Origin of the sequence: Aliiroseovarius lamellibrachiae (assembly GCF_018599245.1) — a bacterium.
In the GTDB taxonomy this organism is placed as follows: Bacteria; Pseudomonadota; Alphaproteobacteria; order Rhodobacterales; family Rhodobacteraceae; genus Aliiroseovarius; species Aliiroseovarius lamellibrachiae.
Window position 1 is genome coordinate 223,748 of record NZ_JAHEVJ010000005.1, and the last position, 93,683, is coordinate 317,430.

General features: G+C 55.8%; 91 protein-coding genes and 1 tRNA gene (1 of these 92 cut by a window edge). 45 read left to right on the forward strand and 47 right to left on the reverse strand.

What is annotated here, in order from left to right; genetic code table 11:
* From KKW20_RS10710 to KKW20_RS10750, 9 genes are all read right to left on the reverse strand, one after another.
* On the reverse strand, nucleotides 1-374 hold the 5' portion of the coding sequence (locus tag KKW20_RS10710; RefSeq protein WP_214567966.1) for a VIT1/CCC1 transporter family protein. 337 nt of this gene lie to the left of the window's left edge; only the first 374 of its 711 coding nucleotides appear in the window; its start codon is at nucleotides 372-374; the stop codon falls past the left edge of the window.
* A gap of 21 nt (nucleotides 375-395) precedes the next feature.
* On the reverse strand, nucleotides 396-632 hold the full coding sequence (locus tag KKW20_RS10715; RefSeq protein WP_214567865.1) for a thioredoxin family protein: 237 nt from the start codon (nucleotides 630-632) through the stop codon (nucleotides 396-398).
* Between the two features lie 10 nt (nucleotides 633-642).
* Nucleotides 643-1,704, reverse strand: coding sequence for a permease (locus tag KKW20_RS10720; protein WP_214567866.1), 1,062 nt, complete (start codon nucleotides 1,702-1,704; stop codon nucleotides 643-645).
* Nucleotides 1,701-1,991 (reverse strand): ArsR/SmtB family transcription factor, encoded by a 291-nt coding sequence (locus tag KKW20_RS10725; RefSeq protein ID WP_214567867.1) that lies wholly within the window; start codon nucleotides 1,989-1,991, stop codon nucleotides 1,701-1,703. The genes KKW20_RS10720 and KKW20_RS10725 overlap by 4 nt, the downstream gene beginning before the upstream one ends.
* A gap of 357 nt (nucleotides 1,992-2,348) precedes the next feature.
* On the reverse strand, nucleotides 2,349-2,654 hold the full coding sequence (locus KKW20_RS10730) for a hypothetical protein (protein WP_214567868.1): 306 nt from the start codon (nucleotides 2,652-2,654) through the stop codon (nucleotides 2,349-2,351).
* Nucleotides 2,655-2,707: 53 nt separating this feature from the next.
* Nucleotides 2,708-3,055 carry a chaperone modulator CbpM gene (locus tag KKW20_RS10735; protein WP_214567869.1) on the reverse strand — a complete coding sequence of 116 codons (348 nt, stop codon included), beginning with the start codon at nucleotides 3,053-3,055 and terminating at the stop codon, nucleotides 2,708-2,710.
* Nucleotides 3,052-3,993, reverse strand: a complete 942-nt coding sequence (locus tag KKW20_RS10740) for a DnaJ C-terminal domain-containing protein (RefSeq protein WP_214567870.1) — start codon at nucleotides 3,991-3,993, stop codon at nucleotides 3,052-3,054. The genes KKW20_RS10735 and KKW20_RS10740 overlap by 4 nt, the downstream gene beginning before the upstream one ends.
* Nucleotides 3,994-4,027: 34 nt before the next feature.
* A complete protein-coding gene (locus tag KKW20_RS10745) occupies nucleotides 4,028-4,261 on the reverse strand; it encodes a hypothetical protein (RefSeq protein ID WP_214567871.1) in 234 nt (77 codons plus the stop codon).
* Between the two features lie 380 nt (nucleotides 4,262-4,641).
* On the reverse strand, nucleotides 4,642-5,088 hold the full coding sequence (locus KKW20_RS10750; protein WP_343207579.1) for a MerR family transcriptional regulator: 447 nt from the start codon (nucleotides 5,086-5,088) through the stop codon (nucleotides 4,642-4,644).
* Nucleotides 5,089-5,144: 56 nt separating this feature from the next.
* Here KKW20_RS10750 and KKW20_RS10755 point away from each other — a divergent pair, with 56 nt between their 5' ends.
* Genes KKW20_RS10755 through merA form a run of 5 tightly spaced genes read left to right on the forward strand, consistent with a single transcriptional unit; the run spans nucleotide 5,145 to nucleotide 7,763 of the window.
* Nucleotides 5,145-5,549, forward strand: coding sequence for a mercuric transporter MerT family protein (locus KKW20_RS10755; RefSeq protein ID WP_214567873.1), 405 nt, complete (start codon nucleotides 5,145-5,147; stop codon nucleotides 5,547-5,549).
* Nucleotides 5,550-5,560: 11 nt separating this feature from the next.
* Complete coding sequence (locus tag KKW20_RS10760) at nucleotides 5,561-5,857, forward strand: cation transporter (RefSeq protein ID WP_214567874.1); 297 nt, start codon at nucleotides 5,561-5,563, stop codon at nucleotides 5,855-5,857.
* A 6-nt stretch (nucleotides 5,858-5,863) separates the two neighbouring features.
* Nucleotides 5,864-6,127 (forward strand): hypothetical protein, encoded by a 264-nt coding sequence (locus KKW20_RS10765; RefSeq protein ID WP_214567875.1) that lies wholly within the window; start codon nucleotides 5,864-5,866, stop codon nucleotides 6,125-6,127.
* Nucleotides 6,108-6,311 (forward strand): mercury resistance system transport protein MerF, encoded by a 204-nt coding sequence (gene merF / locus KKW20_RS10770; protein WP_425514266.1) that lies wholly within the window; start codon nucleotides 6,108-6,110, stop codon nucleotides 6,309-6,311. The genes KKW20_RS10765 and merF overlap by 20 nt, the downstream gene beginning before the upstream one ends.
* Nucleotides 6,312-6,329: 18 nt before the next feature.
* Nucleotides 6,330-7,763 (forward strand): mercury(II) reductase, encoded by a 1,434-nt coding sequence (gene merA, locus KKW20_RS10775; RefSeq protein WP_214567876.1) that lies wholly within the window; start codon nucleotides 6,330-6,332, stop codon nucleotides 7,761-7,763.
* A gap of 115 nt (nucleotides 7,764-7,878) precedes the next feature.
* Here the strand turns inward: merA and KKW20_RS10780 are convergent, their stop codons facing one another.
* A complete protein-coding gene (locus KKW20_RS10780) occupies nucleotides 7,879-9,069 on the reverse strand; it encodes a hypothetical protein (RefSeq protein ID WP_214567877.1) in 1,191 nt (396 codons plus the stop codon).
* A gap of 285 nt (nucleotides 9,070-9,354) precedes the next feature.
* Here KKW20_RS10780 and KKW20_RS10785 point away from each other — a divergent pair, with 285 nt between their 5' ends.
* The 3 genes from KKW20_RS10785 to KKW20_RS10795 all read left to right on the forward strand — a co-directional run bounded on the left by KKW20_RS10785 (nucleotide 9,355) and on the right by KKW20_RS10795 (nucleotide 11,527).
* Nucleotides 9,355-10,293 carry a threonine/serine dehydratase gene (locus KKW20_RS10785; protein WP_214567878.1) on the forward strand — a complete coding sequence of 313 codons (939 nt, stop codon included), beginning with the start codon at nucleotides 9,355-9,357 and terminating at the stop codon, nucleotides 10,291-10,293.
* 104 nt (nucleotides 10,294-10,397) lie between these two features.
* Nucleotides 10,398-11,225, forward strand: coding sequence for a 2,3,4,5-tetrahydropyridine-2,6-dicarboxylate N-succinyltransferase (gene dapD, locus KKW20_RS10790; protein WP_214567879.1), 828 nt, complete (start codon nucleotides 10,398-10,400; stop codon nucleotides 11,223-11,225).
* 32 nt (nucleotides 11,226-11,257) lie between these two features.
* Nucleotides 11,258-11,527: a hypothetical protein gene (locus tag KKW20_RS10795; protein WP_214567880.1), complete on the forward strand. Its 270-nt coding sequence runs from the start codon at nucleotides 11,258-11,260 to the stop codon at nucleotides 11,525-11,527.
* Here KKW20_RS10795 and KKW20_RS10800 read toward each other — a convergent pair.
* Nucleotides 11,524-12,627, reverse strand: a complete 1,104-nt coding sequence (locus KKW20_RS10800; protein WP_246534554.1) for a transporter substrate-binding domain-containing protein — start codon at nucleotides 12,625-12,627, stop codon at nucleotides 11,524-11,526. The two genes, KKW20_RS10795 and KKW20_RS10800, sit on opposite strands and share 4 nt — an antisense overlap.
* Nucleotides 12,628-12,773: 146 nt before the next feature.
* Between KKW20_RS10800 and KKW20_RS10805 the strand changes: the two genes are divergently transcribed.
* On the forward strand, nucleotides 12,774-13,151 hold the full coding sequence (locus tag KKW20_RS10805) for a hypothetical protein (protein ID WP_214567881.1): 378 nt from the start codon (nucleotides 12,774-12,776) through the stop codon (nucleotides 13,149-13,151).
* On the forward strand, nucleotides 13,151-13,783 hold the full coding sequence (locus tag KKW20_RS10810; RefSeq protein ID WP_214567882.1) for an HAD hydrolase-like protein: 633 nt from the start codon (nucleotides 13,151-13,153) through the stop codon (nucleotides 13,781-13,783). Before KKW20_RS10805 ends, KKW20_RS10810 begins: the two co-directional genes overlap by 1 nt.
* Nucleotides 13,784-13,879: 96 nt before the next feature.
* Here the strand turns inward: KKW20_RS10810 and KKW20_RS10815 are convergent, their stop codons facing one another.
* From KKW20_RS10815 to KKW20_RS10825, 3 genes are all read right to left on the reverse strand, one after another.
* Nucleotides 13,880-14,473, reverse strand: a complete 594-nt coding sequence (locus KKW20_RS10815; protein ID WP_214567883.1) for a hypothetical protein — start codon at nucleotides 14,471-14,473, stop codon at nucleotides 13,880-13,882.
* A 99-nt stretch (nucleotides 14,474-14,572) separates the two neighbouring features.
* Entirely contained in the window at nucleotides 14,573-15,697 is a 1,125-nt protein-coding gene (locus tag KKW20_RS10820) for a Hint domain-containing protein (protein WP_214567884.1), read from the reverse strand.
* 155 nt (nucleotides 15,698-15,852) lie between these two features.
* Nucleotides 15,853-17,439 (reverse strand): choice-of-anchor L domain-containing protein, encoded by a 1,587-nt coding sequence (locus KKW20_RS10825; protein WP_214567885.1) that lies wholly within the window; start codon nucleotides 17,437-17,439, stop codon nucleotides 15,853-15,855.
* A 307-nt stretch (nucleotides 17,440-17,746) separates the two neighbouring features.
* Between KKW20_RS10825 and dapE the strand changes: the two genes are divergently transcribed.
* The 3 genes from dapE to KKW20_RS10840 all read left to right on the forward strand — a co-directional run bounded on the left by dapE (nucleotide 17,747) and on the right by KKW20_RS10840 (nucleotide 22,488).
* Entirely contained in the window at nucleotides 17,747-18,907 is a 1,161-nt protein-coding gene (gene dapE, locus KKW20_RS10830; RefSeq protein ID WP_214567886.1) for a succinyl-diaminopimelate desuccinylase, read from the forward strand.
* A 117-nt stretch (nucleotides 18,908-19,024) separates the two neighbouring features.
* Nucleotides 19,025-21,274, forward strand: coding sequence for a ribonuclease R (rnr, locus tag KKW20_RS10835; RefSeq protein ID WP_214567887.1), 2,250 nt, complete (start codon nucleotides 19,025-19,027; stop codon nucleotides 21,272-21,274).
* A gap of 71 nt (nucleotides 21,275-21,345) precedes the next feature.
* Entirely contained in the window at nucleotides 21,346-22,488 is a 1,143-nt protein-coding gene (locus KKW20_RS10840) for a lytic murein transglycosylase (protein WP_343207580.1), read from the forward strand.
* Nucleotides 22,489-22,491: 3 nt separating this feature from the next.
* Here the strand turns inward: KKW20_RS10840 and KKW20_RS10845 are convergent, their stop codons facing one another.
* The 9 genes from KKW20_RS10845 to rsfS all read right to left on the reverse strand — a co-directional run bounded on the left by KKW20_RS10845 (nucleotide 22,492) and on the right by rsfS (nucleotide 30,681).
* Nucleotides 22,492-23,439 carry an MBL fold metallo-hydrolase gene (locus KKW20_RS10845; protein WP_214567888.1) on the reverse strand — a complete coding sequence of 316 codons (948 nt, stop codon included), beginning with the start codon at nucleotides 23,437-23,439 and terminating at the stop codon, nucleotides 22,492-22,494.
* A gap of 179 nt (nucleotides 23,440-23,618) precedes the next feature.
* Nucleotides 23,619-24,302: a ribulose-phosphate 3-epimerase gene (gene rpe, locus KKW20_RS10850; RefSeq protein ID WP_214567889.1), complete on the reverse strand. Its 684-nt coding sequence runs from the start codon at nucleotides 24,300-24,302 to the stop codon at nucleotides 23,619-23,621.
* Between the two features lie 90 nt (nucleotides 24,303-24,392).
* Nucleotides 24,393-24,920, reverse strand: a complete 528-nt coding sequence (locus KKW20_RS10855) for a hypothetical protein (protein ID WP_214567890.1) — start codon at nucleotides 24,918-24,920, stop codon at nucleotides 24,393-24,395.
* A gap of 32 nt (nucleotides 24,921-24,952) precedes the next feature.
* Complete coding sequence (locus KKW20_RS10860) at nucleotides 24,953-25,447, reverse strand: RNA pyrophosphohydrolase (protein ID WP_214567970.1); 495 nt, start codon at nucleotides 25,445-25,447, stop codon at nucleotides 24,953-24,955.
* 143 nt (nucleotides 25,448-25,590) lie between these two features.
* Nucleotides 25,591-26,928 carry a S41 family peptidase gene (locus KKW20_RS10865; protein WP_214567891.1) on the reverse strand — a complete coding sequence of 446 codons (1,338 nt, stop codon included), beginning with the start codon at nucleotides 26,926-26,928 and terminating at the stop codon, nucleotides 25,591-25,593.
* 3 nt (nucleotides 26,929-26,931) lie between these two features.
* A complete protein-coding gene (locus KKW20_RS10870; protein ID WP_343207581.1) occupies nucleotides 26,932-28,077 on the reverse strand; it encodes a murein hydrolase activator EnvC family protein in 1,146 nt (381 codons plus the stop codon).
* Nucleotides 28,078-28,115: 38 nt separating this feature from the next.
* A complete protein-coding gene (gene gpmI / locus KKW20_RS10875) occupies nucleotides 28,116-29,648 on the reverse strand; it encodes a 2,3-bisphosphoglycerate-independent phosphoglycerate mutase (RefSeq protein WP_214567893.1) in 1,533 nt (510 codons plus the stop codon).
* Nucleotides 29,649-29,806: 158 nt separating this feature from the next.
* Nucleotides 29,807-30,277 carry a 23S rRNA (pseudouridine(1915)-N(3))-methyltransferase RlmH gene (gene rlmH / locus KKW20_RS10880; protein WP_214567894.1) on the reverse strand — a complete coding sequence of 157 codons (471 nt, stop codon included), beginning with the start codon at nucleotides 30,275-30,277 and terminating at the stop codon, nucleotides 29,807-29,809.
* Between the two features lie 5 nt (nucleotides 30,278-30,282).
* The gene (rsfS, locus tag KKW20_RS10885; protein WP_214567895.1) at nucleotides 30,283-30,681 is read right to left on the reverse strand and encodes a ribosome silencing factor; all 399 of its coding nucleotides are present in this window, start codon (nucleotides 30,679-30,681) and stop codon (nucleotides 30,283-30,285) included.
* A 267-nt stretch (nucleotides 30,682-30,948) separates the two neighbouring features.
* Between rsfS and KKW20_RS10890 the strand changes: the two genes are divergently transcribed.
* Nucleotides 30,949-31,761, forward strand: a complete 813-nt coding sequence (locus tag KKW20_RS10890) for a hypothetical protein (protein WP_214567896.1) — start codon at nucleotides 30,949-30,951, stop codon at nucleotides 31,759-31,761.
* Here KKW20_RS10890 and KKW20_RS10895 read toward each other — a convergent pair.
* Nucleotides 31,670-33,055 carry a mechanosensitive ion channel family protein gene (locus tag KKW20_RS10895; RefSeq protein ID WP_214567897.1) on the reverse strand — a complete coding sequence of 462 codons (1,386 nt, stop codon included), beginning with the start codon at nucleotides 33,053-33,055 and terminating at the stop codon, nucleotides 31,670-31,672. The genes KKW20_RS10890 and KKW20_RS10895 overlap by 92 nt on opposite strands.
* A 306-nt stretch (nucleotides 33,056-33,361) precedes the next feature.
* Here KKW20_RS10895 and leuC point away from each other — a divergent pair, with 306 nt between their 5' ends.
* From leuC to leuB, 5 genes are all read left to right on the forward strand, one after another.
* The gene (gene leuC / locus KKW20_RS10900) at nucleotides 33,362-34,771 is read left to right on the forward strand and encodes a 3-isopropylmalate dehydratase large subunit (protein ID WP_214567898.1); all 1,410 of its coding nucleotides are present in this window, start codon (nucleotides 33,362-33,364) and stop codon (nucleotides 34,769-34,771) included.
* Between the two features lie 12 nt (nucleotides 34,772-34,783).
* On the forward strand, nucleotides 34,784-35,389 hold the full coding sequence (gene leuD / locus KKW20_RS10905; RefSeq protein ID WP_214567899.1) for a 3-isopropylmalate dehydratase small subunit: 606 nt from the start codon (nucleotides 34,784-34,786) through the stop codon (nucleotides 35,387-35,389).
* 216 nt (nucleotides 35,390-35,605) lie between these two features.
* Entirely contained in the window at nucleotides 35,606-36,517 is a 912-nt protein-coding gene (locus KKW20_RS10910) for a hypothetical protein (RefSeq protein ID WP_425514267.1), read from the forward strand.
* Between the two features lie 53 nt (nucleotides 36,518-36,570).
* Nucleotides 36,571-37,545, forward strand: a complete 975-nt coding sequence (locus KKW20_RS10915; RefSeq protein ID WP_343207582.1) for an endonuclease/exonuclease/phosphatase family protein — start codon at nucleotides 36,571-36,573, stop codon at nucleotides 37,543-37,545.
* A gap of 106 nt (nucleotides 37,546-37,651) precedes the next feature.
* On the forward strand, nucleotides 37,652-38,755 hold the full coding sequence (gene leuB / locus KKW20_RS10920; protein ID WP_214567901.1) for a 3-isopropylmalate dehydrogenase: 1,104 nt from the start codon (nucleotides 37,652-37,654) through the stop codon (nucleotides 38,753-38,755).
* Nucleotides 38,756-38,897: 142 nt separating this feature from the next.
* On the opposite strand, the gene KKW20_RS10925 is transcribed toward leuB, so the two are convergent.
* A complete protein-coding gene (locus KKW20_RS10925; protein ID WP_214567902.1) occupies nucleotides 38,898-40,148 on the reverse strand; it encodes an Hsp70 family protein in 1,251 nt (416 codons plus the stop codon).
* A 78-nt stretch (nucleotides 40,149-40,226) separates the two neighbouring features.
* Entirely contained in the window at nucleotides 40,227-41,114 is an 888-nt protein-coding gene (locus tag KKW20_RS10930; RefSeq protein ID WP_214567903.1) for a LysR substrate-binding domain-containing protein, read from the reverse strand.
* A 129-nt stretch (nucleotides 41,115-41,243) separates the two neighbouring features.
* On the opposite strand from KKW20_RS10930, the gene amaB reads away from it, so the two are divergent.
* Together amaB and KKW20_RS10940 are read left to right on the forward strand one after the other, a co-directional pair.
* On the forward strand, nucleotides 41,244-42,746 hold the full coding sequence (gene amaB, locus KKW20_RS10935; RefSeq protein WP_214567904.1) for an L-piperidine-6-carboxylate dehydrogenase: 1,503 nt from the start codon (nucleotides 41,244-41,246) through the stop codon (nucleotides 42,744-42,746).
* Complete coding sequence (locus KKW20_RS10940; protein WP_214567905.1) at nucleotides 42,736-44,013, forward strand: NAD(P)/FAD-dependent oxidoreductase; 1,278 nt, start codon at nucleotides 42,736-42,738, stop codon at nucleotides 44,011-44,013. The genes amaB and KKW20_RS10940 overlap by 11 nt, the downstream gene beginning before the upstream one ends.
* Nucleotides 44,014-44,036: 23 nt before the next feature.
* On the opposite strand, the gene KKW20_RS10945 is transcribed toward KKW20_RS10940, so the two are convergent.
* Nucleotides 44,037-47,168: an EAL domain-containing protein gene (locus KKW20_RS10945; protein WP_214567906.1), complete on the reverse strand. Its 3,132-nt coding sequence runs from the start codon at nucleotides 47,166-47,168 to the stop codon at nucleotides 44,037-44,039.
* 862 nt (nucleotides 47,169-48,030) lie between these two features.
* Between KKW20_RS10945 and KKW20_RS10950 the strand changes: the two genes are divergently transcribed.
* The 12 genes from KKW20_RS10950 (at nucleotide 48,031) to KKW20_RS11005 (ending at nucleotide 60,174) form a co-directional block, all read left to right on the forward strand.
* Nucleotides 48,031-49,707, forward strand: coding sequence for a cytochrome D1 domain-containing protein (locus KKW20_RS10950; protein ID WP_214567907.1), 1,677 nt, complete (start codon nucleotides 48,031-48,033; stop codon nucleotides 49,705-49,707).
* A 122-nt stretch (nucleotides 49,708-49,829) separates the two neighbouring features.
* Complete coding sequence (locus KKW20_RS10955) at nucleotides 49,830-51,641, forward strand: NapC/NirT family cytochrome c (protein WP_214567908.1); 1,812 nt, start codon at nucleotides 49,830-49,832, stop codon at nucleotides 51,639-51,641.
* Between the two features lie 118 nt (nucleotides 51,642-51,759).
* Nucleotides 51,760-52,197, forward strand: coding sequence for a cupredoxin domain-containing protein (locus KKW20_RS10960; RefSeq protein WP_214567909.1), 438 nt, complete (start codon nucleotides 51,760-51,762; stop codon nucleotides 52,195-52,197).
* 284 nt (nucleotides 52,198-52,481) lie between these two features.
* On the forward strand, nucleotides 52,482-53,243 hold the full coding sequence (gene cobA, locus KKW20_RS10965; RefSeq protein ID WP_214567910.1) for a uroporphyrinogen-III C-methyltransferase: 762 nt from the start codon (nucleotides 52,482-52,484) through the stop codon (nucleotides 53,241-53,243).
* A complete protein-coding gene (locus KKW20_RS10970; RefSeq protein ID WP_214567911.1) occupies nucleotides 53,236-53,574 on the forward strand; it encodes a c-type cytochrome in 339 nt (112 codons plus the stop codon). The genes cobA and KKW20_RS10970 overlap by 8 nt, the downstream gene beginning before the upstream one ends.
* Nucleotides 53,571-54,725 carry a cytochrome D1 domain-containing protein gene (locus tag KKW20_RS10975; RefSeq protein WP_214567912.1) on the forward strand — a complete coding sequence of 385 codons (1,155 nt, stop codon included), beginning with the start codon at nucleotides 53,571-53,573 and terminating at the stop codon, nucleotides 54,723-54,725. Before KKW20_RS10970 ends, KKW20_RS10975 begins: the two co-directional genes overlap by 4 nt.
* A gap of 3 nt (nucleotides 54,726-54,728) precedes the next feature.
* A complete protein-coding gene (ahbB, locus tag KKW20_RS10980) occupies nucleotides 54,729-55,745 on the forward strand; it encodes a siroheme decarboxylase subunit beta (RefSeq protein ID WP_214567913.1) in 1,017 nt (338 codons plus the stop codon).
* Nucleotides 55,742-56,191 (forward strand): Lrp/AsnC family transcriptional regulator, encoded by a 450-nt coding sequence (locus KKW20_RS10985; protein ID WP_214567914.1) that lies wholly within the window; start codon nucleotides 55,742-55,744, stop codon nucleotides 56,189-56,191. Before ahbB (KKW20_RS10980) ends, KKW20_RS10985 begins: the two co-directional genes overlap by 4 nt.
* Entirely contained in the window at nucleotides 56,188-56,673 is a 486-nt protein-coding gene (gene ahbB / locus KKW20_RS10990) for a siroheme decarboxylase subunit beta (RefSeq protein WP_214567915.1), read from the forward strand. Before KKW20_RS10985 ends, ahbB (KKW20_RS10990) begins: the two co-directional genes overlap by 4 nt.
* 4 nt (nucleotides 56,674-56,677) lie before the next feature.
* Nucleotides 56,678-57,892, forward strand: a complete 1,215-nt coding sequence (gene nirJ, locus KKW20_RS10995; protein WP_214567916.1) for a heme d1 biosynthesis radical SAM protein NirJ — start codon at nucleotides 56,678-56,680, stop codon at nucleotides 57,890-57,892.
* Nucleotides 57,879-59,441 carry a cytochrome D1 domain-containing protein gene (locus KKW20_RS11000; RefSeq protein WP_484771492.1) on the forward strand — a complete coding sequence of 521 codons (1,563 nt, stop codon included), beginning with the start codon at nucleotides 57,879-57,881 and terminating at the stop codon, nucleotides 59,439-59,441. Before nirJ ends, KKW20_RS11000 begins: the two co-directional genes overlap by 14 nt.
* Complete coding sequence (locus tag KKW20_RS11005) at nucleotides 59,398-60,174, forward strand: sirohydrochlorin chelatase (protein ID WP_214567917.1); 777 nt, start codon at nucleotides 59,398-59,400, stop codon at nucleotides 60,172-60,174. Before KKW20_RS11000 ends, KKW20_RS11005 begins: the two co-directional genes overlap by 44 nt.
* A gap of 149 nt (nucleotides 60,175-60,323) precedes the next feature.
* Here KKW20_RS11005 and KKW20_RS11010 read toward each other — a convergent pair whose 3' ends face one another.
* From KKW20_RS11010 to KKW20_RS16565, 3 genes are all read right to left on the reverse strand, one after another.
* Entirely contained in the window at nucleotides 60,324-60,824 is a 501-nt protein-coding gene (locus tag KKW20_RS11010; RefSeq protein ID WP_214567918.1) for a hypothetical protein, read from the reverse strand.
* Nucleotides 60,821-61,486, reverse strand: a complete 666-nt coding sequence (locus KKW20_RS11015; protein WP_246534555.1) for a response regulator transcription factor — start codon at nucleotides 61,484-61,486, stop codon at nucleotides 60,821-60,823. The genes KKW20_RS11010 and KKW20_RS11015 overlap by 4 nt, the downstream gene beginning before the upstream one ends.
* 848 nt (nucleotides 61,487-62,334) lie before the next feature.
* Nucleotides 62,335-62,589 carry a hypothetical protein gene (locus KKW20_RS16565; RefSeq protein WP_246534556.1) on the reverse strand — a complete coding sequence of 85 codons (255 nt, stop codon included), beginning with the start codon at nucleotides 62,587-62,589 and terminating at the stop codon, nucleotides 62,335-62,337.
* A 126-nt stretch (nucleotides 62,590-62,715) separates the two neighbouring features.
* Between KKW20_RS16565 and KKW20_RS11020 the strand changes: the two genes are divergently transcribed.
* The 4 genes from KKW20_RS11020 to KKW20_RS11035 all read left to right on the forward strand — a co-directional run bounded on the left by KKW20_RS11020 (nucleotide 62,716) and on the right by KKW20_RS11035 (nucleotide 69,597).
* The gene (locus KKW20_RS11020; RefSeq protein WP_246534557.1) at nucleotides 62,716-63,990 is read left to right on the forward strand and encodes a hypothetical protein; all 1,275 of its coding nucleotides are present in this window, start codon (nucleotides 62,716-62,718) and stop codon (nucleotides 63,988-63,990) included.
* A gap of 148 nt (nucleotides 63,991-64,138) precedes the next feature.
* Complete coding sequence (locus KKW20_RS11025; RefSeq protein ID WP_214567920.1) at nucleotides 64,139-66,196, forward strand: hypothetical protein; 2,058 nt, start codon at nucleotides 64,139-64,141, stop codon at nucleotides 66,194-66,196.
* A 43-nt stretch (nucleotides 66,197-66,239) separates the two neighbouring features.
* A complete protein-coding gene (locus KKW20_RS11030; protein WP_214567921.1) occupies nucleotides 66,240-68,267 on the forward strand; it encodes a type I secretion system permease/ATPase in 2,028 nt (675 codons plus the stop codon).
* The gene (locus KKW20_RS11035) at nucleotides 68,260-69,597 is read left to right on the forward strand and encodes an HlyD family type I secretion periplasmic adaptor subunit (protein ID WP_214567922.1); all 1,338 of its coding nucleotides are present in this window, start codon (nucleotides 68,260-68,262) and stop codon (nucleotides 69,595-69,597) included. The genes KKW20_RS11030 and KKW20_RS11035 overlap by 8 nt, the downstream gene beginning before the upstream one ends.
* Nucleotides 69,598-69,656: 59 nt before the next feature.
* Here the strand turns inward: KKW20_RS11035 and KKW20_RS11040 are convergent, their stop codons facing one another.
* Entirely contained in the window at nucleotides 69,657-70,037 is a 381-nt protein-coding gene (locus KKW20_RS11040) for a DUF983 domain-containing protein (protein WP_214567923.1), read from the reverse strand.
* Nucleotides 70,038-70,195: 158 nt separating this feature from the next.
* Between KKW20_RS11040 and KKW20_RS11045 the strand changes: the two genes are divergently transcribed.
* From KKW20_RS11045 to KKW20_RS11055, 3 genes are all read left to right on the forward strand, one after another.
* On the forward strand, nucleotides 70,196-71,566 hold the full coding sequence (locus KKW20_RS11045) for an aminotransferase-like domain-containing protein (RefSeq protein WP_214567924.1): 1,371 nt from the start codon (nucleotides 70,196-70,198) through the stop codon (nucleotides 71,564-71,566).
* A 121-nt stretch (nucleotides 71,567-71,687) separates the two neighbouring features.
* Complete coding sequence (locus tag KKW20_RS11050) at nucleotides 71,688-72,329, forward strand: glutathione S-transferase (RefSeq protein WP_214567925.1); 642 nt, start codon at nucleotides 71,688-71,690, stop codon at nucleotides 72,327-72,329.
* 152 nt (nucleotides 72,330-72,481) lie between these two features.
* The gene (locus tag KKW20_RS11055) at nucleotides 72,482-74,218 is read left to right on the forward strand and encodes a DUF2793 domain-containing protein (protein WP_214567926.1); all 1,737 of its coding nucleotides are present in this window, start codon (nucleotides 72,482-72,484) and stop codon (nucleotides 74,216-74,218) included.
* A 40-nt stretch (nucleotides 74,219-74,258) separates the two neighbouring features.
* Here the strand turns inward: KKW20_RS11055 and KKW20_RS11060 are convergent, their stop codons facing one another.
* The 11 genes from KKW20_RS11060 to KKW20_RS11110 all read right to left on the reverse strand — a co-directional run bounded on the left by KKW20_RS11060 (nucleotide 74,259) and on the right by KKW20_RS11110 (nucleotide 85,459).
* Nucleotides 74,259-75,287: an NAD-dependent epimerase/dehydratase family protein gene (locus KKW20_RS11060; protein ID WP_214567927.1), complete on the reverse strand. Its 1,029-nt coding sequence runs from the start codon at nucleotides 75,285-75,287 to the stop codon at nucleotides 74,259-74,261.
* Between the two features lie 60 nt (nucleotides 75,288-75,347).
* Nucleotides 75,348-75,713, reverse strand: a complete 366-nt coding sequence (locus KKW20_RS11065; RefSeq protein ID WP_214567928.1) for a hypothetical protein — start codon at nucleotides 75,711-75,713, stop codon at nucleotides 75,348-75,350.
* Nucleotides 75,710-76,801: an EscU/YscU/HrcU family type III secretion system export apparatus switch protein gene (locus KKW20_RS11070; RefSeq protein ID WP_214567929.1), complete on the reverse strand. Its 1,092-nt coding sequence runs from the start codon at nucleotides 76,799-76,801 to the stop codon at nucleotides 75,710-75,712. The genes KKW20_RS11065 and KKW20_RS11070 overlap by 4 nt, the downstream gene beginning before the upstream one ends.
* Complete coding sequence (locus tag KKW20_RS11075; protein WP_214567930.1) at nucleotides 76,801-77,577, reverse strand: flagellar biosynthetic protein FliR; 777 nt, start codon at nucleotides 77,575-77,577, stop codon at nucleotides 76,801-76,803. Before KKW20_RS11075 ends, KKW20_RS11070 begins: the two co-directional genes overlap by 1 nt.
* Nucleotides 77,574-79,661, reverse strand: coding sequence for a flagellar biosynthesis protein FlhA (gene flhA / locus KKW20_RS11080; RefSeq protein ID WP_214567931.1), 2,088 nt, complete (start codon nucleotides 79,659-79,661; stop codon nucleotides 77,574-77,576). Before flhA ends, KKW20_RS11075 begins: the two co-directional genes overlap by 4 nt.
* Before the next feature lie 7 nt (nucleotides 79,662-79,668).
* Nucleotides 79,669-80,445 (reverse strand): transglycosylase SLT domain-containing protein, encoded by a 777-nt coding sequence (locus KKW20_RS11085; protein WP_246534558.1) that lies wholly within the window; start codon nucleotides 80,443-80,445, stop codon nucleotides 79,669-79,671.
* Nucleotides 80,446-80,517: 72 nt separating this feature from the next.
* Entirely contained in the window at nucleotides 80,518-82,893 is a 2,376-nt protein-coding gene (locus KKW20_RS11090) for a hypothetical protein (RefSeq protein ID WP_214567932.1), read from the reverse strand.
* Entirely contained in the window at nucleotides 82,893-83,762 is an 870-nt protein-coding gene (gene motA, locus KKW20_RS11095; RefSeq protein ID WP_214567933.1) for a flagellar motor stator protein MotA, read from the reverse strand. Before motA ends, KKW20_RS11090 begins: the two co-directional genes overlap by 1 nt.
* A gap of 75 nt (nucleotides 83,763-83,837) precedes the next feature.
* The gene (locus KKW20_RS11100) at nucleotides 83,838-84,497 is read right to left on the reverse strand and encodes a MotE family protein (RefSeq protein WP_343207583.1); all 660 of its coding nucleotides are present in this window, start codon (nucleotides 84,495-84,497) and stop codon (nucleotides 83,838-83,840) included.
* Complete coding sequence (locus KKW20_RS11105; protein ID WP_343207584.1) at nucleotides 84,494-84,937, reverse strand: hypothetical protein; 444 nt, start codon at nucleotides 84,935-84,937, stop codon at nucleotides 84,494-84,496. Before KKW20_RS11105 ends, KKW20_RS11100 begins: the two co-directional genes overlap by 4 nt.
* A gap of 12 nt (nucleotides 84,938-84,949) precedes the next feature.
* Nucleotides 84,950-85,459: a flagellar basal body-associated FliL family protein gene (locus KKW20_RS11110; protein ID WP_214567934.1), complete on the reverse strand. Its 510-nt coding sequence runs from the start codon at nucleotides 85,457-85,459 to the stop codon at nucleotides 84,950-84,952.
* Between the two features lie 126 nt (nucleotides 85,460-85,585).
* On the opposite strand from KKW20_RS11110, the gene fliF reads away from it, so the two are divergent.
* The 4 genes from fliF to fliP are packed head-to-tail and all read left to right on the forward strand — an operon-like array spanning nucleotide 85,586 to nucleotide 88,918.
* Nucleotides 85,586-87,277 (forward strand): flagellar basal-body MS-ring/collar protein FliF, encoded by a 1,692-nt coding sequence (gene fliF / locus KKW20_RS11115; RefSeq protein WP_214567935.1) that lies wholly within the window; start codon nucleotides 85,586-85,588, stop codon nucleotides 87,275-87,277.
* Nucleotides 87,277-87,891 carry a FliH/SctL family protein gene (locus KKW20_RS11120; RefSeq protein WP_214567936.1) on the forward strand — a complete coding sequence of 205 codons (615 nt, stop codon included), beginning with the start codon at nucleotides 87,277-87,279 and terminating at the stop codon, nucleotides 87,889-87,891. The genes fliF and KKW20_RS11120 overlap by 1 nt, the downstream gene beginning before the upstream one ends.
* On the forward strand, nucleotides 87,884-88,165 hold the full coding sequence (locus tag KKW20_RS11125; protein WP_214567937.1) for a FliM/FliN family flagellar motor switch protein: 282 nt from the start codon (nucleotides 87,884-87,886) through the stop codon (nucleotides 88,163-88,165). The genes KKW20_RS11120 and KKW20_RS11125 overlap by 8 nt, the downstream gene beginning before the upstream one ends.
* A gap of 3 nt (nucleotides 88,166-88,168) precedes the next feature.
* Complete coding sequence (fliP, locus tag KKW20_RS11130) at nucleotides 88,169-88,918, forward strand: flagellar type III secretion system pore protein FliP (protein ID WP_214567938.1); 750 nt, start codon at nucleotides 88,169-88,171, stop codon at nucleotides 88,916-88,918.
* A gap of 116 nt (nucleotides 88,919-89,034) precedes the next feature.
* Here the strand turns inward: fliP and KKW20_RS11135 are convergent.
* Nucleotides 89,035-89,111 (reverse strand) — tRNA-Met (locus KKW20_RS11135).
* Nucleotides 89,112-89,249: 138 nt separating this feature from the next.
* Between KKW20_RS11135 and KKW20_RS11140 the strand changes: the two genes are divergently transcribed.
* The gene (locus tag KKW20_RS11140; RefSeq protein WP_214567939.1) at nucleotides 89,250-89,771 is read left to right on the forward strand and encodes an acyloxyacyl hydrolase; all 522 of its coding nucleotides are present in this window, start codon (nucleotides 89,250-89,252) and stop codon (nucleotides 89,769-89,771) included.
* 13 nt (nucleotides 89,772-89,784) lie between these two features.
* Here the strand turns inward: KKW20_RS11140 and KKW20_RS11145 are convergent, their stop codons facing one another.
* The 4 genes from KKW20_RS11145 to KKW20_RS11160 all read right to left on the reverse strand — a co-directional run bounded on the left by KKW20_RS11145 (nucleotide 89,785) and on the right by KKW20_RS11160 (nucleotide 93,074).
* Complete coding sequence (locus tag KKW20_RS11145; protein ID WP_214567940.1) at nucleotides 89,785-90,549, reverse strand: LamB/YcsF family protein; 765 nt, start codon at nucleotides 90,547-90,549, stop codon at nucleotides 89,785-89,787.
* A complete protein-coding gene (locus tag KKW20_RS11150; protein ID WP_214567941.1) occupies nucleotides 90,546-91,580 on the reverse strand; it encodes a 5-oxoprolinase subunit C family protein in 1,035 nt (344 codons plus the stop codon). The genes KKW20_RS11145 and KKW20_RS11150 overlap by 4 nt, the downstream gene beginning before the upstream one ends.
* Entirely contained in the window at nucleotides 91,577-92,341 is a 765-nt protein-coding gene (locus KKW20_RS11155) for a 5-oxoprolinase subunit B family protein (RefSeq protein ID WP_214567942.1), read from the reverse strand. Before KKW20_RS11155 ends, KKW20_RS11150 begins: the two co-directional genes overlap by 4 nt.
* 301 nt (nucleotides 92,342-92,642) lie before the next feature.
* The gene (locus KKW20_RS11160) at nucleotides 92,643-93,074 is read right to left on the reverse strand and encodes a c-type cytochrome (protein ID WP_214567943.1); all 432 of its coding nucleotides are present in this window, start codon (nucleotides 93,072-93,074) and stop codon (nucleotides 92,643-92,645) included.
* Nucleotides 93,075-93,683 lie beyond the last annotated feature (609 nt).

Genomic DNA, 93,683 nt, shown 5'->3' on the forward strand with positions numbered 1-93,683 from the left:
ATCTGCTCGGCGACCTGTCGGGCAAGGTCGGGATCAAGCCCGCGCTGGACATAGATATCCGCGAGTTCCTGACGCTCGAATTCCGGCTGCGTGCGAAGTTCCTGTGCTTCACGCGCCAAATCGGCTTTTTCACTGTCGGCCTGTGAACTGACCGAGACATATTCCCCGGCGGCCATCGACATGGCCCCCGCGACCAACCCGGCGGTGCCGGCCAAAAGAACATCGCTGACCGGAACGCCGGCGCTGGCGACCCCGGCAATAAGGCTGGCGGTCGAGACAATCCCGTCATTCGCCCCCAGCACCGACGCGCGCAGCCATCCGGCGCGGTTGAAGTAGTGGTTTTCCTGTGAAGCGGCGGTTTCGGTCATATTCATCATCCTTCTTGAGTGTCCGCCTCAGGCGGCGCTTAGCCACGCCTCGATCTGCGCCCGGTCCGGCACCGAACCGACATGAACCAGTTTGCCGTCAATCAGCACTCCCGGTGTTGACATGATCCCGTGGCTCACGATCACGGCCATGTCCTCTACCTTGGTTACGGTAACGTCCACGCCAAGCTGGCTGGCGATGGACGTGATTTGCGCGGCAGTGGTTTTGCACTTGGCACAGCCCGCCCCGAGAACCTTGATCTCCATCTCATAGCCCTTAGAAAATCAGGTTGAAGAGAAAGCCGACCGCAAGAATGCCGCTGGCAACCACGCCGACAAACACCGCGATCAGGCGCAGGGTCAGCACTTGGCGCAGGATGATCATTTCGGGCAAGGACAGCGCGATCACGCTCATCATGAAGGCCAGCACGGTGCCAAGGGCCGCGCCCTTGCCCAACAGCGCCTCGACGATCGGGATGACGCCAGCGGCGTTGGTGTACATCGGCACGCCCATGACCACCGCAGCAGGAACCGACCACCAAGCTTCGGCGCCCATGATCCGCACCATCAGATCCTCAGGCACATAGCCGTGGATCAGCGCACCCATGCCAATGCCAAGGATGATCCAGATCCAGACCTTGCCGAAAATCTCGCGCACGGCCTCGATGCCCAGCGCGTAGCGGTTGATCATGGTGAGGGGCTCATCCTCTCCCACCACGGGGGTATTTGCGCCCGAATGGATATCGCGCACCCAGTCTTGAAGCCAGCCTTCCAACCGGAGTTTGCCGATAACAAAGCCAGCCACGATGGCGATGCCAAGCCCGAAGGCAAGATAGGTGACCGCCACCTGCCAGCCGACCAGACCAAAGAGCAGCACCAGCGCCACCTCATTCACCATCGGGGCCGCAATCAGGAAAGAAAAGGTCACGCCAAGCGGCACGCCTGCCGATACAAAACCGATGAACAAAGGCACCGCCGAGCACGAACAAAACGGCGTCAGGATACCAAGGCCCGCCGACATGACATTGCCAACGCCTTCGCGCTTACCCGACAACAGCGCGCGGGTTTTTTCGGGCGAGAACCAGGTGCGCACAACGCCCATGGCAAAGACGATGAGCGTGAGAAGCATCATCACCTTGGGCACGTCATAGAAGAAAAATGCGATGGCCTCGCCGGTGTGGCTGTGGCGGTCAATTGGGAACAGCGCCGTCACCCATTCCGAAAACGGGATCAACTGTTGATAGACCAGCCACCAGACAACGAGAAAGGCGACAACACCCAAATGCCACTGCCAGTCTGGCCGCGCGGGGAGAACGGGATGGGAGGTTTCGGCGCTCATGCGGCAGCCCTTTCCTTGGTTTGCGCGGCGGCCAGAACCGCGTCCACCACATCTGTGATTTCGCCAGGCATGTCAGGGTTCAGACGATACCGGACCCACTGCGCATCACGCCGGTCGATGACCAGACCGGCCTGTTTCAAAGCCTGCATATGCCGCGACATCCGGCTTTGGCTTGCATCAAGTTTCTTCATCAATTCGCACACGCAGTGCTCTGACCCATCGGCCAAAAGCAGGACTGCCTGAAGGCGGGTCGGTTCGGCCAAGGCGGACAGGATGGCGAGAATCATGGCAGCTTTTCCTTTCATGCGTATATGCGCATACACACATAAGCGCATTTTTATCCCCTTGCAATACCGTTCGACTCCGCTGGCCTGCGTCATGGTGTCATCGGGGCTTCACGAGACACCCTAACGCCTTAAGTTCGGGAAAGTTGGATTTTGATTGGCGCCTCGCATGCGTTCGACACGCTGATGCCGGGACCGACTTGCCCTCTTACCGCTTGCGCGTCGTTGGGCTGATGTTGTCGCTTTGCACGTCACGAAGGGAGGCGCGCAACATGCCGGCTGAACGCGGGGGTGCCGTCGACACCTCCACCGTTCATCGCTGGGTTCACAAAATCGGCCCTGAGACCCGCAAGCGGCCCATCATTCGGACATCATTGTAAGCTGGAACACCTCCACCGAACCAACGCGCCGTCGCGATGCTCGCTGTTTCGCAGCGCTGAATTTCGCATAGGATGTCTCCAACCGTATTAACGCGTCAGTTCGCTCGTCGATCAGGCGACGGATGCGCGAGCGTTCAGAGCCGATTGCCCCACCATAGGGCATCCGGTTGGCAGGAAATATGGTGCGCATATTTTCCCGCGCCGATTGCAGAGCGGCATCTGCTTGCAAAAACCGGCGATACGTTAGGGCAAGAAGCCGATAATAAGCCAATATTTCGTCATTCATTTTCTTCTTCCTCCGGCGCAAATTAAATGTTTATGCGCAGCCACCGATGCGCGTCAGTCTGTTTCGGAACCGGTGTCGTCCCACAGTTGAGGGCGACGGCGTGCGGTCCGTTGAAACGCCTCGGGGTTGTCGGCCACAACCTCAGCTAGGGCGCGCAGGTCCCGTCTTGTTCGGTGAAGCTGATCCATCAGGTTCAGGATGATCGCCATGGCGTCCGGGGACACGGCCATGTCGTTTCGCAAATCGCGCACCAACCTGACGCGCGCAACATCCATCGCGTCAAACATGGGCGCCCCGTCCCGGTTTACGGGCCGCACCCACCCCAATTGCATCCATTGGCGAAGTTCTCGCCGTGTCACACGTCGTACCTGTGTCAGTACCATTTTTTCCGTCAGGGTCATGTCATCCTCCGCAAATCCGCGCGTGGGTCCTCGTGGACCTCGTCCCGCCAACGCCGGGCCAGATCTTTCATCCCGTCATCCACATCTTTGGGCAGAACAATTTCAAGTTCGACGATCTGGTCGCCCGGCGTTCCACCCTTGCCCTTAAGTCCCTTCCCTCGCAGCCGGAGTTTACGTCCGGAAGACGACCCAGCCGGGATCGAGACCGAAGCAAGCCCCGATATCGTCGGGACATCGACTTTACCGCCCAAGACGGCCTCGTCAAAGGTGATCGGGACGTGCACATGGATGTCAACGCCCTCGCGCTGGAACACTGGATGCGGCCGCACGGTAATGGACACCAGCGCGTCGCCGGGGCCACCTTTGCCAATCCCGTCAGCCCCCTTGCCGCGCAAGCGTAATGTCTGGCCATCGCGGGTGCCCGGCGGGATCGAAATCTCCAACCGCTGACCGTTTGGCATGGTCACACTTTTTTTCACCCCGCGCGCGGCATCAAGAAAGTCGACCTCTAGATGATACCGCAGATCCTGTCCGCGCGCATGGACATCCGCGCCGAAGCCCGCATCGCGACCTGCGCGTTGGTTAAAGAACTGGCTGAAGATGTCCGACAGATCCTCGTCCGCGGCGCCGGCACCAAACCCGGGGCCGGTATCATAGCGGCCGCCGGCGTCCTGCCCTGCGTATTGGTGATAATACTGCCGATCGGGTCGTTCCTGGCCGCTCGCGTCTATTTCACCGGCGTCAAAACGGCGCCGTTTCTCGGGATCTCCGAGAATATCATAAGCGGACGCGACGTCCTTGAACCGCTCGTGCTTGGCATCATCGTCTGGGTGAAGATCCGGATGAAGGTCTTTTGCGAGCTTGCGATAGGCCTTTTTGATCTCAGGTTGTGAGGCGCTGTGGGAGACGCCCAGTATTTCATAGGGATCGTTGTTCATGGCGTCACCTTGATCGTTTCTGAATGGTTTTCGGTCATGCTGCTGCGTCCCCCCGCGCGACATTGCCCTGGCCTAAACTGTCACTGTTGGTGGGGGCGACATCTGGCAACTCTGCTGTGATTTCGACGGCCTCATCGGGCTGCCAAACGGTGACGGCGGGGAACGCGCGTGGCACCCCGAGCGCGGACTTGGCAGGTTTTGGGATGTGCAGCATCGAACGCGTGAAAGCGAACGGGTCGCTGCGCCGTATGAAATCTGGATAGAACATGTGTCGCTTCCTCGCTTCCTCGCGTCCAAACAATCGCGCAACTCTCGTTACGCCAGTTCGAAACGCCCACGAAGGACAGTCACAGATAAAGGCCCACCGCCAAAGCGGTGGTTGGTAATCTTCGCAACGCCACACCGTTCCCTTGAAAGCGAACGCGCGGCGGTCCGCTGTTTCAGCCGAACCTTTTCTGCGTCTCCGTGAAACCCCAATTGGGCGTTTCTGATACTGATAAAATCATGCCAATCGGTAACATCAAGGGTCGAGGTGGAAAATCTTTTGGTATGCTGCCAGGGCATAAGGCGTGGCGCTGTCACTGATCGATGGTTTTTGCATCATGGTCGACCAGGCCATTATCTGGATCCGCGCGCTCGTTCTTGGGGCTATGTGGCGACACCCACCTCAAACAGCGTGTCGAGAATTGGACAGTCCGGAACATCGCCGCGACCGCATTCTGCCGCCATCGTTTCCAGCGCGTGTTCCAGCCGGTGCAGGGCCAATATCTTCTCTTTGACGGACGCGAGGTGTTCGGTCGTCATGCTGTGGACCTCGCCGCAGGTGAAGTCGCTGCGATCAACCATTGTCAGCAAAGCGCGGATTTCCTCGATGCTAAAGCCAAGCTCGCGCGAGCGCTTGATGAACGACAGGCGTTTGAGCTGGTCGTGATTATACTGCCGATTGCCGCCTGCTGTTCTGTCCGGTTTTGGCATAATCTCGATCCGCTCATAGTAGCGGATCGTCTCAATGTTCACGCCGGTGCTCTTGGACATCTCACCAATTGCGTAGCCTCGCGTTTTCGTGAAGTCGGACATCGATAAAACCTCTTGCATCTGTAGCCGCTACAGATCGCATGTTACAGCAAGAAACTCAAACTGCGAGCGTTTACATGTCCGACTCAATAAATGTTGAAGTGAACCAGACCGACCCCGACAGCCGCAAAGCGCGGATGATCGCAGCCGGTGGCATCCTCGGCGCCCTTGCGGCATCGACCTGTTGTATCGTCCCGCTGATCCTGTTCAGCCTTGGTGTTTCCGGCGCCTGGATCGGAAACCTGACGGCCCTAGAGCCCTATAAGCCGATTTTTATCGCGATAACGCTGGGCTTTCTCGGTTACGGCTATTGGATGGTCTACCGCAAACCCAAGGCCTGCGCACAGGGTGAAGCCTGTGCGCGACCGCTTCCCAACCGGCTTGTCAAATCCGCGCTTTGGGTCGCAACAGTGCTTATCATGATCGCGCTGTTCTGGACCTGGATCGCCCCGGTTGTCGCCCCCATTCTTCTTGGTCTTTGAAAGGACACACAATGAAACTCAAAACTTCCGCTTTGGCCCTGATTGGCCTGATGGCTGCCGGACAGGCATTTGCCGCTGAACAGACTGTCACATTTTCGGTTCCTGGTATGACCTGCGCCAGCTGCCCTTTTATCGTTGAAAAGGCGATGAGTGGTGTTGATGGTGTCATGCAGGTGGTGGCAGATGCGGACACCAAGACAGCGGTCGTTGTCTTTGATGATGCCATTGCAAACGTGGATGGCATTGCGCTTGCGTCAATGGCGGCAGGATATGAAGCTGCGCTTGTGCCTGACGCCGACAATTCCTGAGCCGCGATGAAAGAGAGTGCAACAGGTGGTCTTCTGGCCTTCATCATCGCCGCCCCTGTCGTCGTGATCTGTTGTGGTGGAAAAGCTGTGCTGTTTGGAACCGTGCTGTTTGGAACGGCTGGTTTTCTGACAGGTGCCAAAATGCTGACGATTGCCCTTGTCGCAACACTTGGCGGCATCGCTGTTCTTGCCACGCGATCATTCATACGGGCACGCAAAGCCAACCAAGTATTGAAAAGGAACGACCAAAGTGAACGACAGACTTCTTAAGATGGGCATCATCGGCACGGTCATTGCCGCGCTGTGTTGCTTCACACCGGTTCTCGTGGTGCTTTTTGGCGTCGTTGGCCTGTCGGCTGTCGTCGGCTACCTCGACTATGTTTTATTGCCCGCCCTTGCTGTGTTCGCACTGATCACAATCTACGCTCTGATCCGCCGCGCGCGGAGAACCTGAATTGAAAGATAAAACATCATGTCCAACTGCTGCACGCCCCACTCGACTGACGCCGATACATTCGACCTTGCCGTAATCGGCGCGGGTTCTGCCGGATTTTCCGCCGCGATCACCGCCGCCGAAGATGGTGCGCGGGTTGCCCTTATTGGGTACGGAACCATTGGCGGCACCTGCGTCAATGTCGGCTGCGTCCCATCCAAGGCAATGATCCGCGCTGTTGAAACCTTGCATTCAGCAAAGGGCGCGGCGCGTTTTGAGGGTGTGGAAGCCACCGCGCAGGTGACGGATTGGCCCGCGATGGTGGCCCAGAAACAAGCGCTCGTGGATGAGCTGCGTGCCGCAAAGTACATTGATGTTTTGCCAAACTATGAGGGTGTCACCTATATCGAGGGTCAAGCACGCTTTACAGCGGACGGGGCACTTATGGTTGGGGACCGCACCATTCGCGCGCCAAAGGTGATTGTCGCCACGGGGTCGTCACCGCATATTCCCGATATTCCCGGGCTGGACGATGTCGATTGGCTGGACAGCACCTCGGCGCTTGAATTGCCGCAGCTCCCGAAATCGCTGGTGGTGATGGGCGGTGGTTATATCGGGGTTGAAATCGCCCAGATATTCGCGCGGGCGGGTGCCCAAGTGACCATCGTCACGCGCCGCGGATTGCTGCCGGAGGCGGAACCGGAAGTCAGCGACGCCCTGACGAAAGCCTTTTCCGATGAGGGCATCAAGGTGATGGACGGGCTGTCCTATGATCGGTTTGAAACATCCGGCGATGGCGTTGTCCTTCATGCAACACATAACGGTGCGACCGTCAGGATCGAAGCTGAAAAGCTTTTGCTGGCGACGGGCCGCGTTCCGAACACGGGCTCTCTGGCGCTTGATGTTGCAGGTATCGACACGAATGCGCGCGGCGGGATTATTGTCGACCCACAGATGCGAAGCTCGCGGGATGGCGTTTACGCCACTGGCGATGTGACTGGAACCGATCAGTTCGTCTATATGGCGGCATATGGCGCGAAGCTCGCCGCCAAGAATGCGATGAATGGAAATGCGCTGAGCTATGACAATAGCGTCATGCCTGCGGTGGTCTTTTCTGATCCACAGGTTGCAAGCGTCGGCTTGACCGAGGCACAGGCCAGGTCAGCGGGTCATGATGTGGCCACCTCTGTCTTGGGTCTCGAACATGTTCCCCGCGCGTTGGCGGCACGCGACACACGCGGCGTGATCAAGCTTGTTGCGGATAAGAACAGCAAGAAGCTGTTGGGCGCGCATATCATCGCCCCGGAAGGCGCGGACAGCATCCAGACGGCTGCCATGGCCCTGAAGATGGGGATGACCTACGATGATTTGGGCGCGATGATCTTTCCCTATCTCACGACCGTTGAAGGGCTCAAATTGGCTGCACAGACCTTTGAAAAGGATGTTGCAAAGCTGTCTTGTTGTGCGGGGTGAAGGCGCGCCTGCCAGTTGGGATACCCCCCCCCCCTTTACGCGGCAAAGGGGGGGGGCGTGCCATTGCAACCCTCGCGCAAAGCCGACAGGACGATTGGTTAGAAAAATCCGTTTTTCACTCGACAGGTGTTCCGAATATCGCGACCGCCATGCCCATCATTGCCAAACCGGCAAAGCCGGCCCCTTGCAACGAAAGTCCGCGCCCTGATGCGCGGATCGCCGCGATGCAAGCCTGTATCGCGTAATAAAGTGCAAACGCCCGCGATGCGTAGCTGATGATTTCAAAGATGTTCGCGGACCAAGTCAGCACGACACCTGTGCCAACCAACAAAGCATACGCAAGCCTTTCGGAAACGACGCCTTTGGTCGCCTCGGCGATCAAGCCGCCTGACCCGTTTGTATCCGCGATTGCGGCGCTGAACTGGGCACTAAGGGCAGCAACAACCAAGAGCAAAGGCAGGATCGGGGCGACAACCTGCATCAGATCAATGATCGCCGTTTCATCAAGAGACAGTGGATCGGACCGAAACGCGTAGGTCAGCAACCCAATGTACAGGAGATAGATTCCGGTGGAGATCAACTGTGCCAACCGCATGGATTTGATACGCAAGGGCGCGCTATAGGTTGCACCAAGATAGCGCGAGGTTTCAAAACCTTGCACAGTCACGATCAACCCGGCCATCAACGTGACGCCCGCCCATCCCGTGACTTGCGGCGGGCCGAACTCCAACGCCCCTTGGGCCGTGACTTGCCCAAAATGCGCAACAAGGCCAGCCAACAACCCCGCTATGATCGCCAATTTCAGGCCGACCGAGATCTGCTCCATGCGTTCAAGTGCCGTAAAGCCGCGGGTCACCCCGATGAAAAGGATCAGGACAAAAACCGCCGTCGTCAACAAATTGGCATGATAGGCATCGTCCAAAGCCGTCAGGCTAACCGCAAATGCGCCAAAGAGATTGAGGTAGTACGCAACAGAAACAACGAAGGCGAAGGCAAGTACAACCGATGCTGTCGTCTCAAGCCCTGTGAGCAATGAGGACCGAGCCGCCTGTGTTTCGATCTCCGCAATGTTGAACCTGATCGCGGATCCAAACAGATACGCAATTGCGCATAATCCAGCCATAACAAGAGGGGCGTATCCGCCATAACTGACGTCAAGGATTGGCCCCAAAACGAGAAAACCACTCCCGATTATCGAGGCCAAAGGGGTGATCGTTGCATGCCATAGCGGCGCGTTGGCCACACGAGGCCAGATCATCAATGCGGCTGCGAGGACCACGGTTGCAACAATTACGACGTTCAGCATGTAAGTGTAAGATCACATCCAAGTCAGAAGCGCAACAAGCGCGACTCTGTGAATAAATTCAACGTTTTGTTCATCTGCCGCCCGAGAGATTAAACATTTGGAACTTCCATCAGGCGCCCGACACAATCCCTTGGTTGTGCGCCTTTGGCGTTTCATGCAACATCTTAGAGCGCTTCCAATTTATTGAATCGCTTGCCCGCTGCGTTTTCTGCGCCCAGACGCAAAAAACGCAAACGGATGCGTCGACGCAAACTGGAATCACCTTACGCAACCAAAGGAGCGGGTATGGACTGGCAAGACGAAATCAATGCGGCGGCGCATCGGATCGCGGATCACATTCAGAACACCCCCACGGTGGATGTCGCGGCAGATTGGCTGCCCTGCCCTGTCGCCTTTAAACTGGAACAGATGCAACACACCGGCACCTTCAAGGCACGCGGCGCGTTTAACTCGCTTTTGTCGGGCGACATGCCAAACATCGGGCCAAAGGCCGGGATCGTTGCGGCATCGGGCGGCAATCACGGGGCGGCGGTGGCCTATGCCGCGCATAAGCTTGGGTATAAAGCGGCGATTTTTGTGCCGGAAATGGCAGGGCCGTCCAAGATTGATCTGATCCGCCGGGCCGGTGCTGATTTACAGGTTGTGCCGGGGGAATATGCCGATGCGCTGCGCGCCGCACAGGCGTATGAGGCAGACACCGGGGCCGCGCAAATCCATGCGTATGACGGGTTGGGAACCGTTGTGGGCCAAGGCACGATGATGCGCGAATGGGAGGCACAAGGACTTGCGGCGGATACGATCCTGATCGCTGTCGGTGGCGGCGGGTTGATCGGCGGGTCCCTCGCCTGGCTTCAGGGCGCACGCAAGGTTGTCGCGGTGGAGCCTGAAACCTCTTGCGCGCTCAACGCCGCATTGGCCGCGGGAAAACCGGTGGATGTCAACGTCAGTGGCGTGGCCGCCAACGCGTTAGGTGCAAAACGCATTGGGCAATACTGCTTTGATTTGGCGCGCGCGCATTTGGGCGACAGCGTGCTGGTCCGTGATGATGCGATCACCCAAGCGCAGCTTTTGTTGTGGCAAAACCTGCGCCAATTGGTGGAACCGGCGGGGGCCACCGCGCTGGCCGCGCTTTTGTCAGGCGCTTACACACCGGCCCCCGGCGAACGGGTTGCCGTGCTGATTTGCGGCGCCAACCCGGCCCCGGACCCGCTTTTGGCACAATGATGTAACACATCAGGGGCATTTTCGGTCGTTTTGGCAATTGAGCGCCGCGCCCTGCGCCCTTATACACGGCCAAGCAAAATTGACCGAAAGCCACGGAGTGACCCATGTCGAACGCGCAACTTGAGACCGCCATCGAAGCCGCCTGGGAGGCGCGCGAAACCATCACGCCATCCACTGGCGGCGAGACCCGCGAGGCGATTGAAGCCACGCTGAACGCGCTGGATGGGGGCACATTGCGTGTCGCAGAACGTCGCGACAATGGTGATTGGCACGTAAACCAATGGGCCAAGAAAGCGGTTCTTTTGGGCTTTCGCATCAAAGATATGGAGCCGATGTCAGGGGCCGCACAAGGCGCTGATTGGTGGGATAAGGTTGACAGTAAATTCCTGGGCTGGGACGACGCCGCGTGGCGCAAAGCTGGTTTTCGCGCCGTGCCCGGTGCAATTGCCCGCAAATCCGCCTTTATCGCCCCTGGTGTTGTGCTGATGCCGTCCTTTGTGAACCTTGGTGCATATGTCGATGAGGGCACGATGGTCGACACTTGGGCCAGCGTTGGGTCCTGTGCGCAGATCGGCAAAAACGTACACTTGTCAGGTGGCGTTGGCATTGGCGGTGTGTTGGAACCGATGCAGGCTGGCCCGACGATCATCGAGGACAACTGCTTTATCGGGGCACGTTCCGAGGTGGTTGAGGGCTGTATCGTGCGCGAAGGGTCTGTGCTGGGCATGGGCGTGTTCATCGGCCAGTCGACCAAAATCGTCGATCGTGAAACCGGCGACGTGATGTATGGCGAAGTGCCTTCAGGTTCTGTTGTCGTGGCTGGATCAATGCCGTCGAAAAACGGGGTGAACCTGTATTGTGCTGTGATTGTAAAACGCGTTGATGCAAAAACCCGGTCCAAAACCTCGATCAATGAGTTGTTGCGCGACTGACGTCACCACCTAAATAGCTGACCATATTACCAATGCTTTTTGCAACGCTTGCTGAAAACACAGACCGCGCCGGGCCACATGGTCGGCGCGCTCTGGCGATACTTGATCTCGGCTGTCTGGCCGGGTTTTCTGTGCTGACCTTTGATCCGCTTTTGCTGCTGACCCATCTTTTCCAGACCGGCACCCTGTGGCGGTTCGCGATATTCATTGGTTATCTTGCGCCGATTTTTGGGCTGGTCGCCTTGGCGCTACGGGCATTTTTAAAACAGGATGACGGGGGCGATGGGTCGCCTGTCGATTAGCGTGACGCCCCAAAATGCTTGCGCCGAAGCTGGTCATACTGGCCGCTTTCGCGCAGGGAAAGAAGGGCGCGGTTGATGTCTTCGGTCAGCGGGCTTTCAGACGGAAGGGCCACCCCATAGTTTTCCGGCTTAAACACCCGCGGCAACAGACGGCCATATGCGGCCCCTTGGTTGTTGATGTACCACGCCAGAATCGGGCCATCAAACACCACGGCGTCCAATTCAGACACTTCAAACGCCTCTAAAAGATCACTGAGGTTATCATAACCTATATGCGCCATGTCGCGCCGGTCCAAAAAGGTGGACGCCGTTGATCCGGTGGTGGTTCCGATACGCCGCCCATCCAGATCCGCAAGGCTGTCAATATTTCCAGTGATGGCCGCGACGGTCATTGCCGCGGTGATTTTCGCCACAAAGACCGACACGATGAACAGCGATGAGATCACCAGAAGCACCGCAAAGACCCGCCCGCCGCGCGACTGGGGCACACGTTCCTCAAAGCCGCCATTCACCACCAGGTTCAGCGCCCACCAAAACGACGGGAACATCGCGTCCCCAAAGGGGCGATCGAAATAGGCCTGCCGCTTGCGTTCAAACAGCCACATCATCATGCCGCCGCCAAACAACAACGCCGCCGCCGCCAGCACCGCCAGCACGATATCCCAGCTAAACAGCGCCGAGAAAAGACTGATGCTGTCGGCACCTGCCGGGGGCACCATGATTTGCAGGCCTGCGCCAAAGATCGAGTGCGAAAAGTCGAACGTCTGTTCGCGCCCGGCGGTGATGGAAATATTGGCCACCGCGCCCTGCACCTCGCCGGCCTCAATTGCGGTAAACATGTCGCCAAAGCGTTTGTACATTACAAAGTCCACCGGGCGGCCCATTTCTTTGCCAATGGCCCGCATCAAGTCGATGGAAAACCCGCCAATGTCACGCCCAGTGGTGAAGGAAAAGGGCGCGCGCTCCACGGTGGCAAAGGTCAAAGGTGTCGTGTCTTTCCCCTGTGCCATGGCACCAAATGGCACCAGCCCAACCAGAAAAACGACACAGGCGAAGGCCCGTGAAAAATCGCGAAAGCGGCACATGTCCGTGAGTCCCATCCAGTATCTCGCGCTCGTCATACACATTCCACTTGCAAAGGGCCAGTCGCCGGAAAGGACAGGTCACACCCGGCGCGACAATCACAGCGCACTGGACCTTGCGACCAAAATTCGGCATGTGGGGGCAAGCAAAGAGGATCCCCGCGATGAACGACACGCCGCAAAAACCAAAAAAGCCGAAGAAAAAACATCACGTCTATACCTTGCTGGTTGAGGTTGGTCGCAAAGAGGGTGACGGCCTGCCAAAAAAGGCCACCGGTGGGGCGTTGATGTGTTACGCCTCTGGCGTGGACGAGGCGGAAGCGGTGCGTGAAACCGTGGCCATCCTGAAACAAGCCGATTTGGCGCCGCTGGATGTGACAGGCTATGGGTCGCTTGATGAACGTCTGGCCGAGGGGCATGACATTCCCGATGAGGAACGCGAATTGATGGCGCGCGCACTGGCCGAAAACTCGGTTGTGATTGCGCAAATGACACCGTTTTACGATGGACGCCGATTGGACGATACGGCAGGTGAGGCGTGATGGGCGCCGTTTATTGGGACCTTGACGGCACACTGACCGACCCGAAAAAAGGCATCACGGAAAGCATCCAATTTGCGCTTCGCGAGCTGGATTTACCCGTGCCGCCCGCCGATGATCTGACCTGGTGCATTGGTCCCGCACTTTTGTGGAGCTTTGAGCGGTTGGGGGCCCATGATCCCGAAGCCGCCCTTGCCCATTACCGCGCGGTTTACACCACCAAGGGGCTTTATGACTGTACCCTTTACGATGGTATTCTTCAGGCTCTGGGCGCAATTGGTGCGGATCATCCGATGCATCTGGCCACCGCAAAACCCCACAGCTATGCCAAGAAAATCACCGCGCATTACGGTATTGCCCCGCATTTGACCCATGAATTTGGGCCAGAACTGGATGGTACCCGCAATGACAAAGGGGAACTGCTGGCCCATGCGCTTGACATCACCGGCGACGATCCGGCGACGTCCGTGATGGTTGGTGATCGCCACTACGATATGAAAGCGGCGCGGGATGTGGGGATGAGGTTCATCGCCGTGGGCTGGGGATATGGGGCTGATGACGATCTGTCCTCGGCCGATGCCCATGTGAAAACGCCCGCCGAGTTGGCGGGCGCTGTCGCGTCTTTGATCGGTTAGCGTTTCCAGTTCACACCGGTTCGCTTGTTCGCTGCCTTTCGCTCCGCTCAAACGCGAAAAGCGATTACGGATGCTTCTATGAAAACTGGAAACGCCTTATTTCGCTTTCAGCGTCACATCAAAGCTGGCTGGCAAGTTTGCATCCTGCGTCAGGATTGCGGCCAGCGGAATGTGCATGGTTGCGGATGTCCCATCGTCTGACAGGGTGCCATTGGTCTCCACGATCTCTTTGCCAACGACGGTGATGGTCATGCCGTGCCCTTCAAAGGCTTGCATCATCGAGCCCATCATCGCGGGGTCCATTCCAGATTCTGCAGCCCCTTCACCAAGGCTTGCAAGATCAAAGGCAACCTTCACCAAACCGCCGTCCAGACGCTCAAGCGTGAAGCCTTCGGACAGATTCATCGGGCCTTCTTGACCCTCTTGTACTTGCTTCAAATCCGCCACGATATTGTCGAGCGTATCGGTTTCTTCGATGGTGCAGATATAGCCGCCATCCGCCTGTGCCTCGCCCACGCCCTCTTCACAGGGGTCTTCGCCCGACGATGCGATCATGCCGTACATTTCCGGACCCATCGACATTACGGCGCGCATGGTGGCGGTGTCATCACCGTTGACGGTAAAGGTCATATCCGCGTCAAAACACCCGGCGAGGGGCAATAAAAACAGGGCAAACAATAGCTTTTTCATGTGATCTCCTAGCCCCAGCCCGGTTAAAATCTGCCCCGGAATAAGGGATATTTCGTTTGCGGGCAGGCTACGCGTGTTGCCGCGCGCGGTCCAGAGCGATCAGGCGTGCAGCGCTGTGACAAGGTTGCGCGCCTCAAAACGCGACAGGCTGGGCGTGGGCATCAGCTTGTGGATCGGCACGTTCAGCGGCGGCATGTCAGACAGTACAGTGGTGCGCAGCATGTCAGGCACCATCGGCCCGACAAACAAGCTTTCACACCAGAGCCCTTGCAGGGACAGGCAATCGTGGCTGTCCAAAAGAACGGCGTAATACCGCACCAAGGGGCGCGGCGTCGCCCAACGGGCGGCATGGCCGTGGCGCAGGTGACGCGCATGGATCATCACCGCGTCTTCACCGTAAAGATATTCGGCCTCGCCACCCGACAACAGCAGGCGTTGGTGCGGGGCGATCAGCACATCATGGGACAAGCCCAAAAAGGGCGCACGCAATTGCAACGGGCGCATCAGGCCCAACGCCGGCACCTGCCGCGCGGCCAAATGGCGCACGGGTTTCGCCTCGCCGGAATTGGTCAGAACCAGATCACCGGGGCGCAAATCCTCAATCGGGCGCAGACCGCAAGGGGTGTCAATCTGGCTGCCTTCGGCAAGACCGGGGGCCAACGCAACCGGCGCAATCCCCTGCGCCACACCAAGCGACAGAATGGCGGCGTTGTCCGGGGTATGTTCATGGTCTGTCGATGCGCTTTTCACAAGCCGCTCGCCGTCAATATGCGGCAGGGGAAGCGGGTCGTGGAACCGGGTTTGATGCAGGGTTTCAGCGTCCAGATGTTCCACGCTCAGCACGCCAGCGCGCGCGGGGGCATCCCAGCTCAGGGTGATGCGCAGATCACATTCACCAATCACCGGCGCGATGGCGACCGAGGTTCGGCGCAGCTCATCCCCTTGCACCATATCCACCACCAAACGCCCATCCGCGCGGTAGGTGATGATCACGCCGCGCAACCAACGGTCTTTGGCGCCGTAACGCAGAATGCACACATCCCGACCGGGCCAGGGTTCGACACGGGCTTCGACCACCAAAGACCCGGTGGTGATGAGACCATCCGGTCCGGGATCAGAGATCACAGGTGTCATCGCCGCGTTCGGCTGCGCGATCTGCGCCCGACCCAGACCCATGCGGTGGTAAAAAACCCGCCCGCCCCCAGCGATGCCCAACCAGGTCACGGGACCCGCGGATATGGCTTTGGGCGGGCAGGTCAAGTTGCACCCCATGGTCGTGCATCGGACCCCGAACCGGCGACGGATCGCAGGCGGGGAATTACAGTGGCATACGTGTTTGCCAAATGAGGGGGGATCGACACGCGCATGGTCGTCCCCTCCTAGGCCGCTTGGCCTTGGGCCACCAACAGCTGCGCCTCATAGCTGCGCAACATGCGGCGGGCGGCGGGGGAATAGCCTTCGCCGGTTTCCGGGTTCAATTCGGGGAACAAGGCACAAATCTCTTCGACCACATCGCGTTCCATCATGCTTGTGACCTGCGGTCCGGGCAAGAAACTTTCGGTGGCCAGACCTTCGGAATAGACCACTTGGTGTTCGTCAAAGAGGATGTGGATATACTCCACCTCGCCGCCTTCGACAGGTCGCACAGTGCTGTCATTGACCAGATCTTTGGCCGCCACCAGCACCTCGGATTCGCCAAACAAAAGATCCGCCAACACGTCGCGGATCAGGATCCGGTGTTGTGGTGACAACAAAAGCGCGCCGTGTGTGCCAAAGGTATTGGCGGCGATTTGAATTGGGGCAAACTTGCCCTCGGCGGCGACCTTGCGGCGGCCAATCCAACGCAGCGGTTGTGCGCCATTGTCATGGGTTTGAACCATGTCACCCGCGGTCAGGCTTTCCACGGGAACGCGCCGACCATCGGCCAGTTCAATCAAGGTGCCCGACACGAAACACGGCACCGCGCCCACGGTGACCATGCCGGTGTCGGTTGTGCCCGACACACTGTCTTCAATCGCATATGTGAACGAGAAATCTTCGTCGCTGCCATCGCCAACAACGGTCAACGTGCCGTCAGCATTCAACGTCACGGTCTGACCGGTGGTCAGCGTGACCGTATCGCCCACATTCACGGCAATCCCGTTGATGTGGGTAATTGTCACGACCGCGCCGGATGGGGTTTGGTCATTGTCCAGAACATGCGCGATGCGGGTGTCGTTGCCGAGCAGTTTAATCTCGTCGTCAAAGGCCAGAACGTCGCCCTGCACGCTGCCGCCCGCGATCAGAATGCTACTGTCATAGCTGCTGTCCGACACGTCGGCGACGCCAATTTTAAGCGAGTTCACCTGACCGGGGATCACCGGGATTTTCACCGAAAGCGTCACGGTGAACCCGTCCATTTCAGTGTTATACTGATCGCCCGTGTTGTCGTTATAAAGGTTCTGGTTGTCTGTGCCGTTCACATTGCCAACACTGGATGTCCCGATGGACAGGTCCACAGGGTTGCCATCCACCCAGATCCCCACCGCGTCATTGTAGATCGAGTTGATGTATTCCGGGTATTCATCCGAGGCGAACACAAATTGGATCGAGATATAGTTCACCCCCTCATCAGGTGTGAAATCAATCTCAAGAAACGACGCGTCATAGGTCCGCGTCCCCGCCAGGTCATCGAAATCATCGTCGCGATCGACCCCGTTGCGCATATTGGACGATTTGCTATTGGACTGGTTCGACTGGCCGTTTGAATTGGTGAAATCCTTGGCCTTACCGGTCGACAGGATGACCCCCGTGTCCGATGGCGTCACGCCGGGCGATGTGTTGTCGCCGCCCGAGAACGTCCCCGAGCTGCGGTTGTCGCCAGAATAGGACGCCCCGTTCACGGTCACCCCGTCCCCAAGGATCGTCTGCGCCATATTGATGGCGCTTGCGTTTGTGTTGATCGAGAGCTCTGATGCTGCGACCATATCTGCCTCCTGCCCCTTAAACGAGACATGAGCGCACAGAAACGGGGCGCGCAAAGCGGCCGCTGTTTTGAATTCTGCTCGTCGGACCATGCGCTTTTGCGCTTATATGTCAGTCCGTTGCCCTGCCTCGGGTCATATTATTGACGCGACTATGGCAAGATTTTGCCGAAATGTTAACCCTTTGATAAGCAATTTTTTCACATCGCGCCAAGCTGACACATTTTTGCACTTTTCAAAGGGGATTTGCCGAAGCCCCCCTTTTCTCTTTGCCCATCAAACAGGTAACACTGTGCAAAAGGAGAGCCATATGCCCGCACCCATCGACCCCGTTGCTCTGACCCAACGCCTGATCCGTTGCCCTTCTGTCACGCCAATTGAGGGCGGCGCGTTGGTGTTGCTCGAAGAGATGCTGACGACGGCGGGCTTTGTCTGCACGCGCATTGACCGGGGGGACACCTCGAACCTCTTTGCACGCTGGGGATCGAAAAACGCGCGCACGCTGGGCTTTAACGGCCACACCGACGTGGTGCCGGTGGGTGACGAAGCGGCCTGGACGGTGGATCCTTTTGGCGGCGAGATCAAAGACGGGGTGCTGTGGGGGCGTGGGGCGACAGATATGAAATCCGGCGTGGCGGCTTGGGTCGCGGCAGCGATTGATTTCGTGGCGGACGCGCCCGAAGACGCATCCATGGTGATCACCATCACCGGGGACGAAGAAGGCGACGCCACGGACGGCACCATCGCAATCCTCGATTGGATGGAGGCCCAAAGCGAGGTGATCACCGATTGCATCGTCGGCGAACCCACCTGTCCAAACGTGATGGGCGAGATGATGAAAATCGGCAGACGCGGGTCGATGACGGCGTTTTTCACCGCAAAAGGCGTGCAAGGCCACGCGGCGTACCCGCACCGCGCGAAAAACCCGGTGCCCGCGTTGGCGCGTCTGATCGCGGATCTGGACGCGCATGTGCTGGACGAGGGTACCGATCACTTTGATGCGTCCACTTTGGCTGTGACCACCATGGATGTGGGCAACCCGGCAACCAATGTGATCCCATCCGAGGCGCGCGCGACTGTGAATATCCGGTTCAACGACGCGCATTCCTCGGATGATCTGATCCGTTGGTTGCGGGATGAAGCGGACCGCGTGGCTGGGGAAACAGGCATTGAATTTGAGATGCGCGTGAAGGTCTCGGGCGAAAGCTTTGTGACCCCTCCCGGCGCGTTGTCTGACTTGGTTGCGGCCTCGGTCGCGGCGGAAACTGGGCGTTCACCTGAACTGTCGACCTCTGGCGGGACATCTGATGCGCGGTTCATGAAAAACCACTGTCCGGTGGTGGAGTTTGGCCTTGTGGGCAAGACCATGCATCAGGTGGATGAGCGGGTTGAGGTGGTGCAGATTGAACAGCTTAAGGCGATTTATACCCGTGTGATGCGCGATTATTTTGCCGGGCAATTGACCAAGTAAGGGGCGCTGCCCCTCTGCTTTCAGCATTCACCCCGAGGTATTTTCGGCAAGAAAAAGAGGGCTATTGGGGGGAGGCACAGACTTTCTCATTCCGCGCGGCTGTGTTAGGGGCTGGGCATGAAACAGATGCCCACCAAAGACGAGATCCTGAAATGGATCAGCGACAATCCCACCCTGACCTCTAAGCGCGACATTTCTAAAGCGTTTGGGATCAAGGGGGCTGCGCGAATTGACCTTAAGCGGATCTTGAAAGAGTTGGAGGCCGAAGGGCATCTGGCCAAGCGCAAGAAAACCTATCGTGATCCAGAGGGATTGCCGCCGGTTTCTGTGTTGATGATCGGCGAGGCGGATGCGGATGGGGATCTGTTTGCCGAACCTTTGGAATGGCAGGGCGAAGGCGTGATGCCACGCATTCTGATGGTGATGAAATCGTCAGAAGCGGCGCTGAAAAAGGGTGATCGCATCTTGGGTCGGTTGACCAAAGTGGATGCTGAGGATCACAGCTATCAAGCGCGGATCATTCGCAAAATCGGTCATAATCCCATCACCATTCTGGGCCTGTTCCGGGCCAATGCCGAAGGCGGTCGCATTGTGCCGATCGACAAGGGGGCGGACCGCGAATGGGTGGTGCCAGCGGGTGCCGATGACGGGGCCAAGGATGGCGAATTGGTTGAGGCGCAGCAAACGGGGCCGAAATCTCGTATGGGGTTGCCGAAGGCCCGCGTGATCGCACGCCTTGGCGATCCAACAGCGCCGCGTGCTGTTAGCCTGATTGCGATTCATCAACATGGTATCCCGGATCGTTTCCCGGACAAGGTGATTTCAGAGGCGGACGCGCAGAAACCGGCGGGCTTAAAAGGCCGCGAGGATCTGCGCCATCTGCCCCTTGTGACCATTGATCCGCATGATGCGCGCGACCATGATGATGCGGTGTATGCCCATGCCGATGACGCCCCGAACAATCCCGGCGGGCATGTGGTTTGGGTGGCCATTGCCGATGTTGCCCATCACGTACAGCCCGGATCCGAACTGGATCATGAGGCGCGCAAACGGGGCAATTCAACCTATTTCCCGGACCGCGTGGTGCCGATGTTGCCGGACCGTTTGTCCGGCGATCTCTGTTCACTGCATGAGGGCGTTTCGCGCGCCTGTCTTGCTGTGCGCATGGTGCTTGACGCGAAGGGCAACAAGATCAGCCATTCGTTTATTCGCGGCTTGATGCTGTCGCATGCGTCGCTGAATTACGCCGAAGTTCAGACCGCTCAGGACGGGGCGCCGAACGAGAAATGCGCGCCATTGATGGAAGAGGTGATCGCGCCGCTTTATGACGCCTACGCCGCGACGAAACTGGCGCGCGCGGCCCGTCAACCGCTGGAATTGGACCTGCCAGAGCGCAAAATTGTGCTCGGCGAAGACGGCAAAGTTGCCTCGGTCAATTTTGCCGAACGCTTGGATGCACACCGGTTGATTGAGGAGTTTATGATCCTCGCCAATGTCGCCGCCGCCGAGGAATTGACCCGCCTGCAACGCCCTCTTTTGTTCCGGGTGCACGAAGAGCCCAGCCCGCAAAAGCTGGATGCATTGCGCGAGGTTGCGCAGGCGTCTGGGTTCACGCTCGCCAAGGGGCAGGTGCTGAAAACCCGGCATTTGAACCAATTGCTGACGCAGGCCGAAGGGTCAGAGTTTGACGAGCTGGTGAACATATCAACCCTGCGGTCGATGACGCAAGCCTATTACCACCATGAAAACTATGGGCATTTCGGGCTTGCGCTGCAATCTTACGCGCATTTCACCAGCCCGATCCGCCGTTATTCCGATCTGATTGTGCACCGGGCGCTGATCTCTGGTCACAATTGGGGCAAAGACGGGTTGTCGCCACAGGATATTGAGCAGCTTGAGGCCACAGCCGAGCACATTTCGCAAACGGAACGCCGGTCGATGGTGGCGGAACGCGACACCAATGACCGCTATCTCGCGTCCTATTTGTCCGAACGTGTGGGCAACGAATTTACCGGACGCATTTCTGGCGTTCAGCGGTTTGGGCTGTTTGTAAAACTCGATGAAACCGGCGCGGATGGGTTGATCCCCATCAGTTCCATCGGCACCGAGTATTTCCGGTTTGTCGAAGAAGAACAGCGACTGGTTGGCGAGCAATCAAACATCTCGTTGGGGGTTGGTGCGCGTGTGACCGTGCGTTTGGCGGAAGCCATTCCAACGACCGGCGGCCTGACGCTTGAGCTTTTGACGCTGGACGGAAAGGCGTTGCCGCGCCGTGGACGGGGCCGCAAGACCTATGTCGTGAGGCGGAAAGCCAACAAAGGGCGGCGGAAACAGGACAAAATCAAGCGCAAGATCACGAGAAAGTGAGAGCGAAGAACTTGGGAATTTTGCCCCCCGCCCCGTAGCATCCCAAAAGCTTGAGCCCGGAGGACCAGACCGTGACCCCCGCAGACCTGACCAATTTTGAAAATTGGCGTTCCGACTTTATTACCCGCGCCGAAGAGGAAGGGGTGTCGCCAAGGACCATCCGTTTGTTCCTGGAGCATAGCTGGCTATTGCCTGATGTATTGGAACGTCAGGAAAACCAGAAAGAAATCCTGTGGTCGGTGCGCGATTATCTGGACATTACGGTGTCGGATGAACGGGTGCGCAAAGGGCGCAAGGCGCTTCGGGCCAATCGCCCGCTGATGGCCGCTTTGGAAGAGAAATACCAGGTTTCCGCCGATGTCATTTTGGCGATCTGGGGGTTGGAAACCGGGTATGGTGCGGTGCGGGGCAGTTACGAAGTCCTGTCAGCGCTGGCGACTTTGGCCAGTCGGGGGAAGCGCACGGCGTTTTTTGAAAGCGAACTGATTGCGGCGCTGAAGATTGTGCAAAAGGGCCATATCGCCCCGCAAAACATGGTTGGATCTTGGGCCGGAGCCATGGGGCATGGGCAATTTATGCCGTCCAGCTATCTCGCCTATGCGGTGGATTTCGATGGGGACAAGCGGCGCGATATTTGGGGGACTGACCCGACTGATGCGCTCGCGTCGATTGCCAATTACCTGCATAAATTTGGTTGGCGCTATGGGCAACCTTGTTCGGAAGAGGCGTTTTTGCCCGCGGGATTTGATCTGTCGCTGACCGGGCGGGATCAACCGCGTGATGTTATGGAATGGGGCGCGCTTGGGGTGCGCCTGTCCAAAGGGCTGACGCCGTCAGATTATGGCATGGCCAGTTTGATTTTACCCGCAGGGGCGAATGGTCCTGCGGTTCTGGCCTATCAGAATTTCGATGTGATTTTGAAGTATAACAATGCACTTAGCTATGCGCTGTCGGTGGGGTGTTTGGCGCATCGCATTGGTGGCAATCAGAAGTTTTCACAACCCTGGCCTGAGGATCAGCGTATTTTGACCCGCGCCGAAATGCAGGACTTGCAACAGCGCTTGACGCACGCGGGTTTTGACACGCTTGGAGCCGACGGGTTGGCTGGGCCAAACACGCACCGCGCGCTTCGGGCGTTTCAGCAGGCAGAAGGGCTGCCCGCTGATGGTTTCCCATGTGGTGCGATGCTTGATCGGTTGATGGCCGTCGCCTAGCCGCTATTCAAATTCCATTTCGGAAAACACCTGACCCGCATTTTTTGTGGCCAGTTCTTTGAATGTGTCGTGATGCGCGTAGGGGGATTGGTCGACATAATAGGCGTCTTCCAGGGTGCCGCCATTTTCAATATGCTCGCCAATTTTGCCGCGCAGATGTTTGAGGTAGCCGATGGTGTGATCCTCGACCTGTGCCAGGTTCGTGGGGTGGCCGTGTCCAGGGATGATATAGGTTGGGTTTAGCGGCGCAAAAGCGGTTTCCCAAGTTTCAATCCAGCAGCTTGTGCAGGTGTCTGCAAAAATCGGTGGGATGCGGTTATGAAAAGCGATGTCACCAGCGATCATCATACCCTCAGCCGGGATCCAGACCTGCGTGTCACCGGGGCTGTGCGCCTCGCCGAGATGTAGCACTTCGATGGTGAACCGCCCCATCTCGATCACCTCTTTATCGTCAAAGGTGCGGGTTGGCCCCATCGGATCTGTGCCTTCCCAGTTTTCCTGCGCATAGCGTTTCATATTGGCAAAGAGCGCGCCGTTTTCTTCTTCAAAGCTCTCGGCGGCATCCACATGGGCGAGCACCTCAACCCCTTGGTCGATCCAGTAATTGTTGCCGAGCATGGCATGCCCCTGCCCGTTTTCATTGATCACCAGCTTGACGGGTTGGTCGGTGATCGCTTTGATTTCATCATGTAATGCCGCGGCCAGTTTGGCGTTGGCGCCTGCATTCACCACAATCACACCATCGCCGGTGACGATAAAGCTGAGGTTGTTGTTGTGCCCGGCATTTTCATATCCGGGAGGGGCCGTGGCGCCGATGGCCGACCACACATCCGGGATCACTTCGACGGGTTTTTCGTAAAGAACCGACCCGGGATATTGGTCTTTGATGTCTTCATCTGCAAAGGCTGGGGTGACCAAAAGGGCGATCAGAACGGCGGCGTGGCGGAGCATGGGGACCTCTTTGCTTCTCGTGTTAAGAAGAAACATAGGCGTATTTGCATGTGTTTATCCAGAGTTTTGATTTGCGCCCGTTGTTTGACAGATTCCGTGCCTCCGGCGGGGATATTTATGACAAGAAAAAAGGGGCACCGGTTGGGCACCCCTTCGTGACGTCACAGAGCATTTGTGGATCAGGCTTCTACGGACGCGCGAATGGCGCGGATGTTTTCGCCGTAGACGTCTGCGTTGGCAACAGAGCCGCCTTTAAAGACGGCAGATCCCGCGACCAGAACGTCGGCACCGGCCGCTGCCACCAAGGGTGCGGTTTCGGTGGTCACGCCGCCGTCGATCTGAATGTGGATCTCTCGGTCGCCAATCATCTCACGCACACGGCGGGTTTTCTCGACGCCGGAGTGGATGAATTTCTGGCCGCCAAAGCCTGGGTTTACGGTCATCAGGACAACCATATCGACCATATCCATCACATGTTCGATGCTTTCGACTGGCGTGCCGGGGTTCAGGCAAACCCCCGCCTTTACGCCTTGAGCTTTGATCGCTTGAAGGGTGCGATGGATATGGGGGCCAGCCTCGACATGGGCGGAAATCATATCGGCGCCCGCCTCGGCGTAGGCTTCGATATATTGATCCACTGGCGAGATCATCAGGTGCACATCCATGAAGGTGTTCACATGCGGACGGAACGCTTTTACCGCGGGGGGGCCAAAGGTCAGATTCGGCACAAAATGCCCATCCATCACATCCACATGCACCCAATCGGCGCCTTGGGCCTCGATGGCTTGGATTTCCTGGCCAAAATTGGCGAAGTCAGCAGACAGGATCGACGGGGCGATCTTGATGGAACGATCAAAAGACATTGGGTTCTCCGGCGTTGCGTGATGGGCGCGTTATAGCCGGAAATCGGCGAATGCGAAGGGGGAAAGCGGAGGGCGCGTCGAAAAGACAGGTTACCTTTCAGGCAATTCCGGATCACAGCCGGTGCCGCGCATACAGGATTTCATCTGATAGAGCATTTCCCCACGAGGATCGCCAAAGGCAAAACCACCGCAAGGGTTGGTTTCAAGCAGATAGCCATCTTTGGTTTGCTGAACAAATGCCAGATAGGTTTCACCATTGGTCAGGCTGGAACACCACGGGCCGTAGCATTGCACATTCACCGAGATTTCTTCACGAAATGGTAGCACAAAACCGCGCTTGGCTAGGCTGTGACCCTCTAGCCGGGCGGTGAACACATTGTCGGGCTTCACGTTTTCTTGATGTTCCCAATCCACTTTTGGCAGATTTTTGTCATCAAATTTCAGCGTTCCGACCACAACCAAATAGGGTTCAGACGCGGCTTGGGCGTCAATAAACGCCTGTGTCGCGTTGTAAGGCATACAAGACAGGGCAACCACCGGGGTGGCGAAACAGGTCATCAGAATCGTCGATAACACACGCATATCAATGGCTTTCTTGGGCTTTTGGGCGGCACTCATGCTGATCGAAATACTGAAGCTGAAGCGGCCGTTCAAAGGTTCGGCGCGAACCCTTTCACCACTTTAGCATAGATTTCGCGTTTAAAGGGAACGATGTTCTCGGCGACGTCATTTGCGCTCATCCATGCCCATTGGGAAAACTCGGGATGTTCGGTCGCGATATTCACATCCGCATCAGTGCCGTTGAAACGCAGAAGGAACCAGCGTTGTTTTTGACCGCGATAACGCCCTTTCCAAATCTTTGGCACGACATCATGGGGCAGATCATAGGGCAGCCAATCGTCCAATTCGGCCTCAACCGTGACCAGATCTGCGGTCACACCGGTTTCTTCCCACAACTCGCGCAGGGCGGCGTCACGCGGGTCTTCGCCCTCATCCACACCACCTTGCGGCATTTGCCACGCGGTTTTGGTGCCAAGCTTTGGCGCGTCCAGCCGTTGGCCGACAAAAACCTTCCCGTCGGCATTGGCCAGCATGATCCCGACACAGGGGCGGTACGGCAGTTTGGCGATCTCTTCGGCGGTCATTGTGCGGGTCATTTGGACATCCAATTCAAGCGTTCTGCCCTCTTGTTAATCGCCCCGTCTCAGAAATGCAAAAGGCCACCCGTCGCAGGGCAGCCTTTTGTGACATCACGCATGAAACACCCCGGTTGTCGGGGGCGTCACGCTTATTTCTGGGCCATCGCAATCGCTGACAGGCCTTTGATCAGATCCACAGCATAAGACAGCTGGAAATCATCGTCACGCAGCTTGGCCGCCTCTTCCGCCGCCTCGCGTTCATCTTCGATCTTACGGCGTTCGTCATCTGTCAGGCTGTCATTGTTCAGGCTGCCGCGCAGGTCAGCCTCTGACCGCGTGTTCTTAACCTCTTCCTCGCCGGTATCGGTGTCAGGGTGGCGTGGAGGTTGCTCCACCACAATATCAGGTGACACGCCCAGCGCCTGGATCGAACGGCCTGACGGCGTGTAATACCGCGCCGTGGTCAAGCGCATCGCGCCATTTGACGCCAGCGGCATCACCGTTTGGACCGAGCCTTTGCCGAAGCTTTTGGTGCCAACCACGATCCCGCGACGGTGATCTTGCAAAGCACCTGCAACGATTTCAGACGCAGAGGCGGACCCGCCATTGATCAGCACAACCATCGGCTTACCCTCGGCCAGATCACCAAGTTCGGCATTCACGCGTTCGCTTTCTGCGGCGTTGCGACCACGGGTCGAAACAATCTCGCCGCTGTTCAGGAACGCGTCAGACACCGCGATGGCCTGTGTCAGCAAGCCGCCGGGATTGTTGCGCAGATCAAGTACAAAGCCGTCGACCTTGTCGAAGCCGCCCAGCGCTTCGACCTCGCGCGCGAGCCCTTCGGACATGTTGGGGTAGGTTTGATCGTTAAATGTCGTCACACGCAGCACAACCGTGTTGCCCACGGTACGGGCGGTGGCGGCGGTCAGTTTGATGGTGTCGCGAATGATTGACACGTCAAAGGGTTCATCCACCCCTTCGCGCACCACGGTCACGATGATCTCGGAGCCAACCGGGCCACGCATCAAATCCACGGCATCATCCAGCGTCAGACCCAACAGGCTTTCGCCATCCACATGGGTAATATAGTCGCCGGTTTGCATCCCGGCCTTATCTGCGGGGGTGCCATCCATTGGGGTCACAACACGCACAAAGCCATCCTCTTGGGTGACTTCGATGCCCAAACCGCCAAAGGATCCACGGGTCTGAACCCGCATCGCGGCCGCGTCATCGGCGGACAGATAGCTGGAATGCGGGTCAAGCGAGCTAAGCATGCCATCAATCGCCGCTTCAATCAGATCTTTACTGTCGACCTCTTCCACATATTGCGCGCGAATACGTTCAAATACATCGCCAAACAGGTCGAGCTGTTCATACACCGTTCCCCCTTTTGCGTTGTCCTGCGCCAAAAGCGGGGCCGCGATTTGGGTGGTCAAAACAATACCTGCAAAGGTGCCCCCAAGGGCGGCCATCACGAATTTTTTCATCCGTTACTCTTCCTTACCTGTTGCGAACCAGTCAGCTGGGTCCACGGGTGTTTGATTATCTCTCAGCTCTATATAAAGCGTTTCCGACGCCTCGACGCCAGTTCCTTGCACAATATCAATCAAAAATGCTTGATCTTCGCCGATTTCATCCCCGGATGGGGCCTCGTTTGCGGCGAGATTGCCGGGCATCAGACCAACGGGCGCCCCTTGGGACAAAACCTCGCCAACTTCGCCAAACAATTGACCAAGCCCGGCCAGCACCAAAAGATACCCTTCGCCGGGTTCCAAAATAGCAACATTACCGTAATCCAAAAGCGGGCCAAGATAGCGGATCGTCGCAGGCCACGGCGTAGAAACCAGGGCCAGAGGGCGGGCCGCAACCACCCATCCAGGGCGTTTGATCCCTGCGGCGTCAGCATCATTAAACCCACGCAAAATCCGCCCAAGAACCGGCATATTCAGTCGCCCCTTCCCGGAAGGGAAATCAGACAAATCCGAACCCACATTGGTGGCCGGATCAGACAAAAGACCACTGGCAAAGGCGGCCAAAGTATCCGAACTTTCGATCAGCGACTGCATCGCCGCGTCGTTTTGCACAAAGCGGCGCGGCAACTCGGTGCGTGCGGCGATGGCTTGGCTCAATTCCGCCCGCGCGGTTTGTGCGCCCATCAACCCGGTTTTCAACGTGTCCACGGCGCCCTCTTGCAAGGATCGGATGGTGGCCAACTCCTCCAGTCCCGCCTTCAGCAATTCGGCCTGCTGTTGCAACGCCGGGGCCAATTCTGACAGGATCATGCCGGAACGGGCGGTGCCAATTGGGCCGTCCGGATGGATCAACAGCGCGGGTTCGGGCGCACGCTCAATCGTTTGCAACACGCCCAATAACTCAGACAGGCGCTCGCTTTCTGCGTCAAACGCACCTTGGATGGTCGCCTCACGCTGAGATGCACGGCGCAGGCCAGCCCGCAGCGCCGCCAGCCCGGTTTCATAAGCTTTCACCGTCTGGGTCAGCGCCGACACGCGATCTCGTGCGGATGTTGCATCCTCAAGTGCTGCGCCGGCCATTTCCAAAGCAATCATCGCCGCGCGCGCATCCGCCGTTGGCCCCGCTTGCGCAATGGCCGGTGTTGCGGATTGTGTCGCAGTCACGCACAGGGCCAGAATGACAAGGAGGCGACGGGAAAAGCTCACTTAATCAAGCTCACGCCGGTCATCTCATCGGGCTGTGGCAAGCCCATTAATTGCAAAAGCGTCGGCGCGAGATCCGCCAGACGACCAGAATTCAGCACCGCATCTTTTGGCCCACCAAACAGGATCACTGGAACAAGGTTGGTGGTATGCGCGGTGTGTGGCCCGCCGGTTTCGGGATCCACCATTGTTTCGCAATTGCCGTGATCCGCGGTGACAATCATCGCGCCCCCGACCTCTTCCAACGCGGCCATCACGCGGCCCAACCCTTTGTCCACCGCCTCGCACGCGGCCATCGCAGCCGCCAGATCGCCGGTGTGCCCCACCATATCGGGGTTGGCGTAATTGGTGACAATCAGGTCATAACCGTCGTGGATCGCGCCGACAAAATGATCGGTCACATCGGGGGCGGACATTTCGGGTTGAAGGTCATAGGTGGCCACTTTTGGACTTGCCGCCATATAGCGCACTTCGCCGTCCACCGGGGCCTCTTTGCCGCCGTTCAGGAAGAATGTGACATGAGGGTATTTCTCGGTTTCTGCGGTGTGGAATTGGGATTTCCCGTGTTTCGCCACCCATTCCGCCAGCGTGTTCACAATGTTTCGCTTGGGAAAACAGGTGGTCATATAGGCGTTATGCGCATCAGAGTATTGCACCATGCCCAAAATCGCGGCCAGCTTGGGGCGCGGACCTGTGTCAAATTCGTTAAAGTCAGGCTCGCCAATGGCGCGCAGGATTTCGCGGGCACGATCGGCGCGGAAGTTGATGAAAAAGAGCCCGTCGCCGTCTTTCATGCCGGCATAATCACCGATCACCACGGGGGCGATAAACTCGTCCGTTTCACCTTTGGCATAAGCCGTCGCGATGGCGATATCTGCGCTGGACGCGGCATCCCCTTTGGCGTTGACCATAACCTCATAGGCAAGGGCCACACGTTCCCACCGGTTGTCGCGATCCATCGCAAAATAGCGACCCACCACGGTGACAATATTGGCGCCTTTGGGCAGGGCGGCTTCAAATTCAGCCAGTTGATCGCGGGCCGAGGAGGGCGCCACATCTCGTCCGTCGGTGATCGCGTGAATGGCAACCTCAAGCCCCGCATCTGTTAAGGCCTTTGCCGCGGCCAACATGTGATCTTGATGACTGTGCACCCCGCCGGGGCTGACCAGACCGGCCAGATGCGCGGTGCCGCCAGATGCTTTCATCTTTGCAATAAAGTCGCCCAGCGCGTCGTTGTCAAAAAACGATCCATCCTCAATCGCCAGATCAATTTGCCCAAGATCCATCGCCACCACACGGCCTGCGCCAATGTTGGTGTGACCCACTTCTGAATTGCCCATTTGCCCGGTAGGCAGGCCCACATCGGGGCCGTGGGTGATCAGGGTGCTGTTTGGACATGTCGCCATCAACCGATCAAAGTTTGGTGTGTTGGCCAAAGCGGGCGCATTGTTTTCGCGGCCTTCGCGCAGCCCCCAACCATCGAGAATACACAGAACGACGGGTTTGGGCGTGGTCGTTTTGGGCGTGATCATGGGGAAATCCTTGCGCGGAATGAATGTTTGCTTGGCTCTTTATTTATGGCGATGCGACGCACAACGCAACGGCTGAGCATATCGAACGGGCGGCTGGGGCGCTGCCCCTCTGCTTTCAGCATTCACCCCGAGGTATTTTTAGCAAGAAAAAGGGGGGATCACACCCGGTGATACGGCCCGCCCGACAGGATCGACGCGGCGCGGTAAAGCTGTTCGGTCAGCATGGCGCGGGCCAGCATGTGGGGCCAGACCATTTTCCCGAAAGACAATGAGGCGTCGGCGCGGGCGCGCAAGCTGGGATCAATCCCATCTGCGCCGCCGATGACAAAGGCCACATCTTGTCGGCCATCGTCGCGCCAGCGGGCGATCATTTTGGCTAAATCGGGCGAGGACATCAGTTTTCCACGCTCATCCAGCGTGCAAATCAGCGCGCCTTTTGGAATGGCGCGTTCCAAAAGCGCGGCTTCGGGCTTCATGCCGCCGCCCTTTTTATCCTCAACCTCAAGGATTTTCGCCGGGCCAAGCCCCAAGGGCCGCCCGGTACGATCAAACCGTGAGAGATAGTCATCGATCAAATCACGTTCGGGGCCGCCACGAAGGCGCCCCACAGCGCAGATTTGCACGCGCATCTGACTTAGCTCTCTTGGTCGGTCACTTCTGTGGGCACATCTATTGGCCCAGCAGGCGACATGCCCGGTTCCATCCACATTTTCTCAAGTTGATAGAATTCGCGCACTTCGGGACGGAATACGTGGACAATAATGTCGCCAGTATCGATCAGCACCCAATCGCCCTGATCTTTGCCTTCAAGCTTGGGGAAAACCCCGAACTCGATTTTCAGCTTGGCGGACAATTTTTCCGAGATCGCCGAGACCTGACGGGTTGAGCGACCAGAACAGACCACCATGTGATCGGCCATTTCGGACTTGCCTTGCAAGTCGATCACAACCACGTCTTCGGCTTTGTCTTCGTCGAGTGTGCTGAGGATAAACGCAAGCAATTCGCTTACGCTGAAACTTGGGGTATCGGTCATGGCCGCGTCCCCTGATGAGTGTTGAGCGGCGGCATCGTTGCCAGCCAATGTTTCGCGAGACAGGACATAGTCCTCCTAGTGTGGCGCGCCGTTGCGCCCCGATTGCGCCCCAAAACGGGGCATAGACGAATCGTAACACCCAATTGTTACGATCTCAATGACGGGCGGTCATACATCACCAAACAGGGATGCAAAAGGGCCACGCCACATTCTTGCCACCAAATTGCGATACCCAAGGGGAAAGACACAGTAAAGGTGAGGTCCGCGATGGACGAAACACGGACGCCCCAGACGACCAATGATGCCCCACAAGCAGAGAGCGCGCCGGATGAAACCATTGCGGCTGTGCGCGCGTTGATGGAAGGGGCGAAAACACCTGCACCGGACGCCTCGGTGCGCGACAGATCGGTTTCTGCCCCCAACGCTGCCCAAAACGACCCACATGTCCTGCAACATGCCGGCCCCGAGCGGGAGGACGCGGAACCGCGCCCTGAGACAGTGGTGCCGTCGCCCACCCCGCGCCCTGCCCCCCGATCGCTTTTACGAAAAATTGCCGGGGAAAGCCGTGAGGTGCTTGGCCTGCTTTTCAAATTCGCATGGCAGCTTTTGCGCCACCCCATGACCCCAAAGGTTATGGCGGGCCTGGCCTGTCTTGCCCTATTCCTGTTGTATCCACTCTTTGCGACGATCCTATTGTTTGTCACGGTGATGGCGGGCGTGATTGTCTATCTTTCCGTCGGCCCCGAAGACGTTGAACGATTTGCCATGCGGCGGTTTGAAAAGTTGCGTGTGCGTGACCCCGAACGGGCGGAACGGTTGCGTCAGCGCGCCATTCGCGTGGTTGGGGTGATGAACAGCGTGATTGATCGCCTGCCAGAGCGTTGGACATCCGGGCTGTATCTGCCAGATTTCGATGGCACGAATGAGCAGCCCGAAAAACTTCAATCCGACCCTTTTGAACGGTTGGATGGTTTGGGCGAAACGACGATTATGTCTGCTCGAGATCTAAATCTTCTGGAGCGTCCTTCAAAACGCGAACCTCGCGCTGAGGGAAAGGAATATCGATACCGGCGTCTTTGAACGCATCCCAAAGCGCCAGATAGACATTGCCGCGAATATTGGTCAGCCCGCCGGTGGGATCATCAATCCAGAAGCGCAGGATGTAATCCACGGACGAGTCGCCAAAGCCGACGATGTGACAGACGGGTGGACGGAAACTGAGCACGCGATTCACGGATGTCGCCGCCTCGATCGCGACGCGACGCACCTCGTGTGGGTCATTGGAATAGGCCGTGCCGAAAAAGATATCGAGCCGCACAAAGGAATTGGTGTGGGACCAATTGACCACCTGCCCGGTGATCAGATCCTCGTTCGGGATCAGGTATTCGCGGCCATCGCGGGTGACGACAGACACATAACGCGCGCCCAATTGCTGGATCCAGCCAAAGGTTTCGCCCAGTGAAATCACATCTCCCGGCTTGATGGATTTATCCAAAAGGATGATCACGCCCGACACGAGGTTTGAGACCACCTTTTGCAAACCAAAACCAAGGCCCACACCAATGGCACCGGACAGGACCGCAAGCCCGGTCAGATCCACTCGGACCGCTTTGAGCCCGATGAAAAACGCCGCGCCGTAGAACAGCAGTTGAATGAATTTCACCGCCAGAACCTGCATTGAAGGCGAGATGTCTTCGTTCTTCTGGATCTGCTCTGCTGAACTTCTGCTAAAGATCCGAGCCACAGCAAAAAGTGCTGCGGTGATCACCACCGCACGGATGATATCAAGCAGAGAGACGCGGAAATCCCCCATTGAAATCGCAAGATTATCAAACACTTGTGACATTTCATCGGTCAGGCCGAGGTAATAAAGCGTGACATAGATCCACATGCCCCATTTTGTCGTCCGCCGCAGAACGCGGTTTTCAACAATGAATGTGGCCAACCCGACAAACACCCAGGCCGTGGCGAGGGTACAGGCCACGCCGATCAGATAGGATCGCGACGGCCATGTCAGTTCTCGCATGAGTGACGTCACGGTCCACGCCAGCACCACAAAGATGATCATCGGGAGCCGCCGGCGCACATGAACCGCAAATCGCAACCGGCGTTTTGACCAGCCTTCGTGACTGCGCACCCAATCGGCGTATTTCGGTTCAGCGATACGCCCTATTGCCCAGGATATTCCGATCAGGGCAACGATGATTGCAACCTGATACAGGCGCCAGGTCTGGGTCAGGCTCAGCAGGAAACTGCCAGCATCATCAAACAAAGCCACAAGCTGATCGCGCAATGTCAAAACGGTTTCATGAATTTCGATTGGCGCTTCTGGGGGTTGGGATGCGATTGTATCTTGGGTGTCTGCCTGCTCCATGAGTTTAGTTTTGCACGCGGATCCCGGCACGTCCAGAGCCAGAACGTCCTTTACATTCCCTAAGGCAGCCGCCCGCGCGCAGCCTCTTGCCCCAAACCGTACAAAAGAGTATCTCATCCTCATGACTCGGATTTTTGACATGGATGACCACGCGTTTTTGCCGTGGCGCTTTTACGGCGCCACCAAAGCCGTGCTTGCCCAACTATAAGCCACCGCGCCGAAACGCGCGGAGCATGAGCCTATGTATTGGGCGCATGGTCCCTGTCTGATCACATCACAAACCAACGATATCCACGGAGAGCGCTTATGACCGCCCCGAAGACACTCTATGATAAAATCTGGGACGCACATGTGGCCCACGAAGCCGAAGACGGCACCTGCCTTTTGTATATCGACCGCCATCTGGTGCACGAAGTGACGAGCGCACAGGCGTTCGAAGGCCTGCGTATGACCGGCCGCAAAGTGCACGCGCCGGACAAAACCATCGCTGTGCCGGACCACAATGTGCCCACCACAGCCGGTCGCGAAGACCCCGCGCAGATGACCGAAGAAAGCCGCATTCAGGTGGCCGCGCTCGACACCAACGCCAAAGAATTTGGTGTGCATTACTATCCGGTGTCCGATGTGCGTCAGGGCATCGTGCACATCGTTGGGCCTGAGCAAGGTTGGACCCTGCCCGGAATGACCGTTGTGTGCGGCGACAGCCACACCGCAACCCACGGCGCGTTTGGCGCGCTGGCCCACGGCATCGGCACATCCGAGGTGGAGCATGTTCTGGCGACGCAAACGCTGATCCAGCAAAAGTCAAAGAACATGAAGGTTGAGATCACCGGCAAACTGATGCCCGGCGTGACCGCCAAAGACATCACCATGGCGGTGATTGGTGAAACCGGCACTGGTGGTGGCACCGGTTACGTGATCGAATATTGCGGGTCGGCCATTCGCGATCTGTCGATGGAAGGTCGCATGACCGTTTGCAACATGGCGATCGAAGGCGGCGCGCGCGCGGGTCTGATTGCCCCGGATGAGACCACATATCAATACTGCATGGGTCGTCCGCACGCGCCGAAAGCTGCGCAGTGGGAACAGGCCGTGGCCTATTGGAAAACGCTCTTCACCGACGAAGGCGCGCATTTCGACAAGGTTGTGACCATCAAAGGCGAAGACATCGCCCCTTGCGTGACCTGGGGCACCTCGCCCGAAGACGTGCTGCCGATTTCATCCACCGTACCCGCACCCGAAAGCTTTGAGGGCGGCAAAGTCGACGCCGTCAAACGCGCACTGGATTACATGGGTCTGGAAGCCGGTCAAAAGCTGACCGACATTGAGATCGACACCGTCTTTATCGGATCCTGCACCAACGGCCGCATCGAAGACATGCGCGCCGTGGCCGAGATTGTGAAAGGCAAAAAGATCAAAGACGGTATCCGCGCGATGATCGTGCCGGGATCGGGCCTTGTGCGCGCGCAAGCCGACGAAGAGGGTCTGTCAGAGATCTTTGAAGAGGCCGGTTTTGAATGGCGCCTTGCAGGCTGCTCCATGTGTCTGGCGATGAACCCTGATCAGCTGTCTGAGAATGAGCGCTGCGCGTCCACGTCAAACCGCAACTTCGAGGGGCGTCAGGGATACAAAGGGCGGACGCACCTTGTGTCGCCTGCCATGGCCGCCGCCGCCGCCCTTACCGGCCGTCTGACTGACGTTCGTGATTTGATTTAAGGAACCATGACGATGGAAAAGTTTGAAAAACTTCAAGGGATCGCGGCCCCTATGCCGCTGGTGAACATCGACACGGATATGATTATTCCGAAGGTGTTTCTAAAATCAATCAAACGCACCGGCTTTGGCGCGAACTTGTTTGATGAGATGCGGTTTAACCGTGATGGCACCGAGATCGAAGATTTTGTGCTGAACAAACCCCAGTACCGCGACGCGGAAATTCTGGTGGCCGGTGACAACTTTGGCTGTGGCTCGTCGCGCGAACACGCGCCTTGGGCGATTGCAGATTTCGGTATCAAATGCGTGATCTCCACCTCTTTCGCCGACATCTTTTTCAACAACTGCTTCAAGAACGGCATCTTGCCGATTGTCTTGCCGCAGGCCGAAGTTGATCTGTTGATGTCGGACGCGGAAAAAGGGTCAAACGCACGGATGACCGTGGATCTGGAAGCCCAGGAAATCACCACGTCCGAAGGTGACGTTGTGAAGTTTGACGTGGATGCGTTTAAAAAGCACTGCCTGCTCAACGGGCTCGATGACATCGGGTTGACGATGGAAAAGAAAGCGTCGATTGATGCTTTTGAGGCACAGGCGTCCGCCGCGCGCCCTTGGGTTTAACCCCAGATCTGAGGCAAGGTTAACGACCAGTTTGCCGTTACACAGATGAGAAATCAGGGGGCGGGTCCAATTGGCCCTGCCCCATTTTCGTTGCAATGATGATGCAATGAAGCACCAGTTCTTCCCTAAAAAAATCTAAAATATGAAGCCAAATTAACCCATTACTTGCAGATCCCCGCTTATAAGGGCATCCTAAAGGCTAATGAGGCAACCGCCATGAGGCGGGGATCAACATCGGAACAAGGGCGCGGCATCGTATCGCTCCCGTCCAAGGTTGAGGGTAGAGCAGTGGTTTCTAGACTGACAGGCGCATTTCTGCGTGCAATTCTAATGGTGGCCGTGATCATCATGCCGTCGTTGATGGTGCCCGGCACCAACAGTGATACGGCACAAATCGTGGCGTTGCTGGCGCTGTGCGCCGGTGCGCTGACGCTGTTTGAATATGCCTCCACCTATCCCGGTTTGGTCGAGTTTCGCGACGCCCCCCCCTTTAACCGCATCCGGTTTTTCAGCCTGTTTGCGATGCTCTTTTGCTTGTCGATTGTGGCGCGGGGACAAACGAACCCCACCACCGCAACCGAATTTGTGACCGTCATTGGCACCCTGATCGGCCAAGCCATCGACTTTCCCTACAGCCCTGTGCGGTTGATTGTGCTGATGCTCCCCGAAGGGGCCAGCAACGCGGATATCGCCGCGCTGCGCACCGCGGCGGGCATGACCTATCTGATTTCGCTTCTGTCGCTGGTCATCTTTGTGGTTGCCTTGCGCACCAGCCGCTGGCCTGCCAAAGGATCCGCGTTTAACGTGTGGGTCAACTTGCCAACCTTTGACCCAACCGCTGGCGGAGATGTGGTCACCCGGCTGGAGCGCGACGCTCGCTTCAACATTGCCCTTGGATTTCTGTTACCCTTCCTGACACCTGCGGTCATTCAGGCCGCTTCCTCGCTCTTTGGCTCGGTTTCCGTGGCCAATGACCAAACGATGATCTGGACAATTACCGCATGGGCCTTTTTGCCATCCAGCCTGTTTATGCGCGGCATCGCCATGGGGCGGGTCGCCACAATGATCAGCACGGAACGCCAGAAAAACACGCGCACCAGCAAAGAAGACGCCTTGGTGGCTGTCTAACTTTACTGGCCGCGATCGTATGGGGGGGGCTGGCGCAGTCCGACACCCTGCGGTTGGCCAGTTTTGATGTGGAGCTGACCCGCAAAGGTCCGGGGCTTTTGCTGCGTGATATCCTGAAAGGCAAAGACAAACAGATTGCCGCTGTGATTGATGTGATCACCCAAGTGTCCCCTGATGTTTTGGTGCTTCAGGCCTTTGATCATGACCTGGAAAACCGCACGCTAAGGGCTTTTCAAACGACCTTGGAGGTCGCCGGTCATAAGATGCCCTATATTTTTGCCGCCCGTCCCAACAGTGGCCTGGCATCGGGCTTGGATCTGGACGGAGATGGCAAGCTGAACACCCCGCGCGACAGTCAAGGATATGGCAATTTCACCGGGCAAGGCGGAATGGCCGTGCTGTCACGTTTTCCTTTGGGTGAGGTGCGCGATTTCTCAGATTTTCTGTGGCGGGATTTACCGGGGGCGATGTTGCCGACACATGCGGATGGCAGTCCGTTTCCCTCGGCCAACGCGCAAGCCGCCCAGCGCCTCAGCAGCGTGGCGCATTGGGATGTGCCTGTGGATTTACCCAACGGACAAACGCTCAACCTGCTGACCTATCATGGGTCCACCCCGGCGTTTGACGGGGATGAGGATCGCAATGGAAGACGCGGCGCGGATGAGGCACTGTTTTGGACACATCTTCTGGATGGCACCTTGCCATATCCCGCGCCAACCCCGCCTTTTGCCATCATCGGGCAGGCCAATATCGACCCAAAAGATGGCGACGGACGGCACGAAGCCATCACCACTTTGCTAAGCGATCCCCGCCTGATCGACCCCATCCCCAAGGGCGCCGAAGGCACTGATACCGCGGATTGGAGCGCGATCGGAGTTGGCAAATTACGCGCCAGTTACATCCTGCCGTGGGCCGCAGCCGACGTGAAAGACGCGGGCGTTTTCTGGCCCCGGCCCGACACCCCAATGGCGAAGATTGCCGAAACGGCATCGCGCCATCATCTGATCTGGGTCGATATCGCGTATTAACACGCGAAATGCGCCGCCAAACCCCCTGTCTTTCTTGACGCTTGCACGCCAAACCGCTAGGCCAAACGGCGACAAATGCAGTGCAAGACATGCAAGGATACGCGACATGACCAACCCTTCCCTCCTCATCCTCGCCGGCGACGGCATCGGCCCCGAAGTGATGGCCGAAGTGCGCAAAGTGATCTCTTGGATCGGCGACAAACGCGGCGTGACATTTGACGTGGACGAGGACCTTGTTGGGGGGTGCGCCTATGACAAACACGGCGTGCCGTTGGCCGACGAGACCATGGCGCGCGCGCAAGAAGTGGACGCGGTATTGCTGGGCGCCGTGGGCGGACCTGCCTATGATGATCTGGACTTTTCAGTGAAACCAGAACGCGGCCTGCTGCGGCTGCGCAAGGAAATGGACCTTTTCGCCAACCTGCGCCCCGCACAATGTTTTGATGCACTCAAGGATTTCTCATCGTTGAAGCCGGAATTGGTGGCTGGTCTCGACATTATGATCGTGCGCGAGCTGACTTCGGGTGTGTATTTCGGCGAACCCCGCGGCATCTTTGAAGAAGATGGCCAGCGGGTCGGCATCAACACCCAGCGTTACACCGAAGCCGAAATTGAACGCGGTGCGCGTGCGGCTTTTGAATTGGCGATGAAACGGGACAAGCGCCTGTGTTCGATGGAAAAAGCCAACGTGATGGAATCGGGCATCCTGTGGCGGGACGTTGTGATCGAGGTGTCCAAGGACTACCCCGAGGTTGAGCTGAGCCACATGTACGCCGACAATGGTGCGATGCAATTGGTGCGTGCGCCCAAGCAGTTCGACGTGATTTACACCGATAACCTGTTTGGTGACATCCTGTCCGATTGCGCCGCGATGCTGACCGGATCTTTGGGCATGTTGCCCTCTGCCTCGCTTGGCGCACCGATGGCAAATGGCCGTCCGAAAGCGATGTACGAACCCGTACATGGATCGGCCCCGGACATCACCGGCCAAGGCAAAGCCAACCCCTGCGCGTGCATCCTCAGCTTCGCGATGGCGCTGCGCTATAGCTTTGACATGGGGGCCGAAGCCGATCGTCTGGAAGCGGCCGTCGAAAAAGTACTGGCCGATGGTGTGCGCACCGGTGATTTGCTGAATGAGGCCGGGGTGAAACCGGTTTCGACCAGCGAAATGGGCAATGCGGTGATCGCAGCATTGGACGCCAGCCTGTAATCTTGATGGCACCGTATGGCACCGTCGTTTTCTGGGCCTCTGCAAGATGCGGGGGCCCATTTTTATTGACGCGGGCTTCGGTTGATTTTGAGACACCAAATAACGCCCAATAACAAGGCAAACGCCCCGCGAAGCACGGTCGTTAGGGGGCTGCATCAGCTGTGGCAAGGGCCAGACCATCCACAACGGCCGTAAACGCCTCGGACGGCTTAAGACGTGCTAAGGGGCAGATGTTTTGCGCCTCAGATGACACCATTTTCATCAGGCTGGACCCGCCCACCAACACAACGGAATTGATCTGCACAGGCGCGACCTCTGCCTTCAGCAATGTTGCGTAAATCGCCTCGTGCAGACGGGTTCGAAATGCCAGCAAAGCGGCGTTGAGCGAACCGGGGGTCACCCGCGCGGCCAGATCTTTTTCAATGAACCCCATCTCAATTTCCGCGCTTAGGCCGCCGGCATTGGCGGCGATTTTGCCACGCTCTGTTGCAAAGGCCAACTCATGCCCCAACTGATCGTCGATCACGGTTTTCAATCGACCAAGACGGTCGGGGTCCACCGCGAATTTCACCAAATCGTCAACAAGGCGTTGGGTGTCACGCGAATATAGAAACGGGATTTTGGGCCAGGTGGACAGGTCATTAAAGATGGCATTTGGCACCGGCAACACCCCTTCGCCAAAGACGCGACGCAATTCACCGCCACGCCCCAAAAGCGGCATGGCATGGGCCATGGACACGGCCTGATCAAAATCCGTCCCGCCCAGCCGGATCCCGTGACTGGCCAGTATGTGGATGCGATTTTGCGTGGTCCGGTACACGGTAAAATCCGACGTCCCGCCGCCGATATCGACAATCAAACCGGTCTCATCCGTGTCATCCAAATGGTGATTGGCACGTGCTGCGGCTTCGGGTTCGGCCAAAAAGCGCACCTCGTCAAAGCCCGCAGCCAGATAGCAACCGCGCAGATCCGCTTCTGCCTGCGCATCGCGTGTCATATCAGCCGAGTGAAAATGCACTGGGCGTCCGGAGAGGGCATGGGTAAACACCTGTCCGGTTTCCGCCTCGGCCCGCGCTTTGATCACCGTCAGAAAGCGGGTCACAATTTCGGCCAAGGTGCGCCGCTTGCCGCCAATCAGGCGGGTTTCATGGAACAGTTCAGTTCCCAAAATGCTTTTGAGCGCGCGCATATAGCGCCCCTCTTCCCCATCAATCAACGCCTCGCCAGCCGCCGTACCGATCCGCATATCCCCACCGTCTGTCGGAAAAAACACCGCTGTTGGCAGGGTCTCGGCCCCCTCCTCAATCGCAATCCGCCGAAGGTTGTGCCCATCATAGACAGCCGCCGCCGAATTGGAGGTTCCAAAGTCTACTGCAAGCATCGGGGTGCGCATTTGAGCCATCCTAGATTGAGAAACCGCGCTGTTAACGGAACGCGCCCGATGTGACAAGTCCTGCGCGATCAGCACAGCCTATTCGGCGATCTGGCTGGTCAACCATTTTCGAAACTGGCCCAGTGGCGCATAGGTTGACTGGTTTTCAGGCCAAACCAGAAAATACTCGCCCAGCGTTTTCGCCTCACCCTCAAGGGCCAGACACAAACGGCCTTGCGCGATTTCATGGTCAACCAGAAAGCTTGGCAAAAGCGCCACACCCAACCCATGCACGGCGGCTTGTGTCATGGTTGACGATTGGTCGAACAACATCCCCTCTAATTTCGAAACCCCTAATCCGTTCAAGGCAAACCACTGCTCCCAGCTGTCAGGATGGGTTTCAAGATGCAGCAAGGGCAGTGCCAAAAGATCCACCGGCGCCTGAACCGGGCGTGACAATAAAGACGGGGCACAAACGGGCAGAACATGTTTGGGCATCAGCGGCAAATATTCCACATCCGGCCAATCCCGTGTACCATAATGAATGGCGGCCTGTGCGCCACTGGTGCCAAAATCAAACGGCAGGTTATGGGTCTGGAGGTTGACCGACACATCCGGATGCGCGGCCACAAAATCCTTTAGACGCGGCGCCAGCCAGTTCAGCCCGAAGGCAGGCAGGATCGACAGATTAAGGCTGCCGCCAGCCGGATTGGCACGCAACTTGATCGAGGCTTGCCCCAGCCGCGTCAGCACAAAGCGCGCCTCTTTCACGAACTCATTCCCGGCAGGTGTCAGGCGAAGGCGCACCTGATCCCGCGCAATTAACTCGACGCCCATCTGCTCCTCTAACTGGCGCAACTGGCGACTGATCGCACTTTGCGTCAGCGACAGATCTTCGGCGGCGGCAGAGGCGCTGCCCAGCCGGTCAACCGCCTCCAGCGCAAGCAGGGACGGGATAGAGGGAAGAAATCGGCGCGAGGTTATCATATGACAATAACTCATAGATCTAGGATTTTGTTTCAATAGGAAACCGTAGAAATCGGTGAGACACTTGGGAAAATATGCGCGAAGCCACGATATTTGGGCGCATCCGACCTCAGTCCAAAAGGAAAACTCATGGATTATCTCGACATCCTTACCGCCGCTGGCCTTACAAAAGCTGAATTGAACGGTGGCGATCTATCTGTTCACACGCCGGTAGATGGCAGCAAAATCGCTGCTCTGGCGGTCCATAGCGCCGAGGATGCACAGACCCAAATTCGCGATGCCAAGCAGGCGTTCAAATCCTGGCGACAGGTTCCCGCGCCGCGTCGCGGAGAGCTGGTGCGCCTGCTGGGCGAAGAATTGCGCCGGGAAAAGGAAAACCTGGGTCGCTTGGTCACGCTGGAATGCGGCAAGATTTACCAAGAAGGTCTGGGCGAAGTGCAAGAAATGATCGACATTTGCGATTTCGCAGTGGGTCTGTCGCGCCAACTCTACGGCCTGACCATTGCCTCGGAACGCCCCGGCCATGCAATGCGCGAGAGCTGGCACCCAATGGGGACATGCGGCATCATTACGGCGTTCAATTTCCCAGTTGCCCCGTGGTGCTGGAACGCCGCACTGGCCTTGGTTTGCGGCGACCCGGTCATCTGGAAGCCCTCGGAAAAAACTCCGCTGACGGCGCTGGCGGTGCAAAAAATCTGTGATCGGGTGATGGGCGCCTTTGGCGAGGACGCCCCCGAAGGGTTGATCCAAACGCTGATCGGCGAGCGGGAATTGGGCCAGGCTTTAACGGGTTCAAAGGACGTAGCGATTGTTTCCGCCACCGGATCGGTACCAATGGGGCGCGCCGTGGCCCACGATATGGCCGGTCGACTGGGGCGTACGATTTTGGAGCTTGGCGGCAACAATGCGATGATCGTTGCCCCCTCGGCCGATTTGGAAATGGCCCTGCGCGCGATTGTCTTTTCGGCGGTGGGGACCGCTGGTCAGCGCTGTACCAGCCTGCGCCGGTTGATTGTTCATAACGATGTATATGATGCGCTGATCCCGCGCCTGATCAAAGCCTATGAAGGGTTGCCAATTGGTGATCCATTGGCGGACGGCACATTGGTCGGGCCGCTTATTGATGACGACGCGATGCAGGCGATGGCACGGTCGTTGGAACAGGCCAAAGCCGAGGGCGGGCGGGTGCATGGCGGCGGACAAGCCCTGTCCGAAAGCCATGGCGACGCCGCCTATGTGCATCCCGCCATTGTCGAGATGCCAACCCAAAGCGCGATCATGCATCACGAAACCTTTGCGCCGATCCTGTATGTGGTGCGCTATTCGGATCTGAATGACGCGATTGATGTGCAGAACGCCGTGCCGCAGGGGCTAAGCTCTTGCATCTTTTCAACAGATTTGCGCGAGACGGAGTTTTTCTTGTCGGCGGCGGGTTCTGATTGTGGTATCGCCAACGTCAATATCGGGCCGTCCGGCGCTGAAATCGGCGGCGCATTTGGCGGTGAAAAAGACACGGGCGGCGGGCGCGAAAGCGGATCCGACGCGTGGAAGGGTTATATGCGACGACAGACAAACACCGTGAATTACTCGCGCGAGTTGCCGCTGGCACAGGGGATCAAATTTGACATCTGAACTGTCCGACAGCCTGTGGCACGCCACCTGCCGCGACCGCGTCAGCGCCCCGGTTTTGACCGGGGACAGGCAGGCCGACGTGGTCATTGTCGGCGGGGGATACACGGGATTGTCCGCCGCATTATGTGCGGCACAGCAAGGGGCCAAAGCCTGTTTGGTTGAAGGGCGTGAGTTCGGGGGCGGTGGGTCCGGGCGCAATGTGGGGCTAACCAATGCGGGGCTTTGGTTGCCGCCCGAAGACATCAACGCGCGCCTCGGAAAGGCCGCGGGCGACCGTTTGTCGGCAATCCTTGGCGGGGCGCCTGATCTTGTTTATCAGCTGATCGCACAACATGGCATCGCCTGTGAACCGGTGCGCGGTGGCACATTGCATTGCGCCCATGCCGCTGCAGGGATGGAGGATCTGAAACGCCGCCATGCGCAACTCAGCGCGATTGGCGCGCCTGTCTCATTGCTGTCGCGCGATGAGGCGATTTCGCGTGTCGGTTCGGACCGGGTGCATGGCGCGATATTTGACCCACGCGCTGGAACCATTCAACCGCTGGCCTATGCCAATGGGCTGGCACGCGCGGCGATGGAGCAGGGCGCGGAACTGTTTGAACACTCGCCTGCGAAAACCATCACCCACGACGGAAAAAACTGGTGCGTGACCACACCAAAGGGACGCATTTCGGCGCCTGCGATGATTGTGGCCACCAATGCCTATGCGATACCAACCAAGGGCTTGGCCTCCCCAGACCTTGTGCCGGTACATTATTTCCAAGCCGCGACTGCGCCGCTGTCACCGCAGCAGCGCGGTCGAATTCTGCCCGGCGGGGAAGGCTGTTGGGACACGGCGATGGTTATGTCGTCCTGGCGCTTGGATCAGGAGGGGCGGTTGATCATTGGCGGGATGGGGCGACTGAATCACCCAGCAGGTGGTATTCATCGGCGCTGGCTGGATCGCAAACTGGCGCAGATGTTTCCGGAATTGGCGGGAACAAAGCTGACACACGCGTGGTTCGGGCGCATAGCCATGACTGCGGAGTATCTGCCGAAAATTCAAGATCTTGGTCAGAATGCCCTGATGGTATTTGGCTATTCCGGGCGGGGGATCGGGCCGGGTACGGTGTTTGGGCAAGAGATGGCGCGCGCGGTTTTGACCCAAAGCCATACCGATCTCCCCATCGCCCCGGTGACCGAACACAGCTATCCGCTTGCTGGCGTTCGCGAGGCTTATTATGAGGCGGGCGCGACGTTGACACATTTTCTGAAAAGCCGCTGGTGAACATCGGAAAAGACCACGCGCCGCTAGCCCAAGATCCGTTTTCGTCTTTCCGCCTTGTTGGGCAAGGTCAGAAGATCCGCCATGGACATGGGGGGGGACAAAAGAAACCCCTGCCCAAAGTCGGCGCCAATCTCTGTGAGAAACGCCAGTTGCTCTGGGGTTTCGATCCCTTCTGCGATGACCTTGACGCCCAGGCGATGGGCCAGTTCCGTCATCGTTCTGCACAGGGTGACCGCCTTCGGAGCTGATGGCAGGTGGCAGACAAATTCCCGGTCGATTTTCAGGTAATCTATCTGGTGTTGCAGGAAATAGGACATCGAAGAATACCCCGTGCCAAAATCGTCCAACGCCAGCTGAATTCCAGCACTTTGCAGTGCCTCGAGGCGATCCACGACAAATCCGCTTTGCTCCAGCAGCGCACTTTCGGTGATCTCGACAATCAGGCTTTGCCCGGCCACGCCATGCTGCCGAAGCCGATCGAACCAGATCTGCGTCGTGTCCTCACGCGGGGTCAGTTGCAGCGGCGAGACATTCATGCCGAGCTGAAAATCGGCCCCAAAATGGGACTGGAGCAAGGGGATCGCCTGACAGCAATGTTCAAATACCCAGTCGCCGACCGCCCCAATCAACCCCACCTCTTCAGCCAAGGGAATAAACTGACCGGGGGAAATGGGGCCCGTTTCGGGATGGGTCCACCGCAACAACGCCTCTGCTTTGGTAATCCGGTTGGTTTTCAGGTCGATGATCGGTTGAAAATGGAGGTCAAAGCCCTGATCTTGCAGCGTTTCTTGCAACGCACCAATCAGCTTTGACTTCTCAGTCACCGCCTGTTTTATCGACGGGTTGAACATCACGGCCCGGTTACGCCCAGACGCTTTGGCGACATACATGGCTTGATCTGCCGCGGTCAAAAGGTCTGTCGCAGACCCCGCATCCTCGGGAAATCTCGCGATTCCAACGCTGGCGGTCAGATGCACAATTTCACCCTCAATTTCAAATGGATGTGCTATGGCGGCGAGAATGGCATCAGCCAGGGTCGCTGCGCGCGCGTGCGGTCGTTTATGCCCAAGTACCACGGTGAATTCATCGCCCCCATGGCGGGCCATTGTCTCGTCGGGGGCCAAAAGAACGCGCAGCCGGGTGGCGGCCTGAGACAAGATCAGATCCCCCGCGGCGTGACCCAGCCGGTCATTGACCTGTTTCATGCCATCTAGGTCCATGAACAAAAGCCCGACGTTCCGGTTGGCTGCTGTGGCTTCCTGAATCTCGAGGTCCAACAGTTCCCCTAAGGTTGCCCGGTTAAGAAGCCCGGTCAACATATCGAAATGGGCCTGCCGCCAGATGGTTTCATTCGCTTTTTTCTGCTCGGTCATATCGCGGACCAAAATGACAAAGCGCTGCACCACGTTGGTGTCGTCAAAAATAGCATTGATGCAAAGCCAGACCGGAATGGTCTCTCCGTCCCGGCTTTGAACCTGAATTTCGCCATTCCAGCCCTTGCCACTTTTGCGTGCTTTGCGAAATCCAGAGGCCAGTTTGCTGCGCGCAGCTTTCTGAACAACCCGGCGCGCGGTCAGTCCGATCAAGTCAGGTGCCTCATACCCGGCCAACCGCGTAAGGGCAGGATTCACGGTTAGAATGCGGGTGTCCGCAGCGGTGACAATCATCCCTTCGGAGCTGTTTTCATAGACCATGGCCGAAAGCTGCAACGCGGTTTCCGATTGTATTCTGCCGGTGATGTTCCGAACCACCAGAACCGTTTCATCCGTTCCATAAATCGGACAGGCGCGGGCTTCGAAATGTTGGGTCGAACCCTCAATCTCCAGCTTGTATTCCCATGTTGCCAATTCATGGGTCTTCCGGTGCCCGGCGACATTTTCTTCGAACAATTGCGCCGCATCCGGGGGCAGGACTTCGGTCACTTGTTTCCCGATAAACTCTTTCGGATCCATCATCAGATCACTGTCGTCTTGCGAATGGTAATCGACGATCACATGATCGCGGTTGATGCGGAAGTACAGATCTGGCAGCGCGTTCAGAACCGCCTCGAGCTCTTCTCGTCGTTGATTTTCCGCTTTCTCCGCCGCCTTCATATTGGTTTTTACATGGGCGAACTGGTCACCCAGATAGGCAAACTCGCGGACCGCGGCCGACGTTTTACGCGACCCGGATGGCGCGATCCAGGTAAAATTATCCAGATTCCCCACGGATTTAGTCAGTTCATCAAGCGGTGTCAGAATCGCACGATTGGCAAGATGCCGCACCAACATCCAGACCAAAAACAACCCCATCAGAACCAGAGCCAGCCGGGACCCAGTGTGCCAGTTGGCGGCGGCGAGTTGTGCATCAATTGGGATGCCAACGCTAACGGATGTATTATTTCCCTGACCGTCACCGAACAGAATTTTATTGTGATAAACGCGTCTCATTCCGTCTGGTCCGGTGCGAATTTCACCTGCTGCAGCGATTTCCCCCGCAGCTTCCAAGCCCACATCGGCGCTTGATTTTCCAAACAGCGACGGATCAGCGGGATAATTGGCGGCAATTTTCTGGGTGCTGTCGACAATATAGGCCACGGTTCCTGTCGGCAGGTCGCGCTCTGCTAAATTCTGGGTCCACCAATCGAGCGAGACAACGGCCACGGCAACCCCAACAACCTTCCCCTCAGGTCCGTTGGTTTTCACTGGATAGGCAAAATTTATGCTGGAAACCCCGGCGGCGCGATCAGTTTGAATGGGGCTCATCGCGAACACCTGCTGGGTCAGCGCACGTTGAAAATAGGGGCGATCTGCGACATTCACGGGAGAGGCGAGCGGAAGTGCATTACACAAGAGCCGACCATCCGCCAGTGGCACCCCAAGATTGACATAGGTTTTGGCGAGACGAAGGCTGAGCCGCAAAAATTCGGTGCAATGCGGGTCAGCCGGGTCTTGGATGGGGGGGGCGGCAGCCAGTTCTTGCAAGAAAACACGCGTTTCATAAATGATCCGGCGTTGCGTGTTGGCAAGGCTATCGGCGATGCGTTCCGCCTCATATCGGCTTTGATCAAACACATGCCCACGCTCAATATAAGCCTGAAACACCACGACAAGAACACCGGGCCATGCAACCAGTAGCAACAATAATCGAAGCTTGAAATTCAGAGATTTGATCATAGGTGTTTTGTACCGTTTGATGCAATCTATGGGCGTTTTACCTTTCAAACAACCCCACCTTAAGGTTGCGACATTTTATGCGCGCATTGTGTGACACCAAACGAGAAACACAGGGAAAACAGGCAAGGCCAGTCGTCCGCTGACCACAAAGGTCAGCAGCGGCCTCATTTTGCCCCAAAGGGACAATCAGACGACTGGCAATATGCGCAGGTTGCTCTCGACCGTTCCTTCGCGAGCGGTTGGCGCATGATCATTTCCAAATTCTGCCGGCCTCACCCAAAGACAGCAGGGGCGGAAACGAAGAGGCCGCGTTCGGTGTTTGCCTGTACAAAGTTTGCGCGTGCAAAACCGCCCCAAGTGGGGTGCGGAATATCGACGCCGGCCGAACAAGGGACGCAGCCGGCCGGCGCCCAACCCGTGATCATACTTGGATGTCTCGATATCACGGCAACGATGTGGGAGGTCGCAATCGTAAGCGAAACAAGTATCGCGGGAAGTATTGAGAACAGATGTGAAGGTGGGTGAACACGCGGCGATGGTCCGGATCGCTGGCGGATTGCCAACACCCGTATCATTGCCTTGCACTGTACCCATCTGGTCCTCCTGTAAGATGCGCGTAATGGCGCGGACTTTGGATAGGGGGCACGATGACGGGGAATCGCCCGCTTGTTCTTAACGAATGTCAAGTTGTCGCAGTTTGTCGATTTTTTCTGTTCTTCTTATTACAGGCGGCGCCCGCCCTATTTTTTAAAGGCTCACGACAAAGATCAACTTTTCGTCATCAAGATTAACATTTGTCAAGACGCACAGGGCGCGCGACCTTCATCTTCCCGGTGCCTTACCAAGCAAATGGAGAGTGATCATGTCACTTGGAATCACCTACAAGAAAACAAGTCATACGCTAGGGCTCGGCTTTGCCCTTCTGCTCGGCAGCGTCGCTCTGCCAGCATTCGCTGAGGGACCCACCCTGAGCGATGAAGCATTCGATGCTTCTAAACAGTTGTATTTTGAACAATGTGCCGGTTGTCACGGTGTGCTGCGTAAAGGCGCCACCGGTAAAAACCTTGAGCCACATTGGAAGAAAACCGCGGCTGACGGCACAGTGACCGAAGGCGGTACACTGAAGCTGGGCCAAGAACGCCTGGAGAAAATCATCTCTTGGGGGACTGAAGGCGGCATGAACAACTTTTCGGACATTATGACCGAAGAGCAGATCAAAGACATGGCGACCTATATCCAAATGGATCCGCCAAAACCGCCAGAAATGTCGCTGGCTCAGATGAAAGAGACCCGCAAGGTCTATGTTGAAGAAGCTGACTACCCAACCGAGCCGCTTCACGGCCGCAACTGGGAAAACTTCTTCGTCGTCATCGAGCGTGACGCCGGTAAAGTGGCCGTTGTTGACGGTGACACCAAAGAGGTTCTGGTGCACATCCCAACCGGTTATGCGGTGCACGTTATCAAAGCGTCTGAGCACCACACCATTACTGAACCTGAGCAGCCTGGCCGCTTCTGGTACACCATGGGCCGTGACGGCAAAATGACCAAAATCGACCTCTGGCAAACACCAGACAAGATGTTGGTTTCAGAAGTTAAAGTTGCTTATGATGCCCGCGACGTCGCCGTATCCGGCGATGGCAAATACGTCATTGGTGGCGGCTACTGGCCTCCGCATTTCGTGATCGCAGATGCTGTGACCATGGAACCCCTGAAAGTTGTTTCGACCCGCGGCGTGAACGTGGATGGTGACTATGTAGAAGAAGCACGCGTTGCTGCGATCTATACCACACCAAATGAAACCAGCTGGATTGTTGCCGTAAAAGAACTCGGTCAACTGTGGCAGGTGGATTACTCGGATCTCGACAACCTGCGGATCGACAAAATCGACTCGGCCAAGTTCCTGCACGATGGCTTCTTTGACCCAACAGGTCGTTACTTCCAGATCGCTGCTAACGCATCGAACAAAATGGTTGTTGTCGACACCCAAGAACGCAAGTTGGAAGCTATGATCGACGTGGCAGCATTGCCGCACCCCGGTCCAGGCGCCAACTGGGTTGACCCAAATTGTGGCCCTGTTGCTGGCACAACCCACCTTGGTGTTGGGACTGTGACTGTTTGGGGCAACGATCCAGAAGGTCACCCAGACAACGCGTGGAAAACCTGTTACGAAGTTGAAACCGACGGTGCTGGCTTGTTCGTACGGACCCACCCGAATTCGAAATATGTTTGGGCTGACCAAACGAAAAACCCTGAGCCCGAAGTACAACAATCGGTACAGGTTATTTCGAAAGAAACCGGTGAGATCGTCAAGACAATCCGCGTAACTGAAACTGAAGGCACTGCTGCGGTTCACTTTGAATTCAACGCGGACGGCACCGAAGTTTGGGTTTCCAAATGGAACCTGTCGGACAGCCTTGAGCCAAACGGTGAGATCGTAATCTACGACGCAGAAACTCTCGAAGAGAAAGCCCGCGTTAAGGGTCTTTATGCACCTACCGGTAAGTTCAACGTACACAACCGTTCGAACCACGTGACCTAAGTCAAGACTTTGCCCTAACGGGTAAGCCTATAAAGGGGCGGGCACCACGCCCGCCCCTCTTCCTATTGCACTGAAAACGTGCCCAAGACACAAGCCAACCGCAGCCAAGACGGAGCCGGGATATGACCCAGACCAACGGTGCTGAACCGAAAAAGCCAATTTGGCGACGCTACTTCCTTTATGGGATGCCCGTTGCCGCAATCGCCGGCATCTTTGCGGCCGGGATCATTTTCTGGGGCGGGTTTAACACCGCCATGGAAGCCACCAACACCTTGCCTTTCTGTATCTCGTGCCACGAGATGGAGGACAATGTGTACCAAGAATACAAGGGCACCATTCACGATGTGAACCGCTCTGGCGTGGGGGCGGTCTGTTCGGATTGTCACGTTCCAAAAGACTGGACGCATAAGATGATCCGCAAGATCAAAGCGTCAAAAGAGATTTGGGGCAAACTGACGGGGACCATTTCAACACCAGAACGTTTTGACGCGAGGCGTCTACATCTGGCGATGAACGAATGGGAACGGATGAAAGCCACAGACAGCCGCGAATGCCGCAACTGTCACGATTTCGAATCGATGATGCCTGAATTCCAGAAACCTCGCGCCCGCCAACAGCATATGAACGCGATGGAAACCGGCCAGACCTGTATTGATTGCCACAAAGGCATCGCCCACAAGGACCTGCGCGACCGTGCTGATGAGGAATATCTAGAAACCCTTGAAGCACCAAACCCAGATTTCGCTCGCGAAATTCCTGAAGAGTATCTTGCGAGTTTGGCACGCATCGACGCGAAAGAAGCTGAGGAAGCTGAAGCCGCCAAAGTTGCAAAAGCTGCCGAACATGAAGCCGCCCAAGCCCACATTGCGGCCGCAGTGGACGCCGCCCTTGCAGAAGAGCGTGCAAAAGCCGCCGGGACTGCCCCTGCAGCCACCGAAGGTGGTGACGCGGGTGATGATGTTGCTCCGGGTGTGGACTGGAACGCTGTTCCCTCAACCGACCTGACCCTGTTCTACCCTGGACAAGCGTCGTTTGAATGGGTTCAGAACGGCAAAACCCACGGTGGCGCACGTCCGCTGACCAAAGGTGGGGATGCCTGTACAACCTGTCACGCAAAAGAACTGGAAACCATTGGTGGTAAAGTTGTTGCGGGCGGCGGCGGCAAAAGCGACGAGCTTGAGCCCACACCGATCCCCGGCAAACCCGGCATCATTGGCGCCACACTGAAAGCGGCCCATGACGCGGACAATCTGTATGTCCAACTCAGCTGGCCAGATACGGGTCACAACCCAGCGCCGTTTGTGGATGGTGGCAAGATGGACCCCGACAATCAGGTGAAAGTCGCCATGATGATCGCCGGGACAGGCATTGAGATGGGTGACCAAGTGGGTTGCTGGGCAACCTGTCACGCCGACAACACCTATATGCCGTTTGATCCGGGTACAGAGGCAATCGCCGCAAATGCTGCGGTGGCAGCCCAGTTGGAAGCGCAAACTTCGATCACCAAATACCTGACCGAAAGCCGTACGAAGGTTGAGATCAAAGGTCGCCGTGGCAAAGCCCAAGGCGGTTGGGACCAAGTGAAATCTCCGGAAGAGCTGGAGCAACTGTTGGCGGATGGCACCTTTATGGACCTGATGCGTGTCTATGCGGATGGCTCTTCTTCAAACGGGTATCTGCTGGAACGCCGGGTTGAAAATGACGGTGAGATCGCTGCCTCGGCCAAGCTGTCGGCTGGGACATGGACCGTGACCTTTGCCCGCCCATTGGTGACAAATGCCCCCGGTGATGTCGCCCTTGAAGCTGGCAAGACTTATACCGTTGGCTTTGCCATCCACGATGATTACGCCGCTGCGCGGTTCCACCATATAACGCTGAACACCAGCCTTGCATTGGACAACGCAGACGCCATTATCAACGTGGTGGGACAGTAACCCCCCAGGGTCGGCCAGTTTCCCTAACTGGCCGTATTCCGGGCCCCACTTTTGCGTGGGGCCCGTTTCATTCCAAGGCCCGTTTCATTCGGAGGCCCATTTCATTCGGAGGTATGTGATGCAATCGCTCAAACCCCTTTTCACCGCCCTGCTGATTTGCGGCACAGCCTTGCCCGTGGTCGCAAAAGACGTCGATAAGACCAAGCTCTGCGGCGAAGCCGAAGACCGTTATGTCGAACTGTTTGGCCACCCTTCTGCTGACGAAGAGGGCGTGACGGTTGTGACCATGTATAAATACAACTTCTGCCCAGAAGAGCTGACCGTGCCATTGGGGACAACCGTGCGCTGGGTGAATGTCGACAAACGCACCAGCCATTCGGTCATCGTGAAAGACTCAGGCGAACCGGAAAGCGACCGCGCCTTTCCCGAGGAATTCATTGAATTCACCTTTCTCACTGATGGCCCGCAAGACATCCTTTGCGGCCCACATTGGGAAACGCGAAACATGATTGGCCGCGTCACCGTGGATGCAACACTGGCGCCCCCCAAGGAATAAGCCCCACATCGGGGCAACTTTCGCTTTTGGGGCGCCCATTTTCCGTGCAGCCCTGTGTAATTTCACCTTTTTCACCTGTTAAATAGGTAAAGGCCGTCGGAAATCCGAAATGTCTTAACCTATATCAAGGAACGCCTGCCCACACTGATTAAGTCTGTGTGCATAACCGGCCCGGTTCCTTGATGGCTCCGTTCTCACCGCCGCCCCTCACCCCCTTGGGCGGCCGTGTCATCCCCCTGATAGGGCCCGGCTTCCAGCCATCCACAGGACGAGCGAGACCACATATGACCGGCAAAGTATTTCTCATCGGTGCAGGCCCAGGTGATCCGGAGTTGATGACCCTTAGGGCGGTGCGTCTGCTGCAAGAAGCGGATGTGGTGGTTTATGACCGGTTGGTGTCAGACGAAATCATCGCCATGGCCCCCAAAGAGGCAAAGATGATTTTCGTTGGAAAGTCGGCACATAATCACCCCGTGCCGCAAGACGAGATCAACGCCATTTTGGTGCGAGAGGCCAAAGCGGGTCACAATGTTGCACGTATCAAAGGCGGCGATCCGTTGATCTTTGGCCGTGGCTCAGAGGAGGCCGCAGATTTGCACGATGCAGGTGTGGCCACCGAATATGTGCCGGGCATCACTGCCGCCCAAGGCTCCGCCGCGATCTCGGGCATTCCATTGACCCACCGCGACCTTGCAACCGGCGTGCAATATGTCACCGGGCACCGTGCGCGCGATGAAACCTTGGACCTGGATTGGAAACGGCTCGCTGACCCAATGACCACTTTGGTGGTCTATATGGGGGTTGCCAATATCGGCCAGATTGCCGTGGGCCTGATGACCGAGGGGCTGGATCCCGCTACCCCCGTTTTTGCCATTTCCCGCGCCACCACAGAACATGAGCGCCGTATGGTTTCGACGCTTGATCACATCGCCAAAGATGCGCGCGACGCTGGGCTGAAACCGCCGACGCTCTTTATCATCGGCAAGGTCGTCTCGCTTTATGGTGCGGATGCGCAAACCACCAATCAGGTCAAAGCACATGGCTAAGACACGGGCAGTCCTCACCCAATTGTCCGTTGTCGCGGCTGTGTCGTTGGCGCATGTATCTGCCGTTTTTGCAGATGCTCCGCCACTGGATCCCGACGCGCTGAAGCGCCTTGTGCATCAAGACTGCGGGTCTTGCCACGGATTGACCCTAAAGGGCGGATTAGGGCCTGATATTCGCCCTGAAACGCTCAATCATTTCGACGCTGAGACACTGGAGTTGATGATCCTTGATGGGATCCCCGACACCGCAATGCCCCCATGGCGCCCCTTGATCACCCAAGAAGAGGCGCGCTGGATTGCCGACTATTTACTGACAGGAGATGCGCCATGAAACCGTTCCGCGCCGCAGTTGCCCTTTCCCTTTTGCTCACCACCACCGCCCTTGCTGACACCAAAACCATCGCCACGGGCGACCTTGGTTTGGTCATTGAACGCGCCCACGGCTCGGTGCTGTTGGTGGATCAATCTGACCGCGCCGCCCTGGCCCGGATCGAAGGATTGGGTGATCTGTCCCATGCCTCCATCGTCTACTCTTCAGACGAGCGTTACGCCTATGTGTTTGGCCGCGACGGCGGATTGACCAAGGTCGACATCGTGGGACGCAAAATCGCAAATCGCGTGGTGCAGGCGGGCAATTCCATCGGCGGCGCAATCTCGGATGATGGCGAGCTGGTCGCCGTTTCAAACTATGAACCCGGCGGTGTGAAAATCTTTAATGCCGACACATTAGAGCTGGTCTTGGACCTGCCCACCGGGTCCAAAACCATCGGCTTGGTCGACGCACCGGGGCGTAAATTCGTGTTCACAATGTGGGACACCGGCGAGACGTGGATCGCCGATATGTCCGCCGCTGAGCCCAAAATCACCAAGATCCCAAACATGGGCAAGAACCCCTATGATGCGCTGATCACCGCAAATGGTCGCACCTATATCACTGGGTTGTTTGGCGAAGATGGGCTGACGGCGCTTGATCTGTGGGACGAGACACCGGAGCCGATCCGTGTGTTGCCTCACTATGGTCGTGGGCAAGAGGAGATGCCGGTTTACAAAATGCCCCACCTTGAGGGTTGGGCAGATACCGGAAGCGATTTTGTACTGCCTTCTGTGGGCCATCACGAGGTGCTTTGGATCGACGCGAACACACTTGAGGAAACAGGTCGCACCAAAACTTATGGTCAGCCCGTTTTTGCCATGGCCCGCCCGGATGGGCGGCAGGTTTGGGTGAATTTCGCCCATCCGCTGAACGATACCATCCAAGTGATCGACACGGTCACGAAAGAGATCATCCACGAATTCAAACCTGGCCCGGCCGTGCTTCATATGGAATTCACACCCCGCGGGCATGAAATTTGGATCTCGGTGCGCGATGAGAACAAAGTCAAAATTTATGACACCCAGACGTTTGAATTCTTACGGGAAATTGATGCGGACAGCCCGTCGGGCATCTTTTTCACCGCGCGTGCGCATCGCACGGGGCTTTGATCCGTGGAACAGATTTCGGACCCTATTGACCGCGCCTTGTTGGACGGTTGGCAACGTGATTTTCCGATCACATCCCATCCGTTTCACCCAATCGCACACGCGCTTGGCATCCCAGAAGACGAGGTTCTGGCCCGGCTGACCCGGTTGAAAGACGACGGTCAGATCAGCCGTTTGGGCGCGACCTGTGCGCCAAATACCGTGTCGGCCTCGACGCTCGCGGCCGTTGCCGCCCCTAAAGGGCGCATCGAAGAGGTGGCTGCTATCATCGGCGCGGAGCCCGGCGTGAACCACAGTTACCTGCGTGAAGATCACTGGAACCTTTGGTTTGTGATGACCGGCCCAGATCGCGCCTATGTGGACGCCGCACTCGCCCGGATCAGCGAGAATACAGGCCTGCGCGTGTTGGATTTACGCCTGATGCGCCCCTTTAACATCGACCTTGGATTTCGCCTGACAGGGGAAGGCCACGCCATGCCACCGCCCCGCAGGGTGGACCATTCGGTTTTGATGCAAGGTGACAAGGAAATCCTGTCGGTTCTCAGCGACGGCATGCCAATCACCGCCACCCCATACGCCCAAATCGCTGCCGGTTTGGGGCGGGATGAAGGTGACATTTTAAACCGGGTCAAACGGCTAGGTGATGCGGGTCTGATCACTCGCCTTGGCGTGATTGTCCGCCACCGCAAACTTGGCTGGACCTCAAACGCAATGGTCGTTTGGGATGTGGCTGAAGATCAGATCGCCAGCATCGGACCAAAACTGGCCGCCCAAAAAGGGGTGACGCTGTGTTATGAACGCCGCCCTGTCGCGGATGTCTGGCCTTACCGGCTTTACACCATGTTCCATTCGCAAAGTCGCGAGGCGGCGCATGAGAATATCGACGCCGCCGCGGCCCTTCCGGAACTCGCGGGGGTGTCCAAGAAAATCTTGTTTTCCACCCGTTGCTTCAAACAACGCGGGGCGATGATTTCTGGCGCCAGCCCAACGCCAAAAGCCAAAACATCGGAGGTGTCCTTATGACTTTGGACGCAATTGATCGCCAGATCATCAACCGCCTGCAAGACGACCTGCCGCGTATTTCGCGCCCCTTTGCGCCGCTCGCGGACGAGCTGGGGATCAGCGAAGAGGTATTGTTGGAGCGCATCAAAACCCTGCGCGAAAATGGTGTTCTGACCCGATTTGGGCCCTTTTTTGACGCCGCCGCCATGGGGGGCGCCTTTTGCCTCTGCGCGATGGAGGTGCCTGCCGAAAAATTTGAGGCCACCGTGACAAAAGTCAATGCACACGACGAAGTCGCGCATAATTATGAACGTGAGCATCAATTGAACATGTGGTTCGTTTTGGCCTGTGAAACGCCCGAAGGAATTGCACAGACAGCTGAAGCGATCGAAGCGGAAACCGGCATGAAAGTGCATCAGTTTCCCAAACTGCAAGAGTTCTATATCGGGTTCCGGGTGGCCGCATGAGCATCGACGACACAGACCGCGCAATCATCGAAGCGACGCAAGCTGGCCTACCATTGGTGCCCGCGCCCTATGCCGCTTTGGCGGCTGAGTTGGGGTTGGATGAACACACCGTGATGACCCGATTTGAGGCGATGAAAGACAGCGGCGTGATCCGCCGCATCGCCGCCGCCCCAAACCATTACAAACTGGGCATGACCGCAAATGGGATGAGCGTTTGGGATGTTGAAGATGATCAACTGACAGACCTTGGCACCAAAATCGGCGCACTTCCCTATGTGACGCACTGCTATGAACGGCCCCGTGCCCTGCCCGCCTGGCCCTATAATTTATTTGCCATGATCCATGGCAGCTCATCGGATGAGGTTGAAGAAAAACGCGCCGAAATCACCGCCATTCTGGGCGATGCGCTGCGCGCGAAAGACATCCTCTATTCCACACGGATTTTGAAAAAGACGGGGCTGCGGCTCCGCAAACGGGGGTGATGCGATGTTCCGCCTGACCGAATATATGAACCAACTTGTGAACCCGACCCCTGTGCGCGTGCGCCGCGGCGAAGGCCCGGTGAAACCGGTGGTGATCTGGAACCTGACACGGCGCTGTAACCTGCGGTGCCGCCATTGCTATACCGTGTCGGCGGATGTGGATTTTCCTGGCGAGCTGACCGAAGAACAGGCGATGAATACGCTTGAGGATCTTGGGGAATTCAAGGTGCCCGCGCTGATCTTGTCCGGCGGTGAGCCCTTGGATTGCAAATACATGTTTCCGCTGGCGGAACGTGCGCGCAAGCTAACGCGCGTGTTGGCGCTGTCCACCAATGGCACCAAAATTCATGGCGACACGGCGGATAAAGTGGCCGACATTGGGTTCAACTATGTGGGCATTTCCATCGACGGGATCGGCAAAACCAACGATTGGTTTCGCGGTGTGGATGGCGCGTTTGAAGATGCGCTTCGCGGTGTGCGCGAGCTGAAAAAGCGCGATGTGAAGGTTGGGTTGCGGTTCTGCCTGACCGAAGGCACACAGCACCATTTGCCCGACCTTCTTAAGCTTTGTGACGATGAAGGCGTGGATAAGTTTTACCTCAGCCACCTTGTGTATGCCGGTCGGGGCGACAAGCACCGCGGCGAAGATGCTGAACATTTACGCACCCGTAAGGGGTTGGATCTGTTGTTGGATCGCGCGTGGACGGCCGCATCTGAAGACAAGCCACTGGACATTGTGACCGGGAACAATGACGCGGATGCCGGTTATTTTCTGCAATGGGCAGAAGAGCGGTTTGACGCGGATAAGGTGGCCCATCTGCGCACACATCTGGCGGCGTGGGGCGGAAACTCCTCGGGTCTGGGCGTGGCCAATATCGACTATCTTGGCAAGGTTCACCCCGACACCTATTGGTCCGATTACACCGTCGGCAATGTGAAAACCGATAAGTTTTCTGACCTGTGGACGGGCGATGATAAAATGCTCGCGACCCTGCGCACCCGGCCCCGCCCCCTGAAAGGGCGCTGTGGGGCGTGCAAGATCAAGGATATCTGTGGTGGCAACACGCGCATTCGCGCGCTGCAAGTCACCGGCGATCCCTGGGCCGAAGATCCCGCCTGTTACCTTACAAACGCCGAGATTGGATTGGCGGATGCCGATCGTCTTGAAACCACCCCTTTCCGAGGCAAAAGCAATGACCCGAAACATGAGTTTTTCTAAGCGCACCCGCAGTCTTTTGGTGGGGTTTGGTGCGATGGCGCTAAGCTTATCCACCGGTTTTGCTGATCCGCGCGCGGATTATCTGGAACATTGCGCCGATTGCCATTTGGAAAACCGATTAGGGGCCAATGGCCCAGCGCTGATCCCTGAAACGTTAAAACGGATGCGCGGCCCAAAGATCGAAGAGGTGATCCGCGATGGCCGTGTTGCCACGCAGATGCCCAGCTATCGCGAAGAGTTGACGGATCAGGCGATTTCTGAGCTTGCCGCCTATCTGAAAACGCCGCTGGAAACCGTTCCGCCTTGGGGTGAAGAAGAGATCATGGCCAGCCGCGTGTTGGATGAGGATTATGTCGCGGCCGATGCGCCGATCTGGTCGTCTGACCCAATGAACATCACGCTTGTTGTGGAAACCGGCGACCACCATGTGTCTGTGCTGGACGGCGATACATTCGAAGTGCTTGACCGATTTGCCACACCGTTTGCGGTGCATGGCGGGCCGAAGTTCAGCCCCGATGGGCGCTATGTCTTCATCATGTCGCGCGATGGCTGGGTGCAGAAATATGACATCTGGTCGTTGAAACAGGTGGGCCGCGTCCGGGCCGGTTTGAACAGTCGCAACATCGCGATGAGTGGTGATGGCAATTGGTTGGCGGTGGCAAATTATCTTCCGAATTCGTTGACCATTCTATCGACCAAGGATTTATCCGTGGCTGAAGTCCACGAGGTCGTCGGCAAAAACGGCAAACCCAGCCGCGTGTCTGCGGTGTATCAAGCCCCCCCCCGCGAAAGCTTTGTTTTGGCGTTGAAAGACGTGCCTGAGATTTGGGAAGTCTCTTACAGCAAACACCCGGATCTCGGGATTTTTGCGGGCGGTTTGGCGCATGATTGGAGAATCGAAGGGCCTATTGCGCAGGACACGCCTTTTCCAATCCGCAAAATCACCACGCCCGATTTTCTGGACGATTTCTTCTTTGACCAAACGTATGAATATGTGATGGGCGCCTCGCGCGCGGGCACCGGTGGTTTGGTCATTGATCTGGTGATCGGTCAGAAAGTGGCCGATCTTGATTTGCCCGGCATGCCGCATTTGGGGTCTGGCATCACATGGAAACGGGGTGACAGCACCGTCATGGCGACGCCGCATTTGCAAGATGGCACAGTGTCGGTGATTGATATGAACAGCTGGGAAACGGTGAAAAAGATCACCACCGAAGGGCCCGGTTTCTTTATGCGCAGCCATGAGAACTCGCCTTACGTCTGGGCGGATGTGTTTTTTGGTCCGAACAAAGATGCGATGCACATCATCGACAAACAAACCCTTGAGATCGTCAAAACCTTGCGGCCGGTGCCGGGGGCGACTGTGGCGCATGTTGAGTTCACAAAAGATGGCCGCTATGCGCTGGTATCTGTCTGGGAAGATGACGGCGAAGTATTGGTATATGATGCGAAGACGCTTGAGATAGTCAAACGGCTGCCCATGCGCAAACCTTCAGGGAAATATAATGTCTGGAACAAAATCACCTTCTCTGAAGGCACAAGCCATTAATACAGGCCAATCCCCGATTGAGGCACTGATCGTATCACATGGTCAGCCCTCGGACCCGGAGCCGGCAGAGGCCATTTTGGCGCGTTACACTGCGGGGATACAGGCGGATATTCCAGATCATGTGATTGAATCTGCGACGCTGGCCGCCCCGGGCCGATTGGAAAAACAATTAGACCGGCTGGTCGATGGAGGGGTGATTTACCCGTTGTTCATGGCCGATGGTTGGTTTGTTCGCACCGCGTTGATCAAGCGGATCAGCGGCGCATCGTTGGATACTGTGGTGGCGGTGATGCCCCCCTTTGGGCTGGATGTGGCGTTGCCCGGCATTGTCGCTCGCAACATCACCGAAACGCTTTCAGCCACATTTGGGGTAAACGCCCAGCCAAATTTGCTGGTGGCAGCCCATGGATCCGCCCACGGAACAGCCCCCGCAGCCTCCGCACTGCTTTTTGCTGAAAGGCTGCGCAAAGAACTGCCCGGCGTGCCGATTGACGTTGGGTTTATCGAACAAGATCCAAGTTTGGGTGACGTGGCCGCAACGATGGCGGTGCAAACAATCTGTCTGCCATTTTTCGCCATGCCAGGCGAACATGTCCGCCTCGATATCCCGGCAGCTCTGAAACAGGGTGGGTTTTCTGGCCCGGTTTTGCCCCCTGTCAGCCAGTTGGACGGCGCGGCTAAAATCATTTCAAATGCTCTGTCGCGGGCATTGAACAGGCGCCAAACGAGCTGATTTTGGTTGCCCAAAGCGTTTCGGGATAAACTTTCCATATGGGTTTGTTTCGAAACACCCGCAACAATTGTCGTGTCTTATCACGGTCCGGTGGACCCGCTTTAAACGGCATACAGCCATCGGGGCGCCCCCCCACCACAACCGAGTGCTTAAGTGGGGTAATGGAAATCCTGCACCATTTCCCAGATGTCACGATTGATCTGCGAGAGCGTGCCAATCGCGCTTTCGATATCTGACAAGACCGTCTCGTCAATTTCGTTTGTCTGCCCCATCCGAATGTCGTGTTTACGGTCTGCGATCCGCATTAAGATCGTGCGCGGATTGCCACCATCTGGATCGAACGCATAGATGCAATGATTGAACCGGTTGCGCAGCCCACCAAGCTTTTTGATCTTCGCGGTGACTTCTAGAATGCGGACATGTTCATCCCGGCCGCGCCGATCCATTTTCGCCAGACGTTCAACCAGATCCAAACGCGCCCGGCTGGTATTCAGCGTGAGAAAGATCACCGTTGCGGTTTCTTTATCGGTCCCGCACAGCCCAGCCAAAAGGTGGATCAACAAGCTTTCCGTGTTGGTCCAGGCATAATTCAATTTACCGACCCGCAAGAGCAAATCGTCCAAGGCGATGGGGTGCCCCTGCGCAGTCATACGCAGGGTGCCGGATCGCCACCCACAGCGTCACCGCTCCCCCCTCCGAGGAAAAAGATGGCCGCTTCGGTTCTGTTACGCACCCCAAGTTTGGTGATCACATGATGAATATGAAGCTTAATTGTGTGTTCTGACAAATCCAGTTCGGTCGCGATGGTTTTGTTTGGCTTTCCTTCAGACACCAACGCCAGGACCTCTCGTTCGCGGTCAGTCAATTCAGACAGATCCGCTTCACTGGGCCCCGACATATGCGCGCCCTTACCAGACGCCTGTCCCATTCCAATCAGCAATTCCTCTGGAATGTATTTGCCACCACATAAAAGCAACCGCATGATCGACAACCAAATGTCGAATTGCTGGTTCATCGGCAAGTAACTGATCGCACAGCGGTCACCTTTTGCATCCAGTGTTTTCAACACGGCATTCGCGGCACCAATATCACGATAGCCCAACACAATTTGGCATTGGTCCTCGGTCTGTTCGCAAGCGGTCATTAGATCTGGTAGCTCGTCTGCGAGCGCCTCATCCACAATAACCGCAAGGATATTTTCAACCTGAATAGTATTTATGGACCGCAGGTCATCGACACTGTCGCATCGCTCAAATGCGACGCCATCGAATTCCACATTGGCGATCCGAACGATTTGTTCTGAAAAACTCAAGGCACTCCCAACAAAAACAACGCTGGGTGTGTTTGCCCCACTTTCAGGTCCATTAACATGCGCCTTCGCGCTCCTGTCCCCTCGTAGCATCAAACGTCCTCCCTAAATGATCTGCTCAACCCTCCACTGGTGAAAAATACACGACAGCCCGAAATCAGCCGCCAATTCATAAAGAAAATCAAATAATGTAATCATATTAGACGATGTGTTTATCTACACAACTTGTCAAAAAGGTTAGATTTTGGCGGGGCTACGGATATCAAAACCTATCCACTTGATCTGGATCAATCACTCAACTATCCGGTGTATATTGTTGTTTTACAATCACTTAACAAAACAACTGCCGAATCTTTGGGCAACAATCACCTAGACCTTCCGTCTTTTTTGATCCGATTCGGGGCGATTCGCCTTTGTCACCAGCTCGCGAGTCGGTGAAAATTTCTCTCCTCAACCTCGGTTAACCATTTGTTAATGCTTCATTCCAAGCCGTGAACAATTTGGCTAGTCACATTGTCCAGCTAGGTCCGCCGCCCCGGTTTTGCCACATTTGACCGGTCGCAACTGCTGCGACGCATCATCCCGATGCACTGCTGCCAAACGGGCCATATAGCCCAACGATTCACCATGATCAGATTACCAGTTGGCGATCCTGCAGTGCTTTTTACACCGGGATATTTGTAACGAGTGTTTGAGTACAGCTGCGGGCCCAATGCCAATTTCCGGACGGGCTTGCGTGTTTATTCCAACTGAACACACCGACTGATGATTGCTTTTGAAATGAGCGGCAATCCGGCGGTGACCAACAGGAGTATATTACAATGGGACATCGTCCATTTTTTTACTGGCCGCTAGGTCATCAGAGCCAAGATCAAGATCAGGGCCAAGGACAGGGCCAAGGACAGGGTCAAGGGCAACTTAACCTTCAAGGCCAGGGTCAAGGACAAGGTCAGGGCCAAGGACAAGGTCAGGGCCAAGACCAAAGCCAAAGCAGCCATAACGAAAGCTTCAACGCGAATGGTAATGGCAACGGCAACCTGAATGGGAACGGCAATGGCAACCTGAACGGCAATGCCAATGGCAACCTGAATGGCAATGGCAACCACAATGCCAACAGCAACAACAATGCTGCCAATAACGCCGCCAATAACGCGGCGTCGAATGCTGCTGCAAATGCTGCCAGCAATTCAGCAACCAACTCAGCCACAAACCACACAGATGTTGACACCAACGTGAAAACAAATGTGAACGTGAATGTTGGGCTGGACGGCTATGTGCCGACCGACGACGACTTTGCTGACATTGATCTGAGCCACAGCAACGCTGGCGATATCATTATGGCGAAGGGCGACCTCAGCTATGATCCCGGCAATGAAATGTCGGTTGATGATATCTTGAATGACTCGCTGAATGGCGCTGGGAATGACTCCGGTACCGTTAATTCCATGAGCAACAACCTGATCGACAACGATACGCTTGAGAAAGCAGAAGTTGGCGGCAAGTTTGACAACAGTGGTAACGTCAATGGTGGCTCTGCCTCATCCGACGACGGCATTGATGTTGATCCTGAAGGAGGCTCCGGTGGCGGAGGCGCAAATGCCAATGGCGGTAACGCTGGTGGTGGATTTGCCCTTGGCGGACTGGCTGTATCCGGCGGCGGCGACGGTGGTGACATCGACGACGTAGACGCAGATGGTGGCGACGGCGACGATGGCGGCGACGGTGATGATGGCGGCAACTCTGCTGCAATCAGTGCTGGCGTTGGCCTTGGTGGTGCAGCTGCTGGAAGCGGCGCTGAAGGTGGCGAAGGCGGCGACGCTGGATCCATTGGCGCAGGCGGCGGCCTTGGTGCTGGCCTCGGCGGCGGAGTTGCTGGCGGTGGTGACGGTGGTGACGGCGGCGACGCTGGCGCAATCGGCGTAGGACTTGGACTGCTTGGTCTGGGTGGCGCAGGTGCCATGGGTGGCGACGGCGATGACGGCGGTGACGCTGGTGCAATCGGTGTTGGTGCCGGTCAAGGCATTGGCCTTGGTGCTGGTGGGGATGCTGATGGTGGTAACGGCGGCGACGCTGGTGCCATGGCAGCGGCCCTAAGCTCGGCTGGTGGCTATTCTGCTGGTGCTCACTCTGAAGGTGGCAACGGTGGCGATGGCGGCAACGGTGGCGATGGCGGACACGCTATGGCAATCGGCGGCACAACCGGTGACGGTTATGGCGGACATGCCTGGGCCACAGGTGAAGCTTATGGTGGTGCAGCTGGCAACGGCGGCATGGCAAGCACGGGTGCCGGTGGGGCATCAAGCGCTGGATCATGGGGTTCACACAACGGTGACGACGGTTATGTAACCGGTCATTCTGAAGCCTCGGCTGATGGCATCATGAGCCAGACCGCGTTCAACCAGAGCATCGTTATGGGGGCCAACGTTCTGGGCAACACCGTGGACATGACCGTTGTGGGCGGCTCGATGAGCTCGACCTTTATCGGTGATGATGCCGACGGCGCATAAGCCAAGACAACATTTGGGGCCGCGGATTTTGCGGCCCCAGATTTCCTTTTTTTAAGTTGCCTTTTTAACTGCTGTTTCTTCGGGCTTTTGCCCGCAACAAAAAAATTTATGAGGATCGAGCGGCATTGAACCACGAGGGGTGGCTATTATGTCTGCTGATTGGACAACAGAGATGATTTCCCATTTCATTGGGCTATTTGAAATCTCTGAAGAACGTGCGCGACTGCGCGATGACTATGACCGTTTCAAAGCTGAGCAAGCACGCGATGACAATTTTTCTGTTATCTCGTCGATGAAGGTGAAGTTTAAGGCACCCTATACGCTCAAGAAAATCGCACCTGTAGATAACTTCAAAGAACCTATGGCGCAGCCGTTTCAAGCGGCCCCTTACTATATTCACGTCAATTCATTCGGTGACGCACCGGTTTGGCCCTTTTTTGCCACCACTTTTCCCGATGGTGTTACCCCGTTGGGATACACGGTTGCAATCGACATTACCCAGACGCAACCCGCATATAATCTGACCCTTGATCCAGCCGGATCTGTTGCGACGGCGACGTTTCAAGCCAACTCCCTGATCGACAATGATTTGATTGTCGGTGACGGGACCATTGATTTTCTCGACCCAGAGCTGTTTCTCACGGATCTCTACACCTTGGCGCATTTGGCGGGAAAACTGCAAAGCTTTGACATTGGCACTTTGCCGACGTCAGACAATAGCGCCACGGATATCGCTGAAGGTTGGAAAGCCATAGTTGAAGCCGCGCAAGAGGACGGCGCATTGCCGAATGCCCCCGCGGCGGCGGCTGTCTCGGTTCAATTTGGGGCCAGTGTCAGCGGCAACTATGTCAACGGCGAGCTGGTGGACGAAGTTCCAGTTCTGGCGGATCTCTTGCCCGAAAAGCTTTCGGTTGCAGACAACGAAGTGATTGAGGCGGGGACGGACGGGATTGCCATTCATGGCGAAGGCCTGAACGGTGTGGAAACCGACGCCCCCTCGTTGATCGCCGCAGAAGATACACCCAAAGTCTCACCTTACGAGGTTCCGGATGGCCACAATGTTCTAACCGGCGGCAACCAGCTGTTGAATGAAACGATAATCTCCGTGAACTGGCTTGATGCTCCGGCAATGGCCGTGATGGGCGACGTCTACGCCATCAATGCCATCAGCCAGATCAATGTGGTTTCGGACCTCGACACTGGGTTGGGGGCAACGGACGACGCGGCAACCCAAGCGCTGAACATCTCGCAAGTCACTCATATTTCCAACCCATTTGCCCCCCAGGCGGGCGAGCTTCCCACCCATTGGGTTGTCGCAACGCTGCAAGCGGATGTGATCGCGAGCAATTGGGTAGAGCAATTCAATTTTGTCACCGACACAGACCGAGCCGAGGTGACGTTTACCGGGCAGGACACCTTCCTTCAGCTTGGTGACAACAGCATTGTGAATGCGAGCAAGTTTTTGGAAATTGGGTTTGGCTATGATCTGATTGTCATTGGCGGGTCGATCATCAATATCAATGCGATCGCGCAGACCAATATCTTGCTGGACAATGATGCGGTGACGTCAAGCGGTGGCATCCCCGGCGTGACCCACACCAGCGGCAATGTTATGGCGAATTTCGCCGCCATCCATAACTCTGGCATCGACCAATTCTCAATGTTGTCCGAAGACTTTGCTGCATCTCTTGCCGGTATTCAGGACGGATACGGCGCGATTGGCGATGGCTTTGAAGGGCTGGATGCCTTTTCCGGCGTTGGCTTGTTGCGCGTGCTTCATATTGAGGGTGATCTGCTGCAGATGAACTTGGTGAAGCAAACCAATATCCTTGGGGATGCGGATCAGGTGCATGTGGCGCTTGCCGATTTCTTAGGGGCGCATGATTCCGTAACGGTGAACACCGGTGACAACACCTTGATCAACACCGCCTCTGTTGGCACCTACGGTATCGACAGTGATGTCTATGTCGGTGGGCAGGTTTATTCCGATGCGATCTTGGTTCAAGCGGAACTGATCGACACCGACGCCGACCCCTTGGGCGTCAATCTGACTTCGGGTGATCTCGCCTCAGAAGCAGTGGCCTTTCTGGCCGACGACATGATTTCCCCATCTGAATTTGACCACGGCATTGATCCAACGATTGTGCCAACGACAGGAGAATCCACAACGAGCGCCCCGGACAGCCTCCAGGTAATGCTCGCATAATCAACTGAAACAAAATGGCTTTTTAGCAGGAGCACCATTTGTCATGAACATCAAGAATCCCTCGAAGACCGCCGAAGCCGATCCGAGTCCCAACAACAGTGACGGCCAGACAGCAACCGATGAACAAGGTACCAGTTCATTTCTGCTTTCCTCATCTCATCGCATAAATGAGACGAAGTCCCCTAGTGAGAGCAAGGTTGGCGGTCTCGAGGGACCACCAATTGAGGGCAACACAGGCCCAATTCTTCGCAAAGACCCCGAAACGAAAAGTGACGGGAATGGTGGTGGCGACGGGCCCACCCGACCCCGGTTTCACAAGCGCCTTGGCCCCGATGATTTCGCGCGAGGCCTGCAAAACGGCGTCAATGCCGTCCGGCACAATCTTGCATTTGTGATGGTGCTGACCTGCGCCACCAATCTTCTTATCCTTGCGATCCCGGTCTACCTGTTTCAGATTTCGGACCGGGTTTTGACAAGCCGCTCGCTGGACACTTTGGTCATGTTGACCGTCGTCATTGCTGGCGCGGTTTTGCTGCAAGCCATTTTGGATGCCGTTCGTCGGTTCATCCTCATGCGCACCGCTGTTGAATTGGCCGCCCAGTTGGGTGCCCCCATTCTAAGTGCGGCGGCGCATGCCTCTCTTCACGGAAATGGACGAGAGTATCAGACCCTTGGGGACCTTGGACAGCTGCGTGCGTTCCTTGTCTCAGGCACTTTGATTTCATTCCTCGACTTTCCGTTTGCCCCTATCTTCATAGTTGCGATCTTTCTGGTGCACCCTCATCTGGGGATGATCGTTGTCGCGACTGCGCTCCTGCTGCTGGTGATTGCGATCATAAACCAGAAGATCACCGCCAAGCCCTTTGCAGAGGCGAACCTGGCCCAGTCCAAAGCCAACCTGCATTTGGATTCCATGTCGCGCAATTCGCAAATCATCAACGCCCTCGCCATGGTGCCAGAGGCGGTGACGATCTGGGGCCAAGACACGGCCGTCTCGCTGAAAGCACAAGTCAAGGCGCAAGACCGGAACATTATCACATCCGCAATGTCGCGTGGCGTTCGGCTGTTGACCCAAATCGGCATGTTGGGTTGGGGCGCATATTTGGCGATCAATGGAGAGATCACCGGTGGAATGGTCATCGCTGCATCCATTATCGCGGGCCGGGCTTTGGCCCCAATCGAAGGTGCAATCGAAGGCTGGAACGCGTTCCTTTTGTCCCGCGCCGCATATGGCCGCATCCGTGCGCTATTGACCCAATCGACCGTTAAATTCGAACGCCTGCGTCTGCCGAAACCACAAGGCCGGCTGGACGTGGAACGCCTTTTGTTCGTTCCGCAGGGCACCAAGCAAGTGATCCTAAATGGGCTGAGCTTTCAGTTGAAACCCGGCGAAACCCTTGCCGTGATCGGCAATTCGGGGGCGGGCAAAACCACCCTTGGTAAGATGCTGGTTGGGTCGGTCCTTCCGACGTCTGGCAATGTTCGGTTGGACCTGATGGACCTGCGCAATTGGGATCCGCGCCAATTTGGCGAAAGCATTGGGTATCTGCCGCAAGATGTTCAATTGTTCCCCGGCACCATCAAGGAAAACATCGCCCGGATGAAACCCGAAGCAACGGATGAACAAATCCATCGCGCATCCCAGCTGGCGGATGTTCACGGGATGATTGCCAATCTTCCGCATGGCTATGAGACGCGTGTGGCGGCCGATGGGTCGCCGCTGTCTGGCGGTCAAAAACAGCGCATCGCCCTGGCGCGCGCCTTTTTTGGCGATCCGAGGTTGTTGGTTCTGGATGAGCCGAACTCCAACCTCGATACCCATGGTGATCAGGCCCTGGCCCGTGCGATTCAGCAAGCCAAACAAAGCGGTATCACCGTTGTTGTGGTGACGCAGAAACCTTCGCTTTTGACCATCGTCGACAAGATCATGCTGCTGGCTGACGGCAATATCGCACTGTTTGGCGAACGCCAACAGGTGCTGGAACAATTAGCGTCACGGTCCCGTAGCGGCCAAGTCGCAAAACCGGCACCGAATGGTCAGCTTCAGCAAGGGGGGGCAAAAAATGTCTGATCAAACAGCAAGCTTACCGGCTCAATGGTACGAAGATGTGCCACGGTCCGTGTCCAAACATATCATCTTTGGCATCACCCTGATGGCAGTTTCCTTTGGCGGTTTTAGCTTATGGGCCTTTCGTGCGCCTTTGGCGGCGGCGGTGATTACACAAGGCAGTTTTGTCGCCACGGGGCGCAATAAAATTGTTCAACACCTCGAGGGCGGCATCATCAAAGACATTGACGTCAGTGAGGGGGACACTGTGGTGGCCGGTCAGGTTATTCTGACCCTCGATAAAACCTCGGCCACGGCCAGCCAACGCGAATTATTTTTACGCAAAGTCCGACTTGAAGCCAGCGAAGCGCGAATTCTTGCAGAATATGGTGGTGAGGACCGGCTTATTTTCCCGATTGAACTCGACAGTCTGCGCGCTGATTTCGAAGTCGCCACCATCCTTGACAGTCAACGCATCTCGTTTGATGTGGCGGTGCAGGGCCTGCGTAATGACATCGCCCTTCTTGAACGTAATATCGACGCCTTACAGATCCGGTCCAGCGGTTACGCCACCCAACTTACCGCCACCCAAACACAGTTAGAAATCTTGCAAGAGGATTTGCTGAGCAAAGAAACCCTGTTGGAAAAGGGACTGGTGCGGCGCATAGAAGTGTCCGCCATTCGTCGTGCAATTGCCGAAGCTGAGGGCAGTATTGGGCGCCTCACTGCGGAGATTAGCGAGTTTGAACAGATCAGCAAAAAATATCAGGCGCAGATTGATCAAACGACCGGGCGTTATCGCCGGGCAGCTTTGGATGAATTACAATCCGTTCAATCCGAACTGGAAAGTGTGCGCGAGAAAAACCGCAAGGCGCAGGGAATTTTGACCCGATCCGAGGTGCGCGCACCCGTTGCCGGCACCGTGGTCAGATTGCATTATCATACCGTTGGTGGCGTGATCGAAAGCGGGAAAGCGATCGCTGAAATCCTACCTTCGGACCAGCCGTTGATCATCGAGGCTCAGGTGCCACGCACAGAAATCGACAGCGTCAAAACGGGCCAGCCTGCAACGGTGCGCCTGACTGCATTGAACCAACGGACCACGCCTATTTTGGAAGGCATGGTTTACTATGTGTCGGCGGATACGATCCCGGACAAGTCCAATGGGATTGTGCAGGAAGTCTATTTGGCGCGGGTCTCAATCGCGGCTTCGGAACTAAAGCGGGTGCCGGGGTTCACCCCCACACCCGGCATGCCGACCGAGATCATGATCCAGACCGCTGAGCGGACATTTATTCAGTATATCACCAAGCCAATCACGGACAGCATGACCCGCGCGTTCCGAGAGCAATAAACACCACCGCCTTCTGGCAATTTCCCCTGAGGGCGGTGATTTTCATGCGGTCCGCCGCCTTAAAAGCCATGCATTCGTTTGGCCCATTGATACGCCACCATCAAGCCCTTCATCCGCGGCAAAAGCAGCAACGAACTGACCACGGCGACGGCTGACAAAGAAAGAGCAAACGTCAAAGGTTCGGGTTTGAAATTCGAATATAGAAAATGCATGGCAAATCCCAAGATATGCCCCACAATGACGATCGTCAGATAGGCTGGGCCGTCATCCGCACGTTGGTGATGAAACTCTTGCCCACAATTTGCACAGGTATCATTGACCTTTAGATAGCTGTGCAACAGAGCGCCTTTTCCACAGTTTGGGCATTTCAAGCGCAAACCGTTGACCACAGCGGGTTTCCAGTTGCGCTCTTCCAGATCGGGCAAAGATGTATCCGTCATGTCTCGCTCTCCATCGTTCCTGAACCTGTTAAATTGCATCGGGATTGATTGCAATCATTATTGAACGTATATGCCCTGCATTCATGTGGTGTTGCATGCATTGCCTGCAACGCCATAAAACACGCATACCGGCCGACTTGGCCTATAGGATCAAATGAATGAAACAATGGCGTCCCTTGCTCATCGCGTCAGATACGCCACGATATTTGGAAATCGCAAAAGCCATCAAAGCCGACATTGAAAATGGCGTGCTGACGCCGGGGGAACGATTGCCGCCGCAAAGACGTATCGCGCAGGATCTGGGGGTGGATTTTTCCACAGTTTCGCGTGGATACGCCGAGGCCATTCGCCGTGGTTATATCGAAAGCTTTGTCGGGCGCGGAACTTTTGTGCGCGCAGAAGCCGATATGCCGGAGCGCCCGGACCCAAGGCGCGCCATGGAAGAAGACCCCATGATGAATATGCCACCAGAGCCCGATGATCCGGGGTTAGTGGCGCGCATGCAGAATGCTTTGTCGATGATTTCCGCAAATCTGGTGCCGCTGCTACGATATCAATCCATCATGGGAACCCAACATGATCGCGAAATTGCGGCACGGTTTTTGGGTCAAAACGGGGTGGTCACCCCCGTTGAAAACCTCGCAATTACATCGGGCACACATGCGAGCCTTTATGCAATTTTGATGACCCTCACCAAGCACGGCGACACCGTGTTATGTGAAGACCTCACCTATCCGGGCATTCGCCCCATTGCTGCGCGCTTGGGCTTGAAGCTGGTGGGGATTGCCGGCGACGAACAAGGGATTTTGCCCAACGCGCTGGCCGATGCCATCCGGGCGCACAGACCGGCGGCGCTGTATCTAAATCCTACATTGCAAAACCCAACCACAAACACCATTCCGAGTGATCGACGGATCAAGATCGCGGATATGCTTAATCAGCACGGGCTGTCGCTTATTGAAGATGACGCGTATTTTTTTGTCGCCACCAACGCTCCGCCGCCGATCTCGCATTGGGCGCCGGAGCTTGGCTGGCATATCGCGGGCGTGTCCAAGTGCTTTGGTGCGGGGCTACGACTGGCCTATACGCGCGTCCCCAAACAAGAGTGGATGGGACCGTTTTCACAGGCATTACGCAGTACAAATGTCATGGCATCGCCCATCAGCGTCGCATTGATGGGACGGTGGATCGAAGATGGAACCGCACTTGCACTGCAGGAATTTGTCCGACGCGCGGCACGAGAACGTCAGGCTTTGGCAAAATCCATCTTAACTGGCTGCCACTTTGGCGGCGCCTCGGAGGCATTTAATATCTGGCTCAATCTGCCCATTGGCACCAGTCGGGCGGAAGTGCTGGCACGCATGGCCAACCGCCAAATCGGCATCATGCCAAGTGATGCTTTTACCACGAACGGCGAACCACAAGACGCCGTGCGGGTCTGTTTGGGCGGGCCCATCACAATCGACCAGTTGCGCAGCGACCTGATCGCCTTGAAAGATGCCATTCTGCGAAAAGACTGGTTGGGGTAACATCTGATGGGCATCGCCAGTAAACATGGGTGGGGCGGAATGGATTTTTGTCAATTCCCCACCCCTTCGGCGATATTCATGTCACGAGTAACACATTGAATTCATAGAAAGCGCGCCACCAATGTTGCCAATCCTTTATTCCTTTCGCCGCTGCCCCTATGCGATCCGCGCGCGGCTGGCCATTGCCAGCGCACAGCAACAGGTCGCATTACGCGAAGTGGTTTTGCGTAACAAACCCGAAGCGTTTTTGAACGTCTCGCCCAGCGCCACGGTGCCTTGCCTTACGACCACAGATCATGTGATCGACGAAAGCTTGGACATTATGGTCTGGGCCCTGACGCAATCAGATCCAGAGGCGCTTTTGCAAATACCCGAGGACGGTCTTTTAATGATCGAGCGTTTTGATGGCGCGTTTAAGAAAGCTTTGGATCACACCAAATATGCCATTCGCTTTCCTGAACTTGATGCCGAAGATGCACGCGCCGAAGCGATGCATATACTGGCCCAGCTTGAACCCCGACTTGCCCAAAATCCGTGGTTGTTTGGCACCAGACCAAGACTAACAGATCTCGCAATCCTCCCCTTCGTTCGCCAATTTGCGATGATCGACAAACCGCGTTTTGATCGCGAGGCCCTGCCCGCCACCGGTCATTGGCTGGACAGATTCCTGTCCAGTGAGCGGTTTACGCGCGTGATGGAAAAACACATTCCGTGGTCGCCAAATTCAAAAGACGTGGTTTTCCCGGCTGTAAACCCCGCCTGATTTCACGTCCGGGCACGCGGCGAAACCCTCGATTTCCGTTAAAATACAGGCCCGCGGCGCGTTGCATCAAAGAATTTCAGCGCACGCTCCTTTCCACGGATGTTAATAGTCCGGTGACGATATGGTCTCGATTTTCGCAATTCGAGGGCGTCATGACCTTTTCCGCTAACCTGTCTCTTCCATATATCCAACCGTCTCAGGCGCAAAAACACGTAACCCATAATGATGGGATTCGTCGTTTGGATGCGCTTGTTCAGCTGAGCGTTCAAAGCGCATCAGACACCGTGCCCCCCGCGGCCCCAACAGATGGACAGCGCTTTATCGTGCCTGTCGCGGCCACCGGGGATTGGGCCGGCCAATCCGGCAACGTCGCCGCCTTTGAAGAAAACGCTTGGGCGTTTTATTCAGCACAAAATGGCTGGCTGTCATGGGTCGAAGACGTGGCCAAGCAATTCGTTTTTGACGGCTCAACCTGGGCAGAGCTGACCATCGCGCCCAACACACAGAACCTTGCACAGGTTGGTGTAAATGCGACCGCCGATGCCACCAATCGCCTTTCGGTATCCGCACCGGCAACGCTGCTCAACCACGAAGGAAATGGCCACCAGATCAAGGTCAACAAGGCCGGGTCTGGCGACACGGCCAGCTTGTTGTTCCAAACCAACTGGTCCGGGCGCGCCGAAATGGGGACTGCCGGATCTGATAACTTTGAGATCAAAGTCAGCGCAGATGGGAGCAGCTTTCATCAAGCGTTTGTCGCGGATGGTGCCACCGGTCAGGTCAGCTTTCCCTCTGGCGTTGCCGGGTTGGCCCCGGCTGAAATGTCCGGCGCATTGGTCACGACGGGGTATATCAACGCACGCGGCACCGATTTGGTGACCAATGGCGGTTGCGGTCTGGGCAACGCCTATAATTTCCCAGCCCAACTTGCATTTGATGGTGCTATGGCGCCGGACCTGCGTGGGTCGGTTTGTTTTTCGGGCTACAGCGCCGGTCAAATCGACATGGGTGAAATCATCCCGGTCGATCCCAATCGCGCCTACCGCCTCAGCGCGTATTTCCGTCAGGAAAGCGTGGCCGGGGATTGGTCTGGCTTTGCCGAAGGTGAGCGGCACGCACAATATATGGGCCTGACCTGTCTGGATGCGGATCAGAATGTGATCAGCTCGCAACACCACATGCGATACTATCACGGCGGCACCGATAGTCTGACCACCCTCGCGGCACCGCTTACCCCCGGTGACACGACAATTTCACTGACCAACGCGGCGGGCTGGAATGAAAGCTCTAGCGACGCGAACCAACAAGGCGTGATCATTTTCGGTTACAAAGACAGTGCCGGGCGCACCTACTCCAGCTATTCGCGCTTGGTTGAAGGCGGGCTGTTCGATCTGGGTCAGGTCAACAAAACCACCCATGTCGTCACACTAAACCAACCGCTTCCTGCAAGCTTGGGCAACCCGGACGATCCATCGGGCATCTGGCCCGCAGGCACCGCAATTGCAAATAGCGGGATTGGTGGCGCCAAAAATGTTGCGCTGGACGGGGACCATGCCCCGGCAACCGACAGCTGGTATAGCACATCAGCCCCCATTGGCGGGGTTGATCAATCCGGCACCAATGCCACGTTCAACTTTGCACCAGGCACCGCCTATGTGCGGACGTTTTGGCAGGCAAATTACTCCAACCAACCGGGTGGAACGGCGGGTTATCCTGACACGGGCGCGGGTCACAAAGTTTGGTTTGCGGGTGTTTCACTCATCGCGGAACCTCTGGCGGCGATGAGTTCTGCCGCGAATGGTTCCGTGGATCTCAAGGTCGCTGAAAGTGACTTTGGATCGGGATCAATCTCTCTGGTCGCGGCAGCGCGTGTAATCGAAGCGATATAAGCATGAAAAGGGGTGGCAGACGCCGCCCCTTTTTCATTGGTCAACGATCATAATAGTCCCGGAACCAGTTGACGAATTCTGTAACACCGTCTTGAACAGTTTTTTCGGGACGATAACCCGTCAGCGATTTCAAAAGCGCGGCATCTGCCCAAGTGGCAGGCACATCCCCCTTTTGCATTTCCATATAATGGCGTTGGGCTGGAACACCCGTGGCCGTTTCAATTGCGGTGATAAAATCCTCAAGCGCGACACTGTTCGAATTCCCTATATTCACGACGCGATAGGGCGCAACCGGGCTGAGGCTGTCGCCATCCGCGATCCCATCTGGCCCATCGGGGCGCACGGGCGGCGCGTCAAACAGCAACCGAATGCCGCGCACAAGATCTTCGACATAAGTGAAGTCGCGGCTCATTTTACCATGATTAAACACCTTGATTTCGCGATTGGCCAAGATGGCATCGGTGAAAAGATGCGGCGCCATATCGGGGCGCCCCCAAGGGCCATAAACGGTAAAAAACCGAAACATCGTGATCGGCAAACCATGGATGTGCGCCCAGGAATGTGCCATCGCTTCGTTTGCTTTTTTGGTGGCCGCATAGTTGGTGGCCGCATAGAACGACATCTGCGTTTCTGTTTTGTCAGTTTCACGGTAGGGCATGTGTTCATTTGCGCCATACACTGAGGATGTGGAGGCCATCAACAAATGGTCCGGACGCAATTTCAGCGCCGCTTCCATCAGGTTAAACGTGCCCACAATGTTGCTGTCTAGATACGCGCGCGGATTTTCGATGCTATAACGGACACCCGCCTGAGCCGCGAGATGAACAACAATGCTCGGTTGAGCGGCCTCCATTGCTGCGGTCAGAACCTCAGCATTTTCCAGCTGACCGCGGGTGAAGGTGAAGTTCGGAAAACCACCCAGAATGGCCAGGCGCGCCTCTTTTAAGGCAGGGTCATAATAATCGTTGACGGCATCAAACCCATGCACCTCGGCCCCTTCTTCAAGCAACAGCTTGGCAAGGTGAAAGCCGATAAAGCCGGCCGTGCCGGTTACGAAAACACATGTCATGGGAAATTCTCGTTAAATCTGGGTCAGTTGCGCAATCTTAGACCACAGTACGACAAGGGTCTATCCCACGCGGGACTTCGCCTGTTTTTTTAACAGGGATTTGATGACATCCGCGCGCCCCATTGCATGGCGAGCCTCTGCCATGCATTCTTCTCGTTCTGCGTAAAGTTTTGCCAGTTCGAAATTATGGGCGCGGCGGACGTTTTGCATCCAGTCATGCCAAGCCTCATCCCGGCCTGAAAGCTGCGCCATATCGAGCGAAGCCTCTCGCGTCAACGCAGAGGATCGCGCCTGCTTTGCGGTATCTAACTCTTGGTTCTTCTGCTTGAGAACTTCAGCTTTCTGAGTAACCTGCTGCAATCCCATCAACTTCAAATCCAAAATCATGTCAGAGATTTCCCCCAAAGACTTTAGCTGTTTGGTCATAGGTTCACCCCAAAACTACGCGCCTTTTTGCGCATCATTTCTGCAAATCGAATTGCGGCGGCGACGGCCTGATATTGGTCCGGCATGATTTCTTGGCCAATCTCAACAGACGCATGAAGCGCACGCGCCGTTGGCGGGTCGCGGTGAATGGGGACACCTGCCCCAGCCGCAGCTTCGCGAATACGTGCAGCAATTTCATCGACACCTTTGGCAACACAAACTGGTGCCTCTCCGGGCAGGCGCGACCATTTGAGCGCCACCGCGTAGTGGGTTGGGTTAACAATCACGACATCCGCATCGGGCACATCCGACAGCATTTGGTTCATCGCAATTTCATACCCCTTTTGGCGGCGCATTTGTTTCATATGCGGGTCACCCTCATTCTGCTTAAACTCATCCATCATTTCTTTGTGGGACATTCGATTTTTCCGAAGGTGCTCTTGATACTGCCACATGTAATCCACCCCGCCGATAAGCAGCATGACCACACACACCAAGCCGAAAAACTGCATCGACAGTTCGAGCAAAACGACCGTCACCATTTGCGGATTCAGATACATCGTGCCGATGATTGTGGTAAGTTTGCTAAAAAGAAAAAATCCCAAAATCACTGAGTAGATTGAAAGCTTAGTAAAGCTCTTCGCAAACTCAAATAAGCCGCTCCTGCCGAATTTGTTTTTGGCATTAGACAACGGCGATATTTTCGACAATTTCGGTTTAAGCTTGTCTGGCGCCACAACAAAACTGCGCGTGGCAATGGTTAGAACGATCGCGGCCACTGCGGGGATCAAAAACCATCCAATTGTGTTTTGCGCCACTCCCAACAGCAAATTCCCCAGCCCCACTCGTCCGCCACCAAGAAAAAGCTCTGTTGAAATACTGTCAGCACGCCCCAGAAGGCCGGTTAAAAACGCCCCTAGCGAGCTGAGGCTTTGCGCGCCCAAAACAGCTGCCATAACCATCATGCCACCAAAGGCAGCGGTTGTTGTCAGATCAGCGGATCGGGGGACCTCGCCACGTTTTCGCGCATCATCGAGCTTTTTCTGCGTCGGTTCATGTTGCTTATCATCATCTTCGCCCTCAGCCATCATGGCGCTCCAAATGGCTGATTTAAAAAGGCCTGAAGCGCATTAACCCAAAGCGGAAGCAACAATGGGGTGGCCGCAAAAAGCAACAGCAACCCGCCCGCCGTGATCGCTGGCGCACCAACAAACGCCACCATCAATTGCGGCATTGCACGGTTAATGACGCCCAGCGCAACATTATAGATCAGTGAGGCAATCAAGAACGGCGCGGCCAGAGTAAAGGCCAGCGCAAAAATACGCGAGACATGCTGAAGCGCCCAGTCTGAGACCAGGGCGCCGGACAAAAATTCACCCGGGGGAATGACTTCGTAGGACAGAATAAACATTTCTGCCAAGCGGACATGAAGACCCAACATAACGGCCAACGCCAAGCCAGACACGAGCAAGACATGGCCAATTGCTGGTTGTGGGTCGGCATTTGAGCCCCCAAAAATTTGCGCCAAAGATGTGGCTTGTGCAGCCATACTTCCAGCAATTTGCAAAGCAAATATGAATAGCCGAACAACAGCCCCAAGTATGAGCCCCGCAATGGGTTCAGAAATCACCATCATCCCAATCTTAAGCGGGTCCGCTATCGCGGCATCCATCTGAGCAGCGACGGCGGGCAAAACCACCATTGTAAACGCAAATCCAAGCACCAGCCGGACGCGCTGTGGAACCGATCGCTCGCCAAAAGCTGGTAGCAACGCCATCGCGGCGCCGACCCGAAGAAATACAAAAAACGCCAACAGTAAAACCGACTGCCCAAGCCCTAAAATTTCAGCAAGTTGATACATCATGCCGGGACCATACCCACCAATGAAGGGCGCGCTTCGGTTCCAATCTCTTCGAAAGACAACACAGGGTTGCCAATACCCTTTGCATTCAGAACCGTTTTCAAGAAACGTCTGCGGCGGGTTGATGTCACAACGGCGGGGTAGATCCCAGTTTCGCCAGCTTTCGCAATCCGATCAGCAATTGCATTGGCCAAGCGGTTGAATTCATCAGGCGGCAGCGCCACATCTTGCGGTCCCCGGTCGCTGTCAATTTGGAACGCGGAAAAGCGCTCTTCCCACTCAGGAGCAAGCTGCACCAAGGGGATCGAGCCATCCCCGCGTTTTAGCTCTGACACAAGTTGAAACCCTAATCGATGGCGCACATGCTCGCAAATCCCCTCGGGCGACGGAATGACCGGGCGTGCCTCGGCAACGCTTTCAAGGATCAGTGGTAAATTTCTAACCGAAACACGCTCGTCCAAAAGCAGTCGCAATACTGAAAGCAGCAGGTCTGGTGGAACTTTTTCGGGGACCAGTTCATCCAACAAGCGTCGATTGGCCTCTGCTCTCGCCGAGTCGCTGAGGTTGATAAACTCGTCCATCAAACGTCTAAGCGCTTTCATTGTCAAAAGGCGTGGAAAATTGCGTTTGATCACTTCCAGCAAATGTGTCGCAAGCACCTCTGTAGGGTTTACAATTGTGCCGCCCTGAAGCGCCGCCTCTTCTTGGGCATCCACAGAGATCCACCGAGCCGGCGCGCCATAAACGGGTTCCTTCACATCCTCCCCGTCGGGCAAATCAATTTCATTTCCACTGAGAATGACAAGGCACTTATCTGGCTCCAAGCGATCCTCTGCTTGCGTCACGCCCTGAATCTTAACAACGTATCCACCAGGCGGTAGCGTACTATCATCCGTCAGTCGAATTTCTGGAAGAATAAGCCCAAATGCCCCGGCAACATGGTTCCGCATATTATTGATCCGCGCATCTAGTCCCGTTGCGGGGTCCAAAACCATTGAGATCAGATCCGGCGAAAACGCGACATGGATGTCATCCAGATCCAAGATATCCCCGATGCTCTCCGGTTTAGGCTCGGCTGTCACCTCTAGCGCGGCAGCCTCTTTTTCCTTTGCTGCGGTTTGTTGTTTTTGGCTCGACTTCCACGCGGCGAACCCCAGAACAACGGCGCCCGCGAGGAATGGAACAAAAGGCAAGCCCGGCACTAAGGCGAACAAACCCATCAATACAGCGACCGTGCTGAGTGCGGCTGGGTGCCCCCCCAGTTGCGCAAATAGGGCGCGATCCGTTGACCCTGTGGCACCACCACGCGCCAATAGTAGCGCCGACGCAATTGAAATAATAACCGCTGGGATTTGCGTCACAAGACCATCGCCAACCGTAAGAATCGCGTAGGTTTCAAACGCGCTCCCGATATCCATTCCATGTATGGACACGCCGATAATAAGACCCACAACGATGTTAAGCAGCGTAATCAACAGACCCGCCACAGCATCGCCTTTTACAAATTTTGAGGCGCCATCAAGAGATCCAAAAAAGGTTGTTTCTGCTTGTTCTTTTTCACGCCGCAACTTTGCCTCGGCATGGTCAATAGCACCTGCAGACATGTCGCTATCAATCGCAAGCTGTTTCCCCGGCATTGCATCCAAAGCAAACCGAGCCCCAACTTCGGCCATTCGAGTGGCCCCTTTTGTGATCACGATGAAATTCACGATCAACAGCACACAAAATACGACCAGCCCCAGAAAGACACTGCCGCCCATAACAAAATTGGCAAAGCCTTCGATAACATCACCAGCCGCGGATGTACCCGTATGCCCTTGACCGATAATCAATTTTGTTGACGAGACATTCATTGAAAGTCGGAGCATCAGAGATGCCAAAAGCACGGTTGGGAATGCCGAAAACTCCAATGGCCGTTCAATAAAAAGAGTGACCGTAAACATCAGGATTGCCAGTGCAAATGACGCCGCCAATCCGATATCCAGCACCCATGAAGGCATCGGCAAAATCATCATGACAATCACCGCCATCAGGGCGAGGGCAAGCAAAATGGTCGGCTTAAATAAATCAGACAGGTTAAACTGCATCTTTCACCTATCCATTATCCTGAAGAATGAAGGGCGTCGCCGCCGCACCGCGTGAGGGCACCAAAGAGCCCAGCGCTTTTGCACCTGTGCCTGATTGCAGCAGTGGGAAGTTGTTTACTCTTGGGACCAGTAAATCGACGATGGGCGGTGGTGTCGCGACGTCTTCTTGTGAAACGCTTGCGACCTGAACTGGATCTGAATCCTGCCCGATAAACTTTGCCCGCAACTTGGCAAATCGCTCTTTATAGCGATCGGCATATTTGGGTGTGCGCGAATGATAAGCCCCTGCGGCATCACGCCAGTTGCCTTTTTCTTCATAGAGTTCCGACAAAAACTTCGCTGCGTAAATTCCGTTCGCAAGCGGATCAAACATTTCCTCCAGCGAAGCGAAGTTTTGGTGGTGCCATTTGTAGTTGATCTGAAAGCAGCCAACGTCAAAACTCCGCGCACCGCGCTTGAAGTGTTTATAAACATAGGCCCGAGCGTCATCTTCGGCATCAAACCACACCCCTTTGCCTTCCATGTTCACAGTCCATGGCCAAGGGCGAAACCGCCCACCGCGTTTACGCCCCGTCTCGGTCAGCGAGATCGCTTTTAACACAGAGAGGGGCACGCCTGTTTGGGCAGAGGCGACAGAGGCAACCTGATCGCAAACGTGCGATTCATCTCCTTCTGAGAAGGCAGGCATTGAGAACCCCGCCATCAGAATACAAATGACCGCAAAGGTGTTAACACACGAATTTATTGCGATAGTTCCCGATAAGGGAGAGACATTTCTTGTCATTTCACGCGCACTTTTTGCTGACGTTGGTTAACATCAGATTAGGCGAGAGTCGTTTACAAAGGGTAAGCACCCCTAGGGGTTAGGGAATTCTTTCAGCAAACCTGAGAGTATGTTCCTAGTTTCTTCGCTTTTGGTCAAAAGTCCCGAGTTGATCATAAAAACACCATCTTGGGAGGGAGCCGCGTTTCGTTCAGTTGCGAGTATCAATTGACTGATGGCCGGAACATTTCCTTCTTCACCGCCTAAAAGCTGCGACCACTCACCACCACGCCAAGCCGCTTCATATTGCGCGGGCTTGTCACCCAACCGGCTGTAAATTTCCGAAGATAAACTGTAATCGCCAGACATATCGTGCGCTTGCGCGCGAAGCCGTTCTGCGTCTTCGGTGACCAATCCGGCAAGATACCCCAGCGCAACATCCGGCTTCCTTTCCAAGAGAGCGATTTTGGCGAAATCCAGGCGTTGTTCTGTATCTGGTACCGTCCCGGCGACATCCAGCAACACGCGCGCATCGCGCGCAAAACCCAGATCAATAAGACGTTCTGCAATAGGTTTTCGCAATTCCTCACCCAAAGCATTGTAGTCGAATTCGGCCCCTACGGTGTAGCGCAAAAAGTCACTATTGGTCCCCTGATCAACCAGTTCCGAGAAGATGGCATGACGTAGACTGGCCACCTCGTTTTCGTTGTATTTGTGGTCGGCAACATCACTCCTAAATTCAGCGATCGCGGTTGCGAAATCACCGTTGTTTGCGAGCGCTTGAATTTGCGCAATTTCCAAATCAATACCAAGTCGCGACCCTTGCTGCTCAAAAGCAAATGTTGACACAAGTTCCAGAATACGTTGCGGGACAACCTGATTGTGAGACAAGCGCGCATTTACGATCTCTAAAGCGGCGGTGGGGGACAGACTTGTATCATCATTCACAATATCTGTCAGACGAGTCTCTGCGAGTTGTGTCTCCCCTTGTTCCAGATCGATTTGTGCTTCTAGGTACTGAAACTCGGGGCCGTGATCACCCTCGACGCGGCCTAATATATTGCGTAGAGAAACTGCCGTTTGCATGTCACCCGCATCAAGAAACTTTTTGGCAAGGCTTGGGCCGAGATGCCGCCGCAAGTGCAGAGGCAATTTGGAAAAAGATACAATAATCGCCTTCGTGTTGATTTCCTGTCCTGGACGGAACTCAGATTGCGCCAATGCGGCCCAAAGCGCTGTATTACCATCACAACCCATTTGTGGAGAATACCTGTGTCCTTCGACAGCAGTCAGGTCATCCATAATCTCAGACATTTGTGTTAAGCTGTCAGAACCATCAATCAAGTTGCCATAGCGGTTGATCAACGCTTTTGCTTCAGCGCCAAACGTAAGGTAGACCAATTGACGAACCAAAGCTGTTACCACTTCGGCGTCGGGCTGATCAAACTCACCCAAAAAACCTGATTTATGCTTTGCTAGATCGGCACCCGCTTGGACCTCTCCACCCCAAGCCTCAATGGCATAATATTCGTCAGGTAAACAGGCGCGTCCCTCTTGTGTGGACAAGGTCTCAGATTTTTGTAGTGCCGTTTCGCGATCAATTGATGTCTGCACAGCAACGTGAGCATTCGCATCCAAGTTTTCAATCGGCTCAAATTCCGGGGCCACGACGGGAGAGGGAGCCTCGACCTCCTGCGTTGGATGGGTGACACGGTCCACTTCGGCTTCCAGATCTGACAGATTAGCATCAATCAATCCCTGTGCCGCAGCGCGGCCAATTTGCTCAATCAGAGCGATTTCAGTTTCCCTCACCCGATCTCGCGAATTGGGTTCGGCGAATGCACTGTCGACGAGCTCCACCTCATTTTGCGTTGCCCCGTGCTCAGCAGAGTCATCAGAAATGCGTTGAGCTTCGTCCCGAAAGCTATTTTCAGAGGCCGCTTCATCCAAGATAAGCTGAGGCTTTTCAGCGGTTGGCAGAAGAGGCAACCCAAGGCGCGCGATTGACGTCGACTGGCCATGGGCGCTGTCAACCATCACCGTCCTTGCTTCTTCGATCTGCTTTGCATCCGGTACATCGAGAAATGCTTCGAACGCGTCTGACTCGGATGATGGCAATCCCGAGATGATATCAATGACAATTTGTCCGCCTGAAGCAACAAACGTTGCTGCATGGCAGCTGCAATCAGTGTCAATCAAGAGCCGACCATCACCAAGGTCTTCAAGGCTCTTAATCCGCGTTCTCGGGATAAGAGAAAAAGCATCTGAAATGTTGAACGTCTTTTCACGTTGACTTAATCGCAACTCATATCCTCGTTCGACGCGACCAAACGTCCACGCGCCGGGACTCTGCGTATAAACAACGAGTCGCGAAAACTTATCATGCTCGCCGGATTTCACCGTCAATTGTTGTGACATGGCGAAACTTGTCGACAAAATCAGGAAAAGTAATGAGCGTACTAAGAACATTATGCTGCCGCTTTCTTCACTTCCTTCAGAGCTTCTTCAAGCTCTGAATAGCTCGGGCGGCAATGACCCGGGGTGTTTTGTCGACCAACCTCGATACAAATATTGACGGAGTGATTGTATAGGTTTGCGACCAGAACCTCACGGATCAGTTGGTAAAAATGGGCATCTTCTTCGACAACAGTTTTAACCTTTGACGAAAATGGGGCCATAAGACCATATGCCAAAAACACCCCCAAAAATGTTCCGACCAAAGCACCCCCAATCATCTTACCCAAAATTTCAGGCGGCTGGTCAATTGAGCCCATTGTCTTAATCACACCAAGAACAGCTGCAACAATTCCCAGCGCAGGCAATCCGTCTGCGATGGCTTGCATCTCGTGACTGGAATGAAGAGCGTGGTGGAGGTTGGCCTCCATCCGCTTTTCTAAGACTTCTTCTACTTGGTGCGGATCATCATAATTCATCGAGGCCGATCGCAGCGTGTCGCAAATCAGTTCAATCGCTTCTTTGTCAGCAAGAATTTTTGGATAACGCGAAAAGATCGCACTTTCTTCCGGGTTTTCAATGTGCTCTTCAAGCGCGACCGCATTTTGGCGCGCCTGTCTGATCAGTTCAAACAATAAGCACAAAAGCTCCTTATAGTCGCCATGCGTCCACCTGGGCCCTTTGAATACTTTCCCGATGTCTTTGAGCGTATGTTTGATGGAGGGCACATCGTTTGAAATGACAAATGCACCTGCGGCGGCGCCCCCAATCATAGTAAACTCAAAAGGAAGAGATTTCAGGATGATACCCATCTTCCCGCCAGCAGCAATGTAGCCCCCGAACACCATAACAAAAATTAGTGCAATCCCAATAATTCCGACCATTTACTAATCTCCTTACCGCGCGTTCAGTAACCTTGATGCTGTCAAAATTGGGTTAAAAAACCGTGCTATATTTCATCAATTCGTAGGAACATTTGCATTTCGGCCCGCTAAAATTACGCTGATGGCATAGGCCTTTTGGGGATCAAGTCCAGCCATGATCTGTGCTGCAGATTCAGAGCGCATTCGCCCCAAAAAACCAGCAGCAAACTGCGGATCCATCTGGGCAAAAAGTGGAATTGCCTGTTTCGCCTTCATGCTCTCATAAACCTGTGTCAGCTGGCTCAGATCATTCTCAGCCGCACCATCCGCTAACGCCATAGTCGCCTTTAGTGAGTTTTCTGCTTCAACGAGTGCAGCCATATTTAATTGGATTTGGCTCTCGGCGACACTTACTGCCTGCAATCTGTCTCGCAATGCGCCTTCTCGTTTGTTCAGCGCGTCCTCGCGCTCTTGAAGAACGGCCAATACACGAGCGATATCATCTTCTGTTTTACAGGTGGCGTCATGCGTCATAGGTCCATTGGACGGGTCCACCAATGACGCCACTTCCTTAGCAATCGCCACCCCATGATCGCCCAAACGGAGCACCCCTGACGCCACAAACAATGCGGCAATCACCCACAAAGCACCTCGGCTTGTCGGCTTTCTTGATCGTTCCTTTTTTGCTTTTACAGGCTGCTCCGCATGCTTTGCATTACCGAGCGCGTTCTTTTTTGCTTTTTTTCCAAACATCATTCGGCCGCCTCTAGATGCTTATGCCTGTGACTTAAGAACACCGGCACCTGGACCGAAAGATCCGCCTCAGAGCTGGTTTGCGGTTTATCGGTATCTACTTCTGAATCAGGCTGGCGGGGGGCAACCGCGTCTTGAGCAGTCGCATTTTCCTCTGGCAAATCATGTAAACTTGCCATCATCAGTTCGAGCTTTCTCGAAGCGGCTTCTGCGCGTTGGGTAAGATCCCCAAGCTGCTCTGCGCTTTTTCCCGCCGCAGATTGCGCCTTAATCAGGGTTTTAGTCATGTCGTCGACTTGAGCAGACAGCACTGCAACAGCACCACCCATCCCATTTTGCAGATTGTTGAACCGCTTAAGCCGGCGCGACAATACAATGCAATATATCGCTGCGCCAAGCGCGCCAGCCGCCATAAGGGTGTCCGCGATAAGGTCCATATTCATTCCCTCCATGGCTCAGTTCAGCACAAATTCTAAGATTAAAAGATCCCGCACCCGACCTTCACCCGTGACCAGTTGAATTCGGCGCAACATCTGCGCACGCAACATGATCAACGCACCAGGATCCTCTAGGTTACGAATTTCAACCGCACGCAAATAGGAATTCAACACGTCCAAAACGCGCGGTTTCAGGCCCTCGACATCCTGAAGGTAGTTGGGTTCAACTTCTAAAGATGCGCGGAATCGGAGATGCTTATTGCTGGCCGCTCGCCCTAGTGAAATTACCAGCGGATCTAGTTCCACATAGGCAACAGGCGGAAGATCCAGAACAATTTCGGGCGCCTCGCCCTCTGGCGCGTGTCCATCTTCTGAAGCTGGTGCGAGCAGCATCCCGGAGTATACCGCAAAAAAACCTCCGCCGCCGAGAGCCAGCGCAAGTACCAGACCAATGATAAGGCCCTTCTTGGATTTTTTCTTTGGCGCTTCTTCTTCTTCGCCATCTACCGGTTCTTCAGCTTCTGCCATTTCATCACCAGAAATTTTTTCCTCGAATCGTTATAGACCGGCGGGCACTAACCGATTGTTAAGGCCGTTCGGAGAAAACTGTTTGAGTGACGGGGGCAGAAGCCCGCTCGTAGAAGGAGTTACGTCTTGCAGCAGATCCTTTCTGTTTGGTCCGTATTGGACGCACGAAAAAAGATAGTCGTTGCCCTTGCTACTCTGGCAATGTTTGCCGCGGTGCTGGGTATATCTCGGTTGGCCAGCCAGCCCTCCATGGACTTGCTTTATGCAGGTCTCGAATCAGGTGCTGCTGGCGAAGTTGTGAAAGCTTTAGAAGCTCGCGGTGCAGAATTTGAGGTGCGCGGCGGGGCAATTTACGTCAACAGCGCCCAGCGGGATAGTTTGCGAATGACGTTAGCAAGCGATGGCTTGCCGACAAATTCATCTCGTGGTTACGAGTTACTTGACGGATTATCTGGTTTTGGGACGACGTCACAGATGTTTGATGCGGCCTATTGGCGTGCCAAAGAAGGTGAGCTTGCGCGTACAATTGTTTCTAGCCCGTTTGTAAAAAATGCGCGTGTTCACATTGCGCAAGCGGCCCAGCAGGGGTTGCGCGCGCGCGCAAAACCTACCGCTTCGGTCACTTTAACAACGTCGAGCGGAAACATCTCCGGCTCACAAGCAAAAGCCTTTAAATACCTTGTATCATCGGCTGTTCCAGGATTGGCACCAGAAGATGTGTCCGTCATCGACAGCCGTGGCGGTCTCGTTACGGCAGGCGATGACGGCGGGGCCGCGCAAAACACGGCGAGTGACAAAGCAGATGTTCTGAAAGCAAGTATTCAAAATCTGTTGGAGGCCAGAGTTGGTGCTGGCAACGCCGTTGTTGAGTTGAGTTTGGAAACCGTGACGGAACGCGAATCAATCCTGGAAAAAACATTTGATCCCAACGGGCGCGTCGCCATTTCAACCGAGACACAGGAAAACACGAGCCAAAGTTCCGATTCGGGCGCAGGCGGTGTCACCGTGGCCTCCAATCTGCCGGATGGCGCAGGCAGTGGAGGAGAGAACTCCTCTTCCGCACAGAACAGCGAAACCCGCGAGCTGGTCAATTACGAAGTCTCAGAAACAACACGCGAAATCATCCGATCTCCCGGCGCCACCAAACGTATTACTGTTGCGGTATTGGTTGATGGCATTCGCACCGCAAATGAAACTGGCGAAGAGGTTTGGTCGCCACGTTCCGAAGAAGAGCTCGCCAGCCTAAAAGATCTGGTTGCATCCGCCATCGGCTTTGAAGAAGCACGGGGTGACACAATCACCCTAAAAACAATGGAGTTTGAGCCCTTGCCATTGGAGGGGACAGCCGCCGAAGTTGGCTTTCTGCAACGCTTACATCTCGACCTCATGTCCCTTATTCAGCTGATGGTTCTGGCATTCGTTTCACTGATCTTGGGACTGTTTGTTCTTAGGCCGATCCTCGGAAGTACGGCGGACAATCCACAGGCAACACGGGCTGCGCAGTCATTGCCCGGCCCACAATTGCCCGCGAACACGTCACCCACAACCATGGACGCACCCGCTTCATCCGGAAGCGCTGAGCCAATTCAATTCAATACTGATTTCTCCGACATGCCCTCGCTCACGGGTGAAATCGACGACGGAGAGTTTTCTCCTCCACAAATGTCAGTGGTTTCGGACATCGACTTTGATGATGACTTGGGCAGCATGGGCGCTCAGGACCCGGTTCAGCGCTTGCGCGACCTAATTGAAGAGCGTCAAAGTGAAACCATCGAGATCCTTCGCGGCTGGATGGAAGATGAAGAGGAGACCGCCTGATGTCTCGACTGTTCCGCCTTGAAGAATTTGATATTCCGACCAAACAGATGCAGCAACCTGCTCAACCGTCAGCACCTGCCATCTCTAGCGACGATCTAGAGAAGGCCCGACTCGCTGGATATGAGGCCGGCTATCAAGCAGGCTGGGATGATGCCGCCAAAACAGATGACAATGACCGAAACCGAATTGGCGCGGAATTCGCGCGAAACCTGCAGGATCTTGGTTTCACATTTCACGAAGCCAGAAGTCATGTAATGCAGTCGCTAGAGCCTTTGCTGGCAAGCATGGTCGCCAAGGTTCTCCCAAAACTCATCTCTGACACGATAGGTCAGGCGATTGTCGAGGAACTTTTGCCACTTGCTGCTGACGCTGCGGACACGCCAATCCAGATCATTGTTTACCCGCAAGGTCGCGAGACCCTAGAGCAGCTTTTGGCACAGAACAACACGATCCCCGTTGAACTTATCGAAGAAGAAACCCTAGCCGAGGGGCAGGTCTATATCCGCATGGGGCAGACTGAAAAGCAAATTGATCTGAGCGGCGCCGTTCAAAGAATTGGCGAGGCAATTTCCGGTCTTTATGAAATCAATGAAAGGGCCCAAAATCATGGCTGACGAAACCCAAGACACCACACATTCCAGCCCATTCACCCAAGTTCCAATTGAAATCACGATTTCCGTTGGCAAGGCCAGACCCACAGTAAGAGAGTTGCTGCGCCTGAAAAATGACAGCATTCTTCCCTTGGACAAAAAAGTGGAGGATCCGGTTGAGCTTTATGTTGGCGACAAGTTAATCGCACGAGGGGAGCTTGAAGAAATCGAGGGCGACCCTAGCGGTGGACTTGCCGTTCGGCTGACCGAAGTCGCAGATTTGACATCAGGGCTTTAGTAAATGCTAAACCGTTGCACCCTTTCTACGCCCATATCGACACTTCTTGTTTTGGTATTTTTTATTGCCGCTCCCAGCCTTTCGTTCGCGCAAGATATTTCGCTAAATCTTGGCGCAGAAGGGTCACTCGCCACACGATCGATCCAACTCATGGTGTTGATCACATTGCTCAGTCTGGTTCCAGGCTTGGCCGTTATGGTGACCTGTTTCCCGTTTATCGTGACTGTTCTTTCAATTCTGAGACAAGCCATTGGGCTACAACAATCGCCGCCAAATATGCTGATTATCAGTCTGGCGCTTTTCCTCACCTACTTTGTTATGGAACCCGTTTTTACAGAAGCATGGCAGGTCGGCGCACAGCCCTTTACACAAGGGGAGCTTGAACTGGAGCCCGCATTTTCCGCTGCAATGGAGCCATTTCGTATCTTCATGGCGAACCGAATTGACCCCGACACATTTGCGCATCTCGCAGAGCTGAGGCCAGGGTACAGTGGTGACCCTGCCGCCACCTCCCCCCTCTCCATCCTTGTTCCATCCTTCCTTTTGTCAGAGATTGAGCGCGCCTTTCAAATCGGTTTTTTGGTCTTCCTCCCATTTCTGATCATCGACCTTGTTGTCGCTGCAATTCTCATGTCGATGGGCATGATGATGGTGCCGCCTGCAATTGTCTCACTGCCGTTCAAACTTGCATTTTTTGTGGTAGCGGATGGGTGGAGCTTGATTTCAAGCGCTTTGGTGCGGAGTTACTTTTAACATCTGCGATACCAACACAGCCCTCAACGTCAGCACCTGTGATGGATGAGGGCGGCATACCCAAATCAAAAAAGGCCGCCTTATGGCGACCCTTTTAACCTGAACAATCAGGTATTTGGTTGCGGGAGTAGGATTTGAACCTACGACCTTCAGGTTATGAGCCTGACGAGCTACCGGGCTGCTCCATCCCGCGACAGTGAGGCTGATATACGCTTGCCCTCTCAGAACCACAAGGGGTATTGGCAAAAAAGTGTTACATTTCTTTATGCTCTCAAGATCTGGTGACAGAACATGAATTCTCCCATAAGTCTTTGAGGGGAAAGGATGCATTATGGACGGCACTCTGGCGGTAATATTTCTGTTGACCGGGCTCATCGATATGGGCGCGAATTTTTGTGGGGATGGCTGCATGCGGTTGGCATGGAGCGGGGTCCGCCACACAATTTCTGCGGGGCAGTTGATTTTCGAGGCGGATATAATTGGTCAAGAGACCTACTATCGCCTTGATGCCCCGGTGACATTTGGGCCTTTTCGACCGACGGTTGGAATTTCAGTCGACACACTTGGCGATGTTTGGGTTGGCGCAGGCGCATTGAACGAATTTTCTACCGGAAACGGGCATGGCTATGCAGAATTGAGCTTTATGCCCGGCTGGTGGATGCGCGCAAAATCCGGGCCGCGACTAGGATATCCACTAGAATTTCGCTCCGGTGTTGAAGCTGGTATTTATCGCGAAAATGGCAATCGTATCGGCGTTTCGCTTGACCATCGCTCGAACGGCGAACTCAGCTTCCCAACCCCGAACCCCGGGTTGGAAACGGTTCTGGTACGTTATGGGCGTGTCGAGGGGTGACACCGAGGGTGGATTACACCTCGGCCAATCCCGCCACGCGGACACCGTCCATCAGCAACCCATCCCGCACGGCTTGCGCAATTGCGATTGCCTCTGGGGTGTCCCCGTGCACACATATTGTGTCGATTTTCGTTGGAATACGCGCGCCCGTGGCGGTGATAATTGCACCCTCGGAAACCATTTCACGCATACGCAAGGCCGCCAACTCCGCATCATGGATCACCGATCCGGGCAGGCTGCGCCCCATAAGCGTACCATCATCAAGATAGGCGCGGTCTGCAAAGATTTCGGCCGCGAGGTTACAGTTCAGCCGTTCGGCGGCCCGTTGCATACCGGTGCTCGCGATAACCATAATGACAATGTCTGGCGAAATCTCCTGAACTGCTCGAAAACACGCAGTTGCAATATCTTCATCCGCAACAGCCATATGCGACAACGCGCCGTGCAGTTTGAAATGCGTCACGCGTCCACCGGCACTGGCCGCCATAGCCATCGCGGCCCCCAATTGGTAACGCACCATATTGCCGAGTGTCTTTGCATCCACCGCCATCTCTCTGCGCCCAAACCCTTGCAAATCAGGTAATCCCGGATGTGCACCAATACCAACTTTGCGTTGGACGGCAGCCTTCATGGTGTCTGCCATGACATCAGGGTCACCGGCATGAAACCCACAAGCGATGTTCGCTGATGTGACAATATCAAGTAACGCCCGGTCGTTCCCCATGGTCCAAGACCCAAAGCTCTCGCCCATATCGGCATTCAAATCCACTCGTGTCATTTACTGTCCTCTGGCATATCTGTTTCCCAGCCTGTCACCGCACCGCTGATAAGCTGATAAGAAAGCAGATCACGTATGTCTTCAACCCGCCGCACCAACGGGCGGGTTTGGCCGCGCAGGTTCCGAAGGTCTGTTAGGTAAGATTGATAGGCCAAATCCGCGTCTTCAAATGTCACAAACCGGAAACGCAGCACCTTGTCTGGGGTGGCTTGTGCAACGATTGGCAGATCACAGGGGAGCACTTGGGCCATCCGTGCAAATCCACCCGCGGTCTGACATTCACTTTGTAAAACAAATGGATAACCATCCCCAGTCATCTGAATATCACCGCTGATCATAGGTTCAGACAGAATACTTTGCCCGGCTTCAGGTGTGAAAGGTGGCCCTTCAAATGTCAGCGCAGCGCCCTGTCGATTGCTGCGCAAAGATCGTTGGAAATTGGTCTGCGTAAACCTTTCCACTTCCGCAGTCGAAAACAAGGAGGTGTGCAAGGTTGCCACGACACGAATGTCACCGCCACTGAACCGATCAGGCACCCGGAGAAAAACCGACATGGCGCCCTCGTCCGGGTCATCGCCCACCGGCAACCTGTCGCCAGCGCCAAGAAGGCCACCAATATTTGCGGCAAGATGCGCGGACCGGCTGCCCAACCATTCAGGTGTCTGAAAGCCTCCACTGACGCTGAGATATCCATAGACACCGCTGGTGGCGGCACCGATCGAAAGGCGTTGGCCATGTTTCACCTTATGACTTGCGTTCCAAGCCAGCGTCACCCCGTCAAGGTGGGCAATCATAGGCGCACCGGTCAATGCGATGCGACAGTCCCCTTCGATCAGGAAATCTCCGCCGAATGAATGCATTTCGAGCGCAGCATAGCCCGCAGTTTGCCCCAGCAATGCCGCGCCCTCATGCAAGGCCATGCAATCAACAGCCCCGCCATTTGACACACCATAGGCATGCCACCCCGGGCGGCCCAAATCCTGTATCGTCAAGGCGGGGCCGGCGCGTAATATCGTTACGGAACGGATCACGACAGGTCTACCAATTCTGCCGCAGTCGCACGCGTAGGGTCAGCAAGACAGCGGCGCATCTCATCTTGCCCCACCCGGACAAATTCCATTTCATCGCCTGCGCGCAAACGAAACGGCGACGCACTGTTTGGCTCGAAGTTGCGGAACGCTGTTTGACCAATTTGTCGCCATCCCGTCGGGGTATCATTTGTGAACAATACCAATTGCCGCAGAGCAACCACCAAAGATCCGGCCGGCACACGCGGGATCAGATCTGGTAGGCGTGGGAAATCCCAGTTGCGCGGTAGTGTCCCCAAATAGGGTTGGCCGGGCGCAAACCCTATTGTGATCACACGAACGCGGGTTTCCAGAACCTGATTTATCGCAGCCTCTGGCGTCAGGCCGACCAGCTGGGCAACCTCATCCAACTGGGGTCCATCCTCGCCGCCAAATGACGTTTTCACCTTCCAAAGCCGACGTGCGACAGCGTCCTTCGAAACAGACCAATCGCGCGATCCTGCCAGTTCCCGCAATTGGCCCTGTAACGCCGTTCGGGACAGGCGGGTCGGATCAAACTGGACAAAGGTCGACACCAGCGACGTCGAGGTTTCTGTCACGCCATCAATTTTCAGCCGATCCACTGCCTCTTGAAATGCCAGTGCCGCGTTGTTTGTCGCCTCTGATAGCTGATCTCCGAATGTCACCAAAATGCCGGTCAATCCGACCGTTCGGATCGAGGGCATCGAGGTTGGTTTTACAGAGCTGGGATTGCGTGGGGTCATGGTTGCCTGAGTTTAGGGGGTGTTTGCCGTGATGGATAGTCACGTCATATCGGTTGAGCGCGCAACCCACAATTCCAGTGCAATACCGCGCGTGTCGAAGCCTCCTCAGCGCGGACAAACCCGATAGCGATTTTCTTTGCCCCCTCCGCCGCATTCCTTAGGCGTCAACATAGTGATGAGATCCCCCCGCACTGCGGAGAGATCTGCCAGGCGTGACCCTTTGCTCAAGTGGCTTGGGGTGTTTTAAAGGGCTGGCAACAGGCACGACGAGAACCTGCGCCAACATATATGCGAAACGCCGTCATTTAATCCCATTGGCGCGCTGCAACTCGCGAACATAGCGCACAACCATTGCAACATCCCCACGGGTCAATCCCTCGATGGGGGGCATGTCGCCAAACGGCCAATGATGCCCAGTTGCGCCATTGGCAACAGCTCTCTGGAAGGCCTCATCCCCGTGATGAGATGGCTCATAGATCTTGTGAACAAGCGGCGGGGCCACGCCTTTGGTGCCCGCTGCATTTACGCCATGGCATGAGGCGCAAGCACTTTCGAAAATTCGCTGTCCGACTGCGGCTTGCCCCGCGATTTTCGGAAGTTGCACGGCAACTATCGCCTGGCTTTCGCCAACTTCGGGCGCGCTGGCACGCTTCGTTTGTGGATTTTTCATAAGCGTAAAGGCAGCAACTGCCGCAACGGCGCAAGCGCCGATTGTTAAGGTATATCGTTTCATAAGTGGTTCCTAACGGAATGAGACTTTGGGCCGCGTCACAATGTGGGCGCAGCATCATGGGCTCTCAAAAAAAGAGGGCATTCATCTGACTTCAAGCGTTAGGGGGACGTTCCAGATTGTCCGCGCGTCTCAATACCGGTGGACGAAGGACGATAGACACAAATGTCGTATCAACTTGCGCAGAAAGCGCGGGCATAAGGCGCGGCGGAAACACCACAGGATGACACAGATTTTGTGAACACCCGCCATGATCGGTCATCTTTTCCGCAGGTATGACATTGGTTGATCCATGAGACATCTTGATGTGAGGGTCACAGTGGGCCATTGCACAATCGCTCAATACAGCGCGCGCCTCAGCGGACAGGCCGGACAAAAAGACCAGACCCACGACAAGAAAGACAGACAAGATGTGCTTAGAACGCGCCATACCGCACGTTACCCGCTGAAATCTACGGGAACAAGGTGAACGATCAGCTGAATTTGTACCTGAGTAGTTTTTGGAACGAGTAACGCCGCCAGCTTTTGGCTGACGGCGTTTATATTATTGATTGATATCGATTAGAGAGGTTTTTTTGGAACTTTATTAGGTTTGGCGGTGACCTACTCTCC

What these genes read in the sequence shown, in the direction of transcription:
- KKW20_RS11065 (WP_214567928.1), bottom strand. Translation starts at nt 75,713, where the DNA reads ATGACCAAACAGCTAAAGTCTTTGGGGGAAATCTCTGACATGATTTTG.
- KKW20_RS10845 (WP_214567888.1), bottom strand. Translation starts at nt 23,439, where the DNA reads ATGCTCCGCCACGCCGCCGTTCTGATCGCCCTTTTGGTCACCCCAGCC.
- KKW20_RS10970 (WP_214567911.1), top strand. Translation starts at nt 53,236, where the DNA reads ATGGCTAAGACACGGGCAGTCCTCACCCAATTGTCCGTTGTCGCGGCT.
- KKW20_RS10730 (WP_214567868.1), bottom strand. Translation starts at nt 2,654, where the DNA reads ATGAATGACGAAATATTGGCTTATTATCGGCTTCTTGCCCTAACGTAT.
- KKW20_RS11100 (WP_343207583.1), bottom strand. Translation starts at nt 84,497, where the DNA reads ATGATGTTTGGAAAAAAAGCAAAAAAGAACGCGCTCGGTAATGCAAAG.
- KKW20_RS10800 (WP_246534554.1), bottom strand. Translation starts at nt 12,627, where the DNA reads ATGGGACTCACGGACATGTGCCGCTTTCGCGATTTTTCACGGGCCTTC.
- KKW20_RS10860 (WP_214567970.1), bottom strand. Translation starts at nt 25,447, where the DNA reads ATGACCGCCGAAGAGATCGCCAAACTGCCGTACCGCCCCTGTGTCGGG.
- merA (WP_214567876.1), top strand. Translation starts at nt 6,330, where the DNA reads ATGTCCAACTGCTGCACGCCCCACTCGACTGACGCCGATACATTCGAC.
- KKW20_RS11120 (WP_214567936.1), top strand. Translation starts at nt 87,277, where the DNA reads ATGTCTCGACTGTTCCGCCTTGAAGAATTTGATATTCCGACCAAACAG.
- KKW20_RS11085 (WP_246534558.1), bottom strand. Translation starts at nt 80,445, where the DNA reads ATGACAAGAAATGTCTCTCCCTTATCGGGAACTATCGCAATAAATTCG.
- KKW20_RS11160 (WP_214567943.1), bottom strand. Translation starts at nt 93,074, where the DNA reads ATGAAACGATATACCTTAACAATCGGCGCTTGCGCCGTTGCGGCAGTT.
- KKW20_RS10960 (WP_214567909.1), top strand. Translation starts at nt 51,760, where the DNA reads ATGCAATCGCTCAAACCCCTTTTCACCGCCCTGCTGATTTGCGGCACA.
- KKW20_RS10925 (WP_214567902.1), bottom strand. Translation starts at nt 40,148, where the DNA reads ATGCGCACCCCGATGCTTGCAGTAGACTTTGGAACCTCCAATTCGGCG.
- KKW20_RS11070 (WP_214567929.1), bottom strand. Translation starts at nt 76,801, where the DNA reads ATGGCTGAGGGCGAAGATGATGATAAGCAACATGAACCGACGCAGAAA.
- KKW20_RS10720 (WP_214567866.1), bottom strand. Translation starts at nt 1,704, where the DNA reads ATGAGCGCCGAAACCTCCCATCCCGTTCTCCCCGCGCGGCCAGACTGG.
- leuB (WP_214567901.1), top strand. Translation starts at nt 37,652, where the DNA reads ATGACCAACCCTTCCCTCCTCATCCTCGCCGGCGACGGCATCGGCCCC.
- KKW20_RS11000 (WP_484771492.1), top strand. Translation starts at nt 57,879, where the DNA reads ATGAGTTTTTCTAAGCGCACCCGCAGTCTTTTGGTGGGGTTTGGTGCG.
- KKW20_RS11050 (WP_214567925.1), top strand. Translation starts at nt 71,688, where the DNA reads ATGTTGCCAATCCTTTATTCCTTTCGCCGCTGCCCCTATGCGATCCGC.
- KKW20_RS10760 (WP_214567874.1), top strand. Translation starts at nt 5,561, where the DNA reads ATGAAACTCAAAACTTCCGCTTTGGCCCTGATTGGCCTGATGGCTGCC.
- KKW20_RS10735 (WP_214567869.1), bottom strand. Translation starts at nt 3,055, where the DNA reads ATGACCCTGACGGAAAAAATGGTACTGACACAGGTACGACGTGTGACA.
- rlmH (WP_214567894.1), bottom strand. Translation starts at nt 30,277, where the DNA reads ATGCGCGTGCAAATCTGCGCTGTGGGGCGCCTTCGTGGCGGCCCCGAA.
- KKW20_RS11125 (WP_214567937.1), top strand. Translation starts at nt 87,884, where the DNA reads ATGGCTGACGAAACCCAAGACACCACACATTCCAGCCCATTCACCCAA.
- KKW20_RS11155 (WP_214567942.1), bottom strand. Translation starts at nt 92,341, where the DNA reads ATGACCCCACGCAATCCCAGCTCTGTAAAACCAACCTCGATGCCCTCG.
- KKW20_RS10955 (WP_214567908.1), top strand. Translation starts at nt 49,830, where the DNA reads ATGACCCAGACCAACGGTGCTGAACCGAAAAAGCCAATTTGGCGACGC.
- KKW20_RS10780 (WP_214567877.1), bottom strand. Translation starts at nt 9,069, where the DNA reads ATGCTGAACGTCGTAATTGTTGCAACCGTGGTCCTCGCAGCCGCATTG.
- KKW20_RS10740 (WP_214567870.1), bottom strand. Translation starts at nt 3,993, where the DNA reads ATGAACAACGATCCCTATGAAATACTGGGCGTCTCCCACAGCGCCTCA.
- KKW20_RS10745 (WP_214567871.1), bottom strand. Translation starts at nt 4,261, where the DNA reads ATGTTCTATCCAGATTTCATACGGCGCAGCGACCCGTTCGCTTTCACG.
- KKW20_RS11075 (WP_214567930.1), bottom strand. Translation starts at nt 77,577, where the DNA reads ATGATGTATCAACTTGCTGAAATTTTAGGGCTTGGGCAGTCGGTTTTA.
- KKW20_RS11060 (WP_214567927.1), bottom strand. Translation starts at nt 75,287, where the DNA reads ATGACATGTGTTTTCGTAACCGGCACGGCCGGCTTTATCGGCTTTCAC.
- nirJ (WP_214567916.1), top strand. Translation starts at nt 56,678, where the DNA reads ATGTTCCGCCTGACCGAATATATGAACCAACTTGTGAACCCGACCCCT.
- KKW20_RS11005 (WP_214567917.1), top strand. Translation starts at nt 59,398, where the DNA reads ATGTCTGGAACAAAATCACCTTCTCTGAAGGCACAAGCCATTAATACA.
- KKW20_RS10825 (WP_214567885.1), bottom strand. Translation starts at nt 17,439, where the DNA reads ATGGTCGCAGCATCAGAGCTCTCGATCAACACAAACGCAAGCGCCATC.
- KKW20_RS10895 (WP_214567897.1), bottom strand. Translation starts at nt 33,055, where the DNA reads ATGGAGCAGGCAGACACCCAAGATACAATCGCATCCCAACCCCCAGAA.
- fliP (WP_214567938.1), top strand. Translation starts at nt 88,169, where the DNA reads ATGCTAAACCGTTGCACCCTTTCTACGCCCATATCGACACTTCTTGTT.
- KKW20_RS11030 (WP_214567921.1), top strand. Translation starts at nt 66,240, where the DNA reads ATGAACATCAAGAATCCCTCGAAGACCGCCGAAGCCGATCCGAGTCCC.
- flhA (WP_214567931.1), bottom strand. Translation starts at nt 79,661, where the DNA reads ATGCAGTTTAACCTGTCTGATTTATTTAAGCCGACCATTTTGCTTGCC.
- KKW20_RS11145 (WP_214567940.1), bottom strand. Translation starts at nt 90,549, where the DNA reads ATGACACGAGTGGATTTGAATGCCGATATGGGCGAGAGCTTTGGGTCT.
- KKW20_RS10865 (WP_214567891.1), bottom strand. Translation starts at nt 26,928, where the DNA reads ATGAAAAAATTCGTGATGGCCGCCCTTGGGGGCACCTTTGCAGGTATT.
- KKW20_RS10910 (WP_425514267.1), top strand. Translation starts at nt 35,606, where the DNA reads ATGAGGCGGGGATCAACATCGGAACAAGGGCGCGGCATCGTATCGCTC.
- KKW20_RS10725 (WP_214567867.1), bottom strand. Translation starts at nt 1,991, where the DNA reads ATGATTCTCGCCATCCTGTCCGCCTTGGCCGAACCGACCCGCCTTCAG.
- KKW20_RS11035 (WP_214567922.1), top strand. Translation starts at nt 68,260, where the DNA reads ATGTCTGATCAAACAGCAAGCTTACCGGCTCAATGGTACGAAGATGTG.
- rsfS (WP_214567895.1), bottom strand. Translation starts at nt 30,681, where the DNA reads ATGACCGATACCCCAAGTTTCAGCGTAAGCGAATTGCTTGCGTTTATC.
- dapE (WP_214567886.1), top strand. Translation starts at nt 17,747, where the DNA reads ATGCCCGCACCCATCGACCCCGTTGCTCTGACCCAACGCCTGATCCGT.
- KKW20_RS11025 (WP_214567920.1), top strand. Translation starts at nt 64,139, where the DNA reads ATGTCTGCTGATTGGACAACAGAGATGATTTCCCATTTCATTGGGCTA.
- KKW20_RS11010 (WP_214567918.1), bottom strand. Translation starts at nt 60,824, where the DNA reads ATGACTGCGCAGGGGCACCCCATCGCCTTGGACGATTTGCTCTTGCGG.
- KKW20_RS11105 (WP_343207584.1), bottom strand. Translation starts at nt 84,937, where the DNA reads ATGAATATGGACCTTATCGCGGACACCCTTATGGCGGCTGGCGCGCTT.
- KKW20_RS10985 (WP_214567914.1), top strand. Translation starts at nt 55,742, where the DNA reads ATGACTTTGGACGCAATTGATCGCCAGATCATCAACCGCCTGCAAGAC.
- cobA (WP_214567910.1), top strand. Translation starts at nt 52,482, where the DNA reads ATGACCGGCAAAGTATTTCTCATCGGTGCAGGCCCAGGTGATCCGGAG.
- rpe (WP_214567889.1), bottom strand. Translation starts at nt 24,302, where the DNA reads ATGTCTTTTGATCGTTCCATCAAGATCGCCCCGTCGATCCTGTCTGCT.
- rnr (WP_214567887.1), top strand. Translation starts at nt 19,025, where the DNA reads ATGAAACAGATGCCCACCAAAGACGAGATCCTGAAATGGATCAGCGAC.
- KKW20_RS11090 (WP_214567932.1), bottom strand. Translation starts at nt 82,893, where the DNA reads ATGTTCTTAGTACGCTCATTACTTTTCCTGATTTTGTCGACAAGTTTC.
- KKW20_RS10975 (WP_214567912.1), top strand. Translation starts at nt 53,571, where the DNA reads ATGAAACCGTTCCGCGCCGCAGTTGCCCTTTCCCTTTTGCTCACCACC.
- KKW20_RS11110 (WP_214567934.1), bottom strand. Translation starts at nt 85,459, where the DNA reads ATGGCAGAAGCTGAAGAACCGGTAGATGGCGAAGAAGAAGAAGCGCCA.
- KKW20_RS10715 (WP_214567865.1), bottom strand. Translation starts at nt 632, where the DNA reads ATGGAGATCAAGGTTCTCGGGGCGGGCTGTGCCAAGTGCAAAACCACT.
- motA (WP_214567933.1), bottom strand. Translation starts at nt 83,762, where the DNA reads ATGGTCGGAATTATTGGGATTGCACTAATTTTTGTTATGGTGTTCGGG.
- leuC (WP_214567898.1), top strand. Translation starts at nt 33,362, where the DNA reads ATGACCGCCCCGAAGACACTCTATGATAAAATCTGGGACGCACATGTG.
- KKW20_RS10930 (WP_214567903.1), bottom strand. Translation starts at nt 41,114, where the DNA reads ATGATAACCTCGCGCCGATTTCTTCCCTCTATCCCGTCCCTGCTTGCG.
- KKW20_RS10755 (WP_214567873.1), top strand. Translation starts at nt 5,145, where the DNA reads ATGTCCGACTCAATAAATGTTGAAGTGAACCAGACCGACCCCGACAGC.
- KKW20_RS10890 (WP_214567896.1), top strand. Translation starts at nt 30,949, where the DNA reads ATGGACGAAACACGGACGCCCCAGACGACCAATGATGCCCCACAAGCA.
- KKW20_RS11040 (WP_214567923.1), bottom strand. Translation starts at nt 70,037, where the DNA reads ATGACGGATACATCTTTGCCCGATCTGGAAGAGCGCAACTGGAAACCC.
- KKW20_RS10785 (WP_214567878.1), top strand. Translation starts at nt 9,355, where the DNA reads ATGGACTGGCAAGACGAAATCAATGCGGCGGCGCATCGGATCGCGGAT.
- KKW20_RS10805 (WP_214567881.1), top strand. Translation starts at nt 12,774, where the DNA reads ATGAACGACACGCCGCAAAAACCAAAAAAGCCGAAGAAAAAACATCAC.
- KKW20_RS10765 (WP_214567875.1), top strand. Translation starts at nt 5,864, where the DNA reads ATGAAAGAGAGTGCAACAGGTGGTCTTCTGGCCTTCATCATCGCCGCC.
- KKW20_RS11140 (WP_214567939.1), top strand. Translation starts at nt 89,250, where the DNA reads ATGGACGGCACTCTGGCGGTAATATTTCTGTTGACCGGGCTCATCGAT.
- KKW20_RS10810 (WP_214567882.1), top strand. Translation starts at nt 13,151, where the DNA reads ATGGGCGCCGTTTATTGGGACCTTGACGGCACACTGACCGACCCGAAA.
- dapD (WP_214567879.1), top strand. Translation starts at nt 10,398, where the DNA reads ATGTCGAACGCGCAACTTGAGACCGCCATCGAAGCCGCCTGGGAGGCG.
- KKW20_RS10795 (WP_214567880.1), top strand. Translation starts at nt 11,258, where the DNA reads ATGCTTTTTGCAACGCTTGCTGAAAACACAGACCGCGCCGGGCCACAT.
- leuD (WP_214567899.1), top strand. Translation starts at nt 34,784, where the DNA reads ATGGAAAAGTTTGAAAAACTTCAAGGGATCGCGGCCCCTATGCCGCTG.
- KKW20_RS11045 (WP_214567924.1), top strand. Translation starts at nt 70,196, where the DNA reads ATGAAACAATGGCGTCCCTTGCTCATCGCGTCAGATACGCCACGATAT.
- KKW20_RS10815 (WP_214567883.1), bottom strand. Translation starts at nt 14,473, where the DNA reads ATGAAAAAGCTATTGTTTGCCCTGTTTTTATTGCCCCTCGCCGGGTGT.
- ahbB (WP_214567915.1), top strand. Translation starts at nt 56,188, where the DNA reads ATGAGCATCGACGACACAGACCGCGCAATCATCGAAGCGACGCAAGCT.
- KKW20_RS10945 (WP_214567906.1), bottom strand. Translation starts at nt 47,168, where the DNA reads ATGATCAAATCTCTGAATTTCAAGCTTCGATTATTGTTGCTACTGGTT.
- KKW20_RS10950 (WP_214567907.1), top strand. Translation starts at nt 48,031, where the DNA reads ATGTCACTTGGAATCACCTACAAGAAAACAAGTCATACGCTAGGGCTC.
- gpmI (WP_214567893.1), bottom strand. Translation starts at nt 29,648, where the DNA reads ATGATCACGCCCAAAACGACCACGCCCAAACCCGTCGTTCTGTGTATT.
- KKW20_RS10855 (WP_214567890.1), bottom strand. Translation starts at nt 24,920, where the DNA reads ATGAGTGCCGCCCAAAAGCCCAAGAAAGCCATTGATATGCGTGTGTTA.
- KKW20_RS10750 (WP_343207579.1), bottom strand. Translation starts at nt 5,088, where the DNA reads ATGCAAGAGGTTTTATCGATGTCCGACTTCACGAAAACGCGAGGCTAC.
- KKW20_RS11055 (WP_214567926.1), top strand. Translation starts at nt 72,482, where the DNA reads ATGACCTTTTCCGCTAACCTGTCTCTTCCATATATCCAACCGTCTCAG.
- amaB (WP_214567904.1), top strand. Translation starts at nt 41,244, where the DNA reads ATGGATTATCTCGACATCCTTACCGCCGCTGGCCTTACAAAAGCTGAA.